Origin of the sequence: Fodinicola feengrottensis (genome assembly GCF_039530045.1) — a bacterium.
In the GTDB taxonomy this organism is placed as follows: Bacteria; Actinomycetota; Actinomycetes; order Mycobacteriales; family HKI-0501; genus Fodinicola; species Fodinicola feengrottensis.
The window spans coordinates 510,328-625,135 of sequence record NZ_BAAANY010000020.1 but is presented as its reverse complement, the minus strand read 5'-3'; the positions used below and the strand labels follow the sequence as shown (position 1 = coordinate 625,135).

Annotated in this window: 107 protein-coding genes (2 of these 107 running past the window's edge); 51 read left to right on the top strand and 56 right to left on the bottom strand. The window is 66.1% G+C overall.

Translation table 11 applies throughout. The annotated features are described in order from the left end of the window. The 4 genes in view from ABD301_RS27025 to ABD301_RS27010 are tightly spaced (each overlapping or abutting the next) and all read right to left on the bottom strand, a layout consistent with a single transcriptional unit that may run on beyond the window. Positions 1-2,348 carry the 5' portion of an Hsp70 family protein gene (locus ABD301_RS27025; protein WP_344313234.1) on the bottom strand. The gene continues 145 nt to the left of window position 1, outside the view, so the window shows 2,348 of its 2,493 coding nt (coding positions 1-2,348); its start codon is at positions 2,346-2,348; its stop codon lies beyond the left edge, outside the window. After that, on the bottom strand, positions 2,341-2,871 hold the full coding sequence (locus ABD301_RS27020; protein ID WP_163569335.1) for a hypothetical protein: 531 nt from the start codon (positions 2,869-2,871) through the stop codon (positions 2,341-2,343). The genes ABD301_RS27025 and ABD301_RS27020 overlap by 8 nt, the downstream gene beginning before the upstream one ends. After that, positions 2,868-4,481 (bottom strand): hypothetical protein, encoded by a 1,614-nt coding sequence (locus ABD301_RS27015; RefSeq protein WP_344313232.1) that lies wholly within the window; start codon positions 4,479-4,481, stop codon positions 2,868-2,870. Before ABD301_RS27015 ends, ABD301_RS27020 begins: the two co-directional genes overlap by 4 nt. Next, complete coding sequence (locus ABD301_RS27010; RefSeq protein ID WP_344313231.1) at positions 4,478-5,566, bottom strand: serine/threonine-protein kinase; 1,089 nt, start codon at positions 5,564-5,566, stop codon at positions 4,478-4,480. The genes ABD301_RS27015 and ABD301_RS27010 overlap by 4 nt, the downstream gene beginning before the upstream one ends. A 428-nt stretch (positions 5,567-5,994) precedes the next feature. Between ABD301_RS27010 and ABD301_RS27005 the strand changes: the two genes are divergently transcribed. The 7 genes from ABD301_RS27005 to ABD301_RS26975 all read left to right on the top strand — a co-directional run bounded on the left by ABD301_RS27005 (position 5,995) and on the right by ABD301_RS26975 (position 12,620). Further along, a complete protein-coding gene (locus tag ABD301_RS27005) occupies positions 5,995-6,579 on the top strand; it encodes a TetR/AcrR family transcriptional regulator (protein ID WP_163569333.1) in 585 nt (194 codons plus the stop codon). 105 nt (positions 6,580-6,684) lie between these two features. Further along, on the top strand, positions 6,685-7,449 hold the full coding sequence (locus ABD301_RS27000; RefSeq protein WP_344313230.1) for a class I SAM-dependent methyltransferase: 765 nt from the start codon (positions 6,685-6,687) through the stop codon (positions 7,447-7,449). 86 nt (positions 7,450-7,535) lie between these two features. Then, a complete protein-coding gene (locus ABD301_RS26995) occupies positions 7,536-8,360 on the top strand; it encodes an LLM class flavin-dependent oxidoreductase (protein ID WP_163569332.1) in 825 nt (274 codons plus the stop codon). 77 nt (positions 8,361-8,437) lie between these two features. After that, a complete protein-coding gene (locus ABD301_RS26990; RefSeq protein ID WP_344313229.1) occupies positions 8,438-9,562 on the top strand; it encodes a Gfo/Idh/MocA family protein in 1,125 nt (374 codons plus the stop codon). A gap of 163 nt (positions 9,563-9,725) precedes the next feature. Continuing rightward, the gene (locus tag ABD301_RS26985; protein ID WP_344313228.1) at positions 9,726-10,820 is read left to right on the top strand and encodes a Gfo/Idh/MocA family protein; all 1,095 of its coding nucleotides are present in this window, start codon (positions 9,726-9,728) and stop codon (positions 10,818-10,820) included. Next, complete coding sequence (locus tag ABD301_RS26980; protein WP_344313227.1) at positions 10,817-11,167, top strand: cupin domain-containing protein; 351 nt, start codon at positions 10,817-10,819, stop codon at positions 11,165-11,167. Before ABD301_RS26985 ends, ABD301_RS26980 begins: the two co-directional genes overlap by 4 nt. Positions 11,168-11,897: 730 nt before the next feature. Next, positions 11,898-12,620 (top strand): hypothetical protein, encoded by a 723-nt coding sequence (locus tag ABD301_RS26975; protein ID WP_344313225.1) that lies wholly within the window; start codon positions 11,898-11,900, stop codon positions 12,618-12,620. A gap of 127 nt (positions 12,621-12,747) precedes the next feature. On the opposite strand, the gene ABD301_RS26970 is transcribed toward ABD301_RS26975, so the two are convergent. Further along, positions 12,748-13,701, bottom strand: coding sequence for a sortase (locus ABD301_RS26970; protein ID WP_344313224.1), 954 nt, complete (start codon positions 13,699-13,701; stop codon positions 12,748-12,750). Positions 13,702-14,019: 318 nt separating this feature from the next. Between ABD301_RS26970 and pstC the strand changes: the two genes are divergently transcribed. The 7 genes from pstC (at position 14,020) to ABD301_RS26935 (ending at position 22,977) form a co-directional block, all read left to right on the top strand. After that, complete coding sequence (gene pstC, locus ABD301_RS26965; RefSeq protein WP_344313223.1) at positions 14,020-14,964, top strand: phosphate ABC transporter permease subunit PstC; 945 nt, start codon at positions 14,020-14,022, stop codon at positions 14,962-14,964. A 15-nt stretch (positions 14,965-14,979) separates the two neighbouring features. Continuing rightward, positions 14,980-16,077, top strand: coding sequence for a phosphate ABC transporter permease PstA (gene pstA / locus ABD301_RS26960; protein WP_344313222.1), 1,098 nt, complete (start codon positions 14,980-14,982; stop codon positions 16,075-16,077). Positions 16,078-16,092: 15 nt separating this feature from the next. Continuing rightward, positions 16,093-16,947 carry a phosphate ABC transporter ATP-binding protein gene (locus ABD301_RS26955; RefSeq protein WP_344313221.1) on the top strand — a complete coding sequence of 285 codons (855 nt, stop codon included), beginning with the start codon at positions 16,093-16,095 and terminating at the stop codon, positions 16,945-16,947. Continuing rightward, positions 16,947-18,446 (top strand): substrate-binding domain-containing protein, encoded by a 1,500-nt coding sequence (locus ABD301_RS26950; RefSeq protein WP_344313220.1) that lies wholly within the window; start codon positions 16,947-16,949, stop codon positions 18,444-18,446. Before ABD301_RS26955 ends, ABD301_RS26950 begins: the two co-directional genes overlap by 1 nt. A gap of 145 nt (positions 18,447-18,591) precedes the next feature. After that, positions 18,592-19,758: a substrate-binding domain-containing protein gene (locus ABD301_RS26945; RefSeq protein WP_344313219.1), complete on the top strand. Its 1,167-nt coding sequence runs from the start codon at positions 18,592-18,594 to the stop codon at positions 19,756-19,758. Positions 19,759-19,838: 80 nt separating this feature from the next. After that, the gene (locus ABD301_RS26940) at positions 19,839-21,869 is read left to right on the top strand and encodes a hypothetical protein (protein ID WP_344313218.1); all 2,031 of its coding nucleotides are present in this window, start codon (positions 19,839-19,841) and stop codon (positions 21,867-21,869) included. Between the two features lie 127 nt (positions 21,870-21,996). Beyond that, positions 21,997-22,977, top strand: coding sequence for an aldo/keto reductase (locus ABD301_RS26935; protein ID WP_344313217.1), 981 nt, complete (start codon positions 21,997-21,999; stop codon positions 22,975-22,977). 13 nt (positions 22,978-22,990) lie between these two features. Here the strand turns inward: ABD301_RS26935 and ABD301_RS26930 are convergent, their stop codons facing one another. Together ABD301_RS26930 and ABD301_RS26925 are read right to left on the bottom strand one after the other, a co-directional pair. Beyond that, complete coding sequence (locus ABD301_RS26930; protein ID WP_344313215.1) at positions 22,991-23,845, bottom strand: NAD(P)H-binding protein; 855 nt, start codon at positions 23,843-23,845, stop codon at positions 22,991-22,993. Positions 23,846-23,887: 42 nt separating this feature from the next. Next, on the bottom strand, positions 23,888-24,469 hold the full coding sequence (locus ABD301_RS26925; protein ID WP_163569321.1) for a chloramphenicol phosphotransferase CPT family protein: 582 nt from the start codon (positions 24,467-24,469) through the stop codon (positions 23,888-23,890). Between the two features lie 124 nt (positions 24,470-24,593). Between ABD301_RS26925 and ABD301_RS26920 the strand changes: the two genes are divergently transcribed. From ABD301_RS26920 to ABD301_RS26910, 3 genes are all read left to right on the top strand, one after another. After that, on the top strand, positions 24,594-25,769 hold the full coding sequence (locus ABD301_RS26920) for an NHL repeat-containing protein (RefSeq protein ID WP_344313214.1): 1,176 nt from the start codon (positions 24,594-24,596) through the stop codon (positions 25,767-25,769). Between the two features lie 8 nt (positions 25,770-25,777). After that, complete coding sequence (locus ABD301_RS26915) at positions 25,778-27,190, top strand: phosphocholine-specific phospholipase C (RefSeq protein WP_344313213.1); 1,413 nt, start codon at positions 25,778-25,780, stop codon at positions 27,188-27,190. Between the two features lie 66 nt (positions 27,191-27,256). Then, positions 27,257-27,694, top strand: coding sequence for a YdeI/OmpD-associated family protein (locus ABD301_RS26910; RefSeq protein ID WP_163569319.1), 438 nt, complete (start codon positions 27,257-27,259; stop codon positions 27,692-27,694). 180 nt (positions 27,695-27,874) lie between these two features. Here the strand turns inward: ABD301_RS26910 and kdpC are convergent, their stop codons facing one another. The 4 genes from kdpC to kdpF are packed head-to-tail and all read right to left on the bottom strand — an operon-like array spanning position 27,875 to position 32,425. Continuing rightward, complete coding sequence (kdpC, locus tag ABD301_RS26905) at positions 27,875-28,498, bottom strand: potassium-transporting ATPase subunit KdpC (RefSeq protein ID WP_163569318.1); 624 nt, start codon at positions 28,496-28,498, stop codon at positions 27,875-27,877. Positions 28,499-28,503: 5 nt separating this feature from the next. Further along, a complete protein-coding gene (kdpB, locus tag ABD301_RS26900) occupies positions 28,504-30,627 on the bottom strand; it encodes a potassium-transporting ATPase subunit KdpB (RefSeq protein WP_344313212.1) in 2,124 nt (707 codons plus the stop codon). 47 nt (positions 30,628-30,674) lie between these two features. Continuing rightward, positions 30,675-32,333 carry a potassium-transporting ATPase subunit KdpA gene (gene kdpA, locus ABD301_RS26895; protein WP_344313211.1) on the bottom strand — a complete coding sequence of 553 codons (1,659 nt, stop codon included), beginning with the start codon at positions 32,331-32,333 and terminating at the stop codon, positions 30,675-30,677. Next, the gene (gene kdpF, locus ABD301_RS26890; protein ID WP_163569343.1) at positions 32,333-32,425 is read right to left on the bottom strand and encodes a K(+)-transporting ATPase subunit F; all 93 of its coding nucleotides are present in this window, start codon (positions 32,423-32,425) and stop codon (positions 32,333-32,335) included. The genes kdpA and kdpF overlap by 1 nt, the downstream gene beginning before the upstream one ends. Before the next feature lie 285 nt (positions 32,426-32,710). Between kdpF and ABD301_RS26885 the strand changes: the two genes are divergently transcribed. After that, positions 32,711-35,245 carry a sensor histidine kinase gene (locus ABD301_RS26885; protein WP_344313210.1) on the top strand — a complete coding sequence of 845 codons (2,535 nt, stop codon included), beginning with the start codon at positions 32,711-32,713 and terminating at the stop codon, positions 35,243-35,245. Here ABD301_RS26885 and ABD301_RS26880 read toward each other — a convergent pair. Continuing rightward, the gene (locus ABD301_RS26880; protein ID WP_344313209.1) at positions 35,227-35,901 is read right to left on the bottom strand and encodes a response regulator; all 675 of its coding nucleotides are present in this window, start codon (positions 35,899-35,901) and stop codon (positions 35,227-35,229) included. The two genes, ABD301_RS26885 and ABD301_RS26880, sit on opposite strands and share 19 nt — an antisense overlap. Positions 35,902-36,099: 198 nt before the next feature. On the opposite strand from ABD301_RS26880, the gene ABD301_RS26875 reads away from it, so the two are divergent. Further along, positions 36,100-36,789: a carbon-nitrogen hydrolase family protein gene (locus ABD301_RS26875; RefSeq protein ID WP_344313208.1), complete on the top strand. Its 690-nt coding sequence runs from the start codon at positions 36,100-36,102 to the stop codon at positions 36,787-36,789. A gap of 563 nt (positions 36,790-37,352) precedes the next feature. Then, positions 37,353-39,620 (top strand): carbamoyltransferase HypF, encoded by a 2,268-nt coding sequence (gene hypF, locus ABD301_RS26870; protein ID WP_344313207.1) that lies wholly within the window; start codon positions 37,353-37,355, stop codon positions 39,618-39,620. A gap of 112 nt (positions 39,621-39,732) precedes the next feature. On the opposite strand, the gene hypB is transcribed toward hypF, so the two are convergent. The 16 genes from hypB to ABD301_RS26795 all read right to left on the bottom strand — a co-directional run bounded on the left by hypB (position 39,733) and on the right by ABD301_RS26795 (position 52,552). Further along, on the bottom strand, positions 39,733-40,590 hold the full coding sequence (gene hypB / locus ABD301_RS26865; protein ID WP_344313206.1) for a hydrogenase nickel incorporation protein HypB: 858 nt from the start codon (positions 40,588-40,590) through the stop codon (positions 39,733-39,735). A 3-nt stretch (positions 40,591-40,593) separates the two neighbouring features. After that, positions 40,594-40,923, bottom strand: a complete 330-nt coding sequence (locus tag ABD301_RS26860) for a hydrogenase maturation nickel metallochaperone HypA/HybF (RefSeq protein WP_163569316.1) — start codon at positions 40,921-40,923, stop codon at positions 40,594-40,596. Further along, positions 40,924-42,051: a hydrogenase expression/formation protein HypE gene (gene hypE, locus ABD301_RS26855; protein ID WP_425551987.1), complete on the bottom strand. Its 1,128-nt coding sequence runs from the start codon at positions 42,049-42,051 to the stop codon at positions 40,924-40,926. Positions 42,052-42,128: 77 nt separating this feature from the next. Beyond that, positions 42,129-43,280, bottom strand: coding sequence for a hydrogenase formation protein HypD (hypD, locus tag ABD301_RS26850; protein ID WP_163569315.1), 1,152 nt, complete (start codon positions 43,278-43,280; stop codon positions 42,129-42,131). 25 nt (positions 43,281-43,305) lie between these two features. Beyond that, on the bottom strand, positions 43,306-43,578 hold the full coding sequence (locus tag ABD301_RS26845; RefSeq protein WP_163569314.1) for a HypC/HybG/HupF family hydrogenase formation chaperone: 273 nt from the start codon (positions 43,576-43,578) through the stop codon (positions 43,306-43,308). Between the two features lie 34 nt (positions 43,579-43,612). Further along, positions 43,613-43,693: a DUF6893 family small protein gene (locus tag ABD301_RS42545; protein WP_390624085.1), complete on the bottom strand. Its 81-nt coding sequence runs from the start codon at positions 43,691-43,693 to the stop codon at positions 43,613-43,615. Between the two features lie 30 nt (positions 43,694-43,723). Continuing rightward, positions 43,724-44,245, bottom strand: a complete 522-nt coding sequence (locus ABD301_RS26840; protein ID WP_344313205.1) for a hydrogenase maturation protease — start codon at positions 44,243-44,245, stop codon at positions 43,724-43,726. Next, the gene (locus tag ABD301_RS26835) at positions 44,242-45,675 is read right to left on the bottom strand and encodes a hypothetical protein (RefSeq protein ID WP_344313204.1); all 1,434 of its coding nucleotides are present in this window, start codon (positions 45,673-45,675) and stop codon (positions 44,242-44,244) included. The genes ABD301_RS26840 and ABD301_RS26835 overlap by 4 nt, the downstream gene beginning before the upstream one ends. Beyond that, positions 45,672-46,331 carry a DUF6084 family protein gene (locus ABD301_RS26830; RefSeq protein ID WP_344313202.1) on the bottom strand — a complete coding sequence of 220 codons (660 nt, stop codon included), beginning with the start codon at positions 46,329-46,331 and terminating at the stop codon, positions 45,672-45,674. The genes ABD301_RS26835 and ABD301_RS26830 overlap by 4 nt, the downstream gene beginning before the upstream one ends. Continuing rightward, positions 46,324-46,956, bottom strand: a complete 633-nt coding sequence (locus ABD301_RS26825) for a DUF5947 family protein (protein ID WP_163569313.1) — start codon at positions 46,954-46,956, stop codon at positions 46,324-46,326. The genes ABD301_RS26830 and ABD301_RS26825 overlap by 8 nt, the downstream gene beginning before the upstream one ends. Beyond that, a complete protein-coding gene (locus ABD301_RS26820; protein WP_344313201.1) occupies positions 46,953-47,891 on the bottom strand; it encodes a NifU family protein in 939 nt (312 codons plus the stop codon). The genes ABD301_RS26825 and ABD301_RS26820 overlap by 4 nt, the downstream gene beginning before the upstream one ends. Positions 47,892-47,948: 57 nt before the next feature. Continuing rightward, a complete protein-coding gene (locus ABD301_RS26815; RefSeq protein ID WP_344313200.1) occupies positions 47,949-49,742 on the bottom strand; it encodes a nickel-dependent hydrogenase large subunit in 1,794 nt (597 codons plus the stop codon). A gap of 31 nt (positions 49,743-49,773) precedes the next feature. Beyond that, positions 49,774-50,850, bottom strand: a complete 1,077-nt coding sequence (locus tag ABD301_RS26810; protein WP_344313199.1) for an NADH-quinone oxidoreductase subunit B family protein — start codon at positions 50,848-50,850, stop codon at positions 49,774-49,776. Positions 50,851-50,862: 12 nt separating this feature from the next. After that, a complete protein-coding gene (locus ABD301_RS26805; RefSeq protein WP_163569309.1) occupies positions 50,863-51,615 on the bottom strand; it encodes a D-sedoheptulose-7-phosphate isomerase in 753 nt (250 codons plus the stop codon). Next, positions 51,612-51,923: a HypC/HybG/HupF family hydrogenase formation chaperone gene (locus ABD301_RS26800; protein WP_163569308.1), complete on the bottom strand. Its 312-nt coding sequence runs from the start codon at positions 51,921-51,923 to the stop codon at positions 51,612-51,614. The genes ABD301_RS26805 and ABD301_RS26800 overlap by 4 nt, the downstream gene beginning before the upstream one ends. Continuing rightward, positions 51,920-52,552, bottom strand: coding sequence for a D-sedoheptulose-7-phosphate isomerase (locus tag ABD301_RS26795; protein ID WP_344313198.1), 633 nt, complete (start codon positions 52,550-52,552; stop codon positions 51,920-51,922). Before ABD301_RS26795 ends, ABD301_RS26800 begins: the two co-directional genes overlap by 4 nt. A 187-nt stretch (positions 52,553-52,739) precedes the next feature. Here ABD301_RS26795 and ABD301_RS26790 point away from each other — a divergent pair, with 187 nt between their 5' ends. Beyond that, positions 52,740-53,804: a maleylacetate reductase gene (locus ABD301_RS26790; RefSeq protein WP_344313197.1), complete on the top strand. Its 1,065-nt coding sequence runs from the start codon at positions 52,740-52,742 to the stop codon at positions 53,802-53,804. Positions 53,805-53,889: 85 nt separating this feature from the next. Here the strand turns inward: ABD301_RS26790 and ABD301_RS26785 are convergent, their stop codons facing one another. After that, complete coding sequence (locus ABD301_RS26785) at positions 53,890-54,327, bottom strand: SRPBCC family protein (protein ID WP_344313196.1); 438 nt, start codon at positions 54,325-54,327, stop codon at positions 53,890-53,892. A gap of 162 nt (positions 54,328-54,489) precedes the next feature. Here ABD301_RS26785 and ABD301_RS26780 point away from each other — a divergent pair, with 162 nt between their 5' ends. Further along, positions 54,490-55,200, top strand: a complete 711-nt coding sequence (locus ABD301_RS26780) for a GNAT family N-acetyltransferase (protein ID WP_344313195.1) — start codon at positions 54,490-54,492, stop codon at positions 55,198-55,200. Between the two features lie 81 nt (positions 55,201-55,281). Here the strand turns inward: ABD301_RS26780 and ABD301_RS26775 are convergent, their stop codons facing one another. The 8 genes from ABD301_RS26775 to ABD301_RS26740 form a co-directional block, all read right to left on the bottom strand. After that, on the bottom strand, positions 55,282-55,896 hold the full coding sequence (locus ABD301_RS26775) for an alpha-ketoglutarate-dependent dioxygenase AlkB (protein WP_344313194.1): 615 nt from the start codon (positions 55,894-55,896) through the stop codon (positions 55,282-55,284). Positions 55,897-55,971: 75 nt separating this feature from the next. Continuing rightward, positions 55,972-56,955 carry an aldo/keto reductase gene (locus tag ABD301_RS26770; RefSeq protein WP_344313193.1) on the bottom strand — a complete coding sequence of 328 codons (984 nt, stop codon included), beginning with the start codon at positions 56,953-56,955 and terminating at the stop codon, positions 55,972-55,974. Between the two features lie 45 nt (positions 56,956-57,000). After that, positions 57,001-57,471, bottom strand: coding sequence for a MerR family transcriptional regulator (locus ABD301_RS26765; protein WP_279580932.1), 471 nt, complete (start codon positions 57,469-57,471; stop codon positions 57,001-57,003). Between the two features lie 65 nt (positions 57,472-57,536). Continuing rightward, positions 57,537-58,805, bottom strand: a complete 1,269-nt coding sequence (locus tag ABD301_RS26760; RefSeq protein ID WP_344313192.1) for an RNA polymerase sigma factor — start codon at positions 58,803-58,805, stop codon at positions 57,537-57,539. Next, positions 58,787-59,176, bottom strand: a complete 390-nt coding sequence (locus ABD301_RS26755; protein ID WP_344313191.1) for a YciI family protein — start codon at positions 59,174-59,176, stop codon at positions 58,787-58,789. Before ABD301_RS26755 ends, ABD301_RS26760 begins: the two co-directional genes overlap by 19 nt. A 79-nt stretch (positions 59,177-59,255) precedes the next feature. Then, positions 59,256-60,338, bottom strand: coding sequence for a DNA polymerase ligase N-terminal domain-containing protein (locus ABD301_RS26750; RefSeq protein ID WP_344313190.1), 1,083 nt, complete (start codon positions 60,336-60,338; stop codon positions 59,256-59,258). 5 nt (positions 60,339-60,343) lie between these two features. Then, positions 60,344-61,219: a hypothetical protein gene (locus ABD301_RS26745; RefSeq protein WP_163569305.1), complete on the bottom strand. Its 876-nt coding sequence runs from the start codon at positions 61,217-61,219 to the stop codon at positions 60,344-60,346. A gap of 49 nt (positions 61,220-61,268) precedes the next feature. Then, positions 61,269-62,186 (bottom strand): DMT family transporter, encoded by a 918-nt coding sequence (locus ABD301_RS26740; RefSeq protein ID WP_344313189.1) that lies wholly within the window; start codon positions 62,184-62,186, stop codon positions 61,269-61,271. A gap of 200 nt (positions 62,187-62,386) precedes the next feature. Here ABD301_RS26740 and ABD301_RS26735 point away from each other — a divergent pair, with 200 nt between their 5' ends. Next, positions 62,387-63,466, top strand: coding sequence for a phospholipase D-like domain-containing protein (locus tag ABD301_RS26735; protein WP_344313188.1), 1,080 nt, complete (start codon positions 62,387-62,389; stop codon positions 63,464-63,466). Here ABD301_RS26735 and ABD301_RS26730 read toward each other — a convergent pair. Both ABD301_RS26730 and ABD301_RS26725 read right to left on the bottom strand, forming a co-directional pair. Then, the gene (locus ABD301_RS26730) at positions 63,463-64,389 is read right to left on the bottom strand and encodes a hypothetical protein (protein WP_344313187.1); all 927 of its coding nucleotides are present in this window, start codon (positions 64,387-64,389) and stop codon (positions 63,463-63,465) included. The two genes, ABD301_RS26735 and ABD301_RS26730, sit on opposite strands and share 4 nt — an antisense overlap. A 29-nt stretch (positions 64,390-64,418) precedes the next feature. After that, positions 64,419-65,078, bottom strand: a complete 660-nt coding sequence (locus ABD301_RS26725) for an NAD(P)H-binding protein (RefSeq protein ID WP_344313186.1) — start codon at positions 65,076-65,078, stop codon at positions 64,419-64,421. A 178-nt stretch (positions 65,079-65,256) separates the two neighbouring features. Between ABD301_RS26725 and ABD301_RS26720 the strand changes: the two genes are divergently transcribed. The 6 genes from ABD301_RS26720 to ABD301_RS26695 all read left to right on the top strand — a co-directional run bounded on the left by ABD301_RS26720 (position 65,257) and on the right by ABD301_RS26695 (position 74,115). Then, positions 65,257-66,438 (top strand): 4-hydroxybenzoate 3-monooxygenase, encoded by a 1,182-nt coding sequence (locus ABD301_RS26720; protein WP_279580965.1) that lies wholly within the window; start codon positions 65,257-65,259, stop codon positions 66,436-66,438. A gap of 207 nt (positions 66,439-66,645) precedes the next feature. Beyond that, positions 66,646-67,698 carry a GNAT family N-acetyltransferase gene (locus ABD301_RS26715; RefSeq protein ID WP_344313185.1) on the top strand — a complete coding sequence of 351 codons (1,053 nt, stop codon included), beginning with the start codon at positions 66,646-66,648 and terminating at the stop codon, positions 67,696-67,698. 73 nt (positions 67,699-67,771) lie between these two features. Next, entirely contained in the window at positions 67,772-70,795 is a 3,024-nt protein-coding gene (locus ABD301_RS26710; RefSeq protein WP_344313184.1) for a glycoside hydrolase domain-containing protein, read from the top strand. Between the two features lie 87 nt (positions 70,796-70,882). Then, a complete protein-coding gene (locus ABD301_RS26705; protein ID WP_344313183.1) occupies positions 70,883-71,812 on the top strand; it encodes a PfkB family carbohydrate kinase in 930 nt (309 codons plus the stop codon). A 141-nt stretch (positions 71,813-71,953) separates the two neighbouring features. Then, the gene (locus ABD301_RS26700; protein WP_344313181.1) at positions 71,954-72,475 is read left to right on the top strand and encodes a TetR/AcrR family transcriptional regulator; all 522 of its coding nucleotides are present in this window, start codon (positions 71,954-71,956) and stop codon (positions 72,473-72,475) included. A gap of 287 nt (positions 72,476-72,762) precedes the next feature. Further along, on the top strand, positions 72,763-74,115 hold the full coding sequence (locus ABD301_RS26695) for an acyltransferase family protein (RefSeq protein ID WP_344313180.1): 1,353 nt from the start codon (positions 72,763-72,765) through the stop codon (positions 74,113-74,115). Between the two features lie 24 nt (positions 74,116-74,139). Here the strand turns inward: ABD301_RS26695 and ABD301_RS26690 are convergent, their stop codons facing one another. Then, positions 74,140-75,063 (bottom strand): alkylmercury lyase family protein, encoded by a 924-nt coding sequence (locus ABD301_RS26690; RefSeq protein ID WP_344313179.1) that lies wholly within the window; start codon positions 75,061-75,063, stop codon positions 74,140-74,142. A gap of 73 nt (positions 75,064-75,136) precedes the next feature. On the opposite strand from ABD301_RS26690, the gene ABD301_RS26685 reads away from it, so the two are divergent. Further along, the gene (locus ABD301_RS26685) at positions 75,137-75,550 is read left to right on the top strand and encodes a heavy metal-responsive transcriptional regulator (protein ID WP_163569291.1); all 414 of its coding nucleotides are present in this window, start codon (positions 75,137-75,139) and stop codon (positions 75,548-75,550) included. Here the strand turns inward: ABD301_RS26685 and ABD301_RS26680 are convergent. From ABD301_RS26680 to ABD301_RS26660, 5 genes are all read right to left on the bottom strand, one after another. Then, positions 75,547-75,951: an SCO5389 family protein gene (locus ABD301_RS26680; RefSeq protein WP_344313178.1), complete on the bottom strand. Its 405-nt coding sequence runs from the start codon at positions 75,949-75,951 to the stop codon at positions 75,547-75,549. The two genes, ABD301_RS26685 and ABD301_RS26680, sit on opposite strands and share 4 nt — an antisense overlap. 897 nt (positions 75,952-76,848) lie before the next feature. Next, entirely contained in the window at positions 76,849-78,090 is a 1,242-nt protein-coding gene (locus ABD301_RS26675) for an HNH endonuclease (RefSeq protein WP_344313177.1), read from the bottom strand. A 733-nt stretch (positions 78,091-78,823) separates the two neighbouring features. Continuing rightward, complete coding sequence (locus ABD301_RS26670) at positions 78,824-80,815, bottom strand: S53 family peptidase (protein ID WP_344313176.1); 1,992 nt, start codon at positions 80,813-80,815, stop codon at positions 78,824-78,826. 116 nt (positions 80,816-80,931) lie between these two features. Beyond that, positions 80,932-82,632 (bottom strand): hydantoinase B/oxoprolinase family protein, encoded by a 1,701-nt coding sequence (locus tag ABD301_RS26665; protein WP_344313175.1) that lies wholly within the window; start codon positions 82,630-82,632, stop codon positions 80,932-80,934. Positions 82,633-82,640: 8 nt separating this feature from the next. Beyond that, positions 82,641-84,731 carry a hydantoinase/oxoprolinase family protein gene (locus ABD301_RS26660; RefSeq protein ID WP_344313174.1) on the bottom strand — a complete coding sequence of 697 codons (2,091 nt, stop codon included), beginning with the start codon at positions 84,729-84,731 and terminating at the stop codon, positions 82,641-82,643. A 115-nt stretch (positions 84,732-84,846) separates the two neighbouring features. Between ABD301_RS26660 and ABD301_RS26655 the strand changes: the two genes are divergently transcribed. Next, positions 84,847-85,554 carry a GntR family transcriptional regulator gene (locus tag ABD301_RS26655; protein ID WP_344313173.1) on the top strand — a complete coding sequence of 236 codons (708 nt, stop codon included), beginning with the start codon at positions 84,847-84,849 and terminating at the stop codon, positions 85,552-85,554. A gap of 15 nt (positions 85,555-85,569) precedes the next feature. On the opposite strand, the gene ABD301_RS26650 is transcribed toward ABD301_RS26655, so the two are convergent. After that, positions 85,570-86,445, bottom strand: a complete 876-nt coding sequence (locus ABD301_RS26650; protein WP_163569284.1) for a polysaccharide deacetylase family protein — start codon at positions 86,443-86,445, stop codon at positions 85,570-85,572. A gap of 268 nt (positions 86,446-86,713) precedes the next feature. On the opposite strand from ABD301_RS26650, the gene ABD301_RS26645 reads away from it, so the two are divergent. The 5 genes from ABD301_RS26645 (at position 86,714) to metX (ending at position 91,799) form a co-directional block, all read left to right on the top strand. Further along, complete coding sequence (locus ABD301_RS26645; RefSeq protein ID WP_344313172.1) at positions 86,714-87,499, top strand: GNAT family N-acetyltransferase; 786 nt, start codon at positions 86,714-86,716, stop codon at positions 87,497-87,499. Then, entirely contained in the window at positions 87,496-88,602 is a 1,107-nt protein-coding gene (menC, locus tag ABD301_RS26640) for an o-succinylbenzoate synthase (protein WP_163569281.1), read from the top strand. The genes ABD301_RS26645 and menC overlap by 4 nt, the downstream gene beginning before the upstream one ends. A 41-nt stretch (positions 88,603-88,643) precedes the next feature. Beyond that, positions 88,644-89,081 carry a cupin domain-containing protein gene (locus tag ABD301_RS26635; RefSeq protein ID WP_344313171.1) on the top strand — a complete coding sequence of 146 codons (438 nt, stop codon included), beginning with the start codon at positions 88,644-88,646 and terminating at the stop codon, positions 89,079-89,081. A 256-nt stretch (positions 89,082-89,337) separates the two neighbouring features. Continuing rightward, a complete protein-coding gene (locus tag ABD301_RS26630) occupies positions 89,338-90,645 on the top strand; it encodes a bifunctional o-acetylhomoserine/o-acetylserine sulfhydrylase (protein WP_344313170.1) in 1,308 nt (435 codons plus the stop codon). Next, complete coding sequence (gene metX / locus ABD301_RS26625; RefSeq protein WP_344313169.1) at positions 90,642-91,799, top strand: homoserine O-acetyltransferase MetX; 1,158 nt, start codon at positions 90,642-90,644, stop codon at positions 91,797-91,799. The genes ABD301_RS26630 and metX overlap by 4 nt, the downstream gene beginning before the upstream one ends. Positions 91,800-91,810: 11 nt before the next feature. Here the strand turns inward: metX and ABD301_RS26620 are convergent, their stop codons facing one another. Both ABD301_RS26620 and ABD301_RS26615 read right to left on the bottom strand, forming a co-directional pair. Then, positions 91,811-92,527 carry a phosphatase PAP2 family protein gene (locus ABD301_RS26620; RefSeq protein WP_344313168.1) on the bottom strand — a complete coding sequence of 239 codons (717 nt, stop codon included), beginning with the start codon at positions 92,525-92,527 and terminating at the stop codon, positions 91,811-91,813. 117 nt (positions 92,528-92,644) lie between these two features. After that, positions 92,645-93,103, bottom strand: a complete 459-nt coding sequence (locus tag ABD301_RS26615) for an Lrp/AsnC family transcriptional regulator (protein WP_344313167.1) — start codon at positions 93,101-93,103, stop codon at positions 92,645-92,647. Between the two features lie 118 nt (positions 93,104-93,221). Between ABD301_RS26615 and ABD301_RS26610 the strand changes: the two genes are divergently transcribed. Next, a complete protein-coding gene (locus ABD301_RS26610; RefSeq protein ID WP_344313166.1) occupies positions 93,222-94,250 on the top strand; it encodes a Glu/Leu/Phe/Val dehydrogenase dimerization domain-containing protein in 1,029 nt (342 codons plus the stop codon). A 27-nt stretch (positions 94,251-94,277) separates the two neighbouring features. Here ABD301_RS26610 and ABD301_RS26605 read toward each other — a convergent pair whose 3' ends face one another. Together ABD301_RS26605 and ABD301_RS26600 are read right to left on the bottom strand one after the other, a co-directional pair. Beyond that, positions 94,278-94,925, bottom strand: coding sequence for a hypothetical protein (locus ABD301_RS26605; protein ID WP_344313165.1), 648 nt, complete (start codon positions 94,923-94,925; stop codon positions 94,278-94,280). A 173-nt stretch (positions 94,926-95,098) separates the two neighbouring features. After that, on the bottom strand, positions 95,099-95,932 hold the full coding sequence (locus tag ABD301_RS26600) for a phytanoyl-CoA dioxygenase family protein (RefSeq protein ID WP_344313164.1): 834 nt from the start codon (positions 95,930-95,932) through the stop codon (positions 95,099-95,101). Between the two features lie 92 nt (positions 95,933-96,024). Here ABD301_RS26600 and ABD301_RS26595 point away from each other — a divergent pair, with 92 nt between their 5' ends. Both ABD301_RS26595 and ABD301_RS26590 read left to right on the top strand, forming a co-directional pair. Beyond that, positions 96,025-96,831 carry an AraC family transcriptional regulator gene (locus tag ABD301_RS26595; protein ID WP_344313163.1) on the top strand — a complete coding sequence of 269 codons (807 nt, stop codon included), beginning with the start codon at positions 96,025-96,027 and terminating at the stop codon, positions 96,829-96,831. A gap of 16 nt (positions 96,832-96,847) precedes the next feature. After that, positions 96,848-97,492 carry a VOC family protein gene (locus tag ABD301_RS26590; protein ID WP_163569341.1) on the top strand — a complete coding sequence of 215 codons (645 nt, stop codon included), beginning with the start codon at positions 96,848-96,850 and terminating at the stop codon, positions 97,490-97,492. A 167-nt stretch (positions 97,493-97,659) separates the two neighbouring features. Here ABD301_RS26590 and ABD301_RS26585 read toward each other — a convergent pair whose 3' ends face one another. Further along, a complete protein-coding gene (locus ABD301_RS26585; RefSeq protein ID WP_163569278.1) occupies positions 97,660-98,004 on the bottom strand; it encodes a hypothetical protein in 345 nt (114 codons plus the stop codon). A gap of 59 nt (positions 98,005-98,063) precedes the next feature. On the opposite strand from ABD301_RS26585, the gene ABD301_RS26580 reads away from it, so the two are divergent. Next, on the top strand, positions 98,064-98,945 hold the full coding sequence (locus tag ABD301_RS26580; RefSeq protein ID WP_344313162.1) for an alpha/beta fold hydrolase: 882 nt from the start codon (positions 98,064-98,066) through the stop codon (positions 98,943-98,945). A gap of 86 nt (positions 98,946-99,031) precedes the next feature. Here ABD301_RS26580 and ABD301_RS26575 read toward each other — a convergent pair whose 3' ends face one another. Then, positions 99,032-99,568 (bottom strand): helix-turn-helix domain-containing protein, encoded by a 537-nt coding sequence (locus ABD301_RS26575; RefSeq protein WP_344313161.1) that lies wholly within the window; start codon positions 99,566-99,568, stop codon positions 99,032-99,034. 113 nt (positions 99,569-99,681) lie between these two features. Here ABD301_RS26575 and ABD301_RS26570 point away from each other — a divergent pair, with 113 nt between their 5' ends. From ABD301_RS26570 to ABD301_RS26540, 7 genes are all read left to right on the top strand, one after another. After that, the gene (locus ABD301_RS26570) at positions 99,682-99,930 is read left to right on the top strand and encodes a DUF3311 domain-containing protein (RefSeq protein WP_163569277.1); all 249 of its coding nucleotides are present in this window, start codon (positions 99,682-99,684) and stop codon (positions 99,928-99,930) included. Then, a complete protein-coding gene (locus tag ABD301_RS26565; RefSeq protein WP_344313160.1) occupies positions 99,927-101,399 on the top strand; it encodes a sodium:solute symporter family protein in 1,473 nt (490 codons plus the stop codon). The genes ABD301_RS26570 and ABD301_RS26565 overlap by 4 nt, the downstream gene beginning before the upstream one ends. Further along, positions 101,396-101,716, top strand: coding sequence for a TIGR04076 family protein (locus ABD301_RS26560; RefSeq protein WP_163569276.1), 321 nt, complete (start codon positions 101,396-101,398; stop codon positions 101,714-101,716). Before ABD301_RS26565 ends, ABD301_RS26560 begins: the two co-directional genes overlap by 4 nt. Beyond that, positions 101,713-102,675, top strand: coding sequence for an LLM class flavin-dependent oxidoreductase (locus ABD301_RS26555; RefSeq protein WP_344313159.1), 963 nt, complete (start codon positions 101,713-101,715; stop codon positions 102,673-102,675). Before ABD301_RS26560 ends, ABD301_RS26555 begins: the two co-directional genes overlap by 4 nt. Positions 102,676-102,699: 24 nt before the next feature. Further along, a complete protein-coding gene (locus ABD301_RS26550; RefSeq protein WP_279580900.1) occupies positions 102,700-103,554 on the top strand; it encodes a tryptophan 2,3-dioxygenase in 855 nt (284 codons plus the stop codon). Between the two features lie 251 nt (positions 103,555-103,805). Then, positions 103,806-104,960 (top strand): magnesium and cobalt transport protein CorA, encoded by a 1,155-nt coding sequence (locus ABD301_RS26545; protein ID WP_344313158.1) that lies wholly within the window; start codon positions 103,806-103,808, stop codon positions 104,958-104,960. A 35-nt stretch (positions 104,961-104,995) separates the two neighbouring features. Further along, entirely contained in the window at positions 104,996-106,459 is a 1,464-nt protein-coding gene (locus ABD301_RS26540; RefSeq protein WP_279580899.1) for a mannitol dehydrogenase family protein, read from the top strand. Between the two features lie 10 nt (positions 106,460-106,469). On the opposite strand, the gene ABD301_RS26535 is transcribed toward ABD301_RS26540, so the two are convergent. The 4 genes from ABD301_RS26535 to ABD301_RS26520 form a co-directional block, all read right to left on the bottom strand. Further along, a complete protein-coding gene (locus ABD301_RS26535) occupies positions 106,470-107,585 on the bottom strand; it encodes a 5-methyltetrahydropteroyltriglutamate--homocysteine S-methyltransferase (protein WP_163569275.1) in 1,116 nt (371 codons plus the stop codon). Positions 107,586-107,595: 10 nt separating this feature from the next. Beyond that, entirely contained in the window at positions 107,596-108,393 is a 798-nt protein-coding gene (locus ABD301_RS26530; protein WP_344313157.1) for an IclR family transcriptional regulator, read from the bottom strand. Between the two features lie 133 nt (positions 108,394-108,526). Then, positions 108,527-109,876: an FAD-dependent oxidoreductase gene (locus ABD301_RS26525; protein ID WP_344313156.1), complete on the bottom strand. Its 1,350-nt coding sequence runs from the start codon at positions 109,874-109,876 to the stop codon at positions 108,527-108,529. A gap of 2 nt (positions 109,877-109,878) precedes the next feature. Continuing rightward, positions 109,879-110,421: a PadR family transcriptional regulator gene (locus ABD301_RS26520; protein ID WP_163569272.1), complete on the bottom strand. Its 543-nt coding sequence runs from the start codon at positions 110,419-110,421 to the stop codon at positions 109,879-109,881. A 201-nt stretch (positions 110,422-110,622) separates the two neighbouring features. On the opposite strand from ABD301_RS26520, the gene ABD301_RS26515 reads away from it, so the two are divergent. The 4 genes in view from ABD301_RS26515 to ABD301_RS26500 are tightly spaced (at most 21 nt apart) and all read left to right on the top strand, a layout consistent with a single transcriptional unit that may run on beyond the window. After that, on the top strand, positions 110,623-111,879 hold the full coding sequence (locus tag ABD301_RS26515) for an MFS transporter (RefSeq protein WP_344313155.1): 1,257 nt from the start codon (positions 110,623-110,625) through the stop codon (positions 111,877-111,879). 2 nt (positions 111,880-111,881) lie between these two features. Continuing rightward, on the top strand, positions 111,882-112,052 hold the full coding sequence (locus ABD301_RS26510) for a hypothetical protein (protein ID WP_344313154.1): 171 nt from the start codon (positions 111,882-111,884) through the stop codon (positions 112,050-112,052). Positions 112,053-112,073: 21 nt separating this feature from the next. After that, positions 112,074-114,485, top strand: a complete 2,412-nt coding sequence (locus ABD301_RS26505; RefSeq protein WP_344313153.1) for a glycoside hydrolase family 3 protein — start codon at positions 112,074-112,076, stop codon at positions 114,483-114,485. 9 nt (positions 114,486-114,494) lie between these two features. Continuing rightward, positions 114,495-114,808: the 5' portion of a TetR/AcrR family transcriptional regulator gene (locus ABD301_RS26500; protein WP_163569270.1), read on the top strand. 325 nt of this gene lie beyond the right edge of the window; the window shows 314 of its 639 coding nt (coding positions 1-314); the start codon lies at positions 114,495-114,497; its stop codon lies off the right edge, out of view.

The window sequence follows — 114,808 nt, the reverse complement described above, 5'->3', positions numbered from 1 at the left end:
TCCGCCTGCCGGGGCGAGGTCATTTGGTCGCGGGCCTGCCGAAGTGCGTAGAAAATCTCCAGGTCGAAGGTGGGGCTGCGGCGCATGATCTCGATAATCAGCCCGTGGGCCCGCTCCGTCAGGTTGCGAACGGCGGTCGCATCCTTGTTCGCGATGGCCTGCTGGCTCTGGGCGCGCAGGTCCTGGAGATCCGCCCGCTCCTGCGCGGTGCCGGAATGCCGGACACCTTCCTCGCACCCGTTCAGGGCTTCCTCCAGCTCACCGAACAGGGCCGGCAGCTCGAGCGCGTCGGCCACGTCGTCGAGGCGGGCCAGCAGTGCCCGCAACGCCCGCTCGGCGGGGGTCGCGGCGCCCGGGTCGGTACGCGCCAGCCGAACCAGCTCGACCGCCGCGCCGAGCGCGTTTTCCTTGTCCAGCTGAGAGAACAGCGCGAGAGCGTCGGCAGCGTGGGCGGCCTGCGCGGCGGCTCGCAGCGACTCCAGGCGCCGTTGGGCGTCGGTGAGCAGCGCGGCGAGTGCGGCCGGGTCGAGCGCCCGGACATTCACCATATCGATCTCGGCCTCGATCGGGGCGCTCGCCTGCGGAAGCTCTGCGATCACGGTGACCAGGCTCGACTCGTTGACCGAAATGGTCACGTCCACATCGGCGCCGATCGGGATGTCGTAACGAATGTCCGACGGGCGGATATAGACGATGCCGACCTCCAGGTTGCGGTCCGCGCGGTTACGGTCGCCCTGCATGATCGGGATGACCACCGCCGAATTCGGGTCCGATCGGGTCACCGGCGTGGTGGTCTGGAACTGCCGGGTGATCTCGGTCGGGAGGCTGATTCCCTTGCGCAGCATGAAGGCCGCGGTGTTGTCCGCTTTCGCGATGCTGAGTGACTCGGGCAGTACGACGCTGCCGAGTTCGGGTGCGCTGGTGTGGGTGATCGACAGCGAGTCGGGCGAGAGTTTCTGCCGGCGGCCGGTCGCGTCTGTCAGCTCGACGGTGAAACGGGTGGTTTCCTTGGGAGTGACCACAACCTCGGTCATGAACCCACCTTCGGCATTGAGCAGCAGCCGGCCGCTGTCGAAACTGGTGGTGCCAGACCCACGTAGCACCACCGTGAAACGTGTCCAGTCCACTGTGGACGAGCTGTGCAGGCGACCGCCGACGATGGTACGGGCGGCGGTCACCACCGGTTCGTACGCGAGCTCGACGGTGAATTCGTCAGCCTTGGGCGCCACCATTGGCCGCTGCAATCGCAACCTGCTGGCGAAAAGTGCGGCACCACGGGCCACCACGGTGGACGGGTCCTGGCTGTGGTCGAGGGTGATGCCCAGGCCCTCCGTCGGGTCAGCCAGCAGTTTTCGCAGACCTGGAGCCATTGTCGGGCTGCCGACCAGCAACAGCCGGTCGACGTCCGCGGCGCCGAGGCCGCCCTCGGTCAGCGCGTCGCGGCAGAGCCGGATCGCCTGCGCGTAGAACGGCTCGGCGACTTTTTCCAACTCCTGCCTGGTAAGGGTGTACTCGAAATCCTCGCGACCACCGGCCACCGGGAGCTCCACCTCGATCCAGGCGGTATCGGTCGTGGAGAGCTGGACCTTCGCGTTTTCGGCCCTGCCTTTGAGCAGCGCGAAGAGCATGCGCCATTTCGGGTTGTCCCGGTGGAAGTCCGGCAGGCCGAACCGGCTCGCCACCGCTGGCGCCAGGACGCGGTCGACGATCGCCCAGTCGATGAGTTTTCCGCCCAGGTACGGGTCACCCGAGTGGTTGATGACCTGGAATTCGCCATCGCGCTTGCGGACGATGGCGGCGTCGAACGTGCCGCCGCCGAGGTCGAAGACCATCCAGGTGGCCCGATCCGACTCATCTTCCAGTCCGTACGCGAAAGCTGCGGCGGTTGGCTCCTGCAGCAGTGGGCAGTCGATGGTGAAACCGGCCAGCCGGGCCGCCTCATTGGTGGCATTGGTCTGGTTCAGCGCGAAAGCGGCTGGGACGGTGATGACGGCGGCCTCCGGCGGCTCGCCGTACTTGGTCGCGGCGCTGGCCCGCAACGATTTCAGGACCTCCGCGGACATTTGCGGTGGCGACAGCCGGACACCGGCCCGGACGAAGTCGCGGCCAGCGTTCGCCTGACCCATCTCCAGTTTGAACTCGCTGGCCGCGTTGTCGGGATCCCGGTAGACGTACTCCAGGGCTCCCGCGCCCACCTGAACAGCGCTGGAGGTGCGCAAGTAGATGGCCGACGGCGTGAAGTCCATCTGGTCGTGGTTCTTGACGACCTGGAGCGTGCCGCCGTCCACTACCGCGATGGCACTGTTCGTGGTGCCGAGGTCGATCCCGAAATCTATGGTGTCACGCACTGGTTTCCTCCTTGCTGGACTGGCGAAAAGGCGGGCCGACGACGATCACTTGGCCTCGCTGGATGCGTTCGCCGTGCAGCACGATCGTCGGGCGTACGGTCTCGAAAATGGTTTCCTCGGTCGCTGATTCGTCGTCGTCCCGTACGAGCACATCCAACGAGAGGCCGGGGTGATAGGCCTCGCCTTCGTGGTCGTGGATCACCAGCCCGCCAGTGGCCAGGTCGGTCCGGGTGGCCCGCAGATAGCGATGCGCGTGCCGGCCGGCGGTTGGCAGCGTGCCGTTCGCGCTGTCGAGTTTTCTCAGCGCACGCCAGAGATTGGTGGCGGTGTCGGCGAGCGCCCTGTGGTCGACGGCCGGTTTCGGCTGCTGGACCACGGCGTCCGTCGCGCCCTCCAGATCGGCGACCAGTTCACCGAGCGAGCGGTGCTGCTCCTGCGTCCACAATGGACGGGGGATCCGAAAGGCGCGGTGCTGCCGGCGCTGGCGCAGGGCCGCGCGTACGGACGCGAGGCGGCCCGTCACCGCTGCCCCTGCACGATCGAGTCGGATTCGATGAACCGTACGATTCTTTTCGCTATTTTCGCTACTGCCACGATTCCCCTCAGTACGGCAAATCCCGCCGCGCCGATCGCGGCTCCCCAGGTGATGGCTGGGGTGGTCCAGAAATAGCAGGCCACCACCATCGCGAGGGAGGCCACGAAATACCACCATCGGTTCCGCCGAGCCGCCCGCCGGCGGTCCATCTCGCGGGGTCCGAGCAGGTTCAGCTGCCGGTCCAACTCGTCGATCAGCTCCCTGCCGGTGGCACGGCTGCGCCAGGTCGCGGTCAAGGTGAAGAGGTATTCCTCCTGGCCGGCCCGGATCACCCGGTCCGTCCAACGGCGGACGATCCGCACGGCGCTCTCGGTCTCCGGTGGAAAATCGGCTGGTTTGGTCGTGCCGAGGCCGAGGCTGTCCATCACATCGGCCATCTTGTCCCGCTGTATTTCAGCGTACGTCTTGCGGGCGCCGGTGATCCGCGTGGGCTTGGGAGTCGGCGACGGTGGCAATGGCTTGAATTTCCCGCCAATGCGCTCCATCAGGTCGATCATGGCCGCCAGTTCCTCGCGGTTGCGGTCAATGCCCTTCCGGGTTTCCGCATCCACCGCGAGCTCGGCCGCGTGTTCCAGCCATCCCACCGCTTCGGTGAGTTTCGCCGGGTCGTAGGTGGGTTTTCCGCGCTGGGCCTCGTTCGTACGCATGCAGCTGTTGTTCAGCAGGATCGCGGCTTGGTCGACCAGCGTGGTGGCTCGTCGGAACCGGCCCACCTCGGCCACCGGCCCGACCCGGAGCAAGACCGGTTTTGCCTTCTTGACCACCAACTCCACGGCTGCCCGCGGGTCGTTGCGGTCTAATAATCCCTGTGCATCCTTCAAAACGGCGGTCACCTGATCCAGATCCGGGCCGACCGTACGCTCGACGGCATCGGTCATCGCCGCCATCGGGACCGACCAACGGCGAAGGTTCGCCAGGTGTCTTTTGTTGTCCACGTACGCATTCGCGGCGAGTTCCGCGGTCGGGGTGATGAGCACCAGCGGTAGATCGCGCTGCAGGCCGGGCAGCGCGGCGCGGTCCAACCGCGGGTCGTCGAGGGTGCTGATCCGGTGTCGCAGGTGGTTTTCCCAACTGGGATGGTCCACAACAGCGCTCCACAAAGTGATCGCCTTTGACCAGCAGTCCTGCAGATCCTGTTCTTTGTGCGGTTTGCCGTCGGCTTCCAGGTCCAGTGCCCGGGCGTGCGCGCGTACGGCCGCGTCGTGTCGGGCGTGCGCCGCGTTCAGGCAGGTGCACGAGCTTTTGCTGGTAACTCCCCAAAGCCAGAAGAGTTCGTGGATGATCCGCTGCCGCGGGTCGGCCAGGATGTCGAAGGCGGCCCGCACCTGCGGCTCGGAAGCCGGTGCGGGCAGCGGTACGGGACCGTCGTCGGTTAGTTGCGTACCCACCTGCCAGGCGACCCCGAATTGTTGCCGCCGCTGCCGGATGTCCCGCGGATCTGCGGTAGTGGACAGCCCGGTAATACGAAAGGCGTTGCGGCGGTACAGATCTGGACCGGCGAGGTCGCGCAGGTGCGCGGTGGTCCGCGGGCTGCTCACATCATCACCCCACGCCGCCAGAGCAGGAGTTGGGGCAAGTGCTGTTCGCGCAGGTGCGGCGACCGGATCACGGCCTCCTCCATCAGGTCGGCGGCTTCGGACAGCGTGCTGGGATGGCGAGCGAGCCCAAGCGCCTGCGCTGCCAGCCGCTGGGCCTGGTCGGTCGGTGTTGTGGTGACACGGCTGGAAACCGCACTGGCCCGGCGGCGGGATTCCCGCCGGCGCCGGAAAGCCGCCGCCAGTCCGGCGGCATCGGACGGCCGGTCGCTGGGGTCGGTTTCCAGACAGGACAGCACAATCCGGTCCAGCTCGCTGTCCACGTCGTCGTTGAACCGACTCGGTGCCAGCGGTGGGTCGTCGAATCTACTGGCGGAGAACCAGGTTTCGGCGTACCGCGGCTCGTACGGCTGACTGTTTGTCAACAGCAGGTAAGCGATAGTTCCGATCGACCACACATCCCCGGCGCAGGAGTAGTTTTCCTGCCGCAGCACCACTTCCGGTGGCATGAAGGCGTAGGTGAACGCCTCCGTGCCGGGTACCACGGACCGTCGGCCGATCGGATCGGCCCGTTGCGCCAGGCCGAAATCGCTGATGCGTACGCGCATCCCCGTGGCGTCGTAGCCGACCAGCACGTTCTCGAGCGTGAGATCGCGATGAATGATCGGCGGCGCCTGCGCGTGTGCAACGGCGAGACCTTGGCTGACCTGTTCGACCGCCTCCACCGCGATCTCCACCGGCACGGCCGCGTGGTGCGCGTCGGCCAGCCGCTGCAGGCTGCCGCCGGCGACATATTCCATGGTGAAATAGCCGCGTACGCCGTCGGCGGTTGGCACTGCGCCGGCGTCGAAGAGCCGGACGATGTTCCGATGCCCGAGAACGGACAACAGCCGCGCCTCGTCCAGCATCGCGCGGGTCTGGCCGAGCGAGCCGACCCGTTTGAACACCTTCATCGCCTGCCAGCCAAGATATTCGTGTTTCACCCGGTGCACCTCGGCGAACGCGCCCTCGCCCAGCGGCCGGTCGACCACCAGCGTGTCCGTGATGCGCGTGCCGGGCGTGAGCAGGGTCACCGCGCCGCGCTGCATCGACATTGATGGTCAGAAACAGTCATCTGGTGTTTTCCTCCTACCTGGCCACCGCTGTCGCGGGCACAAACGTCTGACCGCGCCAGATGTCGCAGGTCGTCGCGATGCCGGTCCGGGCGCGGCCACGATGCCGCGCCCGGACCACTGCTGACGATAGGAGGAGTTTCCCGGGACCCCTCCCGGCTGGCCGCAACCTGCCAGCCGGATGTCCAGGCAGCGCAGGCAAAACCGGCGCTCTGAGGGCGGTTGAGTCGGAGACAGGAATGAACTTTGGGCGCGGGACCCGAGACCCAGCCGCGCTACAGCATCCTGGGCGTCATGTCTCGGTCGGCGATGACGCTCACCTCTCGTTAGTAGACGTAAACGTTTATTACGGATTCGCGGGGTACTGCCTTCGGTTAAGGAACGTCAACGCCTACTATTGAGTGATGGAGTCGACTGTCGAGGCTGGTCGTTACCGGCGACGCGGCGCGGAGCTGGAGCAGGCGATCTACGCGGCGGCGCTCAGCGAGCTCGCGGACGTTGGCTATGCGCAACTGACCATGGACAGTGTGGCCGCGCGTGCGGGCACCGGCAAAGCGGCGCTGTATCGACGCTGGGCATCCAAACAGGAACTGCTGCTGGCCGCCCTCCGCGACAGCCTGCCGCCGCTGCCTGCGATTGACCGCGGTGTTTCCGCGCGGGACAACCTGCTGGCCGTGTTTGCGGTGATGTCCGGACATCTCGCGCGCGACCCCTCTCCGCCTGGCCTCATGCTCGCCTTCCAGTTGGCCTACGACCCAGTCCTCCGCGACACCGTCGTGGAGGCCGTCATTGCCTCCCGTCTGGCCATGATCCAGGAAATCCTGCGCCATGCCGTGGACACCGGCGAGGTCAGCAGCCTTGAAGCGCTGACCCCGATGGCCGCCTCCGCCGGGCCGGCGCTGATCGTGCTGACCTTTCTGACCACCGGGCACCCGCCAACGCAAGACGACCTCGGCCGGATAGCCGACACTGTCCTCGCCAAGTCATAAGACTCCAGTCGGCCCTGCCATCCGCAAAATAGTAGACGCGTACGTTCCCTTGTGATAGATCTGGACGATAGTGAACGCACACGTCTATTCAAGGAGGGTGTTCTCATGACCGACGAACACGCCAACCAGCGCTCCGGCAAGGCCAGCGCCACGCTGTCAGGGGCCGTCTTCGATGACCTCTATCAGGGACGCGGCCTGGCGTACGGGGACGGTGGTGCGCGGATCGATGTGATTCCCTGGCAGCTCGATGGGCCACAGCCACTCATCGTCGAGGTGGAAGAGGCCGGTGAGATCACCGATCCGGTCCTGGAATGTGGTTGCGGTCTGGGGGAGAACGCGCTTTATCTGGCCCGCAGGGGACATCAGGTCACCGCGTTCGACGCGGCCGCCACCGCCATTGAGCAGGACCGCGCCAAGGCGTCGTCCGAGGGAATTGCCGTCACCTTCGTCGTCGCCGACGCCACGACGTTGACCGGACTCCCCGGTGGATTCCGTACCGTGATCGACAGCGCCATGTTGCACTGTCTGACGGACGAGCAACGACTCGCCTACCTCGCCGCGCTCCGCAACGTCTGCGAGCCCGGCGCCCGGATACACGTCCTGTGTTTCCCGGAAGAAACGGCGGGCACTTTCCCGATGCCAGGCAGCTTGGACGAGGCGAGTCTGCGTCGCGCGTTCGCCAACGACTGGCACATCGAGCGTATGCAACGCCGCCGCTACACCAGCAATATGACACGCGACCAGTGGCGGGAGCAGGTTCCAGCCGAGCTCGTCAGCGGAATTCTGCCCGCCCATGACGATCCCGAAGGCATCGACTCGCAGGGCCGGGTGCTGATGCCGATCTGGCAGATCACCGCACAACTCACCTAGCCAACCCCGACAAACCGCGGTACGCCGCAGGTCCCGCCGTCAATGCATGAGTACATTCGTTGTCAGGTAATGAAAGGATGAGTGTCGTGGCCGACAAGGCGTTTCGGTTCGGCGTAGCGGCGGTGCCGCGGAATTCGCAGCAATGGCGTGGGCTCGCCAGGAGAACTGAAGAGCTCGGCTTTTCCACGCTGTTGACGCCGGACAACCTTCAGATGCCGGTGCCGGCGGCTTCGCTGGCGACCGCGGCGGCGGTCACCTCCAGACTCAGGGTGGGCACTTTTGTGATGGCGACCCCGATGCGCACGCCTCGTGCCGCGGCGTGGGAGGCGCACAGCATTTCGGTCATGACCGATGGTCGGTTCGAGTTCGGGATCGGAACCGGCGTGCCCGCGATGAAGGAGGCGGCCGCCGAGTTGGGGTTGCCATATGAATCGGCTTCCGACCGACTCAGGCAGATCTCGGAGACGATCGACCACCTACGACGTCTGGACACTCAGCGGCGCACCCCGATCCTCGTTGCCGCGGCCGGACCGAAGGCGCGTCGTTTGGCCGGCACGAAAGCGGACATTGTCGCGCTGGCCGGTGGCCCCCTGACCACTCGCGAGGCCACCGCCGCGGCGGTCCGGGAAGTACGGGATGCAGCTGGCAGCCGGGCGGATGACCTGGAGCTGGCGATGAGCGTGAACGTCGTAGGCGAAGAGATTCCCCCAGAGATCGAGAACTTCTTTGGAGTAGACGCCGCGACAATGCGGGAATCTGACTCGCTCATGATGCTCCGCGGGGGTGGGATCCAGGACATGGCCGACGAGCTTCAGCGGCGCAGGGACGCCTTTGGCGCGTCCTATATCACTGTCGCCGCGGCATGTATGGAGGCAATCGCCCCTCTGGTGGCGAGACTCGCTGGTAAATAGCGGGTTGTACGGACTGAAAGGGACGGCGTTTTTTGGACGGCTGGCCCGATCACGCCCAAGGGCTAGGAAAGGGACCAATGGCAGCGAAAGTGAACGTAGCGTTGGTCGGCCTCGGGTTCGGTCGGTCGTTTCTGCCGATCTATCGCGAGCATCCCGCGGTCGGCAAGGTTGGCGTGTGCGACAGCGACCCGCAGCGGTTGTCCGAGATCGCTCGCGCCTACGGCGCGGACGACACGTTCGCGAGCTTGGACGAGGTACTGGCCGACGACTCGTACGACGCTGTGCACCTGCTCACCCCCGTACCGGACCATGCCCGCGGAGCGCTCGCCGTCCTGGAAGCCGGCCGACACTGCGCCTGCGCCGTACCGATGGCGACCAGCCTGAATGACATCGACGCGATCCTTGCCGCACAGCAGTCATCGGGCACCAACTACATGATGATGGAGACTTCCGTCTACGGCAGGGAGTTCCTTTACGTCAAGCAGCTGTGTGACTCTGGCGAACTGGGCCCGCTCACGTTCCTGCGCGGCGCGCACCTGCAGGATCTGATCGGTTTTCCGACCTATTGGTGGGGCTTTCCGCCCATGCATTACGTGACGCACGCGCTGTCGCCGTTGCTCGCTCTGGCGGACGCGCGCGCACAGAAGGTGCATTGTTTCGGTTCAGGTCGGCTGCCGCCCGAACTGATCAGGGACTATGACAACAACTTTGGTCTGGAGACAGCGATCTTCCGTTTGGACAAGGACGATCTCGCCGCTGAGGTGACGATGTCGTTCTTCCAGACAGCGCGGCAATACCAGGAGAGCTTCGCCGTGTACGGCCAGCGGCTCGGTTTCGAGTTCGAGCAGCTTGCTGGCGAGCAACCGGTGTTGTTCGAAATGTTGAACGTTCCGGCGGGCGGCCGCGGTCGGCCGGGACGACCGACCAGACTCGAACTGCCTGACCGCACAGACCTGCTGCCAGCGCAGATCGCACGATTCACCCGGCAGGCCACCTTCCGCGGCCCGCGGGGACCGATAGAGGTGGACGCGCATCACGGTGGCTCCCACCCACATCTGGTCCACGAATTTCTCAGCAGCGTGATCGAAAGCCGGCCGCCGGCGGTCGACCCGCTCATCGCGGCGAGATGGACGGCCCCAGGTATCTGCGCACACCAGTCAGCTCAACGCGGAGGCGAAGCCGTCAGCATCCCGGTTTTCTGAGCGCGCCGTCATAGCCGGGAGCGAGGAAAGAAGAAGGGTCCTACCAGGAAACTCAGGACTCGATGTACTTTAGTGGCGCTAGCGTTGAAAACAGCAAGGATGTTTCGGAGAATCCGGAAAGCAAACGATGAGTCAGACCGTACGAGCGGGCGATGGAGGGCCAATGAGCGACCGGGTCACGTACCAGTTCGAGTACGCCGAGCGCCTGCCGGCCGTGTTCGTCGGCGCGGGTGGGCATGCCTACCGGAACGTCTATCCGAGCCTTGCGTACGCGCCGGTTGACCTGCGTGCGGTCTGTGACATCGATGGCGACCGGGCCCAGACGTACGCGCGGATGTTCGGCGCGCCGCGGTCGTACACCGACCACCGCGAGATGCTGGAGCGTGAACGGCCCGCGGTCGCTTTTATCGTCACGGCGTACCACCCGGACGGCCGGGTCCAGGCGACCGACCTCGCGGCGGACTGCCTGCGCGCTGGTGTCCACGTCTGGATGGAGAAGCCGACCGCCGCCTCGGCCGCCGAGGTCGAGGAACTGGCCGCGTTGAGCGAACGGACCGGCCGATATGTGCTGACCGGGCTGAAGAAGATCTTCGCGCCAGCGATGGAGAAGCTGCACGCGATCGTCCACGCTGAGGAGTTCGGCCGGCCGGCGTCGATCAGCGTTCGCTATCCGCAGGACCTGCCGGCGCCCGAGCGCCGGGCGGACCTGAACGCGATGCGCGGTTTTCTCGACCACCTCTACCATCCGGCCGCGATCCTGCATTACCTGATGGGACCGGTCGAGCGCTTCGGCTTCGAATGGGAGCCGGTCGCCGGCAGCACGGTCGCGAGCCTGCGGTTCGCCTCCGGCGCCGTCGGCACCTTGCACCTCGCGGCCGGTGGCGGCCCGGCCAGCCCGCTGGAGCGTGTCGAGGTGATGGGCTCCGGCGCGAATGCCGTCCTGGAAAACGGCGTAAAGCTCACCTACTACCGGCCAGGTCGGTCAGGTGAGTACGGACGGACCGGCAGCTTTCTCGTCGACGACGACGCGGCCGCGCTGCGTTGGGAGCCCGAGTTCTCGCTTGGCCAGCTGGCCAACAAGAACCTCTTCTACCTCGGATACGTCCGCGAGATCCAGCATTTCTGCGACGCCGTCCTGGCGGGCCGGCCGCCGGCCAAAGGCACATTGGCCGACTCGCTGGCGATCATGCGCCTGTTCGAGGCCTACCAACGCGTCCCCGCCGGGACGTACGTGACCCTGCCGCTGGAGGCACCGTGACCGTTGCATTCGTACCGGACAACGTCGTCGAGGAACATGACTGGGGCCGGCTGGTCTGGATGGTGTCCGGACCGCTCGGCAACTCCACCACGATGACTGTCGGCCGCTGCTACATCCAGCCCGGCCAGCAGAACCCGCGCCACCTCCACCCCAACTGCGACGAGGTCCTGCACGTCCTCCATGGCACGATCGAGCACAGCGTGGGCGACGACCGCGTACGGATGACCGCCGGCGACACCATCAGCATCCCGAGTGGCGCCATCCACAATGCCCACAACATCGGTGCCGACGAGGCGGTCTTCGTGATCGCGTTCTCCTCCGCCGACCGCCAGGTCGTCCCCGAATAGACGCGGAGTCGACGCCCCCGCGGGGACGACCCGCCGATCCAATGTCGGCCTCGACGTACGCGTGACCCGGAGGATTTTGTCGTCGGCGGCCGGGATGCCGGTCACGAGCGGCTGCGGCCGGCCACCGTGAGGCGTTGTCGTCCATGCTCTGGACATTCCGCGTTCAAGGCGGTGTTTTGGGGCGGTCGGCGGTGCCGATGGTCGACAATGAGTGGGTGGATGTCCTTGGTTGTGGTCATGGCGCGCTTCGTGGTGAGTCGCGTTTGTGCTGTCATTTGCTTGTCGATGAGCCGCCGGGTTGCTATCGGCTGCTGACCGGGTTCGGTGCTGCCTACGATCTGGTTTGCCAGGCGTGCGCGGAAAGTGAAGCCGCTGCTCTGCTGGATGCGTGCGAGGGATGTACGCACAAGGCTGATGCTTGGGACGGGGTCCTGGGGTGGCGCGGCCAGGCCGAGATTCGACATCGGGATGAGGCGGCCGCGGGAACGTGGACTCAAACGCCGTGTGGCATGACACCGGTCAACGAACGATGCCTCGCGCCGATGCTTGGCGGTTGGCTGGTTCTGACGGCGGACGGTCTGTTTGACACGGCCAGTGGAAGGGGCTGGGGCGACCGGAAATCCCGGAGCAACCAGCCAGCGTGTGGGCTGGCCGTGTGCGGGGGCCGGCGCTATACACGTCGACCGACGGTCGTTTTGCTGCGATCGTCACGGACTATGGACAGTACGGCGTGATTCTGGACATCGCGACTGGCCGTACCATTGCCTTGGACCGCGGACCCTATCAGTGCAAGACGACCCCATTCCCGATCGCGTTCCTCGATGACGCGGTCATCGTGGCGACAGACTGGAATCGGCTCGACCTGTTCGACATGGCGAGCGGGCACCTGTCGAGCAACCGCGACACGGCCTGGCAGCGGGAATGCCCTCGTCCCGAGCATTATCTGGACTATTTTCACGGCCGCCTGCTGCTCAACCCTTCCGGGGGCTCGCTCGCGGACGACGGTTGGATTTGGTCGCCGGTCGGCGCGCCTTCCGTTATCGATGTAGAGGGTTGGCGGCGAGGCGACACGTATGCGGCGGAGCACGGTGAGGCTCTCAGCTATCGGTCGTACGCGTGGGACCAGCCGATCGCCTGGATCGATGACACGACGATCGCGATCCAACGGATCGGTCACGACGACGAAGCCATGCTCGACGGAGTCGAAATCTACGACGCCCCCAGCGGCCGACGGATCGCGATCTTCGCAGGTCCCAACGGGCGCATGTGGGCCTACAGGGGAAAACTCCACGTCGCGGCCTCGACCGGAATGGAGATCTGGAACCGAGAGACAGGCGCACGGATCAGCCACCTCACTGACTTTCGACCAACCGCGCACGATCCGGTCACCGGAGCGTTCGCCGAACTGCGGGAAAACCGTCTCCGAACATGGCGACCTGACCAACCGAGCTGACGCCGGCCATCATCACGCGCCGACATCGTTGACTATCTGGTGAAAATGCTGCAGGACGTCCTTGCCTCATGGCCGGTGCTGATCCGGCTTTCAGGGGCAATGACGGACATCCCGGGTGGGTCGGTGGTCAGATCCAGGCCGGGAGCGTACGCAGGAATGTGTCTGTGGAGAGCACTATCAGCGCCACCAGAACAGGGCACGTGAGGAGGTAGGTGGCGCGGGGGAGCCAACGGCGGTAGAGAAAGACCGCGATCGCCGCGGCGGCGACCAGCAGAACAAAGTCGATGACGAGCCAGCCGTACGCACCGGGGTCGCCCATCCGGCCGTCCGTCGCGAGGGACCGGCCCTGCTGTGGGGTGGGGGAGAATGACAGGTCTCGCATTGTTGCGGTGACGACGAGCGGATCCGCGGACCACGGCCACCAGGACGCGCTGCTGATCAGCGTCAACCGGTTGTCGGCGGATTTGCCGAGAACATCGCCGCTGTTCACCGCCGGCGGGCGGGTGACGCGGTAAACCGACTGGCCTTGTGTTGTGGTCACCACAATGTCGTCGCCCGCGCGCAGTTTTCCCAGATCCGCGAAGGCCGCGCCGTAACCGGCGGCTCGGCCGACGATGGCGCTGTTGCCCGGTTGTCCCGGCCCGGCGGTTCCGGATACGTGGCCCGGTCCGCTTTGGGTGTCGGTCGGCGATGCGCCTTCGACGACAACCCGCTGCAGCCCTAGCCGCGGAATTTGCAGCAGGGCAACGGCTGTTCCCGGCTCGGCGGGTTTGGTGGGCACGATGGCACCCAGTGGCGACTGGGCGGCGGCCGCGCTGTTGGTGACCTGCTGGCGAAAGTCCGCGAGCAAGCCGTGCTGTGCCCGGCTTTCCGAGAGTGCGCCGAGGGGTCCGGCGGCGACCAGCATTCCCACGATGATGAGTACGCCCCAACCGCAGACCGCTGTCACCAGCCGGGCGCGGCTGAGCCGGACCGGTGCGGGCACGGGCGGCGGGGCCGGTGGCAGCGGTGGCTCGCCTTTGACCGCGGGGGTGCTGTCCTGAACTGGCCTCGATAAGGACGGGAGGTGCGTGGTCGCCACTGTCGCTCCGGCAATCTGTTGTGAGCACTCGATGAGGGGCATTCTGCGCTGTAACTTTGCTTCTCCCCGAACAGCTTGGTCAACCCTTGCCGACTCGCCGCGAGTGAGTGTTAATGACAACCGCCATTGCTGTTAACGCGCGTATCACTGTTCAGCCGTGTTGGACGCTGACGATTTACCTCGCATGCATCGCGGTCGGAATTCGACCGATCACACGGGAGGAACGGCTCGTTCATGCCGGAAAGCGACCAATTGCCAGGCGATTCAGCAAAACGGGCGTCGAGCGGTACGAGTACGATACCAGACAAAGCGCCCGAGTTGCGATTCGTCCCGCGCGACCGGCCCACCGGGGCCGACCGAGTTTTCCTTACTGCGGCGAGGGTCGCGGGCGTCTGGGTGATGGTCCTGCTGGCACTGGTCGGAATTTTCCTGTGCTACCGAGCCTGGCCGGCGATCCAGCAGCGGGGGATCGGCTTCTTCCTGACCGATCAGTGGCGAGTGGACCTGCAGCCACCGGTTTTTGGGGTGCTTGGCCTCCTTTGGGGCACCATCACGGTCGCGCTCATCGCGATGGTCTTCGCGATTCCAGTCAGCATCACCACCGCGCTCTTCATCTCCGAATGGGCGCCGGCCCGGCTGCGCGGCACTCTGGTGTCGCTCGTCGACCTGCTGGCCGCCATCCCGAGCCTGCTTTACGGACTCTGGGGCTATCTCTTTCTGGAGCCGAAAATTCTGCCGCTGTCACAGTGGCTCAGCGAGAATGTCAGCTGGCTGCCGATTTTCAAGGTCACCAACGACAACTTCCTGGGCTCCTATTTCACCGCTGGTGTGGTGGTCAGCCTGATGGTGCTGCCCATCACCACCTCGGTGGCCAGGGAGGCGTTCAGCCAGGCGCCGCAGTCGGAGAAGGAAGCCGCGTTCGCGCTGGGCAGCACTCAGTGGGGGATGGTCCGCTCGGTCGTACTGCCGTTCGGCAAGGGTGGTGTCATCGGTGGGTGCATGCTGGGTTTTGGCCGTGCGCTGGGCGAAACCGTGGCGGTCACGCTGATCCTCGGGCAGACCATCAAAACCTCGTGGCACATCCTGGAGAACGGCGGCGCGACGATCTCCGGATTCATCGTGCACCAGTTCGGCGGCGGCGGGCTTGAGCTGTCCGCGCTGTTGTACGCCGGCCTGGTGCTGTTCGCCTTCACCTTGGCCGCCAACTCGGTCGCCGCGGTCATCGTCTCCCGGTCCCGGTCCGGGGCCGGGGTGGAAACCTGAGCAGGGGCGACAAGAGTGAGCACTTCTGTGCTGGAAAAGACAACCACCGAGCCGGCGGTCGCCGAGCGGCGCCGAGCATTGCGCGGCCTGCGAGTCGCCGACCTCGGGGTGCTGGCCGGCAGTGCGGCCGCTGGCCTCGCGACCGGCTGGCTGCTTTTCTACCGGCTGACCGGCATGGAGGGCTGGCTGGGTTTTCTGCTCGTCAGCTACCTGCTTTTCCTTGCCATCTACTACTTCGTTTGCCGGGACACCCTCGGCAAGGTGGTGGCCGGTGACCGGTTGGTCGGCGTGATCATCTGCAGCGGCGCGGTGATGATGCTGATTCCGCTGGTCTGGCTGCTGGTTTTCGTGACGATCCAAGGCCTGCCGAACCTACGCTGGACGTTCTTCACGCAGGACCAGGCCGGCATCCGAGCCACCGATCCGGCGACCGTCGGCGGCGGCCTGGGCGCGATCGTGGGCACTCTGGAAGAAGTCGGGATCGCGATGGTGATCAGCGTCCCGCTGGGCATTCTGTGCGCGCTCTTCCTGAACGAGACCCGATCACGGATGCGCCGGTCCGTACGGACCTTCGTCGACGCGATGTCCGGGCTGCCGTCCGAGGTCGCGGGTCTGTTCATCTTTTCCGCGCTGATCCTGACCATCTCGGCCACCACCGGCAACGGCGCGTTCAGTGGCTTCATGGCCAGCCTGGCGCTGTCGATCATCATGCTGCCCACCATCACCCGTACGGTCGAGGTTGTCCTGCGCCTGGTGCCGGACGGACTGCGGGAGGCGTCGTACGCGCTCGGTGCTTCGCAGGCGCGTACCATCTGGTCGGTCGTACTGCCGACCGCGCGTTCTGGACTGGGCACCTCGGTGGTGCTCGGCATCGCCCGTACCGTCGGCGAAACCGCGCCGCTCATTTTCACCGCGTTCGGTACGAACCTGCTGAACGCGAACCCGTTTTCCGGGCCACAGGACAGTTTGCCGCTGTTCGTCTACAGCCGGGTCCGGTTGCAGTCCGAGGCGATGCAGGACCGCGCGTACACCGGTGCCTTTGTCCTGATGGTGCTGGTCCTGTTGTTGTTCGTGATCACCCGAGTCATTGCCCGTAAACGGCACCGAAACTAGAGGGACTCCGCGACGATGAGTACGACCACCGAGCTGCCAGCCGCCCCCGATCCCGCGCCGCCGCCCCGGCAGATCGTGCTGACCGGCGGTGCGCCGGCCGGCGCGGCGGCGGTGACCGCCCGCGCGGTCAGCGCCTGGTTCGGCGACCACAAGGTGCTGGACCGGGTGAGCCTGCACATGCCGGCAAACGAGGTGACCGCGCTGATCGGCCCGTCCGGCTGCGGGAAATCCACGTTTCTGCGCATCCTGAACAGGATGCACGAGCTGGTGCCGTCGGCCGCGCTGGCCGGCGAGGTGCTGCTGGATGACCAGGACATCTACCGCGCCGAGGTGCGGCCGGCGCAGGCGCGGGTACGGATCGGGATGGTTTTCCAGCGCCCGAACCCGTTTCCGGCGATGACCATCCGCGACAACGTGCTGGCTGGCTTGAAACTTGCCGGGATCACCTGCAACGACCGGCCGTCGCTGCTGGAAGAAAGCCTCACCAGGGCCGGCCTGTGGAACGAGGTACGCGGCCGGCTCGGCACCCTTGGCGGCGCGCTTTCCGGCGGCCAGCAACAAAGACTCTGCATCGCCAGGGCGCTGGCGATCCGTCCACAGGTCCTGCTGATGGACGAGCCGTGTTCGGCGCTGGATCCGACCTCGACGAACCGGATCGAGGAAACCATCCACGAACTCAAAAAGGACGTGACAGTCGTGATCGTCACGCACAACATGCAGCAAGCACATCGGGTTTCGGACTCCTGCGCTTTCTTCCTGGCGGGGGAGAACGAGCCCGGCCGAATCGTGGAGGCCGACCAGACGGAGAAAATGTTCAGCGACCCAGCCGATCCGCGTACGCTCGACTATGTCTCGGGTCGGTTCGGCTGATGTCGAGACTCCGCAGTGTCGCCGCCGCGATCCTCGCGTTCGTCCTGGCCGTCGGCTGGCTCGGCGCCGTACCAGCACACGCCGCGGGCCTGATGACCGGCGCCGGATCCACGTACGCGGCGCTGGCGATCCAGCAGTGGATCGGCGACGCCAAGCGTTCCGGGCTGAACTTCTCGTACAACACCAACGGCTCTCCGGCGGGCGTGCAGTTCTTCCTGGACAGCACCATCGACTTTGCCGCCACCGAGGCGGAAATCGCGTCGGTGAACGAAGGCAGTGCCACCACTTCCAAGAGCTACCAGTACATCCCGGACGTGGCCGGCGCGACCGCGTTCATGTACAACCTGCACGACACCGCCGGCCGGCAGTACACCGGGCTCAAGCTGACCAGGGACGTGATCGCCGGGATTTTCACCGGAGAGATCACCTCCTGGAACGATCCGGCCATCACTTCGCAGAACGGTGGCATCCGATTCCAGGAGGACGCGATCAAAGTGGTGATCCGGTCGGAGCGCTCGGGCACCACCGGCTTGTTCTACGACTTCGTGCAAAACACCGCGCCAGCCCGTTTCGCACGATTCAAACAGAAGCAGAACATCGTCAGTCCGGACGGGATCCGGATCATCCAGATCCCGACGCCATACCCCGCGAACTGGACCGGAATCGAGGGTTCGGACAAACTCGCGCAGACGATCGCGAGCAGCAACGGCGCCGGCATGATCGGGTACGACGAATTCGGCTATGCGATTGCTTTTGGCGCACAGTCCGCGTGGGTGCAGAACGCGTCGGGCAACTGGGTGCAGCCGTACGCGGCAAACATCTCCAAGGCGCTGGAAAGTGCGCAACTGCGCCCGGATCTCACCCAGGACCTGCGAAATGTATACAAAAGCGCGGCTCCGCAAGCGTATCCGGTGTCGGCGTACAGCTATATCATGACGCCCTGCGCTCCGGCGTCGGACCGCAACACCTGCAAGAGTCCCTATTACGACGATGCCCGCGCCCAGCAGATGGCGAAATGGCTCGACTACATCGCCTGTGACGGCCAGGTCAAGATGGCCCAGATCGGCTACTCGCCACTGCCCCCCAACCTGTCGCAGGAAATTCAGAACTCGATCACCAGAATGAGCCCAAAAGCCAAGGGTCGGACATTGAACGCAGGCAACTGCCGGAATCCACAGTTCAGCGGGAGTCTCGGTGCCGGTGCCACCGGTCCGCCGCCGCCCGCCGCGGGCAAGAAAAACCCGTCGGCAACACCAACAAACTCCGCTTCGCCGGGCGCGAATCCCAGCGCCTCGGCGGGAGGCGCTGGCAGTAGCGGCGCGGGCGCCGACGCGGTCGGTGGTGGATCTGGACGGTGGCGGGACGACAAACCAGTCGCGTACGGCGGCCTCAGTCCGGCTGGTATCAGTGGCCTCACGGCCCTGCTTCTCATTCTGCTGGTCGGAATTCCACCCTTGGTCGGTGCTTTCGCGCAACGGATCAAAAGCCGTGTGAGGTGAGAGAGTTTCCTTGCCGGCACTAAAAATCCATCCAAGGTCCGCCATGGATTTTTATTACCTGCATTGCAACGTTTACGAACCGCAGGAGTGAATAGAGGTGAGCCGCCCGGCACGGGGCCGAGCGGAATCTACCCGGAGGTTGACGATGGGCAGAAACGCCCTCGCAACAGGAATCATCGCTACCGCCGCCGCCGCGGTCCTCGCGCTCAGCAGCGCTCCCGCTGCTGCTGCCGCACCGCCGTCGGACGGTGTTCACCAGACGATTTCATTCGTCGGATCGGACACGATCGAAGACTTCACCAACGCCTACGTCAACGGCCTCACCAAGAACGACAACACGTCGGTCTACGGCGGTTGGAACAACGACGGTGTGGCCAACCCCGGCCACGAGGACACCGCGGTGAACGTGGTCGCTCGGCTCGATGCCGGCCAGAGCATCTCGGTGCCGGTCGACGGCTCCTGCACCACGCCCATCACGTACGACAGCACCAACCCGCCGCCGGACGGCTCCGGCGCCGGCCGCGACGCGCTTTTTGCGGCCAACAACCGCAATGCGGGCACCACCAGCTGCATCGACGTGGCCCGCTCCTCCGGCGGCCCGCGGGTGGGTACGGACCCGTCCGGTAATGCGGTTTACGACCAGTTCGCGCTGGACGCGGTGAGCTTCGCGACCTTCGGCAGCGCGCCGCTGAACCTGACGTTGACGCAGATCCGCAGCATTTACAACTGCAATGTCACCGACTGGAGCGCCATTGCGGGCAGTGGCAAGACCGGTACGATCCACCGGTACCTGCCGCAGGCAGGTTCGGGCACCCGGTCGTTCTTCATCGCCACCATTCTGGGCGGCACCTTCGCCCCGAACTCGGCCACCTGCCCGCTGGACGAGAGCCTGCAGGAGAATGATGCGACCGGTGTCGCAGCCGCCAACCAGAGCACCGCGTTGATGGCGTATTCGGCCGGTCAGTGGGTTTACCAGAACGTTGGCGAATTCCACGCTGTCGACAAGACCGCGGGCAACTGGATCGGCACCATTGCCGGTGTCGCCCCGGCCACTGGTGACGGGGCCACCGCCACCATCAATGCCAGCGCGGTCAAGGACGGCTCGTTCGTTGGCTCGCGTGGCCTGTTCTTTGTGACCGACAACCGGCTGGGTGCCAACTTCACCGCCGCCCAGCGGGTGGTTGGACTCAACCAGACCGGCGTCAGCCCGCTGTGCAACGGCGACGTGTCATCGGTGATCACCGATCTCGGCTTTGTGCCGCTGGACCAGCAGGAGGATGGCACCTTCTGCGTGGAGACCGTCGTCTCCTAGTGCCGCCGGTGTGCCGGAGCCGAGGGCGGCTCCGGCACATCACCATTTGTCTGTGCCAACGAAGGGAAAAGGGAGTGCACATGAGGAGCCTGACGAGGTGTGCCGTCGCGGTGCTGACGATCGCGATCCTCGGCGGGTCCGTGCCGATTGTCGCGTCGTCGCCCGCGTACGCGGCCGATCCCACCCTGACAATAGTGACGGCCGAACAGAAAGACTTCGCCAACGGCGACACCATCACCGTCGCCGGTGCGAATTTTCCAGCCAACACCCGGGTCGAGTTGGGTCAGTGCGTCGGCACCCGCGGATATCCCCATGGTGAGCGACTGTGGGACACCGAGACGGTGAACGCGCACCCGTACCGGAAAAAGGCGCTCTACTGCAGTGCTGGCGCGCCGACCAACAAACAGGGTATTGGCACACCGTACGTCGCGACGACGGCCGCCGACGGCACCTTACTGGCGCGGCTCGTGCTTTTCCGAGGCAACGGCTCGTTTCCGTTGACGTCGACGGATGGCACCGGTACGACGACGGTGACGCCGGCCTTTGACGCCCAGCATCCGGCAGTGCTGGTCGCAAGGAATGCCGTGACGTCGGCGATCACCGGCAACATCGTGTATGCCAGTGCGGCGCTCACTTTCGCGCCGGACGGCACCAGTGTCTGTGGCGCGGGGGACAAAGACACGGCGGTGGCGTCCGGTGGCTCCGGGAGTACGTCGGTCTACCTCTCGTTGGTCACCGGAATGTGTGGCACCGGCGGCAAAGGCCTGCCGGTCGACGCGACCGAGTCCGGTGAGGTCACCGCTCTGCAGGCATTCCAGAGCGGCCAGTCGGACCTCGCTTTCTCCGCGACCGGTTTTACCCCGCCCGGGGGCACAAAGGTCAGCGGGACCCGCAAAGCAGTCTTCATCCCGATCGCTCTGCAGGCCGCGACCATCGCTTTCGCGGGGAACGCCCGGTTTGGCACCAACCCGAACTTCGGCTACCGCTCGGTCAGCAAAATCCAGGCAACGCCGGCCGAGTTGGCGGACTTCCTGCGCGGTGGTTCCGTCTTTCCGCCGGAAAGCGCGATCGCTACCGCTTTTGTGACGCGGAACGCGGAGATGCCGCAAAATCCACCGCAGGGCGCGGTCCGCTCTTTCGCCGCGCTGGCCACCGCGGATTCGTCGACGTTGGCGACCACCACGACTTTCGCCGCGTACGACACGACGGCAGGTCACAGCCTCTGGCCGGCTGGTGCTGTGTCCAGCCTGCCGCTGCCCGGCGCCGGCGTACCGATCGCGAACTCGCTCAGCCTCGCCAGCAATTTCACCACCCTGCGCAACACCGTGCTGGGAAATCTCCTTGAACCCGATGCGGGCACGCCGATTGTTGGCCTCAGCGTCACGATCACCGACACCTCGTCGGCCAGCGGCCTCGGGCTGACCCCGATGGCGCTGCAGAATGCCGCCGGAAAGTTCGTCCCTCCCACCAAAGAGTCGCTGGAGGCGGCCGTACCACAGATGACGAAACTGCCGGACGGGACGCTTTTCCCCAATCCCAAGGCGACTGGCGATGGTACGTACGTGATGCCGCTGGTGCTGTACGCGGTCATCCCAGCAGACGACTCGGCTCCACGGCGGGCCAATGTGGTGAAATTCTTGGACTACGCGCTGGGGGACGGGCAGACGAAGTTGCCTGTGGGCGCGTACCCGCTGCCAACCGATGTGCTGGCAGCCGCGAAAAAGGCGTTGCACTCGGCGGTTTCGCCCTCGCCTACACCGAAACCGTCGAACCCGTCGAACAATTCCTCCAGCACCCCGAACTCCACGTCACCCACCGCCTCGCCAACGCCGTCACCGGGGGCTGGCGCAGCGCTTGCCGGCAGCAAACCCGTGTCGGCGGCCAGCGCACGCAACGCGGCGAACGTTGTGACCGGCATTCCGCTTTTCGGCAGCCTGGCGGCGGCCGCTGGCTGGTTGGCGCCGATCGGATTGGCCTTGCTGGTTGTCCTGTCGAGCAGTGCCCCGTACATTTCCTCCGGGCGTCCACTTCCGGGTCCGCTGCGGACCGTTTTGGACGCGATGGCAGAAAAAGTGGGCGCTGTCCGGCGACGCGTCCCAGGCCTGCGCTAATTGACCGAGTTGCCCAGTAAGTCGTCACTAGTCATCTCGTGGAGGTGGGTTGCGTTCGTCGTGTCGGAGGTCTTCTTCCACCCACTCGCCTCTATGTTTTCGAGTCAGTACTACTAGGATCGTGGATGTGCAGAAACGAATCGCGAAGCGGCTGGGCCGCGAGGTCAGTGTGGTCGGGCTGGGCTGCTGGCAGCTCGGCGCGGACTGGGGCACCGTCGACGAGGCGGACGCGCTGGCCGTGTTGCACGCGGCGGCCGACCATGGAGTGACTTTCTTTGACACCGCCGATGTTTACGGCGACGGCCGGAGCGAGACGCTGGTGGGCCAGTTCCTGCGCGAGCGCGGTGACGGGATCACGGTGGCCACCAAGATGGGCCGGCGCGCGGAGCAGACCGTGGCCAACTACAGCCGCGATCATTTCCGGGCCTGGAACGACCGGTCCCGGACCAATCTCGGCGTTGACATTCTCGATCTCGTGCAGCTGCACTGCCCGCCGGCGGCTCTCTACGACACCGACGAGGTTTTCGACTCGCTCGACGAACTGGTCGACGAGGGTCGCGTCGCCGCGTACGGCGTGAGCGTCGAAACGGTCGACGAGGCGCTGAAGGCCATTGCCCGTCCGCATGTTGCCAGCGTCCAGATCATCCTGAACGCGTTCCGGCTGAAGCCGTTGGAGCAGGTGCTGCCGGCTGCCGACGCGGCCGGGGTCGCGATCATCGCCCGAGTGCCGCTCGCATCCGGGCTTTTGAGTGGTCGCTACACAAAGGACACCACCTTCGGACCGGACGACCACCGGACGTACAACCGGCACGGCGAGGCCTTCGACGTGGGCGAGACCTTCTCCGGCGTCCCGTACGAGGAAGGCCTACGCGCCGTCGAGCGGCTTCGTCCGCTGGTGCCGGACGGCGCCACTATGGCGCAGTTCGCGCTGCGCTGGATCGTCGACCTGCCGCAGGTGTCGGTGGTCATTCCGGGCGCCCGCAATGCCGAGCAGGCGGCCGGAAACGCCGCTGCGGCAGCGCTGGCGCCGCTCGGCGACGACGTACATGCCGAGGTGAAGGCGGTCTACGACGAGCTGATCCGGCCGTACGTGCACGACCGTTGGTGAACCCCGACAGGGCCTAGGCGAAAGCCTCCCGATGATCCTGAACGAACCGCTCCAGTGAGATCGGCTCGCGGCCGGTGAGGTCCTTCACGGTGGTGGTGAGCCGGTCCGCACCACCATGCTGATAGGCCAGGCTGACCTCCAGCAGGATGTCCGCGAACCCGGCCGGGATCCCGTCGGCGAGCATCTCGGCGCGGGCCTGCGCGGCGGTCAATCCACGGAACACGACCGGCTGGCCAAGCACCTTCCCGATCGCCGTGGCGGCCTCGGCGTAGGTGAGCGCCGCCGGGCCGGTGAGTTCGTATGCCTGCTCGTCGTGACCAGGCTCGACGAGCACCCGGGCGGCCACCGCGGCCACATCCCGGGCGTCCACGAAGGCGATCGGCGCGTCGCTGGCCAGCTGGGCGAAACCGCCGGTATCCCGGATCGACGCGGCCAGCCTGCGGGTGAAATTCTGCAGGTAGAAGTTCGGTCGCAGGAATGTCCAAGCCAGCCCGGAGGTCCGCACGGCCTGCTCGCTCGCATGGTGGAAGCGCCCGATCGGAGTCAGGTCCTCGTCCGCGCGCCACGCGGACAGCTTGACGATCCGCCGCACGCCGGCCGCCCGAGCCGCGGCGACCATGTTGCCCTCGTGTTCAGGCTGGCTCGGACCGCTGGTCCCGAGCAGGAAAACCGTCTGGACGCCGGCCATCGCGGCGGGAAGGGTGTCTGGTTGGCCGAAGTCGATGGTGACCGCGTCCAGGCCATCCGCGCTGGCCAGGGCCGTCTTGGCGGGGGAGTGGAAGGCCCGTCTCGGCTGGTGGCCGAGAGCGCTCAGCTCGTCGAGGAGGGCGCTGCCAACCGTCCCGCCCGCACCCGTCACCAAGATCATTCGCGCCACTCCCATGCTCGTCCGTGGTCAGTCAAGGACACTCTACGAGCCGGGTACGACAGTTCCGCTCCGCAGGAGGCCAGTGGCAGCCTCGGTGGGTAGCTGGTGGGTGGTGTCGATGGTCGCGTCGTACCGCATGCCGTCGTGCACCCGCTCGTACGACCACCGGCTGAGCCCGGGCGGGTTACCGCGCAGCCGCTCCCGCCGCTCCAGTTCGGGCAGCGCGCAGTCGACTCGTACGAACAGTGTTCGCATCGGCGCGAGCACGCCCAGCCAGTGGTCTCGGACTCGGCCGTCGAGCAGCATCTCGTCCACGATCACGTTGTTGCCGGCCTCGACCAGCGCCGCCACCGCGAGGTGGAAACCGGACAACATGGTCCATCCCGCCTCGCCATAACCGATGCCACGGACCGAACATCCATCCTGGTCCGGCAAATCCTGATAATGGATGCCCAGATGCCGGTACGGTCCGACCGGGCCGCCGGCCCATTTCTCCGGCACCATCGCGAAACACGTGTCGAGACCGAGCAACAAATACGGCTCGTCGAGCTGGTTCTGCAGCGCGCGGCCGAGGCTGGTCTTGCCGGCTGACGACGGCCCGTTCAGGAAAACAATGGTCGGCACCGGTCGACAGTATCGGGGCAAATGTTTTCCCTGCGTTCGCCTGGGGTGGTTGACCAGCCGGTACTGCCGTACGTAGCGTCTTGGCGGCCGTGCGGGTGCGGCCTGGAGCGAGAGGGCGCGCCGGATGCTGGTCGAACGTACGAGAGCCACGAAGGCCATCGCCGGGGGGACGCTCACGGTCACCCCGCCGAGTGTGGAGCAGGGCGAGCAGGTGACTTTCACGTACGCGACGACCGCGGACAGGGTCACCTCGACGAACTGGGTGGGCATCTATTCCGACCCGGGCAACGGGCCGGTCGACGGCTCGTACGTGGGACCGTCCACCACCTGGCAGTACGTGACCCAGCAGGCCGGCAGCGTCGACTTCGGCAGCGGCTCGCTGACGCCTGGCAAGTACCTCGCGTTTTACCTTTACAACGACGGATACACCGCTCTCGCGGACCCGGTGCGATTCACCGTGACGCCGGTTCAACCCATGGTGCCGCCGGTCTATGTGAGCCAGCTCCGCGGCCAGCTGCGGGAGCCGGCCGGGGTCGCGGTGGACTCGCGCGGTTTCGTGTGGGTTGCTGACACTGGTCACCACCAAGTGGCGGTTTTCGCGCAGAGTGGCCGATCCCTGCTGCGGTTCGGCCGCGCGGGCACTGGACCCGGCCAGTTCTGCAGCCCGCAGAGCGTCGCGGTCAGCGCCACTGGGCGAGTTTTCGTCGCCGACACCGGCAATGACCGGGTGCAGGAATTTTCCGCGTACGGCCGGTATATCGCGACCTACGGGCAGGGCCAATTGCTCGAGCCGCGGTCAGTCGCGCTGAGCGGTGACCTTTTGTACGTCTCAGACAGCGCAAACGTTCGGGTCGCGGTGTTTTCCACAGTGGATCGTACGTACCAGCGGGCGATCACCGCGAAAATGGGCGGCCCGCAAGGCATCGCGGTCGGTCCGGACGGCACGCTGTGGGTCGCCCAGAACGGCACCGCCGGCAATGGCGACGACGCGGTGGTCAGCTATTCACCAGCTGGAGTTGCGAAAACCACGCTTGGCGCCGGCCAGAACAGTCAGTACGGCGGGATGTCCAACCCGGCCGCGGTCGGCGTCGATCCGGCCGGCCACCTCCTGGTGAGCCAGCAGGACTACGGCTTCGTGCAGATATTTCGGGCCAGCGGCCCGTTCCTCGCCCAGTTCGGCGACAGCACAGACGCCGGCATGCTCAAATTCCCGCAGGCGATAGCTTTCGCCGCCAACGCCGACATCCTGGTCGCCGACTCTGGCCATGACCGGATCGCCGTCTTCCGCCCACAAAACTAGGGGATCCGTTGTCCACCACGCCTGTCCCGATCACCCGTCGGCGGCTGCTTGGCGCGGCCGGCGCCGCCGCGTTGGCGTCCCCGCTGTTGCCGACCAACGTTCGCAAGGTGCTGGCCGCCGCGCCGAGCCGGCCGCGCCCGCGCCTTCGCGACATTGAGCACGTGGTCATCCTGATGCAGGAGAACCGCAGCTTCGACCACTATTTCGGGAGCATGCCTGGCGTACGCGGCTTCTCCGACCCGACCGCGATCACCCTTGGCACCGGGAGGTCGGTGTTCCACCAGCCGGATCCGACCCACCCCGACGGCTACTTGCTGCCTTTTCGGTTCGACACCACCAAAACCAGCGCCCAGGCCACGCCCGGCTGTGCCCACAACTGGCCGGACCAGCATGTGGCTTGGAACAACGGAAAGATGGACGCCTGGATCCCGGCCAAGGGCCGCAACACAATGGGCTATTTCACCGCCGAGGACATCCCGTTCCACTGGGCGCTCGCCGAGGCTTTCACCTTGTGCGACAACTATCACTGCTCGGTGATCGGCCCGACCAACCCGAATCGGCTTTACATGTGGACCGGCATGATCGACCCGCAAGGCAAGGCCGGCGGACCGATCTTTGTCAACACTCCGGCGTACAACAACCCGATCTGCCGCTGGACCACCTATCCGGAGCGGCTGGAGAAGGCCGGAATTTCTTGGCAGATCTATCAGGAGCACGACAACTACGACGACAACGCGCTGGCCTGGTTCCGGCAATATGCCGATGCGCCGCGGACGTCGCCGCTCTACAAGCGGGCGATGGTCAAGAAGTCCGCCGGCTGGTTCGAGTCGGACGCGAAGAACGACCGGCTCCCACAGGTTTCCTGGCTGGTCGCCCCGTCGGCGCAGACCGAACACCCGAACTGGATGCCGGCCGCCGGAGCGCAGTACATCGCGTCGAAGATCGACGCCATCGCGTCCAACCCGGAAGTCTGGGCGAAGACGGTTTTCATCCTGACGTATGACGAAAACGACGGCTATTTCGACCACGTCGTGCCGCCGACGGCGCCACTGGGCACTCCCGACGAGTATGTCCTCGGTGTCCCGATCGGCCTCGGGTTCCGGGTTCCGACCACGATCGTCTCGCCCTGGACGGCCGGCGGCTATGTATGTTCGGAAACCTTCGATCACACCTCGCTGATTCGCTTCCTGGAGGCCCGCTTCGGCGTGTCCGAACCGAATATCAGCGCCTTCCGCCGGAAGACCGCCGGTGACCTGACCTCCGCCTTCCGGTTTGACCGCCCCGGCTCTCACTTTCCCAGCGAAAACGCCCAACTCCGCTATCCGAGCACGGTCGCCAGCTTGCGTACGGCCCAGAACGAGGTCCGCGACAATCCGGCCCCGGCGGCTCCCACCGGCCACCAGCAAATGCCCACTCAGTAGGCGTCGGTGCGTGACATGGTCCCGCCTTGGCGGCATGATCGTGGTCACGTACGCGAGGGGGATACGATGACATTCGAGGCGACCGTTGAGCTGGGTGGCAAAACGGCGACCGGCATCCAGGTGCCGGACGACGTCGTGGACGGCCTCGGGGCGGGTAGACGGCCGCCGGTGAACGTCACCGTCAACAGCTACACATATCGCACGACGATCGCCAGCATGGGCGGCCGCTTCCTGGTTCCGCTCAGCGCCGAGAACCGTACGGCCGCCGGCGTCGCCGCCGGTGACCTGGTCACCGTCGAGGTGGAACTCGATACCGAACCCCGTACGGTCACCGTGCCCGACGATTTCGCGGCGGCCCTCGACGCCGAACCGGTGGCCCGGAAACGCTTCGACGCGATGCCCTACACCCATCGGAAAGAACACGTACGAGCCATCGAAGAAGCCAAAACCACCGCCACCCGCGAGCGCCGCATCGCCAAAGCGGTGGAAATGCTCAGCCGTTAGAAATCCTTCGCGAACTGAGCGGCGTCCGGCGGCTCATGCTGGCCTGTTCTGGCTGTCCTTGCAGTGTGAGTGCGTCTAGATAAGCAGGTACGCGGTTGACCTTGAGAAGTTGGCCCGGCTGGCCGGGCGATTTCCGGCTTTCGACCGGTCAACTTCTCAAGGTCGCCTCCATTTTTGGGTTTACGGCTGCAATTTGTCCAAAGCGAGATTCAACTGCAGTACGTTCACGTGCGGGTCGCCGATAAAACCGAGGTTACGTCCGCTGGTGTTGTCGTCGACCAACTGCTGCACCTGGGCTACCGAAAGGCCGCGGGTTTTCGCTATCCGGGCCACCTGGATGGCCGCATAGGCCGGACTGATGTCCGGGTCCAGGCCGGAGGCGCTGGCGGTGACGGCGTCGGCTGGTACGGCCGATTCGGGTACGCCGTTGAAAGCCGCCAGCTCCGCACGCCGTTGTTTGATGGCCTTCACCAGGTCGGCATTGTTTGGTCCAAGGTTGGAAGGGCCGCTGGAGGTTGGGTCATAGCCGGTCTTGCCTGCCGCCGACGGGCGGGACTGGAAATACCGGGGGAGCGGGTTTCCCTTGTCATCGGTGAAGTTCTGCCCGATCAACGATGAGCCGACCACTTTGTCGCCGGAGGTGAGCTGGGATCCGTTGGCCGCGCCCGGAAAGACCAGCTGCGAGATGCCGGTGATGAGCAAGGGGTACGCGAGTCCGAGGAGCACGGTGAAGACCAGCAGCGCCCGCAGCGCGGCCAGGTGCCGGCGCAGCCAGGCCGGCATGGTGGAGGTGGAGGTTGCCATGGTGGTCACCGAATTCCGGGGATGAACTGGACGATCAGGTCGATGATCTTGATGCCGATGAACGGCGAGATCAGCCCGCCGACGCCGTAGACAAGCAGGTTGCGGCGCAGCATCGACGCGGCCGATGCCGGTCTGTAGCGGACTCCGCGCAGCGACAGCGGGATCAGCGCGACGATGACGATCGCGTTGAAGATGACCGCGGACAGAATCGCCGAAGTCGGGCTGTGCAGCCGCATGATGTTCAGTGCGTCCAAACCTGGGTACGCGACTGCGAACATCGCCGGGATGATCGCGAAATACTTCGCCACGTCGTTGGCGATCGAGAAGGTCGTCAACGCGCCGCGGGTGATCAGCAACTGCTTGCCGATCTCCACGATCTCGATCAGTTTGGTCGGGTTGGAGTCGAGGTCGACCATGTTGCCGGCCTCTTTTGCCGCCGACGTACCGGTGTTCATCGCGACACCGACATCGGCCTGCGCGAGCGCCGGCGCGTCGTTCGTGCCGTCGCCGGTCATCGCGACCAGCTTGCCACCGGCCTGCTCCCGTTTGATCAGTGCCATTTTGTCTTCGGGGGTGGCCTCGGCGAGAAAGTCGTCGACGCCGGCCTCGTCCGCGATCGCCTTGGCCGTCAACGGGTTGTCGCCGGTGATCATGACCGTACGGATGCCCATGGCCCGCAACTCGTCGAACCGCGCCCGCATGCCGGTCTTCACCACATCTTTGAGGTGAATGACACCGACTACGACCGCGCGGCCGCCGGTTTTCTCGGCGACCACCAGCGGAGTGCCGCCAGAGCCGGAGATTCCGTCCACCGCCTCACCAAGGGTGGCTGGTACGACACCGCCTTCGTTGCGTACCCAGTCGGCGACCGCGGCCGCCGCGCCCTTACGGACCTGACGTCCGTCGGGTAAGTCGATGCCGCTCATCCGGGTCTGGGCGGTGAAAGGCACGAATTCGGCGCCCGGCAACTCGCCCGGGGCGCGCTCGCGCAGCCCGAACTTCGTCTTGGCCAGTACGACGATGCTCCGGCCCTCCGGGGTTTCGTCGGAAAGGCTGGAAAGCTGCGCCGCGTTGGCGACCTCGTCGGGCGTCGCCGCGCCGACCGGCAGGAATTCCACCGCCTGCCGGTTGCCGAGCGTGATGGTTCCGGTTTTGTCCAGCAGCAACGTGTTCACGTCACCGGCCGCCTCGACCGCGCGCCCGGACATCGCCAGCACGTTGCGCTGGACGAGCCGGTCCATGCCGGCGATGCCAATCGCCGACAGCAGCGCGCCAATCGTGGTCGGGATCAGGCAGACCAACAGGGCGACCAAAACAATGAGCGACTGTGGTGCCTTGGAATAGATCGCCAGCGGCTGCAGCGTGACGACCGCCATCAGGAAAATGATGGTGAGGCTCGCCAGCAGGATGTTCAGCGCGATCTCGTTCGGCGTCTTCTGTCGGGATGCGCCTTCGACCAACGCGATCATCCGGTCCACGAAGGTCTCGCCGGGCCGGGAGGTGATTTTTACCACGATCCGGTCGGAAAGTACGCGCGTACCACCGGTCACCGCGGACCGGTCGCCGCCGGCCTCCCGGATCACCGGCGCGGATTCGCCAGTGATCGCCGACTCGTCGACGCTCGCGATGCCTTCGACGACATCGCCGTCGCCGGGAATGATCTGGCCGGCCTCGACCACCACATGGTCGCCGAGCGAGAGGTCGTTGGCGCGGACCTCCGTCTCAGGGATGTCCGTACGACCCTTCTCCCAGCCCGAAAGCCGGCGGGCGACGGTGTCCGTACGGGTCTTGCGCAGGCTGTCGGCCTGCGCCTTGCCGCGGCCCTCGGCGACCGCCTCGGCGAGGTTGGCCGCCAAAACCGTCAACCAGAGCCAGATCGCGATGACGATCCCGAAAACACTGGGGTCGATGATCGCCATCACGGTGGACAGCGCCGACCCGATTTCGACGATGAACATCACCGGGTTGCGGTACAGCGTCGCCGGGTTGAGTTTGCGCAACGCGTCCGGGAAAGAGGTCACCAGCTGCTTCGGATCCAGCAGCCCGGCCTGTACGCGGTGCCCGGAGTCGTCCGGTTTTTCCTTCTGTTCCGGGGTCCGCGTGGGCGCCTCGGTGGTAGGGGTGGTCATTTCACGCACGTCCTCAAGGAATTCAGTCTCGAAGTCTCAGTCACAGGTCACAGGCCTTCGGCCAGCGGGCCCAGCGCGAGCGCCGGGAAGTACGTCAGCCCCACCACGATCAGCACCACCCCGACCAACAGGCCGACGAAGAGTCCCTTGTGGGTGGCCAGTGTGCCGGCGGTCTCGGGCACCGCGCTCTGCTGTGCCAGCGATCCGGCCAGCGCGAGGACGAACACCATCGGAACGAACCGGCCGAGCACCATTACCAGCCCGAGCGCGGTGTTATAGAAGCCGGTGTTCACGGACAGGCCAGCAAAAGCTGAGCCGTTGTTGTTGGCGGCTGACGTAAAGGCGTAAAGCACTTCGGAAAGACCATGCGCCCCGGGATTGAGAATGGAGCCGGTGCCGGCCGGGATGGCGATCGCCACCGCGGTGCCGATCAGCACCAGGGCCGGAGTGGTCAGAATGTAGAGGGAGGCGAGCTTCATTTCCCGCGCACTGATCTTCTTTTTCAGGTATTCCGGCGTACGCCCCACCATCAGCCCGGCGACGAACACCGCGATGATCGCCAGGATCAGCATTCCGTAAAGACCCGAACCGGTGCCGCCGGGAGCGATCTCGCCGAGCATCATGTCGAAAATCGTGATCCCGCCACCCAACGCGGTGAACGAGTCGTGGAACGAGTTCACCGCACCAGTGGAGGTCAATGTCGTGGAACTGGCGAAAAGCGCGGACAATGGTACGCCGATCCGCACTTCCTTGCCCTCCATCGCCGAGCCCGCCAGCTGCGGCGCGAGGCCCGGGTGCGCGGTTTCCACCCAGGTCAGCAGGCCAACCGAGGCCGCCCAGAGAATGCCCATCACGCCGGCGATCGCGTAGCCCTGCCGGGTGTCGCCGATCATCTTGCCGAAGGCGCGTGGCAGCGAGAACGGGATCACCAACAACAGGAAAATCTCGAACAGGCTGGTCCAGGCGCGCGGATCCTCGAACGGGTGCGCGGAGTTCGCGTTGTAGAAACCGCCCCCGTTCGTACCCAACTCCTTGATCGCCTCCTGCGAGGCCACCGGCCCGCCAGTGAGATGCTGGGTCGCACCCGCGAGGGTGTGCGCGTCCGTACCGGCGGAGAAGTTCTGGATCGTGCCGGCGGCGACCAGCACCAGCGCGGCGACGATCGACAGCGGCAGCAGGATCCGGAAGCTGGCCCGAAAAAGGTCGACCCAGAAATTGCCGAGCCGGTTCGTCTTGGCCCGCGCGAAGCCGCGGATCAACGCGACCGCGACCGCGATGCCAACGGCAGCGGAGGCGAAGTTCTGTACGGCGAGCCCAGCCATTTGGACGAGATGCCCCATCGTCGACTCACCGGAATACGACTGCCAGTTGGTGTTGGTGACGAAACTGGTCGCGGTGTTCCAGGCCTGGTCGGGTGCGACCGGCGGGAACCCGAGCGACAGCCAGAGTTTGTCCTGCAGCCGCTCGAAGGCGTACAGAAAAAGCACTGAGACCGCGGAGAAGGCCAGTACGCTACGAAGGTAGACCGGCCAGGCCATGTCGGCCTCCGGGTCGATTCCCATCACCCGGTAAAGTACACGTTCGATCCGCCCGTGTTTGACGGCCGTGAACGTCCGGGCCATGAAATCGCCCAGCGGCCGGTGCGCCGCTACCAGCGCGGCCACCAGTACCAGAACCTGCAGCCATCCGGCTGCCGTTGCTGACATCAGAATTTCTCCGGGAACAGCAGGGCTATCACCAGATAGCCGATCAGCGCGACGGCCACGATCAGGCCGACGATATTGGCGAGAAACTGCACGCTCACAACCGCTCGACTCCTCTCGCCACGAGTGCGATCAGAGCGAACACGGCGACCGTGAGTACTACGAAGATCAGGTCGCTCATCGCGACTGACCCCCCTCCGGGAAAACGCAGGACGCGGTCGGCGGGTGCCTCCGCGACCACGACGGTAAGGACTACCGACAGGGCACAGAGTGGCGTTGACGGTCCCTTGACGCCACTTGGCAGATGTCTTGACGCGTCCTTGACGGGCAGTGTGACGGCGCTCGCTCGAAAGCGCGGCGGCGCGAGGGAAACTGGAGCCATGGCCGGTGGACTGCTGCGAATCTATCTGGGCGCGGCGCCCGGAGTCGGCAAGACGTACGCGATGCTTGGCGAGGCGCACCGCCGCCTCAAGCGAGGGTGCGATGTCGTCGTCGGATTCTGCGAGACGCACGGCCGCGAGCTCACCGCAGGCCAGCTCGAAGGGCTGGAAACTGTGCCGCGTCGGCTGGTTGACTACCGCGGTACGTCGTTCACCGAAATGGATCTCGCCGCGATTCTGGAACGACGGCCCCGCCTGGTCGTCGTTGACGAACTCGCGCACACCAACATTCCGGGCGTACGTCACGAGAAACGGTGGCAGGACGTCGAGGAGTTGCTGGCTGCCGGCATCGACGTGTTGTCCACGGTGAACGTGCAGCATTTGGAGAGCCTCAACGACGTAGTCGAACACATCACCGGGGTGCCGCAGCGCGAGACCGTTCCGGACGAGGTGGTTCGCCGTGCCGACCAGATCGAGTTGGTGGATATGGCACCCGAAGCGCTGCGAAAAAGAATGTCGCACGGCAACATCTATCCGCCCGAGCGGATCGACGCGGCCTTGTCGAACTACTTCCGGGTCGGCAACCTGACCGCGTTGCGTGAGCTCGCGCTGTTGTGGGTAGCGGACCGGGTGGACGAGGTTTTGAACCGCTACCGTACGGATCACGACATCCGCCGGGTCTGGGAGGCGCGTGAGCGGGTCGTGGTGGCGCTGACCGGCGGGCCGGAAGGCGAGACGCTGATCCGCCGGGCGGCCCGGATCGCGTCCCGGTCCGCCGGTGGTGAGGTGCACGCGGTCCATGTTCTGCGCAGCGACGGGCTCACCGGCGCCTCGCCAGCCAAACTCAGCCGACAGCGCGAGCTGGTGGAAAGCCTCGGCGGCAGTTTCCACACCGTCGTTGGCGACGACATTCCCGTCGCCTTGCTGGATTTCGCCCGCGGTACGAACGCGACGCAGCTCGTCATCGGCACCAGTCGCCGATCCCGGGTGGCCCGCGCCTTCGACGAGGGGATCGGGGCGACCGTCATCGCCGACTCCGGCGACATCGACGTACACATGGTCACCCACGGCCATTCCGGTGGGATTCTGCGGCGCCGGCTGCCCAAGCTGACCGGTGGGCTGAACTGGCGTCGGCGTACGGCCGCCATGGTCGTGGCCGCGGTGGGACTGCCCGCGTTGACGATGGTTTTGCTGGCGCTGGGCACCAATGTCACGCCGGCCTCGGCGCTTTTGCTGTTCTTGCTGGCAGTGGTCGGGGTGGCCTTGGTCGGTGGCCTCTACCCAGCGCTGCTGGCGGCCATCGCTGGCGGGTTGATCGTGAACTGGTTTTTCGTACCGCCGGTGGGAAGCTTCACGATCGGTGAGCGAAACAACGTGGTCGCGCTGCTGGTCTACATCGCGGTCGCGATAGCCGTGGCGACAGTGGTGGACCGGTCCGCCCGGCGGGCCACCCAGGCGGCTCGGGGGCGCGCCGAAACCGCGATGCTGGCGTCCCTTTCGCGCAGCGTACTGGCCGGAAACCGGGGCGTGCCGAGCCTTCTGGAGCAGATCCGGGAGGCCTTCGCGCTGACTTCGGTCACCATGCTGGAGCGAGATCGGGATGAGCGCGAGCACTGGCAGGTGGCCGGCTTCGCTGGCCCGAGCCCGTGTCACAAGACCGCCGACGCGGACGAGGATATCCCGATCACCGACGATTTGCGGCTGTTGTTGCGGGGCCGCGCGCTGGCCGCGGCGGACCGCCGCGTGCTGGTGTCATTCGCCGAGCAGGCGGCCGTCGCGTTGCAGCGCGCCCGGCTCGCCAAACAGGCCGCCGAGGCCGACAAGCTGGCCGAAGGCAACAAGATGCGGACCGCGCTGCTCGCGGCGGTGAGCCATGACCTGCGTACGCCGCTGGCCTCGATCAAGGCGGCGATCGCGGGCCTGCGTGCGGAGGACATCGAGCTCGACGAAGCCGACACCAAGGAACTGCTGATCACCATCGATGACTCCGCCGACCAACTGACCGATCTGGTGGCGAACCTGCTGGACATGAGCCGGCTGCACACTGGTTCGGTGACGGCGACCTGCCAGCCGGTGGGCTACGACGAGGTCATCTCACGCGCGCTGCGCGGCATAGACCAGCACGACCTCGGCCGGATCCAGGTGGACATCCCGGGCATCCAGCGTCCCGTCTTCGCTGACCCGGGTCTGCTGGAGCGGGTCGTCGCCAACGTGGTGTCCAACGCCGTACGACATGCGCCAACCGGTCTGGTGACAGTGACTGCCAGCGCCCACCTCGACCGGGTCGAGCTGCGGGTCATCGACCGCGGACCGGGCATCCGCGCGGACGATCGAGAGCGGGTTTTCGCGCCCTTCCAGCGCCTTGGTGACCGAGACACGACCACTGGCGTTGGGCTCGGTCTCGCGGTCGCCCGCGGGTTCACCGAGGCGATGGGCGGGACGCTGACACCCGAAGACACCCCGGGAGGTGGCGTGACGATGGTGATCGCGCTGCCGGCCGTACGAGCCGAAGCCGCTCAGGCGTCCAGCCGGTAGCCCAGGCCCGGTTCGGTCACCAGGTAGCGCGGCCGAGCGTGGTCGGGCTCCAGCTTGCGGCGCAGCTGAGCCACGTAAACCCGCAGGTAGTTGGTCTCGGTGCCGTACCGCGGGCCCCACACTTCCTGGAGCAGTTGACGTTGGCCGACCAGCTTGCCGCGGTGCCGGGCGAGGATGGACAGGATGCTCCACTCGGTCGGCGTCAGCCGGATCTCGCCGGCCTGGGTGACGACCCGTTTCGCGGCCAGGTCGATGCTGAAGTCGGCGGTGGTGATGACCGGCCGTTCGTCGGCGACCGTGCCGCGGCGCAACGCGGCCCGCATCCGGGCCAGCAGCTCGTCCATACCGAATGGCTTCGTCACGTAGTCGTCGGCGCCCGCGTCCAGCGCTGACACCTTGTCGGACTGTTCGGTACGAGCCGACAGCACGATGATCGGAACACTGGTCCAGCCGCGCAGCCCGCGGACGACCTCCACACCGTCGATGTCCGGCAGGCCGAGGTCCACGATCACCAGGTCCGGTTGTCGTTTCGCGGCGACCTCCAGGGCCGTACGGCCATCCGCGGCGGTTTGTACGTCGTACCCGCGGGCCCGCAGGTTCACCCGCAGCGCTCGCCGCAGCGGAGCCTCGTCGTCGACTACCAATACGGTGTCCATACGTCCCGCCGACCGCCGCTTGTTCTCCATTTCAGGCCAGTGCCGATGGAGATTCTTTTGCTGTCACGCCGCACATCGTGTGTCGGGCGGGCGCCTTCGGTGAGAGCCCCTAACGCGTTCTTGACACCGACGCCAAATTCCTGACGTGTTCCTGATATCCGATGTGTCCATATTCACTGGCGCGTACGGTCGGACGTCATGAAGGCCAGCTCGCTGGTGATCGCGGTCGCCCAACCGGCCCTGGTGTCGTACGACGTGAGCGCGAACGCCCAAACGCAGGCCGCGGTCGTACGGCGTGCCGGTGCGCGGGTAGTGGTCTTTCCTGAGCTGTCGCTGACCGGGTACGAGCTGGACGCGCCGTTGGTCAGCCCCGACGACCCGCGGCTGGCGCCGATCATCCAGGCATGCGTCGCGGCCGGCGCGCTGGCGCTGGTTGGAGCGCCGCTCGCGGGGCCATGCATCGGGATGCTGGCCGTCGACAGCTCCGACGCCACCGTGGTGTACCGGAAGATCAACCTCGGCGCGGCAGAGGCCGAGCGGTTCGTGCCGGCGCAGAACCCAGCGGTGCTGGCCGTGGACGGGTGGCGCCTCGGACTCGCCATCTGCAAAGACACTGGCCATCCGGAGCACGCCGCGGACACCGCCGCGCTCGGCATCGACGCGTACGTCGGCGGCCTCGTCGAGAACGCCGCCGATGTCATCGAATCGCGGGCCCGCCGGATCGTTGCTGACCACCGGGTCTGGGTGGCCTTCGCGAGCTGCGCGGGGTCGACCGGCGGCGGGTTCTCCAAGACCGCGGGTCGTTCCTCCATCCGTACGCCCGAGGGCGTCGTCGTCGCTCAGGCCGGTGCGGAGCCGGGCGCTGCCGTACGCGCGACCCTCACCTGACCTGACAAACCCCGAGTGAAAGGCTGGCGGGCGGCCCGGCTCAGTCCGGTGTGGGGCGGTGTGAGCCGGGCCTCGCCGAGGGCGGCGAGGCCGCCGGGACGGCAATGGATCGGTGCCGGTGGGGAGCGGGAAAACCGGTGTGGTCTCGATGATCCGGAGCAGGATGTCGGTCAATCGGTCGGGGGTCATCCGGGTGAAGACGGCCGCCACACCGGCGGCGGGCGTCCACCGGATGCCGAGGCTCGCGGCCCGCTGCTGAAGCTCGATGCACCAGTGCTCGTAGTGGCGCTGCCGTGAAGGTTCGGACACTGGCTCGACGATGGCCACGTCGAAAAGCGCGAGCATGCCGTCGGGCGACAGCGGACCGGACAGCGCGTGGTCGTAGCGCATTCTCCGCCCTCCTTGTCGAATCGACAGGGTAGGCCCGTGTTGTCGCGACAGTCATTGTTATGCGTCAGGCGCAAGGAAAACCAGGGAATTTCTGGCTTTTATCAGACCGCTGCCATCAACGCGGTGCATTCTGGGCGCTGGACGGCGGGGCCGGCAGGGAGCAGACTGCGGCTATGTCCGGGCGGGAGCGCAGGCTGGTACGGGTTGAGGGTGTCGTGCAGGGCGTCGGTTTTCGGCCGTTTGTCTACGCATTGGCGAACCGGCTCGGGGTGACCGGACAGGTGCGCAACGATTCTTCCGGCGTCCTGTTGGACGTGGAGGCCGATCCGGACACTTTGGCGCGCTTCATCGCGGCCGTACGAGCGCAGGCGCCGCCGCTGGCGGTGGTGGAAAAGGTGGAATCCACTGTCGCCGACCCGGTCGGTTGGCCGGCTTTCGCCATTGTCGCCAGCCAAACGCAGGCCCAGCGCAACACTTTGGTGTCGGCGGACAGTGCCACCTGCGCGGACTGCCTTGCGGAGCTGGACGACCCAGCCGACCGGCGTTACCAGTATCCGTTTGTCAACTGCACCAACTGCGGACCGCGTTTCACCATCGTCAAGGACGTCCCGTACGACCGGCCTTTCACCACCATGGCTAAATTCCCCATATGTGCCCGGTGCGAGACCGAATACCATGATCCGGCGGACCGGCGGTTCCACGCGCAGCCGGTGTGTTGTCCTGACTGTGGGCCGCGGTTGGATCTGCTCGACTCCGCCGGCCAGCCGTTGGCCGGGCCGAGTTTGCCCACCGCGGCTGAGATGTTGCGGGCCGGGGCGGTTTTGGCCATCAAGGGAATCGGCGGCTATCACTTGGCTGTGCTGGCCACTGACGAGCCGGCGGTGGCAACCCTGCGCAGCCGCAAACACCGTGAGGACAAGCCTTTCGCGGTGATGGTGGCCACAGTGGACGATGCCCGCGAATGGTGTTCGCTGGACGCGGCGGCGCGGAAACTGCTCAGCGGTTGGCGGCGGCCGATCGTGCTGTGCGACCGGAGGGAGGGCACCGCGCTAGCGAAATCCGTCGCGCCCGGCAACCGCCAACTCGGCCTCATGCTGGCGTACACGCCGCTGCACCACCTGTTGCTGCGGGCGGTCGGCGGCCCGATCGTGCTGACCAGCGGCAACACTTCCGATGAGCCCATCGCCTACGAGGATGCCGACGCGCTGGCCCGGCTCGGCACCATCGCCGACGCATTCCTCACCCATGACCGGCCGATCCACATCCGTACGGATGACTCGGTGGCTCGCTCGGTCGGCGGCCGCCCCATGATGATCCGGCGCTCCCGCGGATACGTGCCGGAGCCGCTGACTTTGCGTCCTGAGACACCACAACCGCTGCTGGCCTGCGGAGCAGAGCAAAAAAACACCTTCTGCCTGGCCAAAGGGCGGCACGCCTTTGTCTCGCACCACATCGGCGACCTGGAGAACTATCAGACCCTGCGCTCGTACACCGAAGGCATCGCACATTTTGGCCGCCTCTTCGACATCGAGCCAGCGGTGGTCGCGCACGACCTGCATCCCGAATACCTGTCCACAAAATACGCTATGGAGCTGGAAAACGTCGAGCTTGTTGGAGTCCAGCATCACCATGCCCACATCGCGTCCTGCCTGGCCGACAACGGTGAGTCGGGGCCGGTCATTGGGGTTGCCTTCGACGGCACCGGCTTTGGTACCGATGGGACCATCTGGGGTGGTGAGTTCCTGCTCGCCGATCTGGTCGGCTTCACCCGGGTCGGCCGGCTCGCGCCGGTCGCGATGCCCGGCGGCGCGGCCGCGATCAAACAGCCGTGGCGGATGGCCGCCGCCTATTTGGACGCGGCCGGCATCGACGACTTCTCGGTACTCTCGCAGCGACATGAGGGCGACTGGTCCACTGTGGTCACGATGGCCAGGCGTGGGATCAACGCGCCACTGACCTCCAGTGCTGGCCGGCTGCTGGACGCCGTCGCCGCGATCGTCGGCGTCCGGGAGGCGATCAATTACGAGGGTCAGGCCGCGGTCGAACTTGAACAACTCGCTGACCGTACCGAAAAGGGCCACTATCGGCTCGCGGTGCTCGATGGTGAGACGCTCGAAGTCCAGGGGGTCGATCTCGTACGAGCGGTTGCTGACGACGTACGTGCCGGCGTCCCAGGACCGGTGATCGCCGCTCGTGTCCACAATGGACTGGTCGACTTGGTGGTACGGGTGTGCGGCCAACTCCGAGACCGTACTGGCGTGGACGTGGTGGCGTTGTCCGGCGGGGTCTTCCAGAATTTACTGCTGGTGGAAGGCGTGGTGGCGGGTCTCGGGGGTGCTGGGTTCCGGGTGCTGACGCATTCCCGAGTGCCACCCAACGACGGCGGCATCAGCTTCGGCCAGGCGGCCGTCGCCGCAGCGCGACTTTCCGGCCGCCCGTAGTCGGAGCGTCGACTGCGGGACAAAACCCCACACTCGACGTCGAGTGCGGGATAAAGTCCCACACTCGACGAAAGTCCAGCCCTGCCTACCGCGAGAGTGACGTTGCGGGGTCCTACGTGGACGTGAGGACGGCTCGGCGGTTGCGGAGCCAGTCGTACCAGCCCTCGACGCCTTCGCCGGTGGTGGCCGACAGGTGCAGGATTTCCACACCTGGCTGGACTTGCCGCGCGTAGGCGGCGAACTTCATCAGGTCGAAGTCGACGTACGGGAGCAGGTCGAGCTTGTTGACGACCACCAGATCCGCGCTGCGGAACAGATGCGGGTATTTCAGTGGTTTGTCGGCGCCCTCGGTGACCGACATGACCGCGACCCGGCTGTGCTCCCCGAGGTCGAACAGCGCCGGGCAGACCAGGTTGCCGACATTTTCCACCAGCACCACCGAACTGTTCGGTGGGCCGAGTGTTTTCAGGCCGCTGGCCAGCATCGACGCGTCCAGGTGGCAGCCGGCGCCGGTGTTGATCTGTACCACCCGACAGCCGGTCTCGCGGATTCTTTCCGCATCCAGCAGGGTTTCCTGGTCACCCTCGATGACCGAGATCGGCAGCCGCGCCGCCAACTCGCGAATTGTCCGTACCAGCAAGGTGGTTTTGCCGGAGCCGGGAGAACTCATCACGTTGACAGCGAGGATATCCCGCTCCGACAGCCACTCGCGGTTTTGGACGGCCAGCAAGTCGTTTTTGGCCAGTACGCGTTGTTCCAGCAGGATCGTCTGCGCCGCGGCCGCATCCTGTTCGTGGTCGTGGTCGTGGTCGTGGTCGTGGTCGTGGTCGTGGTCGTGGTCGTGACCGTGACCGTGGCCATGTCCATGTCCATGCCCGTGCTCGTCGTCGTGGGAATGTACGTGTGGGGGGGCATCCGGGTCGATGACCCGTACGCCCGCGTCGTCCGAACAACCGCAGGTCGAACACATCGCTCACACCACCTCCACGGACCGGATCCGCAGTTCGGTTCCCTCGGTCACATCGACGTCCGCGCTGCCGCAGTCGCAGAGCACGATCAGAGTGGTCAGCTCCAGGTCGGCGCGGCAGCCGCGGCAGGTGCCGCGCCCGGCCTTCTCCACGATATCGAGCCGCGCACCGGCCAACGTCGTTCCTTCGGTGACGAGTTCGAAGCAGAACAACACCGAGTCCGCGACCACCCCGGCGAGCTTGCCGACCTCCAACTCCACCCGGCGGACTTGGCGGTCACCGGTTTTGTCAGTGACCGCCTCGACAATGCTCTGGGTGATCGACAGCTCGTGCATTCAGCAGATCCTCGGCAGCGGGTCACCCACCAGCAGGTCGACGATCCGGGTGCCGCCGAAGGTGGTGTTCAGCAGCACCAAACCTGGCGGGTCGTCGACGACTTTGCCAATGACCGCGGCCTGTTCGCCGAGTGGATGCGACCGCATCGCGGCCAGCGCCTCGTCAGCGCAGTCGCCGGCCACGATCACCACGATCCGCCCTTCGCAGGCCACGTAAAGCGGATCGATGCCGAGCAACTCCGATGCGCCGCGGACCTCGGTGCGTACGGGCACCGCTGCCTCGTTGACGACGACCGCGACGTTCGCGCCTTTGGCCACCTCGTTGAGAATGGTCGCCACCCCGCCGCGGGTCGCGTCCCGCATGGCCCGGACACCGTTCGTACCAGCCAAAAGCCGGGCCACCAGACCGTTCACCGCGGCCGTGTCGGACGTGATGTCGGACATGATGTCGAGCTCGCCGCGAGCCAACATGACAGTCACGCCGTGGTCGCCGATCGGTCCGGAGACGATCACCACATCGCCGGGTTTGACTTGGTCGACACCAAAGTCCGTGCTGTGTTCGCGGACGCCGACGCCTGAGGTGTTGATATAGCAGCCGTCCGCCTTGCCACGCTGCACAACTTTGGTGTCACCGGTGACAATCTGTACGCCGGCGGCCGCCGCGGCGGCCGCCATCGAGTCCACGATCCGCTGCAGGTCGGCTACCGGAAAGCCTTCCTCCAGAATGAAACCGGCGGACAAATAGAGTGGCGTCGCGCCGGCCACCGACAGGTCGTTGACCGTGCCGTTCACCGCCAGGTCGCCGATGTTGCCGCCGGGGAAAAAGATCGGCGACACGACGTACGAGTCGGTGGTGAAGGCCAGCCGGGCGTCGCCAACGGTCAGCGCGGCGCTGTCCTCCATCTTGTCCAGCAGGGGGTTGCTGAAAGCTGGCGCGAAAATCGCCTCGATCAGGGTGTGCGTCGCTTTGCCGCCGGCACCGTGGGACGAGGTGATCCGCTGTTCCTTCATTTTTGGCCGGCGCCGCCGGGCCTTGTCGATCCGGTCCAGCACCTGCTGCTCGCGGCTGGCATGGCGAGTGCCCGGAGTGGGCACCAGTTCGTGCTCGGTCGCGTGATGCTCGGCCATCGCCTCCTCGACCCAGTTCGCCGCGGGCGGCTGGTCGGTCGGGTGTTCTTGTACGCCAGAGGACTCCGGCACGCCGCTCACACCTTGCTCGCTTCCGTGGTGGCTACCGCGGTGGCCTCTTTGACGCGCTGGCGGGTGAACCGGCCGAAGTTGTAATACGCCGCACAGGCGCCCTCAGGCGAGACCATGCACGTACCGATGGGTGTCTCCGGCGTACACGCGGTGCCGAACACCTTGCATTCCCACGGCTTCAGCACGCCCTTGAGAACTTCGCCGCACTGGCAGGCCTTTGGGTCCGCGACTCGCAGTCCGGGCATGTTGAAGATCCGCTCGGCGTCGAACCTCGCGTACTTTTCCTTGACCTGCATGGCGGACTGCGAGATGAAGCCGAGCCCGCGCCATTCGAAATACGGCCGCAGTTCCATCGTCTCGGTGATCGCCTTCAGGGCGACCAGGTTCCCGTCCCATGGCACCACCCGCGAATACTGGTTCTCGACCTCGCAGCGCCCCTCGGACAGCTGCAGCATCAGCATGTAGATGGACTGCAGAATGTCCAATGGCTCGAATCCCGCCACCACGATTGGTTTGTGGTAATCGGTAGTGATGAACTCATAGGGCCGGCATCCAATCACGGTGGAAACGTGGCCGGGGCCGATAAAGCCGTCGAGCCGCAGGTCCGGCGAGTCCAGAATCGCCTTGATCGCCGGAATGATCGTCACGTGGTTGCAGAAAACGCTGAAGTTCTCCAGGCCTTCGGCGGCCGCGCGCAGGATCGTCATCGCCGTCGATGGCGCGGTGGTCTCGAATCCAATGGCCATGAAGACGACTCGCTGGTCTGGATTCTGCCGGGCGATCTTCAGCGAATCCAGCGGTGAATAGACCATCTTGATGTTGGTGCCCTCGGCATTGGAGTCGAAGAACGACCCGTTGCCGCCGGGCACCCGCATCATGTCACCGAAGGACGTCATGAGGACGTCCGGTTGCCGGGCGATGTAGATCGAGTCATCGACCCGGCCCATCGGGATAACGCAGACCGGGCAACCCGGTCCGTGCACGAGTTCGATGGTTTCCGGAAGGTAGTCTTCGAGGCCGTGCTTGTAGATCGTGTGGGTGTGCCCGCCGCACACCTCCATGAATTTGTAGTGCCGGCCGGGTTCGCACAGGCTGGCTATGCGAGCGGACAGGGCACGTGCCTTCTCCGCGTCGCGGAACTCGTCGACGTATCGCACGCCGGCACCTCCTCAAATCTATGGCTCAATCTATGGACGATTCCAGCAGGGCGGCTATCTCGTCGGCGTACGCCTGACCGATGCCCTCCAGGAATTCCAGCGCGGCTTTGGCTTCACCCTCATCGATTTTCGACAACGCGAAACCGACGTGGATCAGGATCCAGTCGCCCGGCACCGGCGGGTCGTCCTCCAACAGGCCGATGTTGATGGCCCGGCGTACGCCACTGACGTCCACCATGGCGAGATCCGGCTTGTCGTGGAGAATCTCGATGATCTCTCCAGGGATGCCCAAGCACATATGACTGCCTCCATACCTACGGCACTGCTTGCGACTACATCTGGCTGATCTCGAGATAACGCTTGACGTCCGGGGCAACTAATTTGTAGACCACGTATCCGATGCCTCCCAGCATCACCAAGGTCATAAATCGACGTAACATTCTTTACACCTCCGATCCGGCATTCAGCCGACGGTCACTGCCGTCGTGTTCGCGAATGAGTCCTTTGACCGCCTCGACCGCGCCGGGCACCGCGGCGGCGACCGCCGGGGTGAGCCCGATTTCCGGTTCGAGTTCGGCCGGTTCACAACCAACCACCAACACCCGCCCGGCTTTGCCGCCGAGCAGGGTAATCAAATCCAAAACGACATCCGGCTGCATTCCGTGCGCGTCGATCGGGCTGGACGGCAGAACATAGTCCGCCGGCCGTTCCGGATCGACCTCCAGCACGCTGACGGTGCCCGGCTTTTCGCCGCGGGCCATGGCATCGACCAGGATCATGGTCTCCAGCCCGTCGCCGCGACTGGTCACGTCGTACGCGAGGTGCATGCCGCGAATGCCGTAGTCGGCGACGTCGACCCAGTCGGGCAACGTTTCGGCGGCCAGCCGCCGGACCACCTCGACGCCGAATCCGTCGTCGTTCAGGAAAATGTTGCCGACACCCGCAACCAGCACTCGAGCCGTCATCGCGACTCTTCCACGGCGGTGTACGGCTCGACCTCGTCCGGGAAGAAATAGCGGAACCGGCCGTGGCTGGTCTGCAGGTCCGCGGCCGGGTCGTCGTCGAGCGACACAGCCATGTACTGCTCGCCATCCACGTCCAGCACGACCGCTTGGACGGTGGCCACCATTCCGGCGAGGAACATGTCCTGCGCGTCCGTACGGCGGGCTCCGGGCCGGAGCACGACCTTGCTGCCGCGGCGGACCTCCACCCCGTTGATGACCACCGCGTCGGTGTCCGGATCGACCGAGCTGTCCGCCTCCGGATTCCACCAGGGGGCGTCGGTGGTGAATGCCGGTCCCGGATCCAACTCACGCCCGCCATTCAAGGTGGGGTCGTCGGTGAGCTCCCGAAGCTCAATCGGCGCGTCCGGCTCGCCGGTCACGCCACGCAGATAACGAACTGTGCCGTGCAGTCGCTCCAACAACTCACCCGGCATCGAGTCGACCCGGTCGACGAGCGCGCGAGCGCGCGGATCGGTCGCCCTTGCCTGCCGCTTTTCCTCGTCCGTCATGGCCATCGTACGAAGGGTCAGGATCTCATCGATTTCTGTTCCGTCGAACAGATCCGCAGGGCTTTCCGGCGCGATGGTGGGGAAGTCGTAAAGAATGATGGGGGAGGCCATCACGGCGTCGCCTGCACCTAACAAGACGGGCCAGCAGCGTACGTTCGTGCACTCTTGGACGGCGACCTTCGCCCACTCCGGCGGATCGAGCAGAGACAGGAAAGCTCCGCTGGAAACGCCGATCAGGGCATGGGTGGCAACAAAAGCCGCGTGTAAGGCCGCGTCCCGGTACGGGTTCGGATGCTGCCACGGCGTCGTGTTACGGATCTCCGCGTGGATTTTCACGCCACCGAACGGGCCGTCCAGTTCCTCGGCGTGCAGTCGCAGCTCACCGTGCAGCGCCGCCCGTGAGCGTACGACCCGGCCAACGAGTTCGCCTTCCGCGGAACGCAGCGGTTCGCTTTCCTGCCCGTACGGCACGTCCAATGCGGTCGTCGAATCGGCGGCAATAAGGTCGGCGACCGGGATCTTGACGCTGACCTCTTCGGCGACGGCCTCGACCCACGTGGTGATTTCACCCTCGGCGGCATAAAGCGACGGCACGTCCTCATAGACATCGCCAGGTCGAAGGGCCTGCGCGGTGCGCTGCTGCAGCCGCAGGAATCGTACGAGCACCTCAAGATCGGCATCCTTGCCCGGCTCGGCAAGACATTCGCACTGACACGTGTCGTATTCGCCGCGGACGGGGGAGGCGAAACCAGGAGGCATCAGTACGCCGAACTGCCAGCGCGCCTGGTTTTTCGCCGCGGACGCTCGATACGGGTAGAGCAGATAGCCCTCGTAGAGAACGGTGTCAGCAATGGCCTTGGCTGAGGCGAACCGGTCGGTCATGGCGTCTTCTCCCCGCCCTGCTTCAAAGAACTCTGCTCCAAAAGCGAGGTGATGACCGCGTCGAGGCCGGGCAGCGCGTGCACCGCGTTGTATTTGAGCAGCGCGTCGAGAGTGTCCCGGCGGACCCGGAGCCAGCTGGTGTCCGGGAAATACCGGTCCATCAGCTCCTTCCAGGTCTTGACCGGCAGCCGGAAATTCGCCTCCTGATGCCACGGCACCTGGCTGACCGAGAAGCCCTTGGCGCCGCCCTTACCGAAAATGGTGCCGCTGAACAGGAAAACCAGCGGCACGACACCGTCCTGGAGCGCGTGGAAATAGCTTCCCGCGGTCACATCCATGTCGTACGTGCATGGCACCGGCACGTCGATCTCGGTGCTGCCGGTGAAACTCGGCACCAAGACCGACAGCAGCGCGAACTGGATCGGCTTGAGTGTGTCGCCCCACCGCGACCGGTCGCCGAACAGGGTGCCGAGCAGCTCGCCTTCTTCCTCGTCGTAGCGCCGGCGCTGCGGCTCGATCCGGAGCTGGCAGCGCAACGCGATGGCATGCACCGGCTGACCGTCCGGATCGGTGATGCGCAGCTTGAAAAGCAGCGTGGGACTCACGCCGTACTTGTCCGGCTGAGCGTCGACGCACTCGAAGATCAGGTCAGCCATCGTGGCCATCCACTGGAATGAGATCCGAGCGACCGCGCAGGTTCTCGAAGAAGGCGTCGATTTTGTCCCGAGCCTCGGTGCCGCCGTCGAAGCCGCGCCAGTTCACCTTGACCAGCCCAACCAGCCCGTAGCAGCTGTCGATAGGCACCAGATAGCACTCGACACCGCTTTCGGTGCGCCGCATCAACAATGCCTCGACGTCCTCCGTGACGTCTTTGAAGGCAGGGTTGGCGGTCAGCACCTCGTCCCACATTTCCATCGTCAGCAGTGACTCGGTGGCACCGGCCGGACTCGGATAGAACGCGATCGGAGCTTCCTGAGCGGAGCTGGTGAAGAAGAACGCCATCCCGACTGGGATCCCAATCGAGTCCCAGAAAGCGATGCCGTCGGCGAGTTCGGGAGAGTAACGATACCGCTCCGGTACGGCCCGGAACTTGCCGGCATTTCGGGCGGTGAACAACAAATAGCAACCCCGGCAGGCACAGAGGATCTGCCGGGATTCCACGTTGACCAGGTGCGGATGGTCTTCGGCGAGAACCTCGGTGCACATCTCGCACTTCTCCACCACCGCCGCCGGATCCAGCGGTGGCGGCAGCTTCATAAACCGTCGAAGGCCCTGTGTCATCGGGCCGCCGCCGTTGCCGCCACTCGAATATGCCCGTCATCGGATAACAACGGGAACGGATCCAGGTGATCGGACGGTGTCGTCGTACCACGGCCGGCGATGCGTACGTCATAACCGTGCCCACACCGCGGACATTGCAGGGTTTGACCGGTCAGTTCACCGCGGGTCAGCCCGGAACCGCAGGACGGGCACTTGTCGCGGTACGCGTACAGGTCACCGCCCACATTGCAGACAACCGTGTGGACGCCGCTGACCTTCGCGGCGGTGACCTTGCCCGGCGCGAGGCCGGACAGCCCGCCGACCTCGACCCAGGCCGGCGCCGATGCGGCCAGCGGTTCCTGTTGGACGGGGATGGTGAGTTTTCCCTGTGGCACCCCGGAAAGCGGTAGCATTTTCCGGCCACCAGCGTCGACCGGGCCAGCCGGCTCGACCATCCCTTCGACCTCGACCTTCACGATTTCCGGCGCCGTCTCGGAAATCGCCTTCTCGATGGCGAGTTTCACGGTGACCGTGGAAGACGGGCAGCCGTCGCAACTGCCCGCCAACCGCAGGAAAACAATGCCGGCCTCCGCGTCCACCCCCAGCAGCTCGACACCGCCAGAATGCGAACCCAGGTACGGGCGTACCCGCTCCAGCGCCTCGACAACCCGTTCTTCGGTCGTGGACGGATGCAGGTCGTGCAGGACCAGAATGCTGCCGACCAGCTTGTCACCGACGAACTTGGGCACCACCGACTCGGCGACCACGTCGTCCTCGAAGACCAGTTCCATGATGCGTTCCAGGCCGCTGCCATAGAACTGGATCAGGGTACGGACGAGTTCCTCCGCGGTGGCCCGTACGGTCGGATCCGTCGCCGAATCCAACCGTACGAGCAATTCCTCGATCCGCGCGGCCACGTCCTCGGTCGGGAGTTCTTTGCCGTCTACCTGCGTCATTCGGCAGTCCTTCGTCGAGTTGTGGTGGGACGGATGGCCGGAACGCGCGGACGCCGGTTATCCCCCGGAGTTGAAGGCGTGCGGCGTGTGCAGCTTCTTCACCGTCCTGCCTTCGCCGGTGTACATGTGTACGCCACAGGGCAGGCACGGGTCGAAACTGCGGACCGCGCGCATGATGTCGATGCCCTTGAACTTGTCCGGCGGGTTCTCCTCGAAGATCGGTGTGTTCTGCACCGCGTCCTCGTACGGGCCAGGGGTTCCGTAAACGTCCCGGACGCTGCCGTTCCACGGGGTCGGCGGATACGGGTGGTAGTTCGCGATCTTGCCGTCGCGGATCACCATGTGGTGCGACAGCACGCCGCGTACCGCCTCGGTGAAGCCGCAGCCGATGGCGTCCTTCGGTACGTCGAACTTCTCCCAGGTTTTGGTGTGCCCGGCTCGGATCTCGGCCATCGCCTGCTCGATGAAATAGACCGCCGCGGCCGCGCAGTACGCCTGGAAATAGGTCCGGGCGCGGTTACGCTCAATCGCGTTGCTCCACTGCGGGATCTTCCACTCGAACGTCTTCTCCGGCTTTGTCGCGGACCGGGGAAGGTTGATGACGACGCTGTGGCCGGTGGCCTTCACGTACCCACCGATGTCGACCAGGCCGGAGAGCGCCGTGGACCACAGGCGCGCGATGGGGCCGCCGCCGGTGTCCATCGCCAGGTAGTCCTTGCCATCGAACCAGCGCGGCGACATGGTCCACGAGTATTTGCTGTCGAAGTCGCGCTTGGCCGGCCGCGGAATGGTGTGCTGGTTCCACGGGTGTCGACGGTCGACCGGATTTCCGAGCGGGTCATGGGAAACGAACGTCTCCTGACCCTCCCAGTCGTCGTAGTACGAGCTGCCGAGCAGGATCCGGATGCCCAGGTTGATGTCGACCAGGTTGTTGGTGACGAGCTTGCCGTCGACCACGATGCCCGGCGTGACGAACATCTTGCGGCCCCACATGGCCATGTTCTCGTACTTGAAGTCGCAGTACTCCGGGTCGTTCAGGCTTCCCCAGCAGTTCAACAGAATTCGCCGCTGGCCGACCTGCTCGTAGCCGGGCATGGCCTGGTAGAAGAAGTCGAAGAGGTCGTCGTGCATGGGCAGACAGCGCTTCATGAACTCGACATACCGCATCAACCGGGTGAGGTAGTCGGTGAAGAGCTGGATGGTCGCTACGGTGCCGACGCCGCCCGGGTAGAGCGTGGACGGGTGGACGTGCCGGCCTTCCATCAGGCAGAACATCTCGCGGGTTTCCCGGCTGACCCGCAGGGCCTCCCGGTAGAACTCGCCTTCCAGCGGGTTCAGCGACTTCATGATGTCCGCGATGGTTTTGTAGCCGTGGTCCTCGGCGTGCGGCGCCTCGGTGTGCCTGGCCAGTTCCAGCACGCCCGGGTTGGTCTCGGCGACCATCTTCTCGCAGTAGTCAACGCCGACCAGGTTCTCCTGGAAGATGTTGTGGTCGAACATGTATTCGGCAGCCTCGCCGAGGTTGATGATCCACTCACCGAGATTTGGTGGTTTCACGCCGTAGGCCATGTTCTGCGCGTACACCGAGCAGGTCGCGTGGTTGTCACCACAGATGCCGCAGATCCGGCTGGTGATGAAATGCGCGTCCCGGGGATCCTTGCCCTTCATGAAAATGCTGTAGCCGCGGAACACCGACGACGTGCTGTGGCATTCCACTACCCGCTTGGCGGCCCAGTCGATCTTGGTGTAGATGCCAAGGCTGCCGACGATCCGGGTGATCGGATCCCAGTTCATTTCCATCAGGTTGGAGTCGGACTTGCTGCTCTTGCCCGACCGCGTTGAGGATGTCATTTGTCAGTGCCTTCCTGTAAACGCGTACGGGCTAGAACGTGGTCGCCTTGTAGCCGGTCTTGAGGGTGCGCCCCTTTTCCCGCCACTTCGGTTCCTTGTTCAGGGTGTTCGTGGTGATCGTGCGCAGTTTCCGGATGAAGCCGCCGTAAGCCGTACTCGCCGCCGACGAGAGCTTGCCGCCGGGCGGCTCGTCCATGAACGGCATGAACTTGTCCGGGAAGCCGGGCATCGTGCAGCCGATGCAGATGCCGCCGACGTTCGGGCAGCCGCCGACGCCGTTGATCCAGCCGCGCTTGGGCACATTGCACTTGACCACCGGACCCCAGCAGCCGAGTTTCACCAGGCACTTGGGGGAGCCGTACTCGGTCGCGAAGTCGCCCTGCTCGTAGTAGCCGGCCCGGTCGCAGCCTTCGTGGACGGTCGCGCCGAACAGCCACTGCGGACGCAGCTGGTCGTCCAGCGGGATCATCGGCGCCTGGCCGGTGGCCATGTAAAGCAGGTAGAGGATGGTCTCGGACAGGTTGTCCGGGTGGGTCGGGCAGCCTGGTACGCACACGATCGGGATGCCGGCCTTGGACTTCCAGTCCCAGCCCAGATAGTCCGGTACGCCCATCGCGCCGGTCGGGTTTCCGGCCATAGCGTGGATTCCGCCGTAGGTGGCGCACGTACCGATGGCCATCACCGCGAGCGCCTTGGGCGCGAGCCGGTCCAGCCACTCGCTGGTGGTCATCGGCTGTCCGGTGGCCGGGTTGTTGCCAAAGCCGCACCAATAGCCCTCGGACTTGATCGCCTCGTTCGGGATCGAGCCCTCGATGACCAGCACGAACGGTTCCAGCTCGCCGCGGTCGGCCTTGTGGAACCACTCGATGAAGTTGTCCGCGCCCTGCTCGGGACCGCACTCGAAGTCGATCAGCGGCCAGTGCACCGCGATCTTGGGCAGCCCAGGAAGCGCGCCGAGCACGATCTCCTCGATGCTGGGCTGGGTCGCGGCGGTGAGCGCCACGGAGTCGCCGTCGCAGCTCAGTCCCGCGTTGATCCACAGAATGTGGATAGGCGCCTCTTCCTCCTGGGGTGGCGCGGCGTCAGGCTTGGCGGTCGCAGTTGTCACGGCGCACGCTCCTTAGAATTTGGTCGGCCCCATGGTGATTGACTCGGAGCTGGCGACGGTGCGGTCCGCGACGGCCTGGGCGTCGAAGGCCGCGAGAGTGAGTTCCCACAGCGCGTGGTAAATCGTGGTCTGCGCTTCCTGGATCCGGTGCACGGAAGCGGACGGTACGACGAAGAGGTAGTCGATGCTGTTCAGCTCGGCCATCTTTCCGCCTGTGTAGCCGGCGATTCCGACGGTGAGGATTCCTCGCCGCTGCGCCTCGTCGAAGGCACGCAACAGGTTGTCGGAGTTACCACTCGTGGAAAGTCCGACGGCGATGTCGGCCTTACGCCCGAAAGCGGCAATCTGCCGGGCGTAGACCACGTCGAACCCGATGTCGTTGGACAGCGCGGTCACCACTGCGATGTCATTGGTGAGGCTGAAGGCCGGCAGCGGCCGGGATTTTCCGCCTGGGCTCAGGAAGAGGCTCGCGACTTCCTGGGCATCGGTGGAACTTCCGCCATTGCCGAAGGACAACAGCCGCCCGCCCGCGCCGAACGCTGCGGCCATCGCCGCGGCGCATTCGACCAGCCGGTCACCGTCCTGCGCCAGCACCGTTTCCCGCAGCGCGATGATCTCCTCGGTCTTGTCCACAGTGGACTGACTGACCTCCCGGAGCACCGCCTGCAGATCACTGGCCCCCGATGAGAGGAACGGATACAGCGCGTCGGTCGGATGCGCGCCATTGCTGGCGCTGCCGTTCCGGAAATGCCCGTTGCTGGTCACCGGAGATCACCTCCGACCGCGGCCGGTGCTGCCTGGCTGGGATCGATGACCGCGATGGCTTCCTTCGCGTGCACCAAAATCGTATCGCCGACGCGGGCGCTCACCAGCGCGACGCTGACTTCTTCATGGCTGACGCCGGTGTCCACCACGGCCAGCTCGTCAGGCAGTAGTTCGACCACGGTGACCGCGACGGCCTGGTCGGAGCAGGTGATGCAGACGTCGTCGTAGCAGACCGGAGCTCTTGGGATGGGTGGCGAGGTCAGGGCCGGGGGAGGAGGGGTCGGACAGCCACCTGGTGTGTCGGTCATCCGGTCATCACCGCCGGCGGGAGGACACCTGGGCGTTCGAAGAACACGTGCACCAGCTCCCAAAGGATGTGATACGTCGTGACGTGCACTTCTTTCACGACCCGCGGGTCCGGCGAGTCGGCGATCAGGACGTGGTCCAGGCCCGGCTCGGCCGCGACGGAGCCGCCGCCCGCGCCCACCATGCCAATGGTGAGCAAGCCGCGATCACGCGCTTCCCGGAGCCCGCGCAGCACGTTGCCGCAGTTGCCGTCGGACGACAGCCCGAGGGCGATGTCAGCCGGCTCGGCCAGGTAGTCGATCTGGTGCGCGAAGACCTCGTCGATCCCTTTGTCGTTGGCGATTCCGGTGAGGGTGGCAACGTCCGAGGTCAACGAGATCGCCGGCAGGGCGCGCTTGCCGACGATCACCGGATGGACGAACTCGACGGCCAGGTGCTGGGCGTCCGTACTCGGTCCGCCGTTGCCGAAAACCACCAGTTTGCCGCCTCGGTGAAAGCGCAGGCTCATCGCGTGGCAGGTCCTCGCGACCTGGTCGGCGGTGCCGGCCAAGGTCCGTAGCGGTGCCTCGCGACGTTCGAACAGCCTTCTCACCTGGCTGCTGTCGATCCCGTACGCAGGCACCAATACCACGTCCCAGATGGTGGGAGCAAGATCGACTGAAGCTACCGCTGTCGTTTAGGTCACACAAGCATGGATAGCCTAAGTCGATCTTTCGTGGTAATGGGCAGCGAGGGAGACCGGTCGTTATCGTCCGTTGGCGGCCAAGGCCGCTACCTCCGTGGATGATGGGTGAAGGGTCGACGACAGGAAGTCACGAATGTCGAGAAACTTTACTTACGAGGCACTGCCAGGGCGGGTCGTTTTCGGCGCCGGTACGGCCAGCCAGCTCGCCGCTGAGACGGACCGGGTCGGTGGCCACCGGGTCCTGGTCGTCGCGTCGAACCGCGACCAGCGGTTGGTCGACCAGTTGGTCCGTCCGCTCGGCGATCGGCTGGTCGGCCGCTTCACCGACGTACGCCAGCATGTCCCGATCGAGGTTGCCGCGGCGGCCCGGGAGATGGCGGCCGAGCTGGCCGCGGACTGTGTGGTGTGCGTCGGCGGCGGGTCCGCCATCGGCACCGCGAAGGCGATCGCGCTGGTCCGGCCGGTGCCGATCGTGGCGGTGCCCACCACGTACGCGGGCTCGGAGATGACGCCGGTCTGGGGCCTCACCGAGGACGGGCGCAAAACCACCGGCCGGGACCCGGCCGTACAGCCGGCGACGGTGATTTACGACCCGGAGCTGACGCTGTCGTTGCCGCCGGCGATCGCCGCGCCGAGCGGGGTGAACGCGCTGGCGCACTGCGTCGAGGCGATGTGGGTGCCGGCCGCCAGTCCGATCACCACCCTGATGGCGGCCGAAGGCATCCGGACGCTGGCCGGCAGCCTGCCGGCGGTGGTGGCGGACGGCGGTGACCTGGAGGCGCGATCGGGTGCGCTCTACGGCGCGTACCTGGCTGGCGCGGCCTTCGCGACCACCGGGTCTGGCCTGCATCACCGGATCTGCCACGTCCTCGGTGGCGCTTTCGACCTGCCGCACGCCGAGACTCACACCATCGTGCTGCCATACGTGGTCGCGTTCAACGAACTCGCGGTCCCGGAGGTGATGCGTACGATCGCCGCGGCGTTGGGGACCCAGTCAGCGCCGGCTGGGCTTTGGGCGCTGACCGGGCGGCTCGGTACGCCCCGAGCCCTACGCGACATCGGACTGTCTGCCGAAGACGTCGACCGGGCGGTGAAACTGTTGCTGGAGAAGGACTACTCCGACAACGCGCGGCCGGTCACCGAGGCCGACCTGACCGCGATCGTACGAGCCGCCTTCGCCGGCGACCCGGTGGTTTGACCGCGGGCCGAACGCCGATGCGGATGTGACTACTGATCGGAGCTGAGGCTGGAGTGACAAACCGCCGCAGCTCACGGCAGCCGGTCTAAGCAGCGCTGAACCGCTTGACCAGGGCGGCCAGCCCGCCGCCGAAGACGCCGTTCCCGAAGAGCTCGTTCATCGCGGCCTCGTCGGCGGCTTCGGCGTCGTACACCGCGGACCACTCCACGAAGGCCTGGTTGGTGGCAGTCACCGGGGCGACCCGGAAGACCGAGACGTAGCTGCGGACCGGAAAGGGGCTCTGCGTGAAGGTGTACGTGTACGTACGATTCCGCTCATCCCGGGCGATCTGCTCCTCCTCGATGAGGCCGCCGTCCGGGGTCTTCAGCTCCCGTACCGCGCCGATCGACGAGGCATCCCCAGCGGTGAGCCTGCTGTCGGCGATGGCCGGATGCCAGCTCGCGAGTCCGTTGAAGTCACCGGCGAGCCGCCAGACCTGATCGGCGTCAGCCGGCACGATCGCGCTCGCATAGACCTTGGGCATGCGGTGCCCCTTTCGGCAGAAAATGGGTGGTCGTACGGAGTCTGCCCAACCGCCGGCCCCGAGGAAACCTCGATCTTGAGGTGGGAAGGCCGACATCTGGAATCAAGAGCCGGTGGGACGACGTTCCACTGGATTGAGGCGAAGTCTGCGGAGGGCGGTTGGATGAGCGCGGTGGTCGATGAGGTCGGGACACATCCGCTGGACAACCCCGGCTGGGGTGCTTTGACGGGCCCGCATCGCGGCGTGGCGCAGGTGTATGGGCGGGCCGCGCGTTATCTGTCCGAGGTCTCGCCTTTCGTGTCGCTGGAAGACAACCGCGACGAGGCCTGCTGGCAAGACCTGGCCGCGCTGGTCGGCGCCGGCCAAGTAGCCGTGTTGCCCGGCATCCTTGAGCCCGCCCCGGTGTCGTGGGAGCAGGTCTTCCAGATCTCCGGAGTGCAGCTGGTGGACACGTCCGTCGCCGCCGAACCGGACACTGAGGCGGTCAGGCTCGGGCTGGAGGACGTGCCTGAGATGCTCGACCTGGTGGCTCGTACGGACCCAGGACCATTCCGGGCGCGGACCGTGGAACTCGGCACGTACCTGGGCATCCGGCACAACGGGGCGCTGGTGGCGATGGCCGGCGAGCGGCTCCGGCCGCCCGGCTGGACGGAGGTCAGCGCGGTGTGTACGGACCCGGCCTACCGCGGACGTGGGCTCGGCGGCCGGCTGGTCAAGGCGGTCGCCGCGGTGATCCGGGAGCGAGGTGACGTGCCCTTCCTGCACACCGGTGCCACCAACACAACCGCCATCCGGCTCTACGAGTCTTTGGGCTTCACCCTGCGGCGGCACGCGCTGTTCACTGGTGTCCGAGTGCCCGCCATCCAGGAATAAGGAGAGCGGGTGTCCCACGTCCGCCTGCACATGGTCCACCAGGTGGGAATCGTGGCCGAAGCGGTCCACATGATGGGAGCCTCAGCGGACTCCACGCGGGCGGAACTGAATGCTGATGCGCGGCCCGACCGGCTGCGCGGTTTTCGGGATGGCGTGCTCCCAGCTCCGCTGGCAGGAGCCGCCCATAGTAATAAGGTCACCGTGCCCAAGGGCGTGCCGAACGATGCCCCCGCCGCCTTTCGGCCGTAGAGCCAGGGTCCGCGGCGCGCCGACCGAGACGATGGCGACCATGGTGTCCTGCGTACGGCCGCGGCCGATGGTGTCGCCGTGCCAGGCCACGCTGTCCTTGCCGTCTCGGTAGTAACAGAGCCCGGCCGTCCGGAACGGCTCGCCCAACTCGTCGGCGTAGTGCCGGCTGAGCGCGGACCTGGCGGCGGCCAGCACCGGGTCGGGCAGGGGCGCCGGCTCGTCGTAGAAGCAGAGCAGCCGCGGCACGTCGACCACCCGGTCATACATCCGGCGGCGCTCGGCCTGCCAGGGCACTTCGGCGGCGAGCCGCGAGAACAGCTCGTCCGCGCCGGTCAGCCAGCCGGGCAGCACGTCCACCCAGGCGCCTCGGGTCAGCTCGGTGCGCCTGATCCGGTCCAGCGATCCCAGCCCGACCCCGATGTCATCGAAAAGGCTCGTCTGCAGCACGGTCCGAGCGTACCCGATCTCTCGAACATATGTACGCAGCGAACCGTCGAGCGCGCTCGACGGTTCGCCGGTGGATCAGGCCGAGACGGATTCGCCCTTGACCCGGCCCATGTCGCGGTAGCGGTCGCCGGCCGGGGTGAGGCTGGAGAGCTCGGCCAGCTGCTCGGCACTCAGCGAGATGTCCACGGCGCCGAGATTCTCGGTCAGGTACGAGCGACGCTTGGTGCCCGGGATCGGCACCACGTCGGTGCCCTGGGCGAGCAGCCAGCCCAGTGCGACCTGACCAGGCGTGCCGCCGACCTGGTCCGCGATGGCCCGGATCCGCTGCACGAGCGCGAGGTTGGCATCCAGGTTCGCCGCGTCCCAGCGGGGCAGCGTACGGCGGAAGTCGTCGTCGGCGAGGTCATGGGCGGCCGCCGCCGCGCCGGTCAGCAGGCCCCGGCCGAGCGGGCTGTAGGGCACCACGCCGATGCCGAGCTCACGGGCCGCCGGCAGCACCTCGGCCTCGATGTCTCGGCTGAAGATCGACCACTCGGTCTGTACGGCGCTGATCGGGTGCACCGCGTTCGCCCTGCGCAGCGTGGTCGCCGAGGCCTCGGACAGGCCGAGGTGACGGACCTTGCCGGCCCGTACCATCTCGGCCATCGCGGCGACGGTCTCCTCGATCGGGGTGACCGAGTCGACGCGGTGCAGGTAGTAAAGGTCGATCGTGTCGACGCCGAGCCGGCGCAGCGAGGCGTCGACCGAACGAGCCGCGTACGCCGGGCTGGCGTCGATGCCGGTGACCTGGCCGTTCTCGTCCATGACGATGCCGAACTTGGTGGCGATCCTGACCTCGTCACGGCGAGTACGCAGCACCTCCGCGAGCAGCCGTTCGTTCTCGCCGTTGCCGTACATGTCGGCGGTGTCGAGCAACGTGACACCGTCATCGATGGCCTGGTTCAGGGTCGCCAGCGACTCGTTCCGGTCGCCGGGCCCGTACGCGAAGCTCATCCCCATGCAACCGAGGCCGAGGGGGGAGACCTGGAGATCGCGCAGGTTCCGGGTGTTTTCTGGCATGGCAAAGCCTTCCTTGGAGCGGTGAGTGAGTCTTGGTGAGAGGTGTCAGTCGGAGCGGGTGCCGCCGTACACGGTGATCTTGTAGTCGATCACGGCCATGGTGAACTTCAGTTCCTCCAGCTGGCGGCGGATCTTGTCGCGGTGCCGACAGAGCAACGCCAACCGCTCGTCAACGGTGGAGTCGCCCGTCTCGACCAGTGCGATGTAGTCCGTGATGTCACTTATGGACATGCCGGACAGGCGCAGGCGGGTGATGAAAAGGACCCGGCCGATGGCCTCCAGGTCATATTGCCGGTGCCCGGAGCTGGTGCGGTCGACGGTGACCAGACCGATCCGTTCGTAGTAGCGCAGGGTGTGGCTCGACATGTTGAGCAGCTCAGCCACCTGTCCGACCGCCAGCGGGAGTTCCGGCGCGTCGTCCAGGTTGAGGGTGCACGCGAGGATCTCGGCGAGGTCGGGAAGACCGTCGTTGCTGGCCCGGTCGATCATCGTGTTCAGGAGCTCTGTCGTGGTCACGGGTACGACCCTAGAACTGTGAGTGCGCTCAAAGTCAAACACCAATCTCGCCGGTATGGCGCAGGTCACCGGTGGTTCGGGGCCAACCGAGCGGCCCTGCCTTCGAGGTAGAGCTGTTCGGGGATGCTGGTCGTGCGTCGCGCGGCCTGCTGGTAGAGCCGCAGGGCCTCGATGTGGTCGCCGGCCATCTCGTACAGGTGCGCTCGTACGGCGTCGAGGCGGTGGTGTTCGGTGAGCCGGGTGTCGCCGTCCAGCGGCTCCAGCAGGGCGAGGCCGGCCCGCGGGCCGTGCACCATCGCGACCGCGACAGCGTGGTTGAGCGTGACCATGGGGTTCGGCGCGACGCGTTCGAGCAGTTGGTAGAGAGCGACGATCTGTGGCCAGTCGGTGTCCTGCGCGGTGCCGGCCTCGTCGTGGACGGCCGCGATGGCGGCCTGCAGCTGGTACGGCCCGAGGGGCGCGGCGGTGAGCGTACGGGTCAGCAGGTCGACGCCTTCCTTGATGGCGTCGGCATTCCAGCGCCCGCGGTCCTGCTCGGCCAGCGGGACCAGGGTGCCGTCCGGGCGGGTCCGGGCCGGCCGCCGGGCATCGGTGAGCAGCATCAGCGCGAGCAGGCCGCTGACCTCGCCGTCCGCCGGCAGCAGCACCCGTACGGCCCGGGCCAGCCGGATGGCCTCCGCGGTGAGTTCGGTGCGGTGCAGGTCTTTGCCTGAGCTCGCCGTGTAGCCCTCGTTGAAAATCAGGTAGAGAACGTGCAGGACGACTCGTTGCCGCTCGGTGCGCTCGGCGGCCGGCGGCAGCTGGAAACGGGCGCCGGCGGCCTTGATCTTCTGTTTGGCGCGGCTGATCCGCTGGCCCATGGTCGACTCCGGCACCAGGAACGCACTCGCGATCTCGCCGGTGGTCAGGCCGCCGACCGCGCGCAGGGTCAGCGCGACCTGCGAGGCCGGCGACAAGGCCGGATGGCAGCACAGAAACAGCAGGGTAAGAGTGTCGTCGCGATCGTTGGCCGGCTTGTCGTCCGAAGCCGGCGCGAGCAGGTCCTGGGTCGGCGCCATCGCGGCGACCGTCAGTTCGCGCCGCTGCCGGGCCGTCTCGCTGCGGATCTGGTCGGTCATCCGGCGGGCCGCGACGGTGATCAGCCAGCCCCGCGGGCTCTCCGGGACGCCTTTCTCGGCCCACTGCGTCGCGCCGGCGAGCAACGCCTCCTGGACGGCGTCCTCGCAGGCGTCGAACTGGCCGTACCGGCGGATCAGCGCGCCAAGGACCTGCGGCGCCAACTCGCGCAGCAGGTCCTCGATCCGACGCTCCTGGGTCACATCTCCATGCCGCATGGCTCCATGATCGGCCTGACCTCCACCCCGGCGAACTTCGCGTCCGGGAAACGCGCCGCCACCTCGGTGGCTCGCTCGACGTTCTCACAGTCGATCACGAAATAGCCGGCGAGCTGTTCCTTCGCCTCCGCGAACGGGCCGTCGGTGGCTTCCTCGACGCCGTCCTTCAATCGTACGATCCGGCTGGTGCTCGGGTCGGCGAGCGCGGCCGAGTCGATCAGCTCGCCGGAGCTGTGGATGTCTTCCAGGAGCGCTTCGAAAGCCGCCAGTCGGCTCGCCCGGTCGCGTTCGGTCAGCTCCTCGTCCTGGTGCAGGAACATCGGGTGTGCCCAGGTCGCCGGGTTGCTGTAGATCAGCAGCATGTATTTCATGCTTCGCCTTTCGGTGCCGGCACCTCGTCACGGGCGCCTCTCGTGGGAGACATCGAAACAGATCCCGCGCATTCGACGCTCAAAGGTGGACTTCGATCCACTTGCGGGTGCGTTGGCCGGGGTTGTACGGGGAGTCCAGGCGTTTGGCGACAACGCCGGGCATCCGCTGTTCGCGGGCCGCGGTCAGCACCGGCTCGGCGGCGGCCGGGAAACTCGGCGCCAGTTGCCAGCCGGCCTTGCCGATCGGCAGCGCTTCCAACAGCTCCCGCCGCCGCTCGTACGGCAGCTTCAGGGTCGACTTCCCGTCCAGGTGCAGGAGGTCGTAGACCAGGTACGTGACTGGCAGGTCCTTGGCGAACTGCCGGGCCCGCCGCTCGTCGGTGACCTCCAGCCGGCGATCCAGCGCCGCCCGGTCCGGCCGGCCGCCGACCAGCGCCACCAGCTCGCCGTCCAGCCACCCCTCGGTGCTGCCCATCCACTCGCTTTTCGCTCGTACGTCCGGAAAACCCGGGATCGTCTCACCGGTCTCGGAGAACAGGTCCAACCGGCCGCCGGTGACCCGGCCGAGCGCCCGCAGGCCGTCCCAGCCGAACTCGTACGCCCAGTGGTCCGGATCGGCGGGCAACTGGCCGCGGGTGGCCCGCATCGCGGTGTGGGTCTCCGGCAGCGGCTCCCAGCCAGCCCGCCGGGGCGGGTCGGACCGGCGGACCATCCAGTCCTTGGTGTCCCGACTTTTCCCGCCGGTGAAGAAGACGTACCGGCCGTCCACCTTTTCTCCGTGCAGCACCACCGAAACCTCGGTTGGGCTCCACTTCACTGTCTCGTACGTGCCGCGGTCCCAGATGAACATCCGCCCGCCGCCGTATTCGCCATGCGGGATATCGCCAGAAAACGTGGCGTATTCCAGCGGATGGTCCTCGGTGTGCACGGCCAGTCGGATGCTGCCCGGTTCGGCCGGCAGACCGCGCGGCACGGCCCAGCAGACCAGCACGCCACCGCGCTCCAGGCGTACGTCCCAGTGCAGCCGGCGGGCGTGGTGTTCCTGGATCACGAAGGTGTCGTCGTTGCCGCTGGGCAGCGCTTTGTCGTTCGCCGGGATCGGTTCGGGCGTACGGGCGGGGTCGCGTTTTCGGCGGTATTCGTCAAGTTTGCGCGCTGGCATCACGATCAGCCGCCGCTGGCCCGGACGGCCAGCTCAGCTGCCCGCAGCTCCCGGTCGGCGGCCTGATCGGCGCGCTCGGCCTGTCGCAGTGAGCGGCGAGCGGTGTCGGCGTCCTGTGCGGCCTGGGCCTGCGCCTCCCGCGCGGCCTGCAACTCCTGACGAAGCCGGTCGACGTCCGCGGCGGCTTCCTCGGCGCCTTGGACGGCCTCGTCGGCCGCGATCCGGGCCACATCCACCGCGGTGCTCGCGTGTTCGGCCGCTTTTTGGGCCGTGGCAAGCCGTTCGCGCTGCTGCTGAGAGGGGCCGTCCGCGGGCTTGCGCCGCTCAGCGGCCGGCCGCAAGGTGGTCGGCGGTTTCTCAGTGGCCGGCGCTTTTTCGGCGGCGAGCGGGGCGAGAGCTACCAACGAGGCCGGCCATTCGGTTTGGCCGGCGCCGGCCGACTCCAACCGGCCGGCGCGCAGAGCCTCAGCCGCCTCCGGATCGGCCAGCGCGGCGACCAGGCTCTCTTCGAGTTGGCGCAGCGTCGCCTCGCTGGCCGGCTGCCCGCTCGTACCCGCCAGGGCCTGGCCGAGTTTGCGCAGGCCCTGGACCTGCCGCTGGCGGTCCTTGGACAGCTGCTGCAGCTGCCGGCCGTCCAACCGGGCGTGCGCCCGGCGCAGGTGCCCGCCGAGCTCCAGCAGCTCGCCGATCTCGGCCGGATGCTCGCGAGCCAGCTGGTTGGCCAGCCAGGCCGCGACCGATGGCTTGCGCAGCCGGCTGAGCCGTTTGGCGCCCAGCTCGTCGCCCTGGGTGCGGGCCTGTTTGACCTTCGCGGCGCGGGCCGCGATGAAGTCCTCGCGGGGCAGCGCGTAAAGCTCGTCGATGGTGCCGTCGACATCCACCTCTGTATGGAGCCCTGTCCGGTGCCCAGCCGTCAATCAGACAGGCCGGTCAACCGGGTTCTTTCGCGAGGATCGGCACCGGCGCGGGTCGCTTGCGCAGCCGAGTGACGGCGACGCCGGTGAGGCAGAGCGCTCCACCGGCGAGCGCGAGCGGCGCCGGCACCTCGCTGAGCACCGCCCAGGACAACAGGGCAGCCACTAGCGGCACCAGATACGTGGTGGCGCCGAGTTTGCCGGCGTCCGTACGAGCCAGCGCGTACGCCCAGGTGGTGAAGGCGACGGCGGTCGGGAAGACCCCGAGATAGACCAGCCCGGCGATGGCGCCAACGGACGCGTGCGCGGTCTCGGTCCACAGTTGCGGCGCGAACGGCAGGCAGCCGACCATGCCGATCGCGCAGCCCATCCAGGTGACCTGCAGTGCCGGGAGCTCCTTGAGTGCCGGTTTCTGCGCGGTCACGCCGACGGCGTACGCCACCGCGGCGACCAGGCAGAGACCGACGCCGAGCAGGTCGCCGTGCCGGCCGCCGGCTGTGCTGGTGCCGATCACCAGCGCGCCGCAGACCGCGATTCCGCTGCCGATCAGCAGCCGCGGCGGAAACCCCTCTTTGAGGAATGTCCCAGCCAGGATCGCGAGCACCACCGGACCGACATTGACGAGCATCGCGGCCGTACCGGCGTCCAGGTGCCGCTCGGCCGCGTTGAGGGCCACGTTGTAGAGGCCGAACCACAGCAAACCAGACAACAGAATGAGCAGCAGCGTACGCCTGCTGGGCCGGACGAAACCACGCCGCAGCAACAGAACGCCGAGCACGAGGGTGCCGATGAGCAGCCTCCCGAGGGCCAGCGGGCCGGCCGAGAAGGTGCCGCCGATGCCGCGAATGCCGACGAACGCGGACGCCCAGAGCAAGACGGTGATTCCGGCCGCCGCCAGCGGGGCGGCGGTGCTCAGCCGCGGGTGGGTGATCATGAGGCTGAGACTAGGTCACCGACGTTTCGGCTCGCACCGAAGTTTTCGGACCTTGTCTTTTATGCAATATTCTTGGCTTTAATGGCTGACTGCCGGTAATACGGCTATTTTTACGTTTGGTGGGCGGAAAGACTCGTCCTTACGGGCACATTCACGCTGTGTTTGTTGTCGGCTGCTGGTGGTAGCGCTTCCATCCTCTTATGAGTACGACCATCGGTACGATTTTCCTTCGCGACGCCGCCCATGGTGGCGCCGCCGGGCAGCCCACCGCGGTCGCCGCGGCGCTCGCCGATTTCATCGCATCCGCCCAGATTTCGCTGGAACTCGCGATCTACGACTTCCGGTTGTCCGACGCGTTGGCCGCAACCGTCGTCGGTGCGTTCACCGACGCGGCAAAAAGGGGTGTGCGGGTCCGGATCGGTTATGACGCGGGTAAACCGGAGGCTGGCACCGCGGCTGACTTCGCGCTGCTCGCGGCCGACCCGGCGCCGCCCGGCACGGCCTCCTGGGTGCAGGAACATTTCGGTGGCACCAGCGTACAAATCCAGCCGATCAAGGCCGCGCCGCAGCTGATGCATTCCAAATACCTGATCCGGGATTCGGCGGCGGTGTGGACCGGCTCGACGAACTTCACCGACGATGCCTGGACGTTGCAGGAGAACAACATCCTGCAGGTGGAGTCGGTGCCGGTCGCGGCCGGTTATCTGGCCGATTTCGAGGACCTGTGGTCAACCGGCGCGATCAAGAACACCGGCAAGAACGAAAGCGGCAGCACCGACGCGGTCGGTGGCACCGTGGGCTGGAATTTCGCCCCCGGCGGCGGTGCGCAGCTGGACGCTGAGTTGTGCACGCTCATTCAGGGCGCGAGGTCGCGGATCGTGATCGCCAGCATGGTCATCACCTCCCATTCGGTGCTCGCCGCGCTGTCCGCCGCGATCGACCGAGGGGTTCCGGTCAGCGGCATTTACGACGCCGGCCAGATGGACCCGATCGCTCGGGACTGGGCCAAAGTCCCGCATGACCAAGCGGTCGTCGCGGACTGGAGGAAGCTGACCCAGCACCTCGTGCCCAAGCACTCCACGCCGTACAGCCCGACCGGGCCGCACGACTTCATGCACAACAAAATCCTGGTCACCGATCAGGTCTGTGCTACCGGCAGCTACAACTTCTCGGCGAATGCGGAGAAAAACGCGGAGAACCAGCTCCAGATCGCTGTTCCGGAGCTGGTGCAGTCGTACGCTGACTACATCGCCGCGATCGCCGAGGCCTACCGCATTTAGGGAACGGTGCTGACGCTGGCGACCAGCCAGGATCCGGACACCAGTCGAAGGGTGGCCGAGAAACGGTTGCTCCGGCTGACCGGCGAGCTGGTGGACGTTGTCGTCATAGTGTCCGCCGCGATCATTATCTGGCTGGTGGTGGCGCCCAACGAGGTGGCGGCGACCGTCGAGACAGCGACGGTCGTCCGGATTTGGTTCTGGGTGATTTGGGGGCGTTCCCGGGCCACCGTCGCCCGGTAGTCGGCGGCGAACTCGCTGGTGGCGCAATGTGAGACCGTGGCCAGGTCGGCATCGATCGTCAGGTAGTCGACCTTCAACAGGGCAAGGGCGCAGGTCCGCATCGCTTCCAACGGCACGCGGCTCGTCGCGTTCGGCCAGTCGGCGGTAGGCGGGTGCCATTTGGACGCGTCTGTCGTCAGGTCACTGATCAGCCACTTTCCTTTTTGGTAAGACAAAGTCGCCCAGATGCGGGATTGGGTCAGAAAGTTGCCCGGGGTGGTTTTGGACGTAGCGTTCTGGTTCAGGTAGATGAGCAGGTCTGCGCTGCCGGCGCGCGAGGAGATAACGCCGCTCTGGACGACCGATGCTGAGATGACGATTTGCTGGGCCGGTGCGCTTGCCTTGATCTGAGCCATCGTTTGTGCGTACCGCTGGCGAAAAGGTCCGGTGGTGACAGCGAGTCCGGCGGCGAGGTCGGCGTCGAGATGGCGGTAGTCGTACGAAAACAGCCGCCTCATCAGATCCGCCGCGGTGGTCACGGCCTGCTCGGCCTGCGGCGGGATGCCTATCTGCGCGGCGGTGATGCGTTTGTTCACCGCCCAAAGACCGACGCCGACGACACCGCCGCAGACCAGGAGCATCACGATCGCAGCGGCTGCGACAATCCACCAGATCCGGCGGCTGGGCGGCGCGGGTGTCGACATGCGGTCGAATGTAGCGAAACAACGCGCGTTCAGGGTTTGCCGGTGTAGCTGGCGACGGCGTCCGCGATGGGTGTCGGCCCGCCGATCACTTCGAACTGGCGGCCCACGGTGGCCGGGAAGTCCAGGACGTGCAGCAACACCGCGGCGACGTCCTCGCGGGAGATCGAACCGCGCGGCACCGAGTCGCCGAGGCTGATCTCGCCGGTCCCGGCCGCGGTGGTGAGGCTGCCGGGGCGTACGACCGTCCAGTCCAGGTCGCGGCCGCGCACGGCGGCGTCCGCCTCGGATTTGGCTCGCAGGTAGACCTGGAAAACGTCGGTCGAGGCCGGATCGTAGTTGTCCGCATTGTACGAGGACACCATCACATAGCGGCGTACTCCGGCCGCCTCGGCCGCGTCCGCGAGCAGGACCGCCGCGTCGCGATCGACGGTGTTCTTACGGGCCGCGCCGCTGTTGGGTCCGGCACCGGCGGCGAACACCACCGCGTCAGCGTCGGCGGCCGCTTCGGCCACCTGCTCGACGGTGCTGTTCTCCAGGTCCAGAACGACCGGCACGGCACCGACTTCCCGCAGGTCAGCCGCGTGATCTGGGTTCCGGATCAGACCCACCGGCTGGTCGCCGCGAGCGGCCAGCAGCCGCTCCAGATGCAGCGCGATCTGTCCGTGCCCGCCCGCGATCACCACGCGCATGTCCCACCCCTTGTCGACTAAGTGGATCTTAGATGGCGGATGCGGCTGGATTTTCGTCGAGTGCGGGACTCTATCCCGCACTCGACGTCGAGTGCGGGCTTTGGTGCCGCAGTCGACGGTGGACCTGATGAGATCTAGTGGACCGCTGGGCGCACCAGCGAGGAGAAGGCGGGCGTACGTGCGGACACAGGTGGGGATCATCGGGGCCGGGCCGGCCGGGTTGCTGTTGGCGCATTTGTTGCACCTGGCCGGCATCGATTCCGTGGTGGTGGAGGCCCGTGATCGCGGGTACGTCGAACAGCGGGTCCGCGCCGGCGTGTTGGAGCATCCGACCGCCGAGCTGCTCCGTGAGGTCGGCGTCGGCGCCCGCATGGATGCCGAAGGGCTGCCGCACCACGGGCTCGTCCTTCGGTTCGACGGCGCCGACCACCGGATGCCATTGACCGAGCTGACCGGCAAGACAATCACCGTTTACGGCCAGCAGGAGGTCGTCAAGGACCTGATCGCGCGGCGCTTGGCCGACGAGGGTCAGATCCTTTTCGCATCCACCGACGTACGGCCGCATGACCTGACGAGCGATCAGCCGCGGATCACTTTCACCGACGCGGCGGGAAAGCCGCAGGAGCTGCGGTGTGACGTGGTCGCCGGCTGCGACGGTTTTCACGGTGTCAGCCGACGAAGCATCCCTGCCGACCGGATACAAGCGTACGAACGGCTCTATCCGTTCGCATGGTTGGGAATTCTGGCCAAGACGCCACCGTCTCACGAAGAGCTGATTTATGCGTACCACGAACGCGGATTCGCCTTGCACAGCATGCGGTCGCCAGAGTTGACTCGGCTGTATCTGCAGGTCGCACCCACCGAAAGTCTCGCGGATTGGCCGGACAGCCGGGTGTGGGACGAGCTGCACGCCCGACTGGAGCTGGCCGGGAGTGAGTTTTCCCTACGGGAAGGGCCCGTTGTTGATCGACTGTTGGCCGGCATGCGCAGTTTCGTGGTCGAGCCGATGCGGTACGGGCGATTGTTCCTGGCCGGCGACGCCGCGCACATCGTGCCGCCGACGGGCGCCAAGGGAATGAACCTCGCGGTGGCCGACGTGCGCTTGTTAGCTCGTGCTTTAACTGTTTTCCTCAGCGGTGGGGGAAGTGCGTTAATCGATGACTATTCGCGAGCGTGTTTGCGGCGAGTGTGGAGAGCGGAGCATTTCTCGTGGTGGATGACGTCGATGCTGCACGCATTTCCGGACGACGATCGATTCGGGCGGCGGTTGCAGCTGTCCCAGTTGCGATATGTGGTGGAGTCCGAGGCAGCTGGGCGGAGTATGGCGGAGAATTACGTGGGGCTGCCCTACGAGTTCTGACAGTAGCAACCGCGGACGTTCGCTGACGGAATTGGCGTGGACCAGTGGGTGGGCCGTTCTTGCCTGTGACAGCCGATTTTGATGGATACATCGCAGCGACTGGTCTAGGCGAGTTTGGGTCCGACCCGGCTTTGTTGTCGGCCCAACGTTGGATTTCGGCATTGCTGGGCTTATAACAGTCAGCACGCCGACGGACGGGATATTGTGGTGAATGAGTCTCCGATTATCGCCGATGGCCTTGTCTTGCGAAAACCTGAGGCCGCCGACCTCCCGGAGTTAGCCGTGGCATCCGCGGATCGGGAGATGCGGCGCTGGCTTCCAGGTCTGGCGAATTCAGCTGCCAAATCAGGTGAGCTGACCTGGTCGGTGGTCGATCAGGCGACTGGCAAGCTGGTCGGTGGGGTGGCTCTCTCGCGGGTCGACGAGCACAACGGGACGGCTGAGTTGAGCTTCTGGGCGGCGCCGTGGGCGCGACGGCAGCGGATCGCCAGCCGGGCGGGTGCGGTGGTCACCCAGTGGGTGTTTGACCGCGGATACGACCGGGTGCAGGCGTGTACGGACCGGTTCAACGTGGCCGGTCAGCGAACGGTGATCGCGGCGGGGTTCACGTACGAGGCCACGAAGGTGTCCGCCGGGCGGGCGCCGAACGGAGTCCGTGGTGACGTTTTCGTGTGGAGGCGGCTGTCCGGCGACCGGCCTGGTCCGGGCGTACGGCTGCTCCCTGTTCCGCCGGTCGAGGGACTGACGGATGGCATGGTGACGATCCGGCCGCAGCGAGAGGCCGACGCCCAGAGCCTTGTCGAGTGCTGGCGGGATCCGCAGACCCGCCGTTGGCTGAACCAGCCGGCCGACCAGACCCTGGAGCGTGCGCGGGAGGAGATCCGTCGGGCGCCCGGAGATCTTTTGACTGGGCAGGCAGCGCATTTCACCGTCGTGGAAACGGCCACCGGCTCGGCGTGTGGTGATTGCACCGTCGGTATGGCGGTGCCGGATATGGGCATCGCCGCTCTTGGCTACATGATCCATCCGGCTTTTCGCGGCCGCGGTTACGCCGCCCGGGCCGCGCGGCTGGCCGCCGACTGGGCGATGACTGTGCCGGCGATCGGCCGGCTGGAGGTCAGTGCCGCGGTGGCGAACAATGCCAGTCTTCGAGTGATCGAGAAGGCCGGTTTCGAGTTCGAGGGCGTCATCCGCGGCCACCTGCCCCAGCCGGACGGGCCGCGGCTGGATTCCCTGCAGAGCTCACGCGTACGCGACTGACCTGCCCTCTCATCCCGCACAACTCGCTTCTCGGCGACGGGAGAAATCGATGTCTGCCCTTAGGTTGTTAGCGATGATCAGTGTGGCCGCGGCCGTGGTGGGAACGGTGGGCGTCGCCGGTCCGAGCCTGGCAGCGGCCGTGCCAGTCACCAGTGTCTGGACCGAAAACTCGTCAGTCAACGTTTTCCAGGACAGCCTTCCGGCACCTGGTTCGGCGACCGCGGTCGACCTGACGATGGCCAAGAACGAATACGAGGCCGCGCAGATCGCCATCCGCAAAAGCTCGAACTTCACTATTCAGAAGGTGAGTTTCGGCGACCTCAGCAGCGGCGGCAACGTCCTCGCCGCCGCGAATCTGGCGTACCAGTTCGTCGAATTCGAGCATCTGGACGAAAACAGTCGCGCCGGATTCGAGAACTGGCCGTTGGACAATCCGATCCGGACCGCTCCGGGTGACTTTCCGGACGCGCTGTCCAACGACGCGTCGACCGCTGTGCCGGCCAACCAGACGATGCCGATCTGGATTCGGGCTTACGTCCCGGCCGCCACACCCGCTGGAGTTTATACCGGTACGGCCACAGTTGTCACCGACGTGGGAAGCTCCAACGTGCCGGTCACTGTGGACGTTCGCAATGTGACCATTCCCGATTCCAACCAGAGCACCTTCACCACGGCCATGTGGATGAACATGCTCGGATTCCTGAGCCCGGACAACACCCAGGACCCGATCAAGAAGGAATACGGCATAGACAAATACAGTGACGGGTGGTGGTCGCTGATGGACAATGTCGCCGCTTCCATGCGTGCGTACCGCGAAAACAGCCTTTCGGTGCCGTTGGTTACGCTCCTGGTCGACGGTGGCTCGTACCAGGATGGCGCCACCTACCATTTCAACTGGACCTTGGTGGATCAGGTCATCGAGCGCTTTATGGACAGGGACCACGCGATCAACCAGATCGAGGGATTCTGGTGGTTCTACGAGATTTATGGTGACACGGGAGCCAAAACCGAGATCATCACCGGCACCCCGACCAGTCGAAGCCGTGACTACGTGGGATCGGACACCGCTACGGTGAAGCGATGGAACACCCAGTTCCTCACGTCCTTGCGGGATCACGTACGCGCGAAGGGATGGGAGGACAAGTTCTGGGTGCACATCGCTGACGAGATCACCGACGACCAGGTGTCCCGCTACCGCGCCGCCGCCGACACGATTCACGCCATCTGGCCGCAGGTCCGGATCGCCGACACGAACAACGTGCAGTCGCCGATGGAGGCCGTCGCCGACAAACGGAACATTCTCATTCCGAACCTCAACCTGACGAGCGACCACGCCGACTACTACACCCATTCGGGAAAACCGTTCTGGCTCTACACCTGCAACATTCCGACCGGGTCATATCTCAACAGGCTCATCGACCAGCCGGTCTATTCGCAGCGGGAAATGATGTGGTACGCGTACCAAACCGGCGCGACTGGCTATCTGCACTGGGCGTACGACGCGTGGGACTACCCGATGAACGGCGATGGCGGGCAGGATTCCAAGGGCGACGGCTGGATTGTCAAACCGGACAAGGACCATCACACCATCAAGCCGACGATCCGGTTGGAGTCGCTGCGCGACGGCATCCAGGACTGGGAACTGCTGCGAATTGTCGGGCAGACGAAACCGGCACTTGCCCAAGCGATCAGTGCCGCCCTGGTCACCAGCGCGACCCGCTACAACGAGGACACCGGTTTTGTCAGTCGAATGCACAACGCGTTGGTCGCCGCGGCGGCTGGTGGCCGCACTTTTGTTGCTAACCTGACCATCGCGTCGGTGGCATCCGCGTCGACGAGTGCCGCCGGATCCGGCGCGGGCAACGCCATCGACAGCGACGCGTCGACGGGCTGGAAGTCGGCGGCGGGGGGATCCCAGTGGTGGCAGCTCGATCTCCGCGAACAGGCACAGGTGGACGCGATACAGCTCACCTGGGGGAGTGGCTTCGCGAAGTCGTACAAGATCCAGCTTTCCTACAACGGCACGGACTGGGCCGACGCGTACGCCACGACTTCCGCCGGCGGCGGTGACACTTTCGCCGGAATCAACGGCAAGGCTCGGTACGTACGCATCGCTGCCAGCAACTGCCCAACGACCGGATGCGTGATCAATGACGTGCAGGTCGGCGGCTCGTACCTGGCCAGCCAAAACCTGGCCGGCGGCAAGTACTACGACGAGCCGGACCCGGATGCGGCCTACCCAGACCTCGGATTCTCTACCGACGGCGTGTTGGCCGGCCACTACGACGACCGTCGGTCGTACGGCTATCACGTTGGCACCAGCGGTAGTTTCACCGCGACCGTCACCATCGACCTGGAAGCGCTGAGAACGCTGGGAAGCGTACGAATACACCGCTACCAGAATTATGAAGAGCATTACGATCCGGACTCCGTCGTCGTCTCCACCAGCACCGACAACCAGGCCTACACGCAGAAAGGCAGCGTCGGGAAAGCGGACGGGCTCTGGTACGACCTGACCTTCCCACCATCCGCGACACGCTATTTGCGGGTGACTTTCAGCAAGAACGGTGGCGACCTGGCCGACTGGCTCTTCCTCGACGAAATCGAGGCGTACGCGCCGCCAGCCGGCGAGGCCGTGAATATCGTGCAAGGAGCCGCTTACACGATGTCGGAGGAGCCTGATCCCGGTTATCCCGACACCGATGGTCACGAGGCGACCGATGGAGTCATCGCCGGTGGCTACGGCGACGGTGACGGATTCGGTTTTGTCGTCCAATACCTGACCGCGGAACCGGTCACGGTCGATATCGCGCTGCCGGCGGTCCGGGATGTGAATCTCGTCAGGGTCGCGAGATTCGAGGATGGAAAACACAACTACGCGCCGGACCGGGTCGACGTCTACACCAGTACGAATGGCGGCTCCTACCAATATCGAGGAGCCGCGACGTGGGCAACCGGCCAGTGGTACGAGATCGCCTTCCCCGACACGACGGCCGACCACATCCGGATCGCCGTCAGCAAAACCGGCGGCGACCAGGCCGACTGGCTCTTCCTCGACGAGATCAGCGCCTACGGAAGTCAGCTCGCCGCACGATAGTCGAGCGGGATCACCAGAGTGACCTATCGCTCGCTAAGATTGCGATCGCCCTGACCCTGTCCGGTCAGGATGAGAAAAGGAGGCGCTGTGACCGCGCTCCCTCGGCTGGTGCATGTCGGCTCGGTTGTCGTCGACATCGTGATGCATGTGCCGGCATTTCCCGAGCGCGGCGGTGACGTGCTCGCGACCCGCAGCGAGATCACCCCCGGCGGCGGGCTGAATGTGATGGTCAGCGCTCGTCGGCAGGGCTGTCCGGTCGCGTACGCCGGACTCTGCGGCACCGGGCCGTTTGGGGACATGACCCGCAAAGAGCTGGAAAACAATGGTATCGAGCTGCTGCAGGGGACGTACGAAGGCGCGGACACCGGCTATGACGTGGCGCTGGTCGATCCGGCCGGCGAGCGGAGTTTCGCCACGTCATTGGGTGCTGAGAGCCGGCTGGACACCGAGCACCTGGAAAGAATCGAGATCTTTCCCGGCGATGTTGTCTACGTGTCGGGATACGGATTGATCGCTCAGCACAATGGGCCCGCGCTGGCCGGGTGGCTGCCGAAAGTGGACCCGCTGGCGAGGGTGATCGTCGATCCTGGACCGCTGGTCGCCGATATCGCCGACGAGGTGTTGCGGCCGGTTTACCAGCGCGCCGATTGGTGGAGTTGCAACCAGCGAGAGGCGACCCTTTCCACCGGTATCCAGGCACCGGTCGAGGCGGCGGTGGCGTTGGCCGGCGAAACCGGCCGGGCCGGCGTGATCGTACGCACCGGGCCGGCCGGCTGCGTGCTGGTCGAGGCCGGTCGCCCGCCCTTGCTGGTGCCCGGAAACCGGGTGTCCACAGTGGATACGAATGGCGCCGGCGATGCCCACGTCGGTGCGTTCGTGGCCGGCTTGCTGGCTGGCCTTGGCTCGTACGAGGCGGTCCGGCGGGCGAACGCGGTGGCCGCCCTCGCGGTGACCAGATATGGCCCGGCGACCGCGCCGGCCGCGGCCGAGGTCGATGCCTTTCTGGCCGGAATATAGTCACTCGGTAAGACACCCTCCGTAGTTTTTCCTAAAGATAGGACGTCCGAAACACCGAAATGTCCTCCCCAGGCCAACGCGAACATCGTTCGCGAACACTTTGGCTATGTCCGATTTGCTGACCATCGTTACAGTGCTGGGATGCAGATACGCAGTGCCCCGCCGCGGACTTTGAACCTCCCGGCGATTCTGGAAGCATCCCGGCGGTTGGTGGACACCGAGGGGCTGAGCGCGTTGACCTTGCGCCGGGTGGCCCACGAGGTGAACACCGGCCAGGCCTCGCTCTACCGGCACATTGTCGACCGGGACGAGTTGCTTCAGTTGTTGGTAGACGGATTCGCCGACAGCTATCCGCTGGCCTCCAGCCGCGGTGCCATTGAGCAGCGGTTGATCCGGCAGTGGCGGCTCACCCGCGACCATCTCGCCGCGCACCGCTGGGTGGTGCGGATCGCCGCGGAGGGACGCGTACGTGCCTTTGGCTCGGACGCGCTCGGCAAGCACAACCGGGCGTTGCTGGCTGAGGCCGGCCTCGCCGCGGCGCAGGTTTCCAAGGCCGAGCGGGCATTGTGGAACCTGACCGTCGGCGACCTGCTCGATGCGAACCAGCAGCAGTCCGACTACAACTGGGCGCTCACCCGGCTGGTACGCGGCCTACTCGCCTAGGACTAGGGCGCGTCTCCTCATTCCAGGCGGCGAGGGCCGAGCCCAAGCGCCGTCCTGCGAGCACCGGACGATCACACCCATACGACAGAGGTATGAGCGCGACCGCCCGGCACTCGCAGGACGACGCTTGGATCTCGACCCTCATCCACCTGGAATGAGGAGACACGCCCTAGCCACGCGAGCGGTGCGATACCTGAGGATGGTCCTGGGTAGCGCGTAGGGGTGAGGAAAGATCGCTCCCGCTCGCGGGACGCCGGTTCGGGTCGGTCGCCCATAGTTTTCTGGGCATGACAACACCAGCCACCATCGCAGCCGCGCCGGCTCATCCGGCGTCCCGCTGGTCCGCTGCCCCGACCGGTATCCCGCTCGGCGGCCGGGACCGATTCATCGACCTGATCAGGGTGCTGGCGATCGCGGCGGTTGTCCTGCAGCACTGGGCGATGCCGGTGATGCAGTTCCGCGACGGGCAAACCCTGGTCAGCAGTGCGTTGCAGACTCCCGGCGCTCAGTTGGTGACCTGGATCAGCCAGATCATGCCGCTGTTTTTCTTCGCCGGTGGCGCGGCCAACGTGGTCAGCTGGCGATCGGCGCGGCGGCGTACGAAAACCGCGTCCTCGTGGCTTTCGGTTCGGCTGGGCCGGCTGAGTTTCCCGGTGCTGGCGGTCGCCGCCGTCTGGATTCCGCTGCCGTACCTGTTGGAAATGCTCGGCGCGCCGGCCGGTCCGGTGACGGAGGCGACCTTCTGGGTGGCCCGCGTGCTGTGGTTCCTGCCGGTTTACCTGATGTGCGTCGTGTGCACTCCGGTGGCGGAAAAGATGGCGGCTCGTCGGCCTTTGCTCGCCCTTGGCGGATTGTTGGCCGGCGCGGTGATCGTGGAAATTCTGCGACTCGCCGTATCTGATTCTTTTGGTTACGCCAACTTCATTTTCGTCTGGCTGCTGATCCACCAGCTCGGTATTATGTACGCCAACGGCCAGTTGGGTTTCCTCACCCCGAAACGTGCCGCGGCCGTCGCCGCCGGTGCGTACGCGACGGTGGCCGCGATGGTGACCTTCGGGCCGTACCCGGTGATGATGTTGGCTCTGCCCGGCGTGGGAGCGTCGAACCAGGCGCCACCCACGCTGTGCCTGTTGGCCCAGTGCGTCGGGCTGCTGGCGCTGGCGTTGGCCCTGCGGCCGGCTTTGCTGGCACTGGCGGAGAAACGATTGGTGGACCGGCTCATCAGCGCCGTCAGTGACCGGATGATGACCGTGTATATCTGGCATATGACAGCCCTGATGGTGGGCGCCGGGATCTGTGTGATCGCGCTGCATATCAACACTCCGGCTCCGCTGAGCATCACCTGGTGGCTGACCGCGCCGCTGTGGCTCGGCCTGCTGGCCGCCTTGCTCTACCCATTGGTACGCGTTTTCGGCCGGCTGGAAAGCATCCGGATGCCGCGTATACCCGACGCCGTCGGCCCGGTGCGGGCCACCGTCGCCACCCTGCTGATCGCCGGCGGCCTGCTGGGCATCATGCTGGCCGGATTCACTCCGACGGCCACGCCGCTGCTGCTCGGTCCGATCCCAGCGGCCGCCGCGGTCGCCGTCGGGCTGGCGGTGCTCAGTCGTACGCCGGCCCGAAAGTCAGTCGAGGCCTGATTCACCTCCGCCGGCGGTCGTCCACTATGGACGGCCGTCGGTGTTGTCGTTTGTCAACAGCGGCTGGAAAATCTCTCGTCCCGTACGTTCCGCTTGGGCTGCCGTCAAAACGACCGCCGGCTGGCCGGGATTCTTGTCCACCCAGGCCTGTGCGGCCGTACGGCTGGCGAAGAAGTCGAGCAGTGGACAGCAAATATCGGCCGCTGGGCCATCCACGGTCGGAACGACGACCACCACCGCGGCCGTCGCCGGCTCCCAGGTCGTACGCCCGCCCCGAAACTCGACAGTGATCGGCTGGCCATCGGTTGGATCGGCTGACGAGATCGTCGCGTCCACGCCAAGCATCGGAGGCATCCCGAGCGCGTCGATCGCACACATAGCGTAGACCCGTACTCCGCCGGCGAGGGCCACTTGGTGTCGAGTGGGCACTCCGGAAAACGGATAGGCGGCGACGATCCGCCGCTGGTCGTCGAGCCGAATGAAATCGCCCTCGTGCAGCGCTTCGAGGACCTCCGGCGGCATGTCCGGCGGCTGGCCGGTCGTCGCGAATGCCCGCAGAATCGCCTGTTGCGCGGTCCGAAGCGGCGGCGGCGCGAGCCGGCGATCGGTGGCCAGGACCGTACGCAGAGCAGGCGGCAGCAGCGTCTTGGTCAGCAGCGTTTTGGTCAATGCGGCCCGGAGCTGGTCGATCGTTGGTGCGCCTTGGAAATCGCCGTTCCCGTCCGGATAGAGCCGGCACGACACGCTCGGTCGTTGGCCGGGCTCGGCGAACGGGTCGATGCCGTCGACCAACAAGGTCGGCGACCCGTACATGCCGGCCGCGGCCGCTCGGGCCGGGGCGTCGATCACCTCGTGAGTGATGGGTGCGTCGGGCGCCACGAGGCGAAGACGCTCGTCGAGCAGCGCCACGTGGGGGCACTCCGAGACGGCCAGTACGCGAAGCTCCATCGCGATCCTCCTTAGTCCGCCTGACGGTAAACCTTCCAGCTGACTGGAAGGTCAAGCCGCTATCGTTGCGGACATGCGGATCGGAGAGCTCGCCGAAGGTTGTGGAGTGACGGCGAAAACTGTGCGCTATTACGAGCAGATCGGGTTGTTGCCGGCACCGGCGCGGACCTCGGCCGGGTATCGCGACTACCCAGTGGCCGCCCTCTCGCGGCTCCGCTTCGTTCGTACGGCCCAAGCCGCCGGACTCACGCTCGCGGAGATCACCGGCGTACTGGGCATCCACGATGCTGGTGCGTCGCCGTGCGCGCACGTGGTGGCACTCATCGACGCGCATCTGGTGGAGATCGCGGACCGCATCGCGCAACTGCGGGCCGCGCAGGTCGAACTCGAACAGCTGGCGGCCCGGGCGGCTACCCTCGACCCGGCCGACTGCACCGGCTCCGACGAGGTCTGTCGGATCCTCACAGCGGCCGGGTCTGGCTGTTAGCAGTTCACTAGCTCAGGGGACTGGTTGAGCAGCTGCGCGCGTACGGACGTGAAGGTCTTCAGGGCCTCATCGGCGGCCGCGTCGGTCGGGAAAGCGGCCACCCGGTGGCAGTTCTGGAAGGCCAGCCGAATCCCGAAATGCCGCTCCAGCGCGGCCCGGATCGAGTCGCTCGCCATGGCGCGCAGCAGTTGCCCGCGATCCTGCTCGGTCGGCGGCTCCACCTGGTTGTCGGCGAACGGGCGACCCTCAGCCGTCTTCCCGCTGGCCAGATCGTCGGCTACCCGTGCCACCGTACGGTAGGCGTACGGCAGGGATTCCTTGATGCAGGCAACGAAATCCGCGTCGTCCACCGGCCCGGCGGTGGCGCGTTCAAGGAGTTCCGGGGAGACGGTCAGTGACATGGGTGGGTCCCTTCGGTGCAGAACGGTCAGATGGACATGAAACTCATTCTCATCTTGGCGCCGTCGCTCAGTCGCGTCAACCCGTAGCGCGATGACAACACTGGGTGATAAGGTCCCGCGCCGCGGGTGGGAAATGCATGCCAACTACTCTCCGTAGCCCTCACTCCCCAGATTGACGTCCGCATGGCACCCAAAGTCCGTACCGTCGCACCCTCGCTGATCAGGTGCCGGCCAGACCATTCGGCAGACCGCGCCCGGCGCGGTGGCGATCACGAGCGCGCCGGAATTATGATCCGGATGTAACTGACAGGTTCCCAGAGTTTGGATGCTGTCAGACAATCGGAACTGCTCGGGCCTCAGTGGAGATCCGCATCCAGGTGGGTGGCATCGGCGTCACGTGAGCGATTGTCGGTGGCTAATTTTTGAGAAATGACGATATCCAGGCGTCATTGGAGATTCTGGCTGATCAATCGTACGATGCGCTCGTAAAGGCGCGTGTACTGAACCAGCGAGGGACCTGTCCAAGTCGGCTCGATGACATGAATTTACCTCCGGACTTCCCAACGAATATGCCGCCGGCGCCCTCCAGGGATTCATTCAAGCTGCGGATTCTGCTCCGTTACCGGCAGGCGTCTTGCGGCTCGACCGAGCCGGGTTCGACGAGATAACGTCCTCGGCACCCGTCTTCGCCCGGGCAGCGAGTCTTCTACGCTGCGTTCCCACTGTGTTGACGTTGCTGTCCTAACAACTTGCACCTGTCACCACCAGTATCGCTGCTAAATTTGGCGCTGTTTGTCGGTGGTTCTCGGGTTCGGGTCTGCTGAGAAGAATGGGGCGATGGCTTGGGCAGGGTCGTGGGCCGCCGGGTGGTGGTGCCCGGCGGCCGGGTGGGTTTTCCTATGCGGCGAGTTGGTTGATGCCGCGGATGGGTCTTCGTTCGCGGTCAACGTACGCGGGCGGTAGGAATTCAACGATTCCGTCGACGATGCGTACGTCCCAGCCGCCGTGGTGCACCAAACGATGGCACCGGTCGCACAGGAGCACGCAATTTTCAAGGCAAGTATGCCCACCATCGGCCCAGTGCTGCACGTGGTGCCCCCTCGTCCAGCGGGGTGGTCGGCCGCATCGGGCGCAGCCTTTGTCTCGCGCTATGAGTGCTTTGCGTAGGGCTGGTGTGATGAGTCGTTCGTTGCGTCCGACGTCCAGCGGTACGCTGTCGCTTCCCAGCACCATCGGAATAATATCCGCGTCACACGCAAGCCGGCGGACGCCCTCTGGGGAAATCGGTGCGCCACTGTGCGGATAAGCGACACCGAGCCGTTCCCGCAGCATGTCCCAGCTCATGGTGATGGTGAGATGCGGCCGCTCGGCACCCTGAATCGGGAGTTTCCCGGAGTCCGCGATCAGATTCAACGCTTCCGCTAACGCGTCGCCGTTGCGCTCGGACACTGACCGCTGATCAGGGGTGCCATTCTCAGCGGGGCGGGGTTTGGCCAGTGGGCTCAGAATTTCACTGAACAAAGTGCCGGTTTCACCGTCGAACGAGCCACTGAAGTTCAGCCGTCCATCTGTCCCGGTGTGCAAGGACTGTTCGCGGCGTGGTTTCTCGTTTTCGTGTTCGGAGGGCGCGGGTCCGTCGGGGTCCAGGTGGTCATGGATGCGTCGCCCGACTTTGGCCAGGCCGGGTGCGGTGTACCGTTTCGCGTGTTCCACCAGCGACGCTTCGGCTTCTTCACGGTCCTGGATGGTTACCCTGGCCGGGAGCCTGGTCACGACCCCAACAATCGTGTCGATTTGGGAGTCGGCGAGTTCCCCGCGGCGCATCGCTTGGCTCGCGATGCTGAGTGTGGGTGCGAGTGTTTCGCCGGTGAGGGCTTGGCTGGGGCACAGGTTCAGGGCTCGTTTGTAGCGTCGGGATGCCTCTGTGGGGGACAGCCGCAGGAGGTCTTGCAGCATGCCCAGGGTGTTGCGGTGCCCGAGCGTCTTGCCGACGTTTCCCCGGTGGATCGCCGCGACAATGTCCAACACCTCGACCTGCAGCAGCCGGACCGCTTTTTCTTTCTCCTGCAGCAACTCACCCAACTCGTCCGGGTCACACCTCCAGAGCTCTGGAGCAGTGAGGTCATCGCCGGCGGCCATGACATTAATTCTACCGCCGGCACCGACAGTTTGGTCGCGTACGGGTGATCAGGAAATGGATACTTTCACAATAATCCCAACGAAACATAGAGCGCGCGCGTTCAACTCTTGCGAGCGGGAACGTTGGGCCTCTGAAGTAAGGCTCAGCAGCATGGCGCTGATATTTCGAGACCGCGGGCGCTGGAGTGGCTCGCCCCAGCGGCGGCGCTCCGATTGTTTGGCGGCGATCCCACCAGATGGACAGTGTGTGTTGCTCCTACAGATGCTGTGAATCGTGAGAAGTGTCCCCAATGGGAATTTGACTATCCACTGTGGACTCAAAGCCGTCGATGTCGAGTTACGTGCACTAGGCGCACGTGACTCGACATCCACACATCAGTGAAGTCACCCTGCGTACGATCGCCATTCCACCGACGGTACGAATGTGACTGCTGATTTCCAGATGAGGCTGTAGTGACAGAACGGCGCCGCTCACGCCAAGCTCTCCGGAGATCACCACCCGGATCGGCCATATGAGGTTCCGCGACGCTCGGTGTCCCCTGGCCGCATCGACGCGATGCGTGCGCCAAACGCACGCATCGCGTCGACGCGGCGAGCCGGTGAGCACGCTCTTCGCGCGAATCGGTGGATCGAGGCTGGGCGCACCCATGCGGACAAAACTCGGGTGCGCCGAGTAGCGAGGCGTCGAATTGTCACTGAACGCTAGCTTTTGTGGCCAGGGGCTGGAGCGTGGTTAGTACGAGTCGGCGTATTTCGCTGAGGGGGCGCCGACACCCGTGACGTCGTCGTAGCCGGCGGTCGCGTGCAGCGGGCCGTTGTGACCGAAGGTGAACAGGGAGGTCGCGATCGGGCTGCTCGGGTCGTGCACGTTGGTGTAGTCGTTGCGGACGACACCGAGGAGCTTGTTGGCGCCGAGCGGGGTGTCCGTCACGTCCTCGAAATTCGGGGTGTCGTAACGGATGTAGATCTGTGGGTTGGCGAAACCAATCGCGGTGCCGGCCGATTGTTGGGCGAGGGCCTGGATTCCGGCGAAGACCGGGGTAGCCAGGCTGGTGCCGCCCCAACGGGTTTCGTGATATCGCAGCGAACCGTCTGGATAGAGTTGGCTCTGGCCGACCAGTATGCCGGTGTTGTTGTCGGCGACCGCCGCCACATCCGGCGAGACCCGCATCGGCTTGGCCGCGATGGCGCCGTCCGGGAGCTGTTTTGCCAGTGCTGGTGGGACAACCTGGCGCTGGTACGCGGGCTGCGCGTAGAGCGTGCTGACCCCGCCGCCGCTGCCGCTCCCGTACGAGGTCGGGTAGCCGGTGCCCGGCTCAGGCGTCCACGCGGTGCGATCCGCGGAGAGTTTGGACTTTTGGGTGCCCCACCCGATCTGGAACTTCTCCCGGCCGTCCGGGCCGGTGGCCAGCGAGGTGCCGCCGACCGCGGTGGCCCAGACGGAGTCGCCGGGATAGCTGACCTGGTCGCCGGTCGACCCGGCGCCGCAGCCGGTTTTCGGGTCGTTGTAACCACAGTCGCCGGGAGCGAAATAGAAACCGATGCCCTCGGCCGCGCCCTGCTGGAAAATCCGCTCGTACACGTCCCGGGTCGAGGCCGTCAGCGAGCCGTCCACCGCCGTCGACCACGAGTTGCTGACGATGTCGGCCGAGTGGTTGTCCAGGATCTGGTTGAAAACATCAATGAAATCCGGATCATTGCACGACGCTGCCGCCATGTACGCGACCTTGGCGTCGGGCGCGATGGTGTGTACGGCCTGGATGTCGATGGCCTCTTCGTCGTACCAGATGTTGCCGCCGCAATTGGTCACGTCGGTGTATTGCGCGGGCACGGTCTGAGTGAGCTGACCGGCGCCGAAGCTGGCCATCCCGTGGCCTCGGTAATACGTGTCGGAATCCGCGGCGATCGTCGGTGAGGCATAGGCGTCGACAACGGCGACGGTGACACCGCGGCCGGTCAGCCGCGTACGGTCGAGGTTGTACGCTTTGCGCAGCTCCTTCGGGCCGAATCCACAGGTCGTCCAGTTGCCGGTTGAGCCGTACGCGGCCGGGTATCCGGGCGCCTTCTTTTCGCCGTAATACTGCGAACACGGGTCGGCTCGCACGGTTACCGGTTCTGGGCCGGGGGTGGCGTCGTGGGGCTGGGCGCGGTGCGGTGCGGTGTCGAGGCCGGTCACCGAAAGCACGTCCGCGGCGATTGCGGCTGGTACGGTCACCGGCCCGGTCGGCGCCCGATAGGTGCCCGACTTGGCGGCGAAGTTGTGCAGTGTCGTACCAAAAGCCGCCTGCGTTGCGGAGGTGCTGCCATGCACTGTCAGGTAGTGCTCGTTCGCGCCAGTGACGGTGAGGCCGGTCGACGACAGCCACGACCGGACGGCCCGCACCTGGTCGGCGGTTGGCCCGAACCGGGCGCCGAACTGGGTCGGGCTGAGGTAGTGCTTGAAGGTTGGGCTGTGCGGGTCGGACACCGCCGTGGCGAAGCTGGTCAGCCCGCGCGGGTCCCGGCCGGTCAGGTAAACCCGCGCGTCCACCGGCGCGGCCGCGTCGCTCTGGCCGCGGTCATCGGCCGCGACCGCGGCGGTGGGGCGGGCGTCCGCGATGGCCGTACGGGCGCCGGCTTCATTCGAGGCCGCCGCGCCGGTGGCCAGCGCCGCGACCAGGGCCGGCACCATGGCCGCGGCCGTCAGGGCCAGCAGCCCGGCCCGGTTATTCGATGTGACTCTCAAATGTCATTCCCTTGTAGTGACCTTTGGCTATCTGGCGCCGATTGTCGCCGGTGCGCACCATATGGGTGACCTGATGGCGAGACAACCTTTTCGACCGGCATGGAAAACCGGCCGAATCACTCTGCGCGCAACCGCGCGGTTTCCACCAGGTCCAGGAGATAGCTGCTGGGCGGTCGGACCAGGGCGCCGGCGGTACCGACGTACGAGACAGCGACACCGTAGGCGGACCGTGCGGCCTCAAGGGACACATACCCGTTAACGACATCCATCAGCACGGCCCGCGGGTCACGGGTATACGGGTCGCCGAAGCCGCCGCCGCCAGGCATTTCCAGTAGCACATCGTCGGACGGTTCCAGTGGAACGAGCTGTTTGGCGGGCAGTGCTTCGCCGGCGCCGGTGGTCAGGGCGCCGGTCGCGCCGGGTTGGCCACCGGCGGCACCGGCGGCCGGGAACCGCAGGCGATCGACGTTCGCGTTGACTGACCAGAGGGTCGACGTACCGCAGCTCACCTGCAAGGTTTGTCCCAAACCACCGCGAAAAGCTCCGGCACCGCCGGAGTCGGTACGCAGTTCCCTGCGGTGCTGGCGAACAGGGGTGAGGGCTTCGATGACCTCGGTGGGGGCGGCTCGTACGCCGGTGGGGAAGCCGGTCGCTGAGAGGCCATCCTTCATCGCCCGGGCACCGGAGCCGCCGGCGTGAAAAGTGGTCAGGGTAAAGGGATCTCCGCGCCAGACGCACATCCAGAGCGCGTCGGCGCCGTGCGCGAGCAGGCGGCCAGGCAACGCTTGTGTCAAGGCGGCGAAAATCAGGCTGGGCAGGAAATGGCCGACGAGGTGCCGGGAGGCGACGGGGGCTGGCGGCAGGCAATTCAGCACCGAACCCGGCGGTGCGGTGACTTCGACCGGGCGAAAAGAGCCGGCGTTGTGTGGCACATCCGGGGCGATCGCGGCCTTGATGGCAAAAGACGCGTATGCGCGGGTGTAATTCAGCACCACGTTGACCCCGTGCCGGCTTTGCGGTGAGCTACCGGCGAAATCCAGCAGGATGCGGCGGCCGTCGATGGTCACGGTGACGGCCAGCCGGAGTGGGTGGCCGTCGAAGCCGTCGGTCTGCAGCTCACTTTGGTACGTGCCGTCAGCGGTGGCTTGGAGCGCCTCCGCGAGCGCCCGCTCGGAACGGTCCATGATCTGCGCGGCCACCGGGTCGAGCGAGTCCAGGTCAAGTTCGTCCATCAGCCGCGACAAGCTCGCCGCGCCGACGTCGTTTCCGGCCATCTGGGCGTAAAGGTCGCCGACCGTCTCGTCCGGCGTACGAACGTTCGCGCGAATGATGGCGATCAGCTCGTCGTTCAGTTCACCCGCCCGGCTGAGTTTCATGATCGGCAGCCGCAGGCCCTCTTCGAAGATCTCGGTCGCCGACGCGGACAGGATGCGGCCGCCGATGTCGGGGGAGTGGCAGCAACTCGCGAACCACGCCACCAGCCGCCCCCGGCGGAAAACCGGGGTAGCCACCGTGATGTCGTTGATTTGGCCAGCGGTCATCCAAGGATCATTGGTGATCAGCACATCTCCGGGCACCAGCTCGGTGGGGCCGAACTTCGCCGCGATATGGGCCATTCCGGTGGCGATGGCGTTGATATGCCCGGGAGTCCCGCCGACCGACTGGGCCATCATCTGCCCGGTGGAGTCAAAGGCCGCGCAGGCCAGGTCCAGGGATTCCCTTACCACCGGCGAGAAAGCGGTGTTGACGAGGGCGTTTTGTTGTTCGGCAAGGATGGCGGTCAGCCGGTTGGCCACGATGGGCACCATAATTGTCATCGGTACGCTCATCGCGCCGGCCATTCCAGGTGGAGGCAGCCGTCCGCGCTCGCCGTGCACTGCGCGCCGGGCGGCACCACCACGGTCGACTCGCGTTCCTCGATCAGCGCCGGCCCGTCCACCGCGAAGTCCGCTTCGAGCTGATAGCGATCAAAGACTGGGGTGTCGACAAAGCCTCCGGCAGCGGGAAAGTACGCAGCTCGGCTGCCCTTTTGGGCAGCGCTGGGAGAAGCCGTGACGCGCAGGGTGAGCGGTTGGTGCGGCCGTGGTCCGCTGACCACCACCCGCCAGGTTAGTACCTCGACTGGTACGTCCGGTCCGACCCGGCCGTAGCGCCGCTGGTATTCGCGCTGGAAGGCCGAAACAAGGTCGTCCGGCCATCGGCCGGCGGCCGGGACCGGCACTCGCAGCTCGCTTCCCTGACCGGCGTAGCGCAGGTCCGCGAGCCGCTGATGGCTCATCGCCATCGGGTCGACGCTGGCGTCGACGAGCAGTCGCTCACCTTCACAGCGCATCGACGTGAAGATCTCTTCCACGTCCGCTTGGCGGAAATCGGTCAGCCGGCCGCCGGCCGAGCGGGCGAAGTCGAAAGCCATCGGTGCGGTCAGGAATCCGACCGCGCTCATCACCCCGGCGGCCGGCGGCACGATCACCCGGCCGGATCGCAGCGCGGCGGCTACCCCGGCCGCGTGCACCGGCCCGGCGCCGCCGAAGGCGACCAGTGGCAGCTGGGCCGGATCCTGGCCGCGCTCGCAAGTGTGGACGCGAGCCGCGTTGGCCATGTCCTCATTCACCAGCGTGTGGATGCCCCAAGCCGCGTCCACAATGGACAGTCCGAGCGGTTCGCCGACATGCCGCCGTACGGCGGTCGCGGCGGCCCGCGGATGCAGCGGCATGTCGCCGCCGAGAAAATAGTTGGGGTCGAGATATCCCAGCAACAGATCGGCATCGGTGACCGTGGGTCGCTCGCCGCCGTGTCCGTAGCAGGCGGGGCCAGGCGCCGAACCGGCCGATTCCGGCCCCACCGCTAGTAAACCGAGCGCGTTCGTACGAGCCAATGACCCGCCGCCCACGCCGATCTCGATCATGTCGATGACCGGCACTTTTACCGGCAACCCCGAGCCGGCTCGGAGTCGGTAGCGGCGGTCGACCTCAAAGGCGTGGGTGACCAGCGGCACGCCCTCCTGGACAACGCAGAGTTTCGCAGTGGTGCCGCCCATGTCGAACGCGAGCAGGTCCTGCCAACCGGCCGCGGCGCCGAATGCGGCCGCCGCGAGGGCGCCGCCGGCCGGTCCGGACTCCAGCATCCGGACCGGATACCGGGCCGCGGTGTCCACTGTGGCCAATCCGCCGTGGGAAAGCATGATCTGCGGTGCCGGACCGACGCCGGCCGCCGCCGTCCGGTCGCGAAGATCAGCGAGATAGCGTGCGGCCAGTTCACGTACGTAGACGTTGGCGACCGTGGTGGACGCTCGCTCGTACTCCCGGATCTCCGGTGCGACGTCACTGGAAATGCAAACCTGAAGGCCCGGCGCCGCTTCCTTGAGGATCGCCGCGGCTTCCTGTTCGTGGTCAGGATTGGCAAAACTGTGCAGGAAACAGATGGCGACCGCTTCGACACCGTGCTCGACGAGCTCATGCGCGAGCATTTGCACGTGCATTCGGTCCAGCGGCAGATCCACCGTACCGTCCGCCAAAACCCGTTCGGGCACGTCAAAACGCAAATATCGTGGCACCAGCGGGCGGGGTGGCTCGAGCATGAGATCGTAGAGTTCGTACCGATGTTCGCGGGCCATCTCCAGCACGTCGCGAAAACCGGCGGTGGTCAGCAACGCGGTGACTGAACCGGTTCGCTCGATCAATGCGTTGGTAATGAGGGTCGTTCCATGCACGAACTGGGTAATGCGCGTCCCCTCGACACCCAGATTGCCGATACTCTGGAGCAGCGCCTGCTCCATGCCCCGGGCTGGCTCTCCCGTGGTGGTGAGGACTTTCCGTACGGCAATGATGCCCGTCGAATCGACCGCGGCGAGATCGGTGAAGGTGCCGCCGATGTCGACCCCGGTCCGGATGCCGGCCGGGGCAGCGTCAGCGGACATGGGTCGGCGACCTCCGGCTGCGATGGATTAGGCTCTGAGCACGGTATAGATCGTCCGACGATTAGACAATAGGAGTGTCGATCATCGGAGGAGTTCCACCTACTGGGATGGGGCCATGATCGGGAACAACAGCTCGCTGTCGATCCGGCAGATCGCCGAGATGCGGGCGGCCTACGACCGCGAGAGCACCGCGAGCCGGGTCGCCGCCGCGATCCGCGAGCAGATCGTGGAAGGCGTCATCCGGCCCGGCAGCCAGCTTGTCGAAGAACACATGTGCACGGCGTTACGGGTGTCCAGGAGCACGCTGCGCGAGGCTTTTGCGCAGTTGCAACGCGAACGTCTGGTGGTGCACGAACTGAACCGCGGCGTTTTCGTACGAGAGCTGACCGCTTCCGATGTCGTCGACATCTACCGGACCCGCCGGTTGATCGAATGCGCCGCGATCCGGGAGGCGCAGGAGGTGCCAGTCGTGGTGCTGCGCGACATGCGAGCGGCGATCGAGACCGGCCGGATCGCCGCCCGCGAGCAGCGCTGGCGGGATGTCGCGGCGGCCAGCATTCGCTTCCACCAGGCCCTGGTGGGGTTGACCCACAGCGAGCGGGTGGACGAGATCATGCGCCAGCTGATGGCCGAGTTCCGGCTGGCGTACGCGGCCATGGAAGACCCACGGATGTATCACGAGCCCTATCTGGCCAGGCATCCAGCGATCTTGGAAGCGCTCGGGCACGGCGATCTGATCCGAGCTGAGAGCCTGCTCCGGCGTTACCTGGACGACGCCGAGGCGCAGGTCCTTCGCGCCTTCGGCCCGCCCCGCTATTTATGAGAAGTCGTCGGACAATCAGTCCGAGTCGGATGAGCTGGTGTCGTTGACCACCGGCTCGGTCAGCCGGCTGATGCCCGGCTTCTCCTTGGCCGATGGCGCGATCACCGAGCCGTCGGCCGGCAGGTAGTCCTGCAGGACCGCCGGAGTCAGCCCGGCCTGCTTGACCGCCTCCAGGACTTTCGCGAAGCCGACCACGAAGTTGTCCTGAAAGTGCAACAGGATGATGTCCCCTGGCTCGATCTGGCGGACGCCGCGGCGCAGGTGCACGATGTTGTTGCCATGCACGTTGACCTGCCACAGCACGAGGTAGTGCAGGCCGCAGGTGGGCAGCACCCGCAATGTCGTGGAGTTGAACGCGTCGTAGCCGAACGGCGGCCGGAACAGCCCCGGCCGATGCCCGAACATCCGCTGATACTTCGACGGGATGCCGCAGATCTGCTGCCGCTGTCGGCCGGCGAACACCTTGGCGATGTTCGGGTGCTGTTCGGTGTGGTCTTCCAGGTGTATGCCGAGGCCTTGTAGCCGGCGGAAGTAGTCCGGCTCGCAGCTGGCGACCGCGCCGATCAGGAACACCGTCACCGGCACGTTCGCCTTGCGCAGCAGCGCTTCGGTGCGCGGGTCTCGGTTGTCGCCATCGTCGATCGTGATGAAGACGACCTTCTGCTTGGTCGGGATGTCCCGTACGACCACCGCACCGCTGTTGTCCTGCGGCGGCGGGCCGGCACCGAGCCAGGCCGGGTCCGGCCGGATCGGCACCCGCTCGGGCCGCGGAGGCTTGTCGAAATGCGGGAGGTCGGGCAGCGCGGTCGTGCCGACCGGCTTGCCGATCGGATCCCGGTCGTTGCAGTCCTTCGAGCGCGGATGTGGCCGCTGCTCAGCGGTCGCTGGCACCGCCCGTCCAGCCGAAGCCCTCTGTTGCAGTGGCGGTGTGGCCGCCGTACAACCGGCCACTAGGGCGCAAACCCCCACAAAAACCGCCAGAACCCCGCGCCTGCCGAGCACCCCCGTGCCTCCCCGTTGAGTTGGGCCGACGATCATGAACAATGTATAGACGCTCGACGGACCCAGGTTGGTTGCTAATGATGCGAAATTGTTGCCCAAAGGTTTTTCGGTCCGCTCGGCGCCCCCCTCTGACAGGGCATTTCGGATGATTCCGCAGGTGGTGGAATTGACCGATCCGGCGTCTTACCGCGCACTCGCCGCCCTTTTCCAGCGGATCTGGCAGGACCCGCAACTGCCGGTCGACCCACCGATGCTGCGTGCGCTCTCGTACGCCGGAAACTACGTCGTCGGTGCGTACGCGGGTGAGGAGATGATCGGCGCCGCCGTCGCCTTCTTGGGCGGACACGGCCTGGGCCTGGATCGGCACCTGCATTCGCACATCACCGGGGTGATCACCAGGCACCGCGCCGGCGGAGTCGGCTATCTGCTCAAGCAGCACCAACGCGCGTGGGCGCTGGAGCGTGGCCTGCCCCGCGTGTGCTGGACGTTCGACCCGCTGGTCCGTCGCAACGCATACTTCAACTTCCACAAGCTCGGCGCCGAGCCGACCACGTACCTCCCGGATTTCTACGGTCCGATGGATGACGGCATCAACGCCGGCCAGCCAAGCGACCGGATGTATATCGACTGGGATCTCGCGAGTCCGCCGGCGGTCGCGGCGGCCGCTGGCGCGGTCACCGCGCCGGATCTCGCTGGCGCCGAGATCCTGCTCGGCCATGATGGCGAGGCGCCTGGTCGGGCGCGGCCGGTCGGGACGGGACGGGTGTTGGTCGCCATTCCGGTCGATGTCGAGCGGTTGCGGGGCAATGACCCAGCGCTGGCCATCCGGTGGCGCTATGCCGTGCGGGAAGCTCTTATGAGCTGTTTCGCCGAGGGACGTCGGGTCGTCGGGGTGTCCCGCGAGGGGTGGTACGTGATGTCTGGCTTAGAGGAGAAGTCGTGAAGATCGCCGGGATCGAGCTGCGCCGGGTAGCGATGCCGCTGGTGGCGCCTTTCCGTACGTCCTTCGGCACCGAGACAGAACGGGACGTGCTGCTGGTCAGGGTCGACGCGGGGGCGGCTGAGGGCTGGGGCGAGTGCGTCGCGATGTCCGAGCCGCTCTACTCGTACGAGCACGTGGACGGTGCCGCCGAGGTGATCCGGCGCTTCCTGGTCCCGATCCTGGCGGCCGCGCCGAGCGTCGACGGGTACGCCGTCGGGGAGCTCTTCGAGCCGATCAAGGGTCATCCGATGGCCAAGGCCGCGGTTGAGATGGCGGTGCTGGACGCCCAGCTGCGGATCGCCGGCATGTCCTTTGGCGGCTTTCTGGGCGCAGTGAAGGAGACCGTGCCGGCGGGCGTGTCCGTTGGGATTATGGACACCATCCCGGCGCTGTTGACGGCGGTCGAGTCGTATTTGGCGGCCGGCTATTCGCGGATCAAGCTGAAGATCGAGCCGGGCTGGGACCTGGAGCCAGTCGCGGCCGTACGCGAACAGTTCGGTCCGGACGTGCTGCTCCAGGTCGACGCGAACACCGCGTACACCCTCGCCGACGCCCGGCACCTGGCCCGTCTCGACCCGTACGACCTGCTGCTGATCGAGCAGCCGCTGTCCGAGGACGACATGCGCGGCCATGCCCAGCTCGCGAGGGTCCTACAGACCCCGGTCTGTCTGGACGAGTCGATCACGTCGGCCCGCGCTGCCGCTGATGCGATCGCCCTTGGCGCCTGCTCGATCGTCAACATCAAGCCCGGCCGGGTCGGCGGCTATCTCGAAGCCCGCCGCGTCCACGACGTGTGCGCCGCCAACGGGATCGCGGTGTGGTGCGGCGGCATGTTGGAAACCGGGCTCGGCCGAGCCGCCAACATCGCGCTCGCCGCCCTGCCGGGTTTCGTCCTGCCCGGCGACACTTCGGCGTCCGATCGCTACTACGCGACCGACATCACCGAGCCTTTCGTCCTGGAGGACGGTCATGTCCGCGTCCCCACCGGCGCTGGCCTCGGCGTCACTGTCGACTCCGCTGAGCTGTCCGCCCGTACGACTGCCACCGAGTGGATTCCGTTCTGAGGCCTTTGAATTCCGGACCCGTTTCATGATGGACTCGGTGGATGGATGGCGACGCGTTTCATCGCAGGTTGCACCACATCGGCCCGGCGCGGTTCTCCGGTGACACCGGGCAGACCGGCGGCATGCGCCGGGTCGAGGCGATCAGCGGAAAGTCGGTAGGCGCCGAAAATCTCTGGATGGGACAGACCCACGTCGCGGCCGCGACCAGTTCGGCCAACCATCATCACGGGCATTCCGAGACCGCGATCTATGTGCTGAGCGGGCATCCGGAGTTCGTCTTCGCCGACCCGGACGACCCGGCCAAAGAGGTTCGGTTGGTGACCAAACCCGGCGATTATGTCTTCGTGCCGCCGTGGGTCCCGCATCGCGAGGAAAACCCGGACCCGGACGACGAGGCCGTCGTGGTCATCGCTCGTACGACCCAGGACGCCATTGTGGTCAACCTGCCAGATTTGAGCTGGCCCACAATCACCGACTGAGGATCTGGCGCAACCGCGCCGAATCGGCTACCGTCGGTCGCATGTCACTGCTGGTTGCGCGTCGATACGTCGACTTCATGCGGCTTTCCAGCACTGCGTGTTGCCTGTTCGGCTGATTTCCCACATCTCTGGCCCAGCGCCGAAACTTTCCTTCCAGATCCCGGGTAGTTCCGGGAATCCAGTGCTGTCCGCATGGTCGCGGTCAGTGCTGTCGCCTACCCCAAAAGCCGAAGACAAATCACGTGGAGGACCCGCAATGACCGCTCCAGAGACCGGTTGGTCTTTCGAAACCAAGCAAATTCACGCCGGTGCGTCGCCCGACCCGGCGACCGGCGCCCGGGCCACTCCGATTTACCAGACCACGTCGTACGTTTTCCGGGACACCCAGCACGCGGCGAACCTGTTCAGCCTGGCCGAGGCCGGCAACATCTACACCCGGATCAACAACCCCACCCAGGACGTGCTGGAGCAGCGGATCGCGGCTCTGGAAGGGGGAGTGGCGGCGGTCGCCTTCGCCTCCGGCCAGGCGGCCGAGACCGCGGCGATCCTGACCCTCGTACGCAGTGGTGATCATTTCGTTTCCAGCGCCTCGCTTTACGGCGGCACTTACAACCTTTTCCACTACACGCTGCCCAAACTCGGCATCGAGGTCAGTTTCGTCGATGACCCGGACAACGTGGACCAGTGGCGGGCTGCGGTACGCCCGAACACCAAGCTGTTCTTCGCCGAGTCGCTGGGAAACCCGCGTGCCAACGTGTTGGACGTACGAGCCGTCGCCGATCTCGCGCACGAGGTGGGTGTGCCGCTGGTGGTCGACAACACCGTGCCCACGCCGTACTTGCTGCGCCCGATCGAGCACGGCGCGGACATCGTGATCCACTCCGCCACCAAATATCTCGGTGGCCACGGCACCACGGTCGCCGGCGTGGTCGTGGACGGTGGTACCTTCGATTTTGGCAAGGACCCGGCCAAATTCCCCGACTTCAACGAGCCGGACCCGAGCTACCACGGCCTCAAATACTGGGAGGTGCTCGGCCCGGGTGCGTTCGCGGCCAAGCTGCGGGTGCAGATCCTGCGGGACACCGGTGGTGCGATCGCGCCACTGAACAGCTTCCTTATCCTGCAGGGACTGGAAACTCTCTCGCTGCGGATCGAGCGACATGTGTCCAACGCGCAGGCTTTGGCTGAATGGCTGGAACAGCGGGACGAGGTCGAGAAGGTCTACTACGCGGGTCTGCCGTCGAGTCCGTGGTACGACGCGGCGCGCAAATACCTGCCGCGCGGTGCCGGAGCGGTGGTTTCCTTTGACCTGCGTGGCGGGGTGGCGGCCGGCAGGGCCTTCGTCGACGCGACCGAACTTTTCAGCCTGCTGGTCAATATCGGGGACGTACGCAGCTTGATCGTGCACCCGGCCAGCACGACCCACAGTCAGCTGACCGAGCAGGAGCAGGCCGTCACCGGGGTCACTCCTGGGCTGGTGCGGCTTTCGGTGGGCATTGAGGGCCTGGACGACCTCAAAGCCGACCTGGAGGCCGGTTTCCGGGCGGCCAAGGCCGCTGGATGACCGACGGTTCCGCTCGCCCACCCGCCTGCGGAGCTTGGCGGGTGGGCGACGAGCCGGGCCGGCGGCAGTGGTATGCCGCCGGCCGGTCCTTGCTGCTGGAATCCGGTGACGTGCTGCCGGATTTCCGGCTGGCGTACGAAACCTGGGGCACTCTCGCGCCGGATCGCACGAACGCGGTGCTCGTCCTGCACGCCCTCACCGGCGACAGCCACGTCGCCGGTGAGGCGGGTCCGGGGCACCCGACCGTGGGCTGGTGGGACGGGCTGATCGGCCCCGGCCGGGCGCTCGACCCGGAACGTTTCTTCGTGATCGCGCCCAATGTGCTCGGCGGGTGCCAGGGCAGCACGGGTCCGGCCTCGATGGGCCCGGACGGGAAGGCATGGGGGAGCAGGTTCCCGGCGCTGACCGTACGCGACCAGGTCGCCGCCGAGGCCGCGCTCGCCGACGCGCTCGGCATTGACAACTGGGCGGCCGTGCTCGGCGGTTCGATGGGTGGCATGCGGGCCTTGGAATGGGCCGTGACGCTGCCCGACCGGGTGGCGGCCGCGCTCGTGCTGGCCGCCCCGGCGCGTACGTCCGCGGAGCAGATCGCCTGGAGCTGGCCGCAGTTGTGCGCGATCGAGGAGGACCCGGGTTGGCACGGCGGCGACTACCACCAGCTGCCTGACGGCGAAGGACCACATCGCGGCCTCGGGGTGGCCCGCCGGATCGCCCACATCACGTACCGCAGCGAGCCGGAATTGCAGGCCCGCTTCGACCGGAGATACCAGCAGGGCGAAAATCCGCGCGATGGTGGGCGGTTCGCGGTCGAGTCCTATTTGGACCATCACGCCGCGAAGCTGGTCCGCCGGTTCGACGCGGCCAGCTACGTCACCCTCACCCGTACGATGAACAGTCACGACGTGGGCCGCGGTCGCGGCGGCGTGGAGGCCGCCCTGGGCCGTGTCACGGCTCGGATGTTGGTCGCCGGGGTGGACAGTGATCGGCTCTATCCGTTGGCGCAGCAGGCAGAAATCGCCGAAGGCGTCCCGACCGCCGATAAACTGCGGGTGATTTCCTCACCGTACGGCCATGACGCGTTCCTCATCGAGATCGACCAAATCGGCGTCCTGGTCGCCGACCTACTCGGAGTGCAGCTGCCCTCCAGGTCGTAGTACTAACTCTGCTACCAACGGGAAAACTGGGACTGGTAGGTGCCGGAGTTGGTGGTGGACTCGACCCGCTTGGGGCGTACGGTGCCGGCCACCACGAAATCAGGGCTGCCCAAAACCGTTGCCAGCACCGGAAAATCGCGGAGCCGGTGGACGGCCACGGTGGTCCAGCGGACAAGCCCGAGTGGGAGCGCAAGGCCAATTGCCGCTCCCAGCGCCATCCCGGCGGCCACGTCGTGGGGATAATGCACGCCGATGAAAACGCGGGACACGCCGACCAGCAGGGCCAGCGGCACCGCGATCCACCCGAGCTGTCGCCACACCAGGATCAGCGCGACGGCGGCGGCCGCCGCGAGAACGGCGTGGTTGCTGGGAAAAGACCAGTCGGTGGCGGCTGGGCAGGTGTCGATCGTGGTGACGCCGGCGACCGTACGACATGGGCGTACTTCCTGGACAATGTCCTTCAGGCCGGTGCTGACCAGGTATGAGACACCAATGGCGACCACCCCGAGCAAGGTCAGCGCCATTGCTCGGGCGGGACCGCGGCGAGCGTGCCACCAAGCCAGCGCGAACAGGCCCAGGACCACGAAAAGGCCGAGCTGGGTGACCACCGAAGCGGTCAGGTGGACGAACCAGGGCGTCTTGCCCGCGGCGTCGGCGATGTCCTTATAGAGACCGCTGTCGAAGGGGCCGCCGGGCGTCGTTGCCGCGGCGAGCGCGAGGAGGTGCATGGCCTCAACGCTATGAGCGGCCCTCCGGTCCGGCATCGAACGCAGGGAGCGGCCGGGGGCAGACCTGCGGGCGATCCCGCCGGCGCCGGCGTCATCCGTATGTCTGACCCAGGACTCCTAATCCGCCAGTCGCTCAAGGGTCGTGTTCGTCATCTGCCGGTAGATGATCGAGCTGCGGAAACTGACGATTTCCCGGCGGTCGCTGAGCTTGTCGACCAGGAATCCGTGCAGATGGTCGATGTCCTGGACGGCCACGTGGATGAGGAAGTCGTCGTTGCCGGCGGTGCCGAAGACTGCCAGGACTTCGGGCAGGCGGACCACCCACTGATGGAAGGAGTCGATGACGAAACGGTTCAGCGGCCGTACTTGCGCGCTCACCATCGCCTGCACGCGCCGGTTGAGCGCGCCCAGGTCGATATCCGCGTGATAACCGCGAATCACCCCACGCTGGCGCAAGAGGCGAGTGCGCTCCAGGCATGTCGACGGCGCGATGCCGACCTTTTCGGCGATCTCCCGGTTGGACTGGCGGGCGTCCTCCTGTAGATGCCGGACAATCGCCGAATCAAGTTCATCCATGGCCGATCTGTCTCCCTGGATCCGAATGATGTTCGGCATTGAGGCTCAGCTCTTGGGAATCACCCTAACCTGACGGCCAGGTGTTGTTGGTCGTTCAGAGGCAGCGGAGAGGATGCACGTGCGATTCTGGGAACACGAGGAACTGGTCGTACGACAGGGCAGCCGGTCGGGGATCGCGCTGGTCGTCGCGGTGCACTCGCGGGTGTTGGGACCGGCCACCGGCGGCTGTCGGCTGCGCCGCTATCCCGACTGGCACGCGGCCGCCGACGACGCGCTGAGGTTGTCGCAGGCGATGACGTACAAATGCGCCGCCGCCGGACTTCCCTACGGTGGAGCCAAAAGTGTGATCGCGCTGCCCGAGCGGACACCGCTCACCGATGAGCTGCGGGAAGCGATCCTGGAAGACCTCGGCGACCTGATCGACAGCTTCGACGGAGCATATTTGGCTGGACCTGACGTGGGCACCGGGCCACTGGACATGGTGGTGATCAGACGGCGTACGCCGCACGTCTACTGCCTGCCCGAGAGCGAGGGCGGCACCGGGTCGTCGAGCGGCCCGACCGCGATCGGGGTGCTGGCCGCGCTGCGGGCCGGCGCGGCCGCGGTGCTGGGCAGCGCGGAGGTGGCCGGCCGGCGGATCGTGGTCAGCGGGCTGGGCTCGGTGGGGGGCATTCTGGCCCGTACGCTCGCTGGCAGCGGCGCGGAGGTCATCGTGTCCGATGTGGACACCCGGAAGCGTCAGATGGCCGCCGAGCTCAATCTTTCCTGGGTAGAGCCAGAAAAGGCACTCTCGACACCGGCCGACATCGTGGTGCCGGCGGCCGTCGGGGGCGTGCTCAGTCCGGACACCGTGGCCCGGCTGGACTGCGCGTTGGTGGTGGGGCCGGCCAACAACCAGCTCACCGACGACGCGGTGGCGGACCTGCTCGCCGATCGCGGCATTGTCTGGCTGCCGGATTTCGTGGTCAGCGCGGGCGGCGTGATCTACACGCTGTCCTGCGAAATGGACGGCCTGGACCATGCCGGTGCCGTGACCAGGGTGGAGGGGATCGGCGAGACGGTCGCGCGGCTGCTGGCCAGCTCGCACGTCAACCGCACGACGCCGTTGCGAGAGGCGGTCGCGCTCGCCGAACGCCGGCTTGGCTGATCCAGTAGAGCAGCTCTACGTCGAGGGTTAGCTGCCGGTGGTGGTGTCGGTGACGCTGGTCTGCAGCTCGCCGGAACTGTCCAGGGAGGCGCTGATGGTCTCCTTCTGGTTGCCGGAGACGAACGTGACGATCACCGAGGTGTCCGAGACCTGGCTCGACGAGGCCGTGTAGCCGTCCGCCGGGGAGGTGCCCACCACGTCGACGCGGCCGTTGCCGTACTTGAAGGTCGCGCTGCCGTGGTTGCCGGTGACGGTCTTGGTCTTCGACTGCGGCGGGGGTGGCGGAGCAGACGTGTGTGGGGCGCTGGGTTGGGTCGGGGGCGGCTTCACGCCTCCGCCGCCACCGCCGCCCGTACCGCTGCCTCCACCGGGGTTGCCGACCCCTGACCCCCCATGGCCCTGCTGCTGGCCTCCACCGGGGTTGCCGCCGGCCGGGTGCGAACCACTCGCGCCGGGGGACGGGCTGTCCTGAGCGTCGGTCTGGCTGTCGCTGCCGGCCGCTCCGGTGCTGGTGGGCGTCGGACCAGCCGACTGGGTCGCCGAAGCGGGCGTGGTCGCCGCCGCGTCGGCGTGGGACGTGCCGAGAATATGGGGGATGCCGTACCAAATGGCGACGTTGATCAGGACGCCGACCACCGCGACACCAGTTATTGCTAGCCGTCGAGTGCCGTTCACGCCCGGGACCCTACTTGATCGGTGAAACAAGTGATAAGCCGCCCACCGTTAACAATTAAGGGTAATTACGCAATGACGACAGGTAATGATTTCGTCCGTACGGTGGGACATCATCCGGCGAGATTTCGGTCTTTGCCGTGAATTGCCGGAATTTGCCCGGTGATGACATTCGGCTATTCGTGCTTGCGTACGACCGTCTGCTGACCGGTCATGGCGATCGTCGGTTCGCCGTCCTCGTCCACCCACACTCCACACTCTCCGCCACCTTCGCTCACAGCGAGTTTCAGTGTGCTGCCGTCCATCCGCAGCACCGGGTGGTAGTAGACGGCCACCTTCTCGGCCTCCGCCTGGATGTAGTGCCCGATCAGCGCCCGCCGGAACCGGTCCGTGCTGGTGTTCGGAAAGCTGCCATGCGCGAGGGAACCGTTGAAAAACAACACATCCCCGGCCTCCATCGGCACTGGTACGGGCGCCTGCCGTGCCGGCAACGGCACGGTCACGTCCGTGAAGCTCACCTTGGTGTCGGCCTTTTCGGTGCACAGCACCGGCCACTCATGACTGCCCGGTACGACCATCATGCAGCCGTTTTCGGTGTCGGTACGGTCCAAAGCCAGCCAGGCCGCCATGCAGGTGCCGGGCTCGACCTTCAAGTAGAAGTTGTCCTGATGCAGCGCCTGGCCACGGGATCCGGGCGGCTTGAAGTAGAGCATCGACTGCACAGCGTAAGGCTCGGCGCCGAGCAGGTCGACCAGCCAGTCCCGAATCCGTTCGTCCAGCAGCCAGCGCAGCGAGGTCTGGTCCCAGCGGTGCATCTGCCCCAGCCGCGGATATCTGCGCAAGGGGTCGCGGGTGTCTGACCCGACGCCGGCCTCTTCGTGCTTGCGCGGGCTTTGGTGTCTCACAGTCATGTAGTGCTCACGGAGTCGCTCGGTCTCGGCGGCGTCGAACAGCCCGCGGGCGACCACGTATCCGTCGCGGCGGAAAAGACTGGCGGACGAAACGCTCATCGGAGGTCCTTCGCTCGTACGATCAGAACCTCCCCATCCTCAGATATCCCGGTCGTACGAGCCAGGAACGATGAACGCAAGGAGTCGGACTTTTGACTCATCCAGAGCCGATGCTGGCTCGGTTGCCGCTGCCCGTACGGCTGGAGTCGCCGCCTACTTACTGGCGTTGTGAGCCGGCATGGTCCTGGCTTTCCCGGCCACTGCCCGATTTTCTGCTGTGGTGCGTGCTCGACGGGGTCGGCGAGCTGACGCTGGACGGTCGACGCTGTGCGCTGCGACCAGGTGTCTGTGCGGTGTTCGCGCCGGGTGACGCGCCGGTCGCCGAGCACGATCCGCAGCGTCGGCTACTCGTTTACGGCATGCATTTTTCCGTCCACACCACCGAACCAGCGGAGGCCATCGTGCCGCCTGGGCGGTGGCAGTCGGTCAGTGACCTCGACCTGCTGGCGGCGGTGGCGCGCCGGTGTGACAGCAGCTACCGGCGCGGCGACGCGCTGGGTCGGAGGCAGGCGCAGCTCGGTCTTGAGCACCTGCTCTGCCTGTTGTGGGAGGACAATCTGCATCCGGTCGTACGGGCGGACCACCGGCTGGCGGAAATCGCCGAAGCCATCCGGCTGGATCCAGGCCGGCCGTGGACGGTGGCCGAACTGGCCGCCCGGGCGGCCCTGTCCCGAGCCCAGTTCACTCGGCGTTTCATCGCGTACACGGGAGAACCGCCGATCCGCTACCTGACCCGCGCCCGCCTCGACCGGGCCCGGCACCTGCTCACCGAAACCGACCTCACCGTCGCCCAGGTCTCCGCCGCGCTGGGCTACCAGGACCAGAGCTACTTCGCTCGGCAGTACAAACGCCACACCAACCACCCGCCGAGCCACGAAAGGGCGACTGTCGGACGCTGACGGCAAGATGAGGGTCATGACGCAAAATGGCGAGTTGACGAGGAAGCAGCTGTCCGACGCGGTGACCGGGCTCGGCTGGCGGTTGGTGCTGAACTGCCTGGAGACGTTCGTACGAGCGGAGTCCCTCACCGAAGCGGTGGGAACAGCGGCGAAGGTCGTGGCCGCGGTCGACGGTGACGAGCGGGTTCAGTTGGCCGTCGACGATTCCGGGGTGACGGTCGTCGTGCGGCCACCTGCGGGCCAGGGCGGCACCGAAGCCGAGGTCGAGCTGGCCCGGCGGATCGCCGCGGCGGTGCCGGTCGGCGGGGCCGGGCCGCGGTCCGTGCAGTTGCTCGAAGTGGCCATCGACGCCCTGGACATCCCAGCGATCATGCCGTTCTGGGCAGCGGTGATGGGGTATGAGGCTGATGGCAAGGAGGTGTTCGACCCGCTCGGGCAGGGCCCAACGATCTGGTTCCAGCGGATGACCGAGCCGCGCCAGCAGCGCAACCGCATCCACTTCGACATCTCGGTCCCGCACGACGAAGCGGATGACCGGATCGCGGCAGCGCTGGCCGCCGGCGGGGTGCTGGTCTCCGACGACAGAGCCCCAGCTTTCTGGATTCTGGCCGACGCCGAGGGAAATGAGGTATGCGTCTGCACCTGGCAGGCGCGCGACTAGGCAGTGTCTGGTTATTCCGCCGGGCGATAGCCGAGCCCAGAAGCCGCCTGCAGGCACCGTGGGAAAGCCCCCATAGCGCTGCTATGAAGGCTTCCCCACGGCACCAGCAGCCAACTTCTGGATCTCGACTCTCATCCCCCCGGAATAACCAGACACTGCCTAGGCGCCTAGGACTGAGCGATGTGTACGACGACGTTCTTGGCGGTGATTTCCTGGACCGAGACTCGCAGCCCGCCCACCTCGATCGGGGGCGCGCCGGCGGTCAGGTTGACCCGGTGGCCGGCCACCTCGATGGTGACCTGCTGGCCCCGCACGTCGACGAGTTTCGCCTTCACACCAAGGATGTTGGCCTCGGCGTTGACGCCCTGATCAAAGGTGACAGTGCAACCGCTGGTGGTGCAGCTGGTGCCGACGCCGTTTCCGGCGGAGCCGCAGCCGGCGCCAAACGCTAGGACTAGGCTGGCGAGCAGGACGACGACTGCCGATGACCGACTGTTGCGGACGGAGTGCATGTGCCAAGTCTAAAGGGCTCTTGGGACGGCCGCCCCACTGACCACAGTGGACAGTCGCGATGAGTGCGCCGTACAGACGGGTTGAGGTACCGGTCAACGGCGGCTTCCTCACGGTGGGAATTTGGGGGGTGGGTGAGCCGGCCACTCTGCTGGTGCATGGCATTACTGGCTCTCACCTGGCCTGGTCGCTGGTCGCCGAACGGGTTGCCGGCGATGGAAACGGGATGGGGACCGGCACGGTCATCGGCCTCGACCTGCGTGGCCGCGGCGGCAGTGGCGAGGTGTCCGGGCCGTACGGGATGGCCCAGCACGCGGACGACTGCGCGGCGGTGCTGGCGAGCCTCGGCGCCGCGAACGTGGTGGTGGCCGGGCACTCGATGGGCGGTTTTGTGGCTGTGGTGCTGGCGGATCGGCATCCGGACCGGGTTCGCCGGCTGGTCCTGGTCGACGGCGGCCCGCCGGCCCCGGTGCCGCCGGGGGACACCGCACAGGACCGGATCGCGGCCGTGTTGGGTCCGGCTGTGCAGCGGCTGGAGATGCGTTTTCCCAGTCGGCAGGCCTATACCGAGTATTGGCAGGCCCATCCGGCACTGCGGGACTGGAATGCGGCCATCCAGTCCTATGTGGACTATGACCTCACCGGCCTGGAACCTTCCTTGCGCAGCAAGGTGAATGCCGACGCGGTAGCTGCCGATTCGCTCGACTTGCTGGAAGGCGGCTCGCCCGAAGACGCCTGGACGCGGCTGAGGCACGACGCGGTTTTCCTACGCGCCGAAAGAGGATTACTGGACCAGCCGGTGCCGCTCTATCCAGATCCGACGCCGATCGCCCAGCGGATGCCGGTGCGTACGCTCCCGGGCACCAACCATTACACGATCCTGCTGGCCGAGGCCGGCGCCGCCGCGGTGGCCGCGGCCGTACGATCCGGCCCGCCCTGCTGATGTGACGCTTGGCCGCCGCCGAGCCACGTACTTTGGGTACGGGTGATAGGGGGGTCCGGATTTTCGCTATCCGTCGGACTTTGTTCCTATGGGTTGGGGGGCGTGACCGAGATGAGGAACTCGACATCGCTGTCGTCGGCGTTGCGATACCGGTGCGGCTGGTGCGCGTCGAAGGTGATGGATTCGCCTGATTCGACGGAATAGGCCACGTGTCTGATGTCGACAGTGAGTACGCCGGAGAGGACGACCGCGCATTCAACCGATGCGTGGCTCCACAACTCGTCACTGCTTACCTCGCCTGGCACCAGGATTCCCCGGAGAACCTCCAGCTGCCCATTGCCGGGCGTCAACCGCTCGTACCGGACTTTTCCCCGCGGGCCCATCAAACTCGAGCGCTCACCTGGCCGGCTCACCCAGACGGCCGGCGCCTGGTCGTCCTCGAAGAGCGAGGCGACCGACTCGCCGAAAACGTCGGCCAAGCGCCGCAGGGTGGTGAGGCTGGGCTCGGTGACGCCCCGCTCCACCTGGCTCAGCAGGGTCGCCGAGACGCCGGCTTGCGCGGCCAGCTCCCGCAGGCTGAGGCCGCGGCGCGTACGCAGCTCACGCAGCTGAGATCCGATCATCGCCGCTCCCTGCAGTCAGACTTCACAACCCTTGACGGATTGGTTACATGGATAAATAGTGTGCAGTGAAAGTGCACACTCTACGCACCGGCCGGCCCCGATGGGGAGATCTCATGGCAGCAACCGCGAAGGCCACCCGGCACCCGTACCGGTGGCTGCTCGTCCTCCCGTTCATCTGGCAGCTCGCGCTCGCGCCAGCCGTCAACAACGTTCGGTACGCGCCGTTCAACATTCCGTTCCCGATGCTCTGGCAGCTGCTGGGGGTGGTCTTCGCGTCGGTGGTTATTGGTGTCGTTTTCTGGCTGGACCAGCGATCCGGTGTGGCGGCCGAAGAGGACGTACCACTGGACGACCCGCGATGACCATCACGATCTTCTTGCTGATCGTGCTGGGTACCGGCGTCGCCGCGATCGGATTTTCGCGGGCCAGAAGGCGAACCAGCATGACCGAGTGGGCTGTCGGCGGCCGTCGTTTCGGTTCGGTGCTGTTCTGGTTCATGAATGCCGGCGAGGTTTACACGACCTTCGCCGTGCTGGGAATTTCCGGGTACGCCTGGGCGCTCGGCGCGCCGGCCTATCTGGCTTTCACGTCGGTGTCGCTCAGCTATGCCATCGGCTACTGGCTGATGCCGAAAATCTGGGCAGCCGGCCGCAAACACGGCCTGATCACCCAGTCGGACTTCTTCGCCGCCCGCTACCAGGCCAAGTGGCTTGGCGTGGTGGTGGGACTCGTGGGTATAGCCGCTTTGGTGGTGTACGTGCAGATTCAGCTCGTCAGCCTCGGTTTGATCGTTCGGCTGACCCTGGGCAGCACGCTCTCACCGACCGGCGCGGTGCTGGTCGCCGGCATCCTCATGATTCTCTTCGTTTTCGTCTCCGGGCTGCGTGCGGCGGCTTTGTCGGCCGCGGTCAAGGACATCCTGATGATCGTGGCGGTGGTCGTGCTCTCGGTGATGGTGGCCAGTCGGGTCGGCGCCACCTCGATCTGGGACGTGTTCCGGCTCGCCGAACAGCAACATCCGGGCATCGGGAAATTCCCCGGTCTGGATCCGTCCTCGACGACGACCACGATCTGGCTGATCACCTCGGGGCTGAACGTGGCGCTGGGAAACTGGGTGTTCCCGCATCTCTTCCAGGTCGCTTACGCGGCGCGTACGGGCACCTCGATCCGGCGGAACGCGATCTGGCAGCCGCTTTACTCGCTGGCCTACTTCTTTATTATCCTGCTCGGCTTCGGCGCCTTGGTGGCCCGTACGAAACCTGCCGGCGGTGACCTGAACGCGGCCCTTTTGCAGTTCGTCTCGGACAAATATCCGCCGTGGGTGCTCGGGTTGGTCGCTGGCACCGGCTTCCTGTTGGCCCTCGCGCCCGGCTCGGTTCTGCTGCTCACGTCCGGTTCTCTGTTCGCCCGCAACGTGATTGTGCCACTTCGGCCCGGCCTGTCCGACCAGGCGACCCTATGGATCTCGCGGCTCTCGATGGTGGGGTTCGCGGCCGTGGCAGTGTGGTTGACCCTGGCCCAGAACTTGTCGCTCGTCACGATCCTGCTGTCCGCGTATTCGGCGATCGGCATGCTCGCGCCCGGTGTTTTCCTCGGCTTCCTGTGGAAACGTGTGACGGCGGTGGGTGTGCTGGCCGGAATCGTGGTGGGTTTCGTGGCCTTGTTGGCTCCTTTCGCGAAAGCCTTCTGGGCCGCCGCGCTGCCGGACTGGGAACCAGGTTTGATCGCGATGCTTGTCAACGCGGCGGTCACGGTCATCGTCAGCCTGCTCACGCCGGCACCGGACCGGGACGCGATCGCCGTTGGCGTGGAACAGAAGGTGGCGGCATGACCGAACCGGTGACCGAGCTTTACAACCTGCGAGTAACTGTTGACGAGGTCCAGGGACGGCCGGTCTGTGGGCTCGCGGTCGGCGACTTTTTCGAGCTGGTCAACAGCAACGAGCTGCGGATCCCGGAAGGCAAACATTTCTGTGTGTACGCCCTACAGTCCGTCCTTCCGTTGTTGCCGGCCAAACAGCGCCAGCTCCCCGATGGTGACTGGCTGGAGCGGGACAATCTAGTTGCCTGCCCAGACCCGGAAGAGCGGTTGATCATGCGAATAGAGCGGACTGGCCGATGCCGACTGTCCACAGAGGACCTGACGTGACCAAGATCGGATTGGCTTTCCAGAGCGACAAATCCCCGCAGACGTACGCTCAGCTCGCCCAGGCGGCCGAGTCGTACGACATCGACGTGCTCAGCGTGTTCAGCGATCTGATGTTCCAGCCGCCGATTCTGGCCCTGCTGGAAATGGCTCGGGTGACCGATCGGGTCCGGCTGGGGGCCGCTTGCTGGAACCCGTATTCCCTGCATCCGTACGAGATCGCCGGCCAGCTGGCCGCGCTTGACCTCGCGTCCAACGGCCGCGCCTATCTCGGGCTTGCCCGCGGCTCGTGGCTGGGAGATGTCGGCATTGAGCAGCCGCGTCCCATCAGCCACCTCCGCGAGGCCGTCGAGGTGATTTATCGGTTGATGGAAGGCAAAACCGACGGATATCACGGCGAGATCTTCCAGCTGGCTCCGGACGTACGACTGCGATACGCCGTGCGCAGGCCGCGGCCGCCGCTGCTGATCGGCACCTGGGGGGAGCGTACGGCCGCGTTCGCCGACGGGCTCGCGGACGAGGTGAAGATCGGCGGGACCACGAACCCGGCGGTGGTCGCTCGGATGCGCAAGCGCCTGAAGTCCAGCGCCTTGGTGGTCGGGGCGGTCACCGTCGTCGACACCGACGGCGCCGCCGCGCGGGCCAGGGCCAAGACAGAGGTGGCCACTTACCTGCCCGTGGTCGCCGAGCTGGACTCCACCGTGCAGGTGCCCGTTGACCTGCTCGTACGGATGCAGGCTCTGGTCACGGCGGGGGAGTCGGAGGCGGCTGGCGCGCTCGTACCGGACGAGCTCCTGGACCTCTTCGCCTTCGCCGGCACCCCCGCGGAGGTGGCCGCGCGTGCGCGAGCGGTGATCGACGCGGGCGCGGCGAGGGTCGAGTTCGGTACGCCACACGGCCTCAGCGACGAGCGTGGCGTGCACCTGCTGGGCGCCGAGGTTGTCCCGCGCCTGCGACGATGAGGCACAAGAGCGAAGGGGGCCGGCATGGCAGTGGAGTCGAACCAGCGGCAGATCGAAGGTGGCGTGCACCGCGATCTGGCCGAGTCGATGACCTATGGCAGGTATCTGGACCTGGACACGCTGCTCGGGGCGCAGCATCCGGTCAGCGTGCCGGAACATCACGACGAGATGCTTTTCATTATCCAGCACCAAACCTCCGAACTGTGGATGAAACTGCTCATTCACGAGTTGCGGGCCGCGCTCACACATCTGGCCGCCGACGACCTGGCGCAGACGCTGAAGTTGTTGGCCCGGATCAAGCACATCCAGCGTCAGCTCTTCGAGCAATGGGCTGTGTTGGCCACCCTGACCCCGATCGAGTATGCCGAATTCCGTCGATTCCTGGGGCGTTCGTCGGGATTTCAGTCGGTGCAGTATCGGCTGGTGGAATTCCTGCTGGGTAACAAAAATGCCGACATGGTGGACGTTTTCGAGTACGACCCGCCAGCCCAGGAGTTGGTACGCGCCGCCCTGCACACCCCGAGCCTTTACGATGAGTTTCTGCGCTATTTGGGCCGGCACGGACACAATGTGCCACCAGACATTTTGGAACGGGACGTTTCGCAGGCGTACCAACCGCAACCCCGGCTGGTGCCGGTGCTCAAGCGGATCTACGAGAATCGGCAGGAGTTCTGGCCCGAGTACGAGACGTGTGAGGAACTCATCGACGTCGAAGAGAGTTTCCAGCTCTGGCGCTTTCGGCACATGAAGACCGTCGAACGAGTGATTGGCTTCAAACCGGGCACCGGCGGCTCCAGCGGAGTGGCGTTCCTGCGGGCCGCGCTGGACCTGACCTTCTTCCCGGAGATCCTGTCCGTCCGGACCGAAATCGGACGGTGACCGATATCGCGCGTACGGCTTCACTCGGTAGCAGTATGCTTGCCGGGGCCGCCGGGCCAGAACCGGCGTGACCAGTGCCTTTCGAGGATGAGGAGGTGGGGCTCGTCATGCCGAGTCAACCTCCTAGTTGTCGCTGAAACTGCCCGACACATCTCCTCGCACACCCGTGGGCTTTTCCCCTGCCCACGAAAGCTGCCGCTGATGCGGTCGGCATAGTCGCCGTCCCTCGTCACCGCGAAGAAGGCATTTCGATGATGACTAATCGCCTGCGCGTGTTGTTGCCCAAGAAAACCCAGCCGGTCGCGTACGCGGCCAACGGTGCGCATTCGCTCACGCCCGAGCATCAGCTGGAGCCAGCCGACGAGCGGCGCTGTCCGCCGGTCGAGAAGAGCGTGATCGACAGCGCTGTCTATCTCGACGGCCAGCGGACCAATTCGCCGCCGACCCTCGCGGACACGTATCAGGTGTTGTCCGACAAGCCGGGCAGCATGGCGTGGATCGGTCTCTACCGGCCGGCCGAGGCACAGGTGATGTCCGCCGCCGAGGAGTTCGGGCTGCACGAGTTGGCGGTGGAGGACGCGATCACCGCGCACCAGCGGCCGAAGCTGGAGCGTTACGGCGACACGCTTTTCGTGGTGCTGCGGGCGGCTCGCTACCAGGATGAGACCGAGAAGGTGGAGTTCGGCGAACTGCACGTCTTCATCGGCCCGGACTTCGTGCTGACCGTACGGCACAGCGAGGCGCCGAATCTCGCGGCCGTGAGACGGCGCATGGAACACGACCCTGACCTGCTGCGACTGGGTCCCGAAGCGGTTCTCTACGCGATCATGGACACCGTCGTCGACGGCTACGCGCCGGTCGTGGCCGGACTGCAGAACGACATCGACGAGATCGAGACCGAGGTTTTCAGCGGCGACCCCAAAGTGTCCCGGCGCATCTACGACCTGTCCGGTGAGGTTATCGAGTTCCAGCGGGCCACCCGGCCGCTCCTGCAGATGCTCGAGGGCCTGTCCGCGGGGTTCGACAAATACGGCACGGACGAGGAGCTGCGCCGCTACCTGCGAGATGTCGCCGACCACGCGACGACTGTTGCGGAGCGGGTGGACGGTTTCCGGCAGATGCTCAGCGACATTCTGACGATCAACGCCACCCTGGTCAGCCAGGCACAGAACGAGGAGATGAAACATCTGGCCGAGATCAGCTTCGCGCAGAACGACCAGGTGAAGAAGATTTCTTCCTGGGCCGCGATCCTGTTCGCGCCGACCTTGATCGGCACGGTGTACGGGATGAATTTCGACGTGATGCCGGAATTGCACTGGGTCGCCGGATATCCGTTCGCGGTGATGTTGATGTTGGTCGTCTGTTGCACGCTTTACGTGGTGTTCAAACGCCGCGACTGGCTGTGAAGCGGTCTCGGAACATGTAGTACTAGGCTGGGGGTGTGAGGATCCCGGCCCTGCCAGGGCTGTCTCGGCGCGCTGTCGCCGGGTGGCGCGGCCTGTTGGCGCGTCCGGCGCAAACCGGGATCGTGCACCTTGGCCTGGGCAATTTTCACCGCGCCCACCAGGCTGTTTACACGTCAGCCGCGATGCATGAAGAGCCAGGGCCGTGGGGAATCCTGGCCGCGGCCAACTCGTCGCGTACGGTTGTGTCGGCGTTGGCCGCGCAGGACCTGCTCTACTCGGTGGCCGAGCTTTCGCCGCTGGGCGTGCGGGTATCGATCCCGTCCGTCCACACTGGACTGCTGATCGCCGCCGAGGACCCGGCCGCGCTGGTCGCCGCGATCGCCGCGCCGGCCACCCGGGTGATCACCCTGACGGTGACCGAGAGCGGCTACTCGTACTCACCGCAGACCCTCGGTCTCGCGGTGGACTCCGCGCAAGTGCGGCACGACCTGGAAAATCCGAGCACTCCGCGGACCCCGATTGGCCTGATCGCCCGCGGCCTGCACCGCCGGATGCTGGCCGGCGGGTCCGGCATCACGGTGGTGAGCTGCGACAATCTGGTGTCCAACGGCAGCCGTACGCGGCGGTTGGTGCGCGAGTTCGTGGAGGCGATGCGGGTGCCGGCGCTGCTGGACTGGGTGGACGCGCACGTACGGTTCCCGAGCACGATGGCGGACCGGATGGTGCCGGCCACCACCGAGGCCGTGCGGGCGTTGGTGAGTGAGAAGCTGCGGGTGGTGGACGCGATCCCGGTGCCAGCCGAACCATTCAGAATGTGGGTGCTGGAAGACAATTTCGCCGCCGGCCGGCCACGGTGGGAAGCCGGCGGCGCGATCTTCACCGACGACGTCGGGCCGTACGAGGTGATGAAACTGCGGCTGTTGAACGGAACACACAGCCTTATCGCATATTTGGGACTGCTGGCTGGTCAGGCGTTCATCGCCGAGGCGATCCGGGTGCCCTTCATCGAGGAGGCCGCCCGACGGGTGATGACCGAGGACTATCTGCCGACTTTCACCGCGCCACAAGGGATTGACCTGCCGTCCTATGTGGAGGAGTTGTTTGGCAGGTTCGGGAATGCCGCGCTCGGCCACCGTACCAGCGAGGTCGCCTCCGACGGTTCGTTGAAGCTGCCGCAGCGGATCGCCGAGTCCGTACGGGAAAACCGTCTCGCTGGCCGGATGCCGGATTTCCTGGCACTGACCGTCGCCGCGTTTTTGCGTTGTGTCGCACCACTGGACGGGCATCTGGTGGCAGGTGCTGAATTCATCACCGACCCGGCTCTGGATCGGCTGCGCGGATTGCCCGTTGCCAGCACCTCGGCGCAGGTGGCGGCGGCTTTCCTGGAGTTCTTCGGTGCCGAGCTGGCCGCGGACGCCGAGTTTTTGGCTCGTACGACTGAGTTCCTTGACATCTTGCAGGCGCAAGGGCCGGCCGCCGCAGTGGCGGCCACTCGCTAGTACTGTAGTACTAGCCCCAGACTTCGGCGGCGGTTTCCACGATCAGTGCGAGCTTGGCGACCTGCTCGTCGTAAGTGAGCGCATTTCCTTCCACCGTGGACGAGAAGCCGCATTGCCCAGAGATTGCCAACTGGTCGAGGTCCACGTACTTGGCCGCTTCGTCGATGCGCCGCTTGAGGTCATCCTTGCTTTCCAGCTCCGGACGTTTGGTCGTCACCAAACCCAGGACGACCATCTTTCCCTTAGGCACGAACCGAAGCGGCTCGAAGCCGCCCGACCGCGCGTCGTCGAACTCCAGGAAGAACCCATCGACGGCGAGCTCGCCGAACAACGGCTCGGCAACGAAGTCGTACCCACCCTCGGCCACCCACGACGATCGGAAGTTGCCCCGACACAGGTGAGTGGTGACGGTGAGGCCCTCGGGTTTGTCTTTGAGGGCTTCGTTGATTTGCCTGATGTTGCGCAGGTGTTGGTGTTCGCCGTCGGCACCCATCCGGGTGATCTGCGCACGCTGCGCTGGATCATTGAGATAGGCGAGGCTGGTGTCGTCGAGCTGCACATACGTGGCACCGAGGTCGGCGAGGCCACGGATTTCCGCCGCGTACGCGGCCGAAAGGTCATCCCAGAACTCGTCCAGATCCGGATAGACCCGCTCGTCGATGGACGCCCGGCCGCCGCGGTAGTGGACCATGCTGGGCGACGGAATGGTTTGTTTGGCGGTGGTAGTGACGATCGACCGCAGGAACCGGAAATCTTCTCCGAAGATGGTCTTTCGCAGCGAGATCGGCGCGTCCACGTGGATGCCGGAGGGGGTGAACTCGATCGTGCCTTCGCTGTTACGGAACTGGACCTGGATGTTCTCGGTGACCTTGGTGACCCCGCCAAGCTGGTAGATGAAGTCCATGTGCCACGACCCGCGGCGGAACTCGCCGTCGGTGGCTGACCGCAGGCCCACGTTTTCCTGCATCCGTACGACTTCGCGGATGCAGTCGTCCTCGACTGCCCGCAACTGTGCCGAGTCGAGCCGGCCGGCCGCGAAACTTTCCCGCGCTTCCAGGAGTTTTTGCGGGCGGAGCAGGCTTCCCACGTGGTCGGCGCGAAAGGGTGGCCGGGTGCGTACGGTCATGGGTGCTTCCTCAGGCGGTGTCGTCGATGGTGGTGGGCTCCGGCCGGGCCGGCGATCCGCGCAAGACTCGGGAAACCCCGCGGGCGGCCGCGCGTACGGCCGCGGCCAGCGACAGCGGATCGGTGCCGTTGGTGCGCACTACCAGCGAAATCGACGCGGCGACCTCGCCCTGCGGATCGCGGATCGGGGCCGCCACCGACAGCGCGTCGAGGGTGATCTGTCCGTCGCTGACCGCGACGCCGGTGCGGCGGACCTCGGTCAACACCCGGCGCAGCTGCTGCGCACTGGTGATCGTCTTGTCAGTGAACCGTACGAGCGGCTCGGCCAGCACCTGCTCCTGAACGTCGTGCGGTGCGTACGCGAGAAGCACCAGCCCCACGCCGGTGGCGTGCAGCGGCCAGCGCGCGCCGACCTTGGTGCGTACGGTGACCGCGTCCCAGCCGGTGATGCGTTCGACGTACACGCCGTCCCGACCGTCTCGGACCGCGAGCTGCACATTTTCGTGCGTAGCCTCGTACAGATCCTCCATGAAGGGCAGTGCGGCTTCGCGTAGACCGAGGCTGCGCGGTGCCAATGCGCCCACTTCCCAGAGCCGCAGACCGATCCAGTAGCCACCGCGCTGATCACGCTCCAGTGCACCCCACGACACCAGTTCGCGGACGAGCCGATGGGTGGTCGTCAGAGGCATCCCGGTGTGCCGGCTGATGTCACTCAACCGCAGCGTCGGTCGTTCCGGGTTGAACACCTCCAGGATGCTCAGCACCCGCTCAGCCACACTTCGCGCCGGCGCCGAGGTGTCACGCTTCACCCGACTGCCCCCTCCGCCGGCATCACAGCTTCCGTTCACCTTGCTCGGTCCCAGCCAGTCCCGAAAGCCGCCTTCCACTCACTGGAAGTCGTAGCTCGAGCCTCCGGACACCCGACAAGAGTGACCGGAGAAACTACCGTGCGGGTTCGACGGGTTGGGGGTCGTATACGTCGGAGTCTTCCAGGGTGGCACGGCGGATGGCTGGTACGGCACCGCAGACGCGGAAGAACGTACGGGTGAGGCTGCGGCCGACGGGGTTGCGGCTGATGGCCTGCCGGGTGTTGCGAACGGCTTCGCCGACGGTTTCGAAGCCGTATTTTCGCAGCGCCGCTTCATAATTCTCGATGGCGGGAAGGAGCGCGGAGGTTCCGGCATCGACGCGGGTGAGGGCCTGGCACAGCAGCCGGGCATCGCGGAGAGCGGTGTTTCCGCCGAGCCCGCCCACTGGCGGCATGTGGTGGATGGCGTCGCCGAGCACGGTCACGTTGCTGGTCCGCCACGCCGGGACGGGGGTGGCGGCGGTGAAACCGACGGCACGGAGCTGGTCGTGCGCTGATTCGGCGATGAGCCGGCGCAGGTGGGGATGCCAGGTGGCAATGCGGCCTTTGATGGTGGCCCGGATGGTTTCTCCGGTGGCGTCGCTGAAATCGGGCGGAAAAGTGTCGCGGTGGCCGATCATCGCCCACATCACGTAGTCGTTGTCGCGGGAGTCCTCGATCAATTCCTTCGCGTCCAGGCCGAGGGTGGCGAGTTGGTCGCCGATGCGCTCGGCTATCTCGGCGGGGTCTTCGCGGCGACGGAAGACGGCGGTGAAAAGGAAGTCCTGGCGAGGCCAGAAGACGTTTTTCCTGGTCGTCAGGCTGGAAGGCAGCCAACGCAGAGTTTGCTCAGTCAGCATCAGTTTGCCGGCGCAACCCACCGCCGGAATGTCGGTCACGGTGGCGGCGGGCAGGAGTTGGGCGCGTACGCGCGAACGGCTGCCGTCGGCGCCGATCAGGATATCGCCGGTGGCGGTGGTGCCGTCAGCGAAAATCGCGGTGACCGTGCCGTCCATATGGGACTCGTAGCGGACGAATTCCTTGTCGAAGTGGACAAGATCGCCCAGGCCGGCGAGCAGGATCTTACGTAACGTAATGCGGCTGACGGCGTGCTCGCCATGAGTGGGGTCGGTCGAGTCCGGGCCGGGGCCGTCCGCGCGAAGAGTCACCAGCTCGTGCATTTTCTCATCCATGAAAGCGATCCCGCGTCCGGCGTCGCCCGCGGTGGCGATGAGTACGTCCCAGAGTGGGCCGGATAGGCAGTCGCGCAGAGCTGTCGCGCCGGCACTGTTGACATTGATGCGGTAGCCCTGTTGGCGGGCGTCGGGGGTGAAGTCGCGCTCGTAGACGGCGACGCTGACGCCGGCCTTTTTCAGGCCCTGGGCAAGGCAAAGACCGCCGATGCCACCGCCGATGACCAGAACGTGCGGGGATTTCGTTGACATAATCAACTCTTTTCGGAAAGGGGGACGGCGGCCAGCAGCCGGTCGTGCCACTGGAGCTCGGCCTCCAGCCGCAGGAAGATGTGCTCGAACGCGAGCGGTTCCAGGCCGGTCAGATAGGGCTCGGCCTCGGTGAGCAGGTGGCGCATGAAGTCGAGATGCGTGGCGTACGCGTCCCGGCGGGCCAGGATGGCCGTACGGAACTCGGCTGGGTCCAACTCGTCGGCATGCTGCAGGACCAGGTGCATTGGGTCGGGCCGTAGCTGCGCGTCGGCGAGTACGGCGTGGATCTGCGAGGTGAGGTCGGCGCGGCCGTTGTCGGTGATCGCGTAAACCGTGCGGGCCGGCAGATTTCCGTCCTGTTCGGTGCGTACGACCTCGACGAGCCCCTCGTCCGCCATTCGCCGCAGGGCGCCGTAAAGCGAGCCCGGCTTGATGTCGGACCACAGCTCGACCCGATCCTGCTGAGCCGCGCCGCGGATCTTGTGCCCGTGCATCGGCCCGCCCTGGGCGAGCGCTCCGAGGATGAACAACCTGGTTCCCAGCATGTGACTACTCAAACACGAGTATCCATCGCTAGTCAAGTAGGACTACTCAAACACGAGCAAACCCGCGTACGGACATTGCCGCAATCCGCGCTGGTCACGGACATACTGGACGACTTTCGGTGAGGGGCTTCACGAGACGTACGCCCTCACGTACCGTTTAGCCGACCAACCACTCGGTCGGGTGACGTGAGGAGTGGGTCCATGGCCAACCCCAACACACAGACTGTTCCGCCGGATGTCGTCGAGAACGTGTCGAGACCGGTCGTCTGGACGATGGCGTTCGCGCAGTTCGGCCTGTTCGTCGCGTTGCTGGCGCCGGTCACCGTCAGCCTGGCGGTGAAAACCCAAACTCTGGTGAGCGGACCGGCGGCGGCCACGGTGAACGGGAACGTGCTGGCGGTGGCGGCCTTCGTGGCGATGATCGCGAACCCGGTGTTCGGCCGGCTGAGTGACCTGACGACCTCGCGGTGGGGCCGGCGGCGGCCCTGGATGGTGGGCGGTGGCCTGGTCTTCGTGATCGCGTTGGCGATGGTGGCGATCGCGCCCACCGTGCCGGCGCTGCTGGCCGGCTGGTGCCTGGCCCAGCTTGCCGGCAACGCGATTTTGGCGCCACTGCTGGCCACCATCGCCGATCAGGTGCCCGAGCACCGGCGCGGTGGAGTGTCCGCGAACGTGGGCGTGATGCAGAACATCGGCATCCTGGTGGCCGCGTACACGGCGAGCCTGTTCGTCCACAACATGGTCCTGCTTTTCGTGCTGCCGGCCGGGTTCGCGCTCGCGACCGTCGTCCTCTACGCGTTTGTGTTGCCGGACAAGGTGATCTCCGAGTGGCCGGTGATCAGTGGCTGGCTGGCGTTCGCGAAGACGTTCTGGGTCAATCCGATCCGGTATCCAGATTTCGGGTACGCCTGGATTTCCCGGTTTCTGTTGACGCTGGCGGCCTTTATGTTCATCTCGTACCGAGTTTTCTATCTGGAGAACCAGATTGGCCTCACCGCCGAGGATGCGGTGAAGGCGCTCGCCACCGGAGTGCTGATCTACACGATCGCGTTGGTGCTGACGGCGAAATTCGGCGGCTGGCTGTCCGACCGTACTGGCCGGCGAAAGCCTTTCGTGATCGGCTCGACGCTGGTTTTCGCGGTCGGACTGGTCGTCCTCGCGCACATCCACTCGCTTGGCTGGTTCTACGTTGTGGAGGCCATCATGGGCCTCGGGTTCGGGATCTACGTCGCCGTCGACACCGCGCTGGTGATCGACGTGTTGCCGAGCAAGCACGATGCGGCCAAGGATCTAGTGTCCTGCGCCCGAGGTTCGCTACTTTCTCCGGCGCTCAGACGGCGACTGAGAGCACCGGAGAATCGCCCACATACACACCAGTATGAGGACGATCCTCCGGCGCACTCAGATCACCGTCTGGATCACCGAATAGAGCAACGAACCTCAGACGCAGGACACTAGGAGTGCTCAACATCGCCAACGCACTTTCCGCAGTCGCTCGCCGCGGCCCTGGGGGCGTCCTGCTGGGGATCGGCTCGGCGGCCACCGGCAACTACCTCGCGCTGATGTGGGGCGCCGGCATCCGGTGTGCTCTGGGCGGCCTCGCCATCGTGCCCATTCGCAGCGTCCGCTGACAAAAGTCCGAAGGAGTACAGGTGACTTTTACACCCACCGACCCACCAGAGCTGGAGAAGGCGCTGGCCAGCCTCAGCGTCGAGCAGGTCGTCCGGCTGCTGACCGGGTCGGCGATGTTCGAGCTGTACGGCGAAGAGTCCATCGGCCTCGCGCCGATGGTGTTCTCGGACGGCCCAACCGGCGTTCGCGGCTCCGAGTTCACTGGCGGTCGGCGGGTGTCGCTGCTGCCGAACGCGACCCTGCTTGCCTCGTCGTGGGACGAAAAAGTGGCCGACGGCGTCGGCCGGCTGCTTGCCGAGGAAGCGCTCGCGCAGGGCGTGCATGTGGTGCTCGGACCAACCGTGAACCTGCACCGGACCCCACTGGGCGGCCGGCTTTTCGAGGCGTACTCGGAGGATCCACTGCTGACCGGCCGGATCGCCGCGGGGTACGTACGAGGCCTGCAGGCCCTCGGGGTCGGCGCGTGCGTGAAGCATTTCGTGGCCAACGAATCGGAAACCGAGCGGCACACCGTCAACTCGGTGGTCGATGCGCGGGCGCTGAACGAACTTTACTTGCTGCCCTTCGAAATCGCGATCCAGGACGCGCATCCGTGGACGGTGATGGCGGCGTACAACGACATCAACGGCGTCGCCGCGACCGAGCACGACGAGTTGATCAACGGTGTCCTCAAAGGACAGTGGGGCTGGGACGGGCTGGTGATGTCCGACTGGTTCGCCACCAAGACCACCGTGCCGTCCGCGAATGGTGGGCAGGACCTGGTGATGCCGGGTCCGCAGGGGCCGTGGGGTGACCAGTTGCTCGCGGCCGTACGCGCCGGTGAGGTGACCGAGGAGGTGGTAAGGGAGCACGCCCGCCGGCTGCTGCGGTTGGCCAGCCGGGTGGGTGCGTGGTGGACGGATCCGGTGCCGGTCAGGGGCTTGCCGGGTCCAACCGACCCGGTCCGGCGGGAGCAACTGCGTGCCCTCGCCGCGGGTGGCATGACGGTGCTGACCAACGAGGGCTCGACGCTGCCGCTGGATCCTGCCGCGCCGACCGCGGCGAGGCCATTGGTGCTGGTCGGGCGGCACGCTCTTGGTACGGTCGCGCAGGGCGGTGGGTCCGCGCAGGTCCGTCCGCCGCACGTGGTGAGCATCGCCGAGGGGTTGGTCGCGGCGCTGGGTGCGGACCGGGTCCGGGTGGTCGACGGAGTCGAGGTGCGCCAGTCGCCGGACGTGGCCGATCCGCGGTTCGTACGGGATCCGGAGACCGGCATGCCGGGCATCCGGATCACCAGCCGGCGGGCCGACGGCGAGGAGCTCGCGTCGACCGCCAGCGACCTCGCGATGATCGCGCTGGGTATGACGACCAGCGCGCACGAAGGCGCCGCCGGGGTCGAACTGGCCGCCGAGTTGGACCTGGCCGCGCCGACCGAGGTAGAGGTGGGCGTACGAGGCGCCGGCCGTTGGACGGTCGAGATCGACGGCGTCGAGCACCAGGTCGAGCTGGTGTTGAGCGCGGGTGACCTCGGCGCGGCCATCCTGAGCCCGCCGGTGTGGACCACCATCGTCACCGCCGGCCAGGGCAGCCGGCTGACCGCCCGGCTGGACACCTCGCAGGGTGCACTGGGCCTGCTCGGCGTGGTCGCCCGGCCGGCGCCACGGCCGTCCGTCGAGGTCATCGCGGCCGCTGTCGAGGCCGCGTCGGGAGCGGGTACGGCCGTGGTGGTTGTCGGCCTGACCACCGAGCAGGAGACCGAGTCGGTGGACAAACACACGTTGGCGCTGCCGGGCGACCAGGACGAGCTGGTCCGCGCGGTGGCCGCGGTCGCCGATCGTACGGTTGTGGTGGTGAACGCGGCGACGCCGGTCCTGATGCCGTGGCTGGACGACGTGCACGCGGTGGTCTGGGTGGGCCTGCCGGGTCAGGAGGGCGGCAACGCGGTCGCCGACGTGCTGTTGGGGCTGCGGGAGGCCGCTGGCCGGTTGGTCACGACTTTCCCAGCTGCCGATGGAGATGGGCCGGCGTGGTCACCGGTCCCGACCGATGGATCGCTGGTGTACGAGGAAAGTGTGCGGGTCGGCTATCGCGGCTGGGACGGCGGCGAGAAGGAGCCGCGGTTCTGGTTCGGGCACGGGCTGGGCTGGACGACGTGGGCGTACCACAGCGTCCGCGTCGAAAACGAAAATGTGCTGGTAGAGCTGGAAAACACCGGGACCCGGCCGGGTCGCGAGGTCGTCCAGGTGTACGTCCGCCCAGAAGGTGAGTCGGTGCGGCTGGCCGGCTGGGCGATCGCGGACGACGTGCCGCCGGGGGAGCGGCGGACGGTGACCGTACGAATGGACAGCCGGGTGCTGCGGGTCTGGGAGGGGGTGACTGGCGGCCGCTCAGCGGTGGTGAGCTGCTGGTCGCGCGTGGGCTCGGGGACGTACGGCTGCGCGCGGACGCCCTAGGCTGACCGGATGTCCTTTCCGCGGCGCTATCGACGGACAGTCACCGACCGCGCCAGCGCGGCCGGTGACCAGGCTCGCGCCCGGGTGCTGGAGGTGGCGCTCGACTTGTTCGCCGCCGCCGGCTATCGCGGCACGTCGATCGCGCAGGTCGCTGAGCTGGCGGGGCTGAGCCAGTCCGGTCTGCTGCACCATTTTCCCTCCAAGGTGGCACTTTTGGTGGCCGCGCTGGACCATCGGGATGAGATCGACGGCCGGCTGCTGGAGGTGGACAGCCAACCGCCGCTGGGTTGGGCCGCCTTCGATGCGCTGATCGCGCTGGTGCG

Excerpts from the sequence above, each read along its gene's own strand:
- kdpC (WP_163569318.1), bottom strand. The coding sequence starts at position 28,498 with ATGGCAACCTCCACCTCCACCATGCCGGCCTGGCTGCGCCGGCACCTG.
- ABD301_RS26700 (WP_344313181.1), top strand. The coding sequence starts at position 71,954 with ATGCAGATACGCAGTGCCCCGCCGCGGACTTTGAACCTCCCGGCGATT.
- ABD301_RS26785 (WP_344313196.1), bottom strand. The coding sequence starts at position 54,327 with ATGCCCAAGGTCTATGCGAGCGCGATCGTGCCGGCTGACGCCGATCAG.
- ABD301_RS26990 (WP_344313229.1), top strand. The coding sequence starts at position 8,438 with ATGGCAGCGAAAGTGAACGTAGCGTTGGTCGGCCTCGGGTTCGGTCGG.
- ABD301_RS26800 (WP_163569308.1), bottom strand. The coding sequence starts at position 51,923 with ATGACCGACACACCAGGTGGCTGTCCGACCCCTCCTCCCCCGGCCCTG.
- ABD301_RS26575 (WP_344313161.1), bottom strand. The coding sequence starts at position 99,568 with ATGATCGGATCTCAGCTGCGTGAGCTGCGTACGCGCCGCGGCCTCAGC.
- ABD301_RS26680 (WP_344313178.1), bottom strand. The coding sequence starts at position 75,951 with ATGTCACTGACCGTCTCCCCGGAACTCCTTGAACGCGCCACCGCCGGG.
- ABD301_RS26615 (WP_344313167.1), bottom strand. The coding sequence starts at position 93,103 with ATGGATGAACTTGATTCGGCGATTGTCCGGCATCTACAGGAGGACGCC.
- hypE (WP_425551987.1), bottom strand. The coding sequence starts at position 42,051 with ATGGCCGAGCATCACGCGACCGAGCACGAACTGGTGCCCACTCCGGGC.
- ABD301_RS26885 (WP_344313210.1), top strand. The coding sequence starts at position 32,711 with ATGGCCGGTGGACTGCTGCGAATCTATCTGGGCGCGGCGCCCGGAGTC.
- ABD301_RS26950 (WP_344313220.1), top strand. The coding sequence starts at position 16,947 with ATGTCGAGACTCCGCAGTGTCGCCGCCGCGATCCTCGCGTTCGTCCTG.
- ABD301_RS26840 (WP_344313205.1), bottom strand. The coding sequence starts at position 44,245 with ATGACGGCTCGAGTGCTGGTTGCGGGTGTCGGCAACATTTTCCTGAAC.
- hypF (WP_344313207.1), top strand. The coding sequence starts at position 37,353 with ATGTCCGGGCGGGAGCGCAGGCTGGTACGGGTTGAGGGTGTCGTGCAG.
- ABD301_RS26580 (WP_344313162.1), top strand. The coding sequence starts at position 98,064 with ATGAGTGCGCCGTACAGACGGGTTGAGGTACCGGTCAACGGCGGCTTC.
- ABD301_RS26770 (WP_344313193.1), bottom strand. The coding sequence starts at position 56,955 with ATGCCAGAAAACACCCGGAACCTGCGCGATCTCCAGGTCTCCCCCCTC.
- ABD301_RS26535 (WP_163569275.1), bottom strand. The coding sequence starts at position 107,585 with ATGACCGTACGCACCCGGCCACCCTTTCGCGCCGACCACGTGGGAAGC.
- ABD301_RS26835 (WP_344313204.1), bottom strand. The coding sequence starts at position 45,675 with ATGACCGACCGGTTCGCCTCAGCCAAGGCCATTGCTGACACCGTTCTC.
- ABD301_RS26685 (WP_163569291.1), top strand. The coding sequence starts at position 75,137 with ATGCGGATCGGAGAGCTCGCCGAAGGTTGTGGAGTGACGGCGAAAACT.
- ABD301_RS27010 (WP_344313231.1), bottom strand. The coding sequence starts at position 5,566 with ATGCAGCGCGGCGCGGTGACCCTGCTCACGCCCGGCACGCGCATCACG.
- ABD301_RS26665 (WP_344313175.1), bottom strand. The coding sequence starts at position 82,632 with ATGACAATTATGGTGCCCATCGTGGCCAACCGGCTGACCGCCATCCTT.
- ABD301_RS26570 (WP_163569277.1), top strand. The coding sequence starts at position 99,682 with ATGGCAGCAACCGCGAAGGCCACCCGGCACCCGTACCGGTGGCTGCTC.
- ABD301_RS26630 (WP_344313170.1), top strand. The coding sequence starts at position 89,338 with ATGACCGCTCCAGAGACCGGTTGGTCTTTCGAAACCAAGCAAATTCAC.
- kdpA (WP_344313211.1), bottom strand. The coding sequence starts at position 32,333 with ATGTCAGCAACGGCAGCCGGATGGCTGCAGGTTCTGGTACTGGTGGCC.
- ABD301_RS26710 (WP_344313184.1), top strand. The coding sequence starts at position 67,772 with ATGATCAGTGTGGCCGCGGCCGTGGTGGGAACGGTGGGCGTCGCCGGT.
- ABD301_RS26545 (WP_344313158.1), top strand. The coding sequence starts at position 103,806 with ATGATGACTAATCGCCTGCGCGTGTTGTTGCCCAAGAAAACCCAGCCG.
- ABD301_RS26655 (WP_344313173.1), top strand. The coding sequence starts at position 84,847 with ATGATCGGGAACAACAGCTCGCTGTCGATCCGGCAGATCGCCGAGATG.
- ABD301_RS26585 (WP_163569278.1), bottom strand. The coding sequence starts at position 98,004 with ATGCACTCCGTCCGCAACAGTCGGTCATCGGCAGTCGTCGTCCTGCTC.
- ABD301_RS26730 (WP_344313187.1), bottom strand. The coding sequence starts at position 64,389 with ATGTCGACACCCGCGCCGCCCAGCCGCCGGATCTGGTGGATTGTCGCA.
- ABD301_RS26690 (WP_344313179.1), bottom strand. The coding sequence starts at position 75,063 with ATGGAGCTTCGCGTACTGGCCGTCTCGGAGTGCCCCCACGTGGCGCTG.
- ABD301_RS26755 (WP_344313191.1), bottom strand. The coding sequence starts at position 59,176 with ATGAAATACATGCTGCTGATCTACAGCAACCCGGCGACCTGGGCACAC.
- ABD301_RS26955 (WP_344313221.1), top strand. The coding sequence starts at position 16,093 with ATGAGTACGACCACCGAGCTGCCAGCCGCCCCCGATCCCGCGCCGCCG.
- ABD301_RS26635 (WP_344313171.1), top strand. The coding sequence starts at position 88,644 with ATGGATGGCGACGCGTTTCATCGCAGGTTGCACCACATCGGCCCGGCG.
- ABD301_RS26660 (WP_344313174.1), bottom strand. The coding sequence starts at position 84,731 with ATGTCCGCTGACGCTGCCCCGGCCGGCATCCGGACCGGGGTCGACATC.
- ABD301_RS26830 (WP_344313202.1), bottom strand. The coding sequence starts at position 46,331 with ATGGCTGACCTGATCTTCGAGTGCGTCGACGCTCAGCCGGACAAGTAC.
- ABD301_RS26930 (WP_344313215.1), bottom strand. The coding sequence starts at position 23,845 with ATGATCTTGGTGACGGGTGCGGGCGGGACGGTTGGCAGCGCCCTCCTC.
- ABD301_RS26820 (WP_344313201.1), bottom strand. The coding sequence starts at position 47,891 with ATGACGCAGGTAGACGGCAAAGAACTCCCGACCGAGGACGTGGCCGCG.
- ABD301_RS26825 (WP_163569313.1), bottom strand. The coding sequence starts at position 46,956 with ATGACACAGGGCCTTCGACGGTTTATGAAGCTGCCGCCACCGCTGGAT.
- ABD301_RS26750 (WP_344313190.1), bottom strand. The coding sequence starts at position 60,338 with ATGCCAGCGCGCAAACTTGACGAATACCGCCGAAAACGCGACCCCGCC.
- ABD301_RS26515 (WP_344313155.1), top strand. The coding sequence starts at position 110,623 with ATGGCCAACCCCAACACACAGACTGTTCCGCCGGATGTCGTCGAGAAC.
- ABD301_RS26675 (WP_344313177.1), bottom strand. The coding sequence starts at position 78,090 with ATGGCCGCCGGCGATGACCTCACTGCTCCAGAGCTCTGGAGGTGTGAC.
- ABD301_RS26520 (WP_163569272.1), bottom strand. The coding sequence starts at position 110,421 with ATGCTGGGAACCAGGTTGTTCATCCTCGGAGCGCTCGCCCAGGGCGGG.
- ABD301_RS26880 (WP_344313209.1), bottom strand. The coding sequence starts at position 35,901 with ATGGACACCGTATTGGTAGTCGACGACGAGGCTCCGCTGCGGCGAGCG.
- ABD301_RS26815 (WP_344313200.1), bottom strand. The coding sequence starts at position 49,742 with ATGACATCCTCAACGCGGTCGGGCAAGAGCAGCAAGTCCGACTCCAAC.
- ABD301_RS26985 (WP_344313228.1), top strand. The coding sequence starts at position 9,726 with ATGAGCGACCGGGTCACGTACCAGTTCGAGTACGCCGAGCGCCTGCCG.
- ABD301_RS26740 (WP_344313189.1), bottom strand. The coding sequence starts at position 62,186 with ATGATCACCCACCCGCGGCTGAGCACCGCCGCCCCGCTGGCGGCGGCC.
- ABD301_RS26550 (WP_279580900.1), top strand. The coding sequence starts at position 102,700 with ATGGCAGTGGAGTCGAACCAGCGGCAGATCGAAGGTGGCGTGCACCGC.
- ABD301_RS26620 (WP_344313168.1), bottom strand. The coding sequence starts at position 92,527 with ATGCACCTCCTCGCGCTCGCCGCGGCAACGACGCCCGGCGGCCCCTTC.
- ABD301_RS42545 (WP_390624085.1), bottom strand. The coding sequence starts at position 43,693 with ATGCTGGGAGGCATCGGATACGTGGTCTACAAATTAGTTGCCCCGGAC.
- ABD301_RS26780 (WP_344313195.1), top strand. The coding sequence starts at position 54,490 with ATGAGCGCGGTGGTCGATGAGGTCGGGACACATCCGCTGGACAACCCC.
- ABD301_RS27000 (WP_344313230.1), top strand. The coding sequence starts at position 6,685 with ATGACCGACGAACACGCCAACCAGCGCTCCGGCAAGGCCAGCGCCACG.
- metX (WP_344313169.1), top strand. The coding sequence starts at position 90,642 with ATGACCGACGGTTCCGCTCGCCCACCCGCCTGCGGAGCTTGGCGGGTG.
- ABD301_RS26940 (WP_344313218.1), top strand. The coding sequence starts at position 19,839 with ATGAGGAGCCTGACGAGGTGTGCCGTCGCGGTGCTGACGATCGCGATC.
- ABD301_RS26560 (WP_163569276.1), top strand. The coding sequence starts at position 101,396 with ATGACCGAACCGGTGACCGAGCTTTACAACCTGCGAGTAACTGTTGAC.
- ABD301_RS26525 (WP_344313156.1), bottom strand. The coding sequence starts at position 109,876 with ATGTCAACGAAATCCCCGCACGTTCTGGTCATCGGCGGTGGCATCGGC.
- ABD301_RS26735 (WP_344313188.1), top strand. The coding sequence starts at position 62,387 with ATGAGTACGACCATCGGTACGATTTTCCTTCGCGACGCCGCCCATGGT.
- ABD301_RS27005 (WP_163569333.1), top strand. The coding sequence starts at position 5,995 with ATGGAGTCGACTGTCGAGGCTGGTCGTTACCGGCGACGCGGCGCGGAG.
- ABD301_RS26860 (WP_163569316.1), bottom strand. The coding sequence starts at position 40,923 with ATGCACGAGCTGTCGATCACCCAGAGCATTGTCGAGGCGGTCACTGAC.
- ABD301_RS26920 (WP_344313214.1), top strand. The coding sequence starts at position 24,594 with ATGCTGGTCGAACGTACGAGAGCCACGAAGGCCATCGCCGGGGGGACG.
- ABD301_RS26910 (WP_163569319.1), top strand. The coding sequence starts at position 27,257 with ATGACATTCGAGGCGACCGTTGAGCTGGGTGGCAAAACGGCGACCGGC.
- ABD301_RS26695 (WP_344313180.1), top strand. The coding sequence starts at position 72,763 with ATGACAACACCAGCCACCATCGCAGCCGCGCCGGCTCATCCGGCGTCC.
- ABD301_RS26600 (WP_344313164.1), bottom strand. The coding sequence starts at position 95,932 with ATGAGCGTTTCGTCCGCCAGTCTTTTCCGCCGCGACGGATACGTGGTC.
- ABD301_RS26945 (WP_344313219.1), top strand. The coding sequence starts at position 18,592 with ATGGGCAGAAACGCCCTCGCAACAGGAATCATCGCTACCGCCGCCGCC.
- ABD301_RS26725 (WP_344313186.1), bottom strand. The coding sequence starts at position 65,078 with ATGCGCGTGGTGATCGCGGGCGGGCACGGACAGATCGCGCTGCATCTG.
- hypB (WP_344313206.1), bottom strand. The coding sequence starts at position 40,590 with ATGTGTTCGACCTGCGGTTGTTCGGACGACGCGGGCGTACGGGTCATC.
- ABD301_RS26565 (WP_344313160.1), top strand. The coding sequence starts at position 99,927 with ATGACCATCACGATCTTCTTGCTGATCGTGCTGGGTACCGGCGTCGCC.
- kdpB (WP_344313212.1), bottom strand. The coding sequence starts at position 30,627 with ATGACCACCCCTACCACCGAGGCGCCCACGCGGACCCCGGAACAGAAG.
- ABD301_RS26590 (WP_163569341.1), top strand. The coding sequence starts at position 96,848 with ATGACGCAAAATGGCGAGTTGACGAGGAAGCAGCTGTCCGACGCGGTG.
- ABD301_RS26760 (WP_344313192.1), bottom strand. The coding sequence starts at position 58,805 with ATGCGGCATGGAGATGTGACCCAGGAGCGTCGGATCGAGGACCTGCTG.
- ABD301_RS26845 (WP_163569314.1), bottom strand. The coding sequence starts at position 43,578 with ATGTGCTTGGGCATCCCTGGAGAGATCATCGAGATTCTCCACGACAAG.
- ABD301_RS26790 (WP_344313197.1), top strand. The coding sequence starts at position 52,740 with ATGTCGAGAAACTTTACTTACGAGGCACTGCCAGGGCGGGTCGTTTTC.
- ABD301_RS26875 (WP_344313208.1), top strand. The coding sequence starts at position 36,100 with ATGAAGGCCAGCTCGCTGGTGATCGCGGTCGCCCAACCGGCCCTGGTG.